Raw genomic sequence first — 114,392 nt, 5'->3', positions numbered from 1 at the left:
GCGATTGCATCGCCCGTAATCCCGGCCAACCCCAGATAGGCGGGTGCGCAAATGAGATCATCAAGGGAACGACCGGACTGAGATATCAGAGCCTCTAGCCCACGCTGCAATTCACGGCAGGCGGCGTCGAAATCTGTAGATACATTTGCCGCGCCAACCTCGACCTTGTGGCGCGTATCTCCGTCGCAAAGGGCAAGGCGGCAGCGTGTTCCGCCCCCGTCAACAGCCAGAATCAGAGGTTTTGAAGATCGAGTCATAAAAAGACCTATATAATACCTATTAGCAAAAACAAAGTCCCAATTATAACCAAACGCACGATTCAGGCTCAAAACATTACCAATATAGGGTGATAAAATAAATGGTAGACTAATGGTATTTAAAAGGTATGATCATGGGAACTCTTGGGGGAGAATCACGTGAACACGCCAGTAACGGAACAACTGCATCAGGATGCACACGGGCTGGATACCCGTCCGCTGATCGAGGCGGCAGACCTGCTGGCGGTCTCGCAGGCGTCGGCAGCAAAGGCGCCGCTGGAGGCCCTGGTTCAGATATGTGGCGGCGCGCAGGCGATGGCCAATTCGATCCGGTCAGGCGGCAAGCTTCGCTATCTGGCGGCAGGATCTTCCGGCCTGATGGCCGCATCAGATGCGTTGGAACTGGGGGGCACATTCTCAATCCCCGCATCACAAATCACCATCCATATGGCCGGCGGCCTGCCGACCACAGCCGAAATGCCCGGCGATGTCGAGGATGCAGTTGATGAACTCGAAAATGAATTGGCCGACTTACACGAGAATGACACGCTGATCGCGGTTTCGGCCAGCGGAACGACACCCTATACGATTGCTGCGGCCAAGATGGCGCAGGCCAAAGGCGTGCCAGTCATCGGAATTGCCAATAATGCGGGATCACTATTGCTGCAATTGGCGGATCATGCCGTGTTGCTACCTACGCCACCCGAGTTGATTTCCGGCTCAACCCGGATGGGTGCGGGAACCGCGCAAAAAATCGCATTGAACATGCTGTCGACACTAATGGCTATCGAGCTTGGGCATATTCAGGACGGCATGATGATCAATCTGCGCGCAGACAATGACAAGCTGCGCGCACGTGCTAACGGGATCGTCTGTCAGTTGGCGGGCGTGACGGCTGAACGCGCAGATGCGGCACTCGGATCCACCGATGGCGCGCTGAAAAGCGCCGCACTTGTTGCTGCCGGAGCCTCATCCGTCGAGGCGGCAGAGGCGCTGCTGACAGAGACAGCGGGCCATTTGCGCCCTGCCATGAATCGGCTGAAGCAAAATAATGAAACTACCAAACTGGGAGAGACCAAATGAAACGCAATGTCCTAAGCCTTGCCCTGATGAGCACCGCGCTTGTCGCAAGTAGCGCCTATGCGCAGGATGCAACGATCACGATCGAAAGCTGGCGCAACGATGACCTTGCCCTGTGGCAGGAAAAGATCATTCCGGCGTTTGAAGCCGCCAATCCTGGCATCAAGGTCGTGTTTTCTCCGTCGGCCCCTGCAGAATACAACGCCGTTCTGAACTCGAAGCTCGAAGCAGGCTCTGCCGGTGATCTGATCACCTGCCGCCCGTTTGATGCCTCTCTGGCGCTGTACGAAGCAGGCCATCTGAGCGATCTGTCTGATCTGGATGCGATGAACAACTTTTCGGACGTCGCCAAATCTGCATGGCAGACCGATGATGCATCGGCCAGCTTCTGCGTTCCGATGGCGTCGGTGATCCACGGCTTCATCTACAACAAAGATGCGTTCAACGAGTTGGGCATTGAAGTTCCGACCACCGAGGCCGAGTTCTTTGCCGCATTGGACAAGATCAAGGAAGATGGCACCTATATCCCAATGGCGATGGGCACCAACGACCAGTGGGAAGCCGCCACCATGGGCTATAACAACATCGGCCCGAACTATTGGAAAGGTGAAGAAGGCCGTCTGGCGCTGATCAAGGGCGAGCAAAAGCTGACCGACACGCAGTGGGTTGCCCCCTATGCGGCGCTGGCAAAATGGGGTGACTATCTGGGTGACGGCTATGAGGCACAGACCTATCCCGACAGCCAGAACCTGTTCACACTGGGCCGGGCGGCGGTCTATCCGGCGGGCAGCTGGGAAATCTCGGGTTTCAACACGCAGGCCGATTTCGAAATGGGCGCGTTTAAGCCGCCAGTCCAGAATGCAGGCGACACCTGCTATATCTCGGATCATACCGATATCGGCATCGGCATGAACGCGGCCAGCGAAAACCCGGAAGCGGCCCGTACTTTCCTGGCATGGGTTGCAAGTCCTGAGTTTGCCAGCATCTTCGGCAACGCCCTGCCCGGTTTCTTCCCGCTCTCCAGCACTCCGGTCGAGTTGGAAGATCCGCTGGCGAAGGAAATCGTCGGTTGGCGTGAGGAATGTGAAAGCACCATCCGTTCAACTTACCAGATCCTGTCGCGTGGTACGCCAAACCTGGAAAACGAGACCTGGGGTGCATCCGTGGCCGCTATCAAAGGCACTGAGACACCAGAAGCGCTTGGCCAGAAACTGCAGGACGGTTTGGCCAGCTGGTACGCACCGCACCAGTAAGCCCTAAGCCACTCACTCAAACCGGACGCGGCCCGCGTCGCGTCCGGACCATGTTCCCGGAGAATCTCATGCAAACCCGCCGCATACGCTGGCACATTGCCGTTTTCCTCGCCCCTGCGGTGCTGGTCTATACGGCGGTGATGATCTTCCCCTTGTTCAACACACTGCGCCTCGCGCTGTTCACCGAGGTCGATCAGACACGTATCTACGTGGGCTTGCAGAATTTCCGCACACTGTTCTTTGACCCGATCTGGTCCGAGCAGTTCTGGAATGCCTTGGGCAATAACTTCTGGTTTTTCCTGATCCATATGCTGGTGCAGAATCCCATCGGCATCGCGCTTGCGGCGCTGCTGTCACATCCACGCCTGCGGTTTGCCGCGCTATACCGGTCTGCAATTTTCATCCCGACAATCCTCAGCTTTGTGATCGTGGGCTTTGCCTGGAAGCTGATCCTGTCGCCACTTTGGGGCATCGCGCCATCCATGCTGGATGCTGTTGGCCTGAAATCCCTGTTCGCACCGTGGCTGGGCAAAGAAGAGTACGCCCTGACCACGCTCGCACTGGTCTCAGTCTGGCAATTCGTCGGCATCCCGATGATGCTTATCTATGCCGCGCTGCTGTCGATTCCCGAAGAGATCCTTGAAGCCGGCGAGATCGACGGCATCACCGGAGCATCAGCCTTTTGGAAGATCAAGCTGCCGTTGATTATTCCATCAATCGGCATCATTTCGATCCTCACATTTGTGGGCAACTTCAACGCCTTCGACCTGATCTATGTGTCCCAAGGCGCGCTGGCAGGGCCGGATTTCTCAACCGATATCCTGGGCACCTTCATGTACCGCACCTTCTTTGGCTTCCAGCTGCAATTGGGCGATCCGCATATGGGGTCTGCCATCGCCGGAGCCATGTTCGCGATCATCCTTGTAGGTGTCTGTATCTATCTCTTCGGCATCCAGACCCGGATGCGCCGGTATCAACTGTGAGGGTGAACGCATGAACAAAGCACGCCATAACCCGCTAAACACAGCCGCCATGCATGGGGCGCTGATCCTCTACACGTTGATCGCTCTCTTCCCGGTCTTTGTGATTATCATCAATAGCTTCAAAACCCGCCGCTCGATCTTTCGCGAGCCTCTCGCCCTGCCCGACGCCGAGAGTTTCTCGTTGATCGGCTACCAGACCGTTATGAAGCAGGGGGACTTCTTCCTCTACTTCCAGAACTCGCTGATCGTCACCGTTGCATCGCTGACTTTGGTCTTGGTGTTTGGCGCAATGGCGGCCTTCGCGTTGAGTGAATACAAGTTCAAGGGCAACACCCTTATGGGCCTTTACCTGGCACTTGGGATCATGATCCCGATCCGCATCGGAACGGTGGCGATCCTCGATATGATGGTGGCTACCGGGTTGGTGAACACGCTTTGGGCGCTGATCCTTGTCTATACGGCACAAGGTTTACCACTGGCGGTGTTCATCCTGTCCGAATTCATGCGGCAGGTCTCGGATGATCTGAAGAACGCCGGCCGCGTCGACGGGTTGTCGGAATACACCATCTTCTTCCGGCTGGTTCTGCCGCTGGTTCGCCCAGCCATGGCGACCGTTGCCGTGTTCAACATGATCCCCATCTGGAACGATCTGTGGTTCCCGCTGATCCTCGCCCCGGCTGAGGAAACCAAGACCCTGACATTAGGCAGCCAGGTCTTCATTGGCCAATTCGTCACCGACTGGAACGCAGTTCTTTCGGCGCTGTCCATGGCGATCCTACCGGTGCTTGTGCTCTATGTCATTTTCTCACGTCAGCTGATCCGGGGCATCACGTCAGGGGCGGTGAAATGACCCGGGTTCTGATTGCTGGCCTTGGCAATATGGGCCTGAGCCATGCGCTGGCCCATCACCACCACCCGGATGCGCAGATCGTGGGGCTGGTGAACCGCTCCGGTCGCGTGGACCATCTCGATCTTTCAAACTATCCGGCCTATTCGAATTTTCAGGCTGCTCTGGCCGCGACGAACCCGGATCTGGTGATCGTCGCCACCTATTCTGATAGCCACGCTGATTTTGCCTGTGCCGCAATGGAGGCAGGCGCGCATGTCTTCGTGGAAAAGCCGCTGGCCACCACCGTCGCAGACGCGAAACGCGTTGTTGCGAAAGCCATCGAGACCAATCGCAAGCTGGTGATCGGCTATATCCTGCGCCACCATCCGTCATGGATGCGCTTGATCTCCGAGGCGCGCGACCTTGGCGGGCCCTACGTGTTCCGCTTGAACCTCAACCAACAAAGCAGCGGGGCCGAGTGGGAGACACACAAGGCCCTGATGCAAACTACCTCACCCATCGTCGATTGCGGTGTGCACTATGTCGATGTGATGTGCCAGATCACCGACTCTGACCCGGTGCGGGTGCATGGCATGGGCCTGCGGCTGAGCGATCAGATTGCCGAGGATATGTATAACTACGGCCAGTTTCAGGTGATCTTCGAGGACGGCTCGGTCGGCTGGTACGAGGCTGGTTGGGGTCCGATGATGTCAGAAACCGCGTTCTTCGTGAAAGATATCGTATCGCCCAACGGGTCAGTCTCGATCACCGATGGCAACAAAGGCGCATCGGCCGATATCGACGGGCACACCAAAGTTGGTGGCCTGTTGGTCCATCGTCCCGAGGGCGACGAAACAATTGAGATGCCGGATGAACCTGGCCATCAGGAACTCTGCGATGCTGAACAGGCCTATATGCTGCGCGCCATCGCCGAGGACATCGACCTGACCCGCCACATGAACGACGCCGTGCAATCGCTGGCCATCTGCCTTGCCGCAGATGAGAGCATCCGCACCGGCCAACCCATTTCGCTGAAAGAGGCACGCACATGACCGCCCTGACGCTTACAAACGTGAACAAATCCTTTGGTTCTGTTGAGGTCCTCAAAGACATCAATATCGAGGTAGAAGATGGCGAATTTGTCGTCTTTGTCGGCCCTTCGGGCTGCGGTAAATCCACCCTGCTGCGCGTGATCGCAGGGCTGGAGGATGTAACCTCGGGCGAGGTCCGCATTGGCGGAGAGTTGATGAACCTCACCCCGCCTTCAAAACGCGGCATCGCGATGGTGTTCCAAAGCTATGCGCTCTACCCCCATCTGAATGTGCGCAAGAACATGTCTCTGGCTTTGAAACAGGAAGGTCAGAGCAAGCAGGTCATCGAGGAACGTGTCTCCAAGGCCAGCAAGATGCTGAACCTTGAGCCCTATATCGATCGCTACCCGTCAGAGCTGTCCGGCGGCCAGCGCCAGCGCGTCGCCATCGGCCGCGCCATCGTGCGCGAACCCAAACTGTTCCTGTTCGATGAACCGTTGTCCAATCTGGACGCAGCACTGCGCATGAACACACGGCTGGAAATCGCTAACCTTCATCAGCAGCTTGATGCTTCGATGATCTACGTCACCCACGACCAGACCGAAGCAATGACGCTGGCCGACAAGATCGTCGTTCTGCGCGACGGACGTGTCGCACAGATTGGCAGCCCGATGGAGCTGTACAACAATCCAGCGAACCAGTTTGTGGCTGGCTTCCTCGGCGCGCCTTCGATGAACTTCTTCCCCGCCAGCCTGATCGGCGAAAGCGCAGATGTCACAACGGGTATACGCCCTGAAGATTTGTTTCTGTCCGATGATGGACCGGTTTCCGCCCATGTCACACATGTCGAGCAACTGGGCGGCGACACGAATGTGATCGCAATGATGCAAGAACATCAGATCACCGCGCGTCTGTTCGGTCAGCATCAGGTTGGCGCTGGCGAGACGATCCGGTTTGGATATGAACCGAACCGCTTGTACCGTTTTGATGCCGATGGTGCACGCCTTGGCTGACGCGCGCCATTTTACCTTCAAACGAACCGGTTGACGTAGTTTTCAAGCTTTTCCTGACGACCTGACTTTGGGGTTGGGTTGATACCTTCCGATAAGACCCGCGCGGTGATGTCATCCAGATTGCTGGTCAGCATGGCCTGGGCCTTGGGTGCGTCCCAGCCCGCATATCTGTCGGACAAGGCAGCCTCTAACCCACCATCTTCAATCATCGCAGCAGCGGCCTTCAGGCCACGGGCACAGATGTCCATCCCCCCTAAATGTGCAGCGATGAGGTCCTCGGCATCGATAGACTGACGGCGAATTTTAGCGTCAAAATTCGTACCGCCGGTCGTAAATCCGCCAGATTTCAGGATGTAGTAATAGGCCAACGCGACTTCGGGTGTGTTGTTGGGGAACTGGTCCGTGTCCCAGCCAGACTGATAGTCATTCCGGTTCATATCGATGGACCCCAACATCCCTTCTGCCGTCGCAACTGCGATCTCATGCTCGAAGCTGTGACCGGCGAGGATGGCATGGCCCTGTTCCAGGTTCAGCTTCACCTCATCTTCGAGACCATATTTCCTGAGGAACCCGATGCAGGTGGCCGCATCATAGTCATACTGATGTTTTGAGGGCTCCTGAGGTTTGGGCTCGACCAGAATGGCACCTTTGAAACCGATCTTATGTTTGTACTCGACCACCATGTTCAGGAACCGGCCCATATGGTCCAACTCGGTGCCCATGTCGGTGTTCAGCAGGGTTTCATACCCTTCGCGTCCCCCCCACAGCACATAGTTCTCTCCGCCCAGTTTGTGAGTTGCATCGATGCAGGATTTCACCGTGGCCGCTGCAAAGGCAAACACATCCGGGTCGGGGTTCGTGCTTGCGCCCGACATCCAGCGCCGGTGGCTAAACATATTGGCCGTACCCCAAAGGAGCTTGATACCCGACGCCTGCATCTTTTGACCGATATAGTCCGTGATCTCTTCAAGCGTTTTCAGATTATCGGCGAAATTGCCTTGCTCGGGCCTGACATCTGCATCGTGCCAGCAGAAATAGGGCTGCCCAAGGATATCAAACATCTCGAATGCGATGTCCGCTTTCAGGCGGGCCCGCCCCATATCGTCCTGCGGGTGCCAGGGTCGTGTGAAGGTAGCGCTTCCGAAAGGGTCACCGCCTTCCCAGGCAAAGGAATGCCACCATGCGACAGCGAACCGAAGATGGTCTTCCATCCGCTTGCCCAAGATAACTTCGTCCGGATTGTAGTGACGAAACGCCAGAGGATTTGCGCTGTCTGCGCCTTCAAACTCTACCGGCCCGATCCCCTCGAAGAAACCGCTTGTCATATCCTTCACCTCATTCCGCCTTTTCGCCGGGTTTCTTGCCCAGAATGATCATCGACAGCAGATCGTCATCGGTGACATCCGCAATATCCACGGTTCCGACCAGCTTGCCGTTCTTCATAACCGATGCGCGGTCGCACAGGTCCATGACTGCGTGCACATCATGGTCGATCAGGAAAATCCCGATCCCCTGCGCCTTGAGCTGGTGGATCAGGTCGGCCACCATCTGTGTCTCATGCGGACCCAGTGCGGCGGTCGGTTCGTCCATAATCAAAATACGAGCATTGAAGTATACAGCGCGGGCGATAGCCACGGATTGACGCTGCCCCCCGGACAGAGCCGAAACCGGATCGTTGAACTTCTGAAAGTTCGGGTTGAGCTGCGCCATGATCTTGCGGCACTCCGCCTCCATCGCCGCGTCATTGACCAGACCAAAGGGCGTTACCATTTCACGCCCAAGGAATAGGTTCGAGGTGGCATCCAGATTGTCGGCCAAGGCCAGCGTCTGGTAGATCGTCTCGATATTGTTGGCCCGCGCGTCCCTTGGATTGCCGATCTCGACCGGATTTCCGTCAATCAAAATCTCACCGTGGTCCATCTGGTAGGCACCAGACAGAACCTTGATCAGGGTGGATTTCCCGGCCCCGTTGTGACCCAACAATCCAACAACTTCTCCGGGGTAAAGGTCAACAGACACCTGATCGACCGCCTTGATCCCACCGAACGAAATTGAGATATCGCGCATCTCGACCAACGGCGCGACACCGGACCCACGACCGGTATTCGAGGGCTTTTTTTGCGTTTCCTGAGCTTGCATCACTTGGCCCCCAATCGCTTGCGGTAGACGATGTCGATATAGACGGCCAGCACCAGCACGCTGCCGACAACAATGTTTTGGAATGGTGCATCGACACCCACCATGGCCATGCCAGACTGAAGCGCCTGCATGATCAGGGCCCCGAGAATGGCGCCATAGATTGTACCGATCCCGCCAGACAAGGCCGTTCCTCCGATCACAGCGGCAGCGATAACCCGGAGTTCGTCCAGCGTGCCGATATCATTGGAGTGATTGGCCAGCCGGGCCGAGGCGACAACGGCCGAGACGGCGCACAGAAACCCCATTAGGGCAAAGATTTTAACAGTCAGCAACCGGGTGTTGATGCCAGAAAGTTCGGCCGCATCCGGGTTGCCTCCGGTGGCAAAGATGTACCGCCCGAACCGTGTTTTGCGCGCCACCACGGTCAGGCTGACCGCGACGATGATCAGAATGAGAACCGAGATTGGGATGCCATATCCGACAACCAACCCCTCTGGCATAATCTCTCCACGTGCTTCGAACATACGCTCCAGCCTGCGGGTCGGGATGGCATAGCTGTTTACGATGAACACATATCCCAAAATGGCGATGGCAATGATCACAGCGAGGGTTGATTCCGCCCAAACTGGTTTGACCGGGAACCCATGCGCTGCTTTGGCGCGACGCCCGCTCCACAAGGCCCAAATTGCGATGACAGTCGCAAACAGTCCGAACAGCCAACTGACGGTCGTGCCCAAGGTCCCGTTGGTGCCGCCAAACATCAGGAAGGTGCTGTCCAGCGGACCGATGGTCTGGCCACTGGTCATATACCACGCCACGTTTCGCCAAACGAGAAAGCCGCCCAGTGTCACGATAAATGCCGGGATCGTCAGATAGCCAACCATCCATCCGTGAAAAGCACCGATCAGCGTACCGACAAGCAGCCCGACAACGATTGTAATCGCCCAGGTCAGCGGGTTGTTCAGCCCTAGCCCCAGCATATGCGGCAACAGCTCCGTCTGGGTCATCGCCATTACAGCCGAAGTTGTTGCCAGCAGCGCACCGACAGACAGATCAATGTGGCGTGTCACGATGATGAACACCATGCCACAGGCCATGATCGCGACCGAGACGGTCTGAATCGACAGGTTGAACAGGTTTCGGGGTGTCAGAAATCGGCCATCCGTGACGATGTTGAACCCGATACATAGAATGACAAAGGCGCCGATCATGCCCAAAAGCCGCATATCCAGTTCCAATTGCTGGAACAGGTTTTGTTTGGTTTTTTGGGGTACCGGCTGAGACGAAGTTTCGGTCATTTCCGATCTTTCAATATCAGCAAAGGCCCCTGACCCAAACATGAGGGTCAGGGAATTTAGATTCAGTTACAAGGCGCAGGCCCGCTTTCAACGCCCTGGCACAGGGCCTCTTGCGAGATCCATCCGGCGTCCACAACAACACTCAGGTTGTCTTTGGTGATCGGAACCGGAGCCAAAAAGACAGAAGTCATTTCGGTGCCACCAGGCGAGGTCCAACTAACCGCGCCGTCAACATCCCCCGCGCTGGTTCCGCTGCTCAGCGCAACAGCGATTTCACCGGCTGCTTTACCCAGTTCACGAGCGTCTTTCCAAACCGATACGGTTTGCGTGCCCAGGGCAACGCGGTTCAGTGCAGCATGGTCGCCATCCTGTCCCGAGACCGGGATACCTTCCATCCCTTGCGCTGTCAGAGCCGCCACAACACCGCCAGCAGTACCGTCATTCGAGGCGACGACTGCGTCAACGTTGTTCTCATTGGCGGTCAAGATCTGTTCCATGTTCCGCTGCGCGTTTGCAGGCAACCAGCCATCGGTATAGGCCTCACCCACGATCACAATGTCACCGCTGTCGACAGCCGCGCCGATGATCTCTTGCTGACCGCCACGCAGGAAGTCTGCGTTTGGATCGGTCGGAGAGCCTTTGATCATGACATAGTTGCCCTTGGGCATGGCCTCGAAAACCGCGCGCGCTTGCATCCGACCGACTTCGACATTGTCAAACGTCAGATAAAAGGCGCGATCGTCTTCGATCAGACGGTCATAGGCGATCACAGGAATGCCTTCATCGGCGGCGGCCTGAACGGCGGGACCGATGGCCTGTGCGTCCTGCGCCAAAATGATCAGCGCATCCACGCCCTGAGCAATAAGGCTTTCGATATCCGACAGCTGTTTTGCAGACGACGATTGCGCGTCGGCAGAGATGTATTCAGCACCACCGGCTTCCAAAGCCGATTTGATTGCAGCTTCGTCTGTCTTCCAACGCTCTTCCTGAAAGTTCGACCAGCTTACGCCAACAACCGGATCAGCGAAGGCCGCCGATCCCATCAATGCAACCGCAGCCGAAAGGCTGAGAAGTTTTTTCATGATTTCCTCCCGTTTTTTCCAAGCCATCTCGAAGTCGATTCGTGGCTTTCGGAATCGGGAGTACCATATTTATTTCAGTCAGTAAAATATTTAGTCTGTTCGAACGCAGAAAATCCCAATAAATTGGCAGGAAGATCAGATTCGGATGGGCAAGATGCTGAAAAGCAAAGCTTCTCAAACCTCGACAGAACAACGAAACACAACCCGCCTGCGGGTTCTCGAACATATTCGGACCCTGGGGTCTGTCTCTCGTACCGATATTGCTGGCGCGCTGCAGACCAGCCCGGCGACGGTCACCTCAGCGACCGCTGATCTGATCACAGCGGGGCTGATCAAAGAGACAGAGGGCGACTCGACATCCAAATCTGCAAAGCGCGGACGCCCCCGGGTTTTGCTGGAACTGGACGGCAATTCTTATCTTGTCGCGGGGCTCAAAGTTGCACGCCACGTGCTGTCGGTGATCCTGGTTGATTTTCAAGGTGTGCCTTTGGCCTCATACAATCATCCGCTGCCCGACGCGCAGATGACGCCCGAGGTATTTGTCAGAACAATTCGCGCCGCGCTGCAAGAAGCCAGTGCCCGGATTGGTAAAACAATCGAGGACCTGTCGGGGGTATCGATTGGCATTGCCGGGCTTGTTGATGCGGAAAACAACTTTGTACACTGGTCGTCCTCTCTGACGGAAAGAAACATTGATTTCAGCCTGCTGCTGCCCAAGGCGCTAGCCTGCCCGGCCTTTATCGAAAATGACGCAAACCTGGTCGCCAAGGCCGAACAGCATTTTGGCTATGGTAAAGGTTTAAGGAACTTCCTTGTTGTAACCATCGAACATGGCGTGGGTCTTGGTATCGTCCTAGATGGCAAGCTGTATCGCGGGGAACGTGGATGCGGGGCCGAGTTTGGACACACCAAGGTACAGCTGGACGGCGCGCTGTGCCAATGCGGTCAACGCGGGTGTCTTGAGGCTTATGTCGGTGTCTATGCGCTGATCCGTGAGATGACAGTCGCGCACCAAAATCAAGGGCCCAAGACAATCGCTGATATCTACGACAAAGCCCGCGAGGGGGATGTAATGGCGGCGTCCGTTCTGGGGCGCGCGGGCCAGATGTTTGGCCTGGGGATTTCAAACCTGATCAACCTGTTTGACCCCGAATGCATCATTCTGTCCGGCGGGCAAAAAGGGCTGGAGCATCTTTATTCGGATGAGGTGATGGCCCGTATCCGCAGCGGCGTTGTGAATGTGGATACCCCCCTGCCCGAGATCAAAGTTCACCATTGGGGCGATCAGATGTGGGCCAAGGGCGCGGCGGCCTATGCGATCGAGCAGGTCTCGATCCTCAAGGTGAAGGACATTCCGGCACATGCGTCCTGAGCTGTTTGTCCTTCTGATGTTGCCCTCGGCACTTACGGCGGAGGTGCAAACCCCGCATTTCACACCGGTCGAGATTGCAAGCCACATCTACGATGGCGGGTGGGAGCATTTCGTCGGTGGCGGAGTCGCCGTCTTTGACTGCGACGGGGATGGCCTGCCCGAAGTGTTCGCAGCTGGAGGCGCGAACCCGTCGCAGCTGTTTCGAAACACTTCGTCAGACAGTATTTCATACGATGCCAATACGCCCGAAGAACTGAACCTAACGGGTGTAACTGGCGCCTATCCGCTGGATATCGACAGCGACGGCATTCTGGACCTCGCCATATTGCGGATTGGCCCCGATCTGCTGGTGAAGGGCGCGGCAGATTGTCGGTTCAGCCCTTTCACCACGCTTAAGTTTCAATCAGACAATCATTGGACAACCGGATTTTCCGCGACTTGGGAAGATGGGCAAAACCTGCCGACCCTTGCCTTTGGCACATATGTCGACCGCAGCAATCCAGATGGTCCGTTTGAAGCCTGCGGCCCAACGGTTTTGTACCGACCCAAGGACGGCAGCTATCTGCCACCGGCGCATCTGGATCCGGGGTATTGCTCGCTTTCAATTCTGTTCTCCGACTGGTCTCGGTCCGGACGCGCGGACCTGCGTGTCAGCAATGACCGCCACTACTATGTAAAGGGAGGTCAGGAGCAGCTCTGGGCGATGGAACCAGAACCCTTACTCTACTCTGCCGAAGATGGGTGGTTGCCCTATTCGATCTGGGGCATGGGCATCGCATCGCGTGACCTGACTGGAGATGGGTTCCCTGAGGTCTACTTGACCTCGATGGGCGATCAGAAACTTCAGACGTTCGACCCCAAGGCCAAGGGACCGACCTGGCGAGACGCGACCTATGAACGGGGCACTACTGCCCATCGTCCGCATGTAGGCGGAGATGGTCGCCCCTCAACCGGATGGCACGCGCAATTCGGGGACGTCAACAACGACGGACGGGACGATATTTTTGTGGCTAAAGGCAATGTGGAACAGATGCCTGATGCGGCTCTGAACGACCCGAACAACCTGCTTTTGCAGGACTCGCATGGCCAGTTCGCAGAAATGTCGGTGACCGCAGGCATCGCCTCGATGGCAAAATCGCGCGGTGCGGCTTTGGCGGACCTTGATGCGGATGGCTGGCTGGATCTGGTGGTGGTCAACCGAGGCGCGGCGCTTGAGCTGTATGAGAGCCAATCCCAGAACGGAAATTGGCTAGTGGTCGAGGTTTCTCAGGACCGTTCAAACCGGTTTGCTGTGGGCGGGTTTATCGAGATCAGGACGCCCGCCGGTCTACAGACCCGTGAAGTTACTGTCGGCGGAGGGCATGCCAGCGGCATCGCAGGGCCACATCACTTTGGCCTGGGCGCGGCCGACACAGTCGAAGTGCGGATTATCTGGCCAGATGGGCAGATCGGAGACTGGCAGGCGTTTGAAGCCAACCAGAGCATTCGGATCGAGCGTTAGTCAGCGGTCGACCGGTAACCCGCTGGGCACCTGATCCGGGATACCGAGCCGTACGGCGGGGTCCTCAAGACTGGTCAGGAAGGCCAGAATTGCATTGACCTCCTCATCCGTCAGGCTGATCTCAGCCAACTCATTGGCATTGGCTATCGCGTCTACGTGGTCCGGGTCCAACAAGGCCGCTCGATCAGATGCCCCAGGAAACTCCGACAGCAAAGCCATATCAATCGAATAACTGCGCAAGGCGCTTTCCGGCTCAAGGTGGTGGCGCACCACATCTTCGAGCCGCGCATAGGCGCCGCTATGACCATAAGGCGCCGTCAGCGTCACATTGCGCAGTGATGGCGTGCGAAAGGCGAAGGCATCACGCGCGTCCCCGGTGACACGTAACCGACCATCATCGCGGACATGGCTTTCAAATCGTGCGCTTTTTCCGGGCCCGATCTGAGGCATGGCAATGGCGTGAAAACTGTGATCCGTTTGGAACCAGCCCGCATGGCAGGTGCTGCATCCCGCCTGACCATAGAACAGGTCGGCCCCCAGTTGCGCATCTGGTGGCAGAAGTTCCTCACCGCGCATAGCCCGGTCAAAGGGGCTGTTGTCAGCGCGCCATTCAAAGGCGATGAAATCCGCGATCGCGTTGGCGATGGCGGTAAAGGTGATCTCCTCTCCGGGCGACACCCGATCAAACCGCGCCCGATATTCGGGGATCGACGCAACGCGGGCTGCGATCAGGTCCCAGGCACCGCCTTCCTGAGTGAGCAGGCCAAGACGTACCGCCTGACTGACGTCGTTTTCGGAATAGTGGCCTGCCATCTCATCCGGTGACAGTACAGGAAACATCGCCTGCGCGGCCAATGCCGATTGGAACCCGGGTCGCATATTCGTCCCCAGCGGGGTGCGGATGCCTTCTGGCTGCGTCGGATCCGCCTCAAGCCGACCATCATGAAAGAACGTTGTGAACTCGGCTGCGCCGAGGTTCCAAAGCGCAGGCGAATTTCGCGGAATGCGCTGTTCGGGCAGGTTGTTCGGATCAAGCCCGCGTTCGGGCCCTAGACCCACACCCCCTTCGCCAATCCCCAGCGACAAACCGTCGGATGTCCCCAAGTCAGGATGATGACAGGTCGCACAGCTGATATTCCTGTTGCCCGACAGGATCGGGTCGTAGAACAGCAATTGGCCCAATTCGACGGCTTCGAGGTCGGGTTCAACAAATACCGGGCGCGGGCCCAAATCGAGCGATGTCGCGTTTGTGGCTGATGCTAAGGCAAAGCCCCCGGCCGCCAGTGTTGCGATGAACCTCATGCTGCACCCTCGGTGATTTCTAAGGTCAGGGTCTGGCGATAGGGACGTTTGGGAGTACATATAATTGACGGAAAGGTCGTAACATTCGGCGCATTGGGGTATCCCGATGGCTCGATACACAGGCCCGCTCTGGGAGAGAAAGGGTCAGACAGACCTCCACCGGTGTAAATCTGCGCACCGAGCTGATCGGACCAGAGCTTCAGTTTCAACCCATTCGGCGCGATGACTTCGGCGACGGGTTGTTTGGTGTCAGTTCCGAACACGAAGAAATGATCCAAATCTGCCCCAGCTTCCTTGATAGGTTTGGCAGAGCTGAAATCCATCGAGCCCCCGGCGGTCTTAGACACCGGGCCAAACGCTATTCCCTGATCGTCGGTGTCCAGATATCGGGCCGAGGCCAGTTTTAGAAGATGATCGGAAACGCCCATTGTGCTCCCCAACGAATAGTAATTGTGCTGCGCGATACTGATCGGTGTTGGACGATCCGTCTGAGCAGTTACCGAATAGGTCAGACGTGGATATTCGAGTGTGACGCGCAGTTCGAACTGCACCTGCCCCGGAAAGCCGCAATCTCCATCCGGTGAGTTTAGGCGCAACACTGCCTCATTCTCGGCAACCTGAGTGAGGGTCCAATGTTGGTGCGAAAGGCCCAAGCGCCCACCATGTAGAATGTTCTGGCCTTCATTTGCATCCAGCGCGAACCACGCCTTGTCCAATGCAAATGACGCACCTGCGATGCGGTTGGCAACGCGACCGACGATGGCGCCCAGATAATTACGATCCGGCAGGTAATCCATCGGATCATCATAACCCAGGATCATTGGGAGGCCCTTGTACCACCAGCCTTGGGTGATCGCCCCATAGCTCAGCAAGCATACGCGCATTTCACCACTTTCGAGGGTGGCTTGCTGGATCACTTGTCCGGTCATTTTTGCGCAAGCGGAGCCAGCGCCGCATAGTATTGGCGATAGCTTTGATACGCCTGTTCATATGCGGCAAACAGATCGGCGCGCGGCTCAATAATGCTGCCCACCTCGGGCGGCGACATAACATCGGTGGGATCAGCGCCGCTGGCTGCACAAATTGCAAGGCGTGCAGCCCCAATTGCCGCGCCGAATTCGCCGCCTCTTGGCAGGGCCAGGGGTATTTGCAACACGGTCGCAAGTGTTTCCAGCCAGTAAGGGGATTGCGCCCCGCCGCCAACGGCCATCAGGCTGCTGGGCTCGGTTCCTGTGCTTCTTAGTGCCTCAAGACAATCCCGCATGGCAAAACCGACGCCCTCCATAACCGCCTGTGTCAAATCAACGGGACCCGAGGAGACATCAAGGCCCAGAAAAGCGCCTCGGATGGCGCTGTCATTATGGGGTGTTCGTTCTCCGGACAGATAGGGCAGAAAACGCGTCGCGGATGGCCCTTTTGGTGACTTAGGCAACGCGTCGGCCAGGTCACTGACGGGTTGCCCGAGATTCCGTGATAACCAGTTCATGCAATTTGTGGCGGACAGAATGACCCCCATCTGTATCCACATGTCGGGCACTGCGTGGCAGAAGCAATGGACCGCCGTCTCAGGCTTAGGCGCGTATTTGTTACGGGCCACCAGCAAAACACCCGAAGTACCAAGCGACAGGAACCCTACCCCATCTTCAACGCTGCCAATCCCGCAGGCCGCGGCTGCATTATCCCCTGCCCCACCGGCAACAACCACCGGCCCCGAAAGACCCCAGTCTTGTCGTAGCTCTGCCCTGAGTTCTCCACCCGCTTCGCTGCCTTCCACCAGCCCGGGCATCTGGTCCAGACGCATATGACTTAGACGCAACGCGGTTTCTGACCAGGTGCGGGCGCTGACATCCAGCCACGACGTGCCAGCGCTATCAGACATGTCGCTCATGCACTCACCGGTCAGCCAAAGCCTTAGATAGTCTTTGGGCAGGAGCACCTTAGCCACTCTGGAATAGACATCCGGCTCATGCGTCCGCACCCATTCGAGCTTGGGCGCCGTAAAGCCCGGAAAGACGATGTTACCGGATATGGCCCGCATGTCTGCGATCTGGTCCAACTTCGCTGCTTCCTGCGCAGCACGCGTATCGTTCCACATGATACAGGGGCGCAGCACGCTCAAGTCGCGATCTAACAAGGTTGCCCCATGCATATGACCGCTGAGGCCAATCCCGCACAGCTTGGAAAACTCCGTTTCATGCTCTGCCTTGATCTGGGCGATAACCGTCCTGCAGGCTTCGATCCAATCCTCAGGCGCTTGCTCGGACCATCCGGAATGCGGATAAGAGGTTGCAATCTCTTGCTCGGCATTGCCGATGACAGTGCCCCCCTTGTCAATAAGAACGCCCCTGAGCCCTGAAGTGCCCAAGTCCAGTCCGAGATACACGGTAGTCTCTCCAATATTATTTTATTAGGTAAAATTATTTGCTGCGCGCGTATTGTCAACATCGGTCTTTGACTGAATTCATATCACTTATCGCGTTAAACCAGCCTGGGTTTCTGACCTGGGAATGCGCCTATTGCCGAAGGTTCGGTTCACCCATTCACAAATCTGTTTTTGACCAGCTGGCAAACAAAGCTTGATCTTTATCGGCGATGTCTCATTATACGAGAACAATTCTCACCATACGATGGTATCCCAACTATATGCACCTAGAGCGCTTGATCAGTTTACTTGAAATTATCGCCGTCGTTGGCCGGCCTGTTTCGGTTGCTGAGGTGCAGATGGCCAGCGGCCTACCCAAACCGACCTGCTACCGGCAGGTGCAATCCCTGCTGGATCAGGGCCTGATTGAAGACCCGAATGGGGATGGGCGCTATGTGATTGGTGATCGCCTGATCCGTATCGCCTTGCTGGGCAAATCCGATATCGATGTGCGCCGCGTATCCGCCCCGGTTCTGCGAGCGGCGGCGACCACTTTCAACGAAACGGTGTTTCTGGCCCGGTTCCGGGACAGCAAGATCGAGATCATTCATGTCGAAACACCCGAAGACCCGGCCCGCGCGTTCGTTCATCCTGGCATAGGAGAACGCCCCTTGCATGCTTGCTCCTGCTCGATGGCCATTGCAGCCTTTGCCGAACCGGGTTTTCAGGACACGATTCTAAATGGCGCGCTCAGGGCGTTTACCGATCATACCAAAACCACACGTGAAGAGCTGATTGAAGCATTCAAGTTGATCCAGAAACAGGGCTTTGCCGATTGTGATCAGGAAATCGACATTGGCATTGCCAGCGTCGCAGCCCCTGTGGCCGTAGGCCGGATCGGAGTGACATTCAGCGTAGGTGCTGTCGGACCGGTGCGCCGGTTTGGAACCGAATACAGACAAGAGATTGGGGCGCAACTCAAAGATCTGGCCGCCAAGGTCAGCGGCGCCATCCAACTGTGCAATGTTGGAGGTGTCTAGAGCAGAAATTCATCGACGCCTGTAGGCGGGCCCCAAGGAGGTGGGGTAAACAAAAGGGAGGACTACCATGAACTTACGACCAGATCCGACGTTTCACGCGTCACCCAAACTGGCGATGGAGGCGCCGGTTGAGAATTTCGCCTTTACCATCATGCTGGGCAAAGACCCCAGCCAACACGATGGTCTGGCTGTGATCGACCTTCGAGATGGCTCGGACACGTATGGGCAGATCGTACGTACCGTGATGACCCCACATACCGGGGACGAGTTTCACCACTTTGGCTGGAATGCCTGTTCCTCGGCCCTGTCCCCACTATCCGGACACGCATTTCTTGAAAGGCGATATCTGATTGTTCCTGGCATCAGATCCAGTCGCATCTATATCTTTGACGTCAAAGAGCCTCTGAACGCGTCGATCCACAAGATCATCGAGCCCGAAGAAGTGTTTGAAAAAACCGGCTATTCACGCCCGCATACCATCCATTGCGGGCCCGAGGGCATTTATGTTTCGACCCTAGGTGGTGCCGGCCCGGATGGAACAGAGGGACCTCCGGGTATTTTCATCATGGATTGCGAAACCTTCGAGATCATAGGTCGCTATGAGATGGATCGGGGCAAGCAGGACAAGCACTATGATTTCTGGTGGAACCTGCCGCAGGATTACATGGTCAGCTCGGAATGGGGTTTGCCGCCGCAGTTTGAAAATGGGGTAGTCCCCGAGGATCTGCTAAGCAATAAATATGGCCATTCCATCCATTTCTGGGACCTGCGTGCGCGCAAAAACATCCAGACCATGGATTTTGGTGAGAACTACCAGATGGCGCTGGAAATTCGCCCGGCCCATGATCCGACGAAGTCTTATGGATTCTGCGGTATCGTGGTGGACACAACGAACCTACAAGGGGCAATCTTCACCTGGTGGCGCGATGACGATGGCAAATGGCAGTCGAAGAAGACTATTACAATCGACCCTCGCCCGGAAGATCCAGAAAACCTGCCAGAACTGCTGAAAGGGTTCAGCGCGGTGCCACCGCTGGTGACAGATATCGACCTCAGCTTGGACGATAAATACCTGTATGTCGCCTGTTGGGGGCTAGGTGAGATGCATCAATACGATGTCTCTGATCCGTTCAATCCGGTTCTAAACGGCAAGGTTGAACTGGGTGGGATCGCGCGCGAGACCAAGCATCCCAATGGCAAAGACTTTATCTACGGCCCGCAAATGGTTGAGATCAGCCGGGATGGCAAACGCGTCTATTGGACCAACTCGCTCTATTCGACTTGGGATAACCAATTCTATCCGCATCAGGAAGGCGGCCAGATGGTGATGGCCAATGTAGGCGACGATGGCAGCTTTGTGCTGGATCCGGATTTCTACATCAACTTCCCCGAGAATATGCGCGCACACCAGATTCGTCTGGAAGGCGGCGACTGCTCGACTGACAGCTTCTGTTATCCTTCCGCGTAGGTTCGGATGGAAGATCTGTCTTTGACGGCCCTCTGGTGGGCCGTCATTTTCTCAGGCTTATATCACGGGATAAATCCCGGCATGGGGTGGCCCTTAGCCGTGTCCTCTGCGCTGATGGAGCGTAAACCCTCGGCCATGACCAAGGCGCTTATGATGTTGGCGCTGGGGCATTTCCTGGCGATGATCGGTATTCTGCTGCCGTTCTCGTTGATGATTATTCTCGTCGAGCGCGAAACCGAAATCCGCCTGGGTGCCGGCGTGATTGTGGTTGCGATGGGTATCTACCTGTTGATCAATCGAAAGCACCCCAAGATATTGGCCCGTGTCCATCCGGCGCGCCTGGCCCTTTGGTCATTTCTGGCCGCTATGGCACATGGGGCCGGGTTGATGCTGGTCCCGATTTATCTGGGAATTTGCGGATTGCTTGAGCCGGGCAATGTGGCCGCAACAGGCCATGCCGCTGCGCAGGCGCTGATGACCAATGATGTCTTTACGGCCTTCACGGTGGCTGCGGTTCATACCCTTGCCATGACTTCCGCCGGGGCTTTGATCGCAGTTTTTGTTTACCATTGGCTTGGTCTGAAATTCATCTCAAGAAGCTGGTTCAATCTGGATGTTGCCTGGGCGATCAGCCTGATCGTAGTTGGTGCATTCGGCATTTGGTCGGCCTATGCAGGACATTAAGATGAGGCACATTCCAAGCCACACGCACACCTCTGCGCCGGCTTTGAGCCCGATTAACTAGCCCCTTAGGCAAGTTAGCGCCCCATGTTACTCTTGATACTGTAATGATATAACGTTATTTTCACTTCGAAAAATCCGCATAGAATGAATCAAGGGACAACTCAGATGGAGAAAGCGGACAATCGCATACCAGTCACCTTGCTTACAGGCTTTCTGGGCGCGGGCAAAACGACAGTGTTGAACCATCTTATCAGGGACCCAGAAGCCGGTCGCATAGCGGTGATCATGAATGAACTTGGCGATGCGGGACTTGACCATGATCTGATCGAGGAAACGACCGAGGACGTGGTGTTGATGCAATCCGGTTGCCTGTGTTGTTCGATCCGGGGCGATCTGGCGGATACGTTCGCCGGCCTGTTTGTCCGCAGAGAACGGGGCGAGCTTAGTTTTGATCGCGTGGTTATCGAAACCACCGGGATCGCTGATCCGGGTCCGATTTTGCATACAATGGTTATCGACGACCTGATCGCAGCAAACTTCCGCTTGGATGGTGTCGTCACATTGGCTGATGTGGCAACCGGCCCTCGCACCCTTGATGCGCAGTTTGAAGCGGTCAGCCAGATCGCCATGGCCGATCTGATTGTCCTGACCAAAACCGAACTTGTAACGGCAACCGAAGTCAGACAGTTCGAAGTAAGACTGGACAAGATCAACAGCACCGCCCGACGCATAACCGCCCAACACGGGCAGGTTCCGGTCGGCGCGCTATTCGGCTTGTCTGCGATGCGCAGCAGCGCCACAGCAGATGATCTTTCGGGTTGGCTTGGGTCTGAGAACCCAAAGGTCGATCCGTTGGTTGGCCTATCCGGATTTGCGGCAAACAAAGCTACGATTGGGACTGCGCTCCCGCACTCTGCAGGCGCGCACTTTCACCACGACAACCGCATCGGTTCAACTTCGATCGAAGTCGTCGATCCCATCCCCGCGCGTATCTTTGATCTTTGGCTGGAAACATTGGTTGAATTCAAAGGCCCGGACATCCTGCGCATAAAAGGCATCGTGCATGTACAGGGAATGGATTGGCCCTTTGTTTTTCATGGGGTTCAGCACATTTTCGACGCTCCGGTGCCGCTAAAATCATGGACTGGAGACGACACGACAAGCCGCGTGGTCGTGATCGCGCGTGATATCGATCAGGGCGATCTGAAAGCCAGCCTAGAAATGCTGCGATTGCATTCTCAGAGCCTTGATGCGCGCGTAGACGGAATGATGACCCACGTCACCGAGATGTCGGATTGATCGATTTCAACGCCTCAGAGTATCAACTGGCTATGAGCGATTGACGCCTAGAGCAAATACAGCACAGACTGCCTGCAGTTTCAAAATCAGTGTGGGCCAAACTACTCGTCAGCTTTCGGATATATGAATCCGTTCACCGGGTAGGGTTTGCCGTAGCGTCCGGGCTGGCTTTCGACCCGGACCAGCGTCCAGTCGTTATTCTTCGACACGTCCCGTACACCCATTTTCAACGACACTTTGTTACGGTGCCAATTGGCGTGATTTATGACAACCTGCCGATCATCAACGATCTCTGACACAACCGCGACATGGCCCAAAGACATTCCACGCGTGGCGCGAAATGACATCACCGCACCCACAGCTGGGTCCGCACCTCGGTCGTAAGTCTTGTGAGCCTTACCCCACCAATCCTTGGCATTGCCACGAATCTGGATACCGCTCAGGTTTCGCGCATAGGGAACGCACCACACTCTGTGTCCGAGCGCCTGTTTTCGTTCGACTTCTTGTAGAGCCATGAACTGACGTTCGGGATTGAGACCGCTATAAGGTGAGTTTTGAGAACAGGCTGATACCAGCACAACAAGCCCGAGCGCTGCAATTGCCCGAGTGGGAACGGACAGATACTGCCAGATTGTATTCATTTTCCGGGCGTTGTCCTGCACGAAACTTCATCACCTGTTTAGAATCTCTTAAGATTTCTGGGCGATCCGACCTGCAAAGAAAAGAGCTCTGCAAACCCTCTGGCGAAAATCTGCCAATGGTTTGCACAAAAGACGCACAAAAAGCCCATTTGACACGCGCGATGAGGCCTGCAAGTGGCCCGACACAATGCTCGGGCGCTTCAAAACTTCCGGAAGAACTTTGTACGGTCGAACATTTCCTCAAGCTCTTCCATACGGGCGCGGGTGGTGTCCCAGTTACGCTCCTGCACTTCGGCGATCACGATTTCGGATATCAACATGGTTGTCAGGTTGCTATCCCAGGCTGACGGCGCTGCAATCTGATTGCTGAACGCAACATGTGCCAGATCGGAAATTGGTGACATCCATTGATCCGTGAACAGGATAATTTGTGCCCCCCGCTCACGGGCAAGCTCGGCCAGTTTCAGCGTGCTGTTTTCGTATCGCCGCACATCAAAGATGACGACCACATCATCTTCGTCAAAATCCAGCGCATAGTGCGGCCAGGCATTTGAGTTTGACGCAATCAGGGTCACATCGGGCCGGATGACCTGAAAATGCAGAAAGAAGTAGTCTGCCAGTGTACGTGTAATCCGACCGCCGACGATAAAGACCTTTCGCTTCGTATCGCTTAGCATATCGCAGGCGGTGTCAAACGCAGCGGGGTCAATCTTGGCCATGGATTGGCCGATATTGTCGATGATGGCCTTGGTGAACCGGTTCAGCAAATGCGCGTCAGGCGCGTCATCAACCCATTTTTCGCGCTTAGTAAGCGGGCTGGAAATCTTTTCGTTCAGCTCATCCCGCAACCCGCGCTGAAACTCGGGAAAGCCCGCGAAACCAAGCTTCTGCACCAAGCGCGCAACTGTGGGGGTGGAAACCTTGGCCTCCTCCGCCAGTGAGGTGATAGTTCCAAGCCCGGACGCCGGATAGTTTCTGAGGATCACATCCCTCAGTTGAAGCTCCGACCGGGTCAGGTCGCCGGTTTTATCCTGCAATCGTTCAGCGATGGTCTGCATGGTCACCCTGACTGGTTCTTCTGTCCATCGTATCTACAGCATTCGACATAGTCAAAATATTACCACTCATCCTCATCCTGTACGAATATTTACATAAATTTGTTGACAGAGGAAACGCTGTTGAAGAAAACTTTACAAAGAACGGGGGATTCTGATTGGAACAGCGCACCACAGATGCTGAGTTTGCACCGCGGGTCGAAAAACCCGAAGGGTCGTCATCTGTCCTATTGGTGTGTGAACATGCCAGCGCGCACATGCCATCTGAGTTTCACTCCCTCGGGCTGGATAAGAACGCGCTGCAAAGCCACATCGCCTGGGATCCCGGTGCCTTGCAGACCGCGCGATCAATGTCAGAGCGTCTGGACGCGCCTTTGGTTTACAGCACCGTCTCGCGACTGATCTACGATTGCAATCGCCCGCCTGAGGCAGCAAGCGCCATGCCCGAACGTAGCGAAGATACGTTAGTACCAGGGAACAAGGGAATGACTGCGGCGCAAAAACAGGCGCGTACCGCTCAGTTCTATCGCCCCTTCGAGGCGTTGTTGACCAGAACCTTGAATGCTCGTGATCATCACACGGCGATTGTGACCATCCACAGTTTCACACCGGTCTACAGGGGCCAGAGCAGATCAGTTGAAATCGGAATCCTGCACGACACAGACAGCCGATTGGCGGATGCGATGCTCGATGTGGCAACTGGGTATGATGTTCAGCGCAATGCGCCTTACGGACCGGCGGATGGCGTCACACATACGCTGCGGCATCATGCATTGCCCCGGGGTCTGATGAACGTCATGATCGAAATCCGAAATGATCTGATCGCAACACCCGAACAATGCGAACAGATGGGCAATGTGTTGGCGGATTGGCTGCGCGAAGCGATGAAAACCTGCTCGGAATCCTCGGTCGAGGGTGCCACGCGATGAAGCTTCTAAAGGCCTATATCGCAGTGATCGACCGGCTGAACTACGGTATCGGCCGTGTGATCATGTTTGGCATCTTTGCCATGATGGCCGTCCTTTTGTGGTCGACCATCAGCAAGTTTTCTGACCAGCCATCACTCTGGACACTCGAAGTCGCTCAATTCGCCATGATTGCCTATTTTTTTCTGGGCGGGCCTTACGCCATCCAGATGGGCAGCCATGTGCGGATGGACTTGTTTTATGACAACTGGTCGCTTCGCCGAAAGGCCGCAACCGATGCGATCATGGTGCTTTGCCTGATCGCGTATCTGCTGGTTCTGCTGTGGGGTGGGATCAGTTCGACCGCGTATTCACTGGGCTACTGGGGCACCGAACCCCTCGCTTTCTTCGCGGGTCTTGTGACCGGCTCGGAAGAGGTTGGAACACTTGAACGCAGCCGCACGATCTGGCGCCCGTATCTGTGGCCCATCAAGACTGTGATGTGTGTCGGGATCATCCTGATGCTGCTGCAGGCCCTGTCGGAACTGGCCAAAGATATCTTGCGACTTAAGGGCGAAGAAATAGCATGAGTTACGAGTTCATTGCCCTGATGATGTTCGCCTCGATGATGGTGCTGCTGTTCAGCGGTCAGCGCGTCTTTGGCGCCATCGGATTTGTCGCGGTGATTGCTGCGTTGATGCTGTGGGGGGATCGCGGCGGGTTCGATATCGCCTTTTCGCAATCCATCAAGCTGATGCGCTGGTATCCGCTTTTGACCGTGCCGATGTTTGTGTTCATGGGCTATATCCTGTCGGAAAGCCGCATCGCCGATGACCTGTATCGGATGTTCCATGTCTGGATGGGCGGTCTGCGCGGTGGTCTGGCCATCGGAACCATCGGGCTGATGGTGCTGATTTCAGCTATGAACGGGCTATCGGTTGCCGGCATGGCCATCGGAGCCACCATTGCCCTGCCCGAGCTTCTGCGCCGCGGGTATGACAAACGCATGGTCACAGGCGTTGTTCAGGCCGGGTCGAGCCTTGGGATTCTGGTACCGCCCTCGGTTGTTTTGGTTCTTTATGCGATGATCGCACGACAGCCCGTCGGCCAGCTTTGGCTGGCCGGTGTGATCCCTGGCCTGATGATGGCCGCGATGTTTGTGATCTACATCGCCGTGCGGTGCCGCATGAACCCTGATCTTGGCCCGGTCCTATCAGAAGAAGAACGTGCGATGCCGCAGGCCGAAAAGTATCGCTTGCTGCTGTCCGGACTTCTACCGTTCGGGATTTTCTTTGCCATGATGATCCCCTTTGTAAATGGTTGGACCTCCCTCGTCGAAAGCTCAGCCATTGGCGCAATCACAGCCTTTGTTGCTGCGGTTCTGAAGGGGCGTATGAACTGGACGGTGTTTGAAACCTCGGTGCGCAACACCCTTGGGATAACCTGCATGTTCATGTGGATCATCCTCGCCGCCCTGGCCTTCGGCGCCGTGTTCGACGGGTTGGGTGCGGTCAAAGCCATCGAAAGCCTGTTCACCGAACGTCTGGGCCTGTCCCCCTGGATGATCCTGATCCTGATGCAGCTCAGCTTTATTCTGATGGGCACGTTTCTGGACGACACGGCGATGTTGGTGATTGTCGCGCCGCTCTATATCCCGCTGGTGGGTGCGCTTGGGTTCGATCTGATCTGGTACGGCGTGCTGTATACGATCACCACACAGATCGCCTATATGACACCGCCCTTTGGGTATAATCTGTTCCTGATGCGGGCGATGTCGCCCCCGGGCATTACTCTGAATGATATCTATCGATCCATCATACCTTTTGTGGCGGTGATGGTGGGGGCGCTGACGATCATCATGATCTTCCCCCAGATCGCCCTTTGGCTACCACAAACAGTTTACGGAAATTAAGCGCCGACAAGAGCGCACTGCAAGATCGAGTGTAACTGAACAAGGAGGTTCACATGACCACAAGACGCAAGTTTATCAAAGGTGCCGCGGTCGCTGCACCTGCCGCGCTGGCCACTCCGGCTCTGGCGCAATCGACGATCACATGGCGGATGCAGACCTACGCGGGCGCTGCATTGGCAGCCGAGGTGGTGGTTCCCGCCATAGAGACCTTTAACAAAATTGCAGGCGATCGCATGCAGATCGAGCTGTTCTTTGCAGATCAGCTGGTCCCGACAGGTGAGCTGTTCCAGGCAATGCAGCGCGGTACGATTGACGCGGTGCAGTCTGATGATGACTCGATGGCCTCACCTACCGAAGTGACCGTGTTTGGCGGCTACTTCCCGTTTGGATCACGCTATTCCCTGGATGTGCCAGTTCTGTTCAACCAGTATGGCTTGAAAGAGATCTGGGACGAGGAATACTCGAAAGTCGGCGTAAAACATATCTCGGCCGGCGCCTGGGATCCGTGCCACTTTGCCACCAAGGACCCCATCCGCTCGCTCGAAGATCTCAAGGGCAAGCGGGTCTTTACCTTCCCAACCGCAGGCCGGTTCCTCAGCCAGTTTGGCGTCGTGCCAGTGACACTGCCATGGGAAGATATCGAAGTCGCGGTGCAAACCGGCGAACTTGACGGCATCGCCTGGTCTGGCATCACCGAGGACTACACCGTTGGCTGGGCCGATGTGACCAATTACTTCCTGACCAACAACATCTCAGGCGCGTGGATCGGCCACTTCTTCGCCAATATGGACCGCTGGAACGAGTTGCCCGAAGACCTGCAAGCCTTGCTTGCTGTCTGCATGGAGCAAAGCCACTACTACCGCCAGTGGTGGTATTGGGGTGGCGAGGCCAACCTGCGGGTCAACGGCACCAAGATGCAGCTCACCTCGATCCCCGATGAGGAATGGGCGCAGGTCGAAAACGCGGCTGTCGAATTCTGGGATGAGATTGCCGCCGAAAGCCCGACCAAGGCCAAGATCGTTGACATTTTCCGCCAGTATAACGCGGATATGCAAAAAGCCGGACGCCCCTATCGCTACGGCTGAACCAACCGGCGCCCCGACAAGTTCGGGGCGCTGCCTGCCCTATTCAAGGATTGCCAAATGATCTCTCCGCTCACCTTTGATGCACTGAAAGAACAGGCCGCTTCGGGCGCGATTGACACTGTTCTTGTGTGTTTTGTCGATATGCAAGGCCGGCTCATGGGCAAACGGTTCCATGTGTCGAACTTCCTTGAAAGCGGCCATGAGGAAACACATTGCTGCAACTACCTTTTGGCCACTGATCTTGAGATGGCGACCCCAGATGGCTACGCCTCGACCAGTTGGAGCCAGGGGTATGGCGATTATGTGATGAAGCCAGACCTGACGACGCTACGGCCTTTGCCGTGGCTGGAAGGAACGGCAATGGTTCTGTGTGATGTTATGGATCACCACAGCCACGCACCGGTGTCACACGCACCCCGACAGGTTTTGAAACAACAAATCGCCCGCGCTGAAAGCATGGGTCTTACCCCCAAAATGGCCACGGAGCTTGAGTTTTTTATCTTCAAAAAACCGCTCGATGAGATGCGCGCTGAATGCTATCGCGATCTAACCACTCTGGGGCCGTATAACGAGGACTACCACATCCTTCAGACCACCAAGGAAGAACATGTGATGCGCCCCCTACGCAATCACTTGTATGCCGCTGGAATTCCTATCGAAAACTCCAAAGGTGAGGCCGAGGTTGGTCAGGAAGAACTGAACATCAAATACGCTGAGGCACTGCTTTGCGCTGATCACCACACGATTGCGAAACACGCCACGAAAGAGATCGCGTGGCAACAGGGTCATTCCGCCAGTTTCCTGCCCAAATGGCATCAGGATCGGGTTGGAAGTGCCTCGCATGTGCACATGTCGCTTTGGCAAGGCGCTGAGAACGCTTTCCAGGGGGATGGCGCGCACGGGATGTCTGACCTGATGCGGCATTTCATGGCCGGGCTGATCGCCTATGCGCCAGATTGTACTTACTTCTTCGCGCCGTACATCAATTCATACAAGCGTTTTGCAAAGGGTACATTTGCACCGACCAAAACCGCCTGGTCTGTCGACAACCGCACCGCCGGTTTCCGGCTCTGTGGGGCAGATACCAAGGCCGTCCGGGTCGAATGCCGCATCCCAGGATCGGACATTAACCCCTATCTGACCCAAGCTGCGCTTTTGGCTGCCGGGCTAAAGGGGATTGAAGACAAGCTGACACTGGCCGATGCGGCCACAGGTGACATGTACGAGGATGACAGCGTTCCTGAAATCCCTCGCACTTTGCGGGCGGCCACCGAAACCTTGCGCGGTTCTACGATGCTGCGCGGGGCAATGGGCGATGATGTGATCGATCACTACACTCGCGCGGCTGAATGGGAACAGGAAGAGTTTGACCGCATCGTCACTGACTGGGAAATCGCCCGCGGTTTTGAAAAGGCCTGACAGATGAGCAAGATCACCTGTACCTCCCCCATTGACGGCTCGGTCTATGCTGAACGGGCGTGTTTATCCGCTGACGCAGCACGGGATGTCATTTCGCGGGCCAAGGCGGCACAACGCGATTGGGCTGCGCTGCCTTTGCAAGATCGCATCGCCTATGTGAACAAAGCCGTTGCCTATATCGGTGAAACCACGGATCGCATGGTCAAGGAACTGGCGCATCAAATGGGCCGCCCAGTACGCCATGGTGGTGAGTTCGGCGGCTTCGAAGAACGCGCCCGTTACATGGCTTCGATCGGCGCAGACGCGCTGGCCCCGATTGTGGTCGAAGACTCAGATGATTTCCTGCGCAAGATCGAGCGGGAACCGCAGGGCGTTGTCTTTGTCTTGGCCCCCTGGAACTATCCCTACATGACCGCGATCAACACGATTGCACCCGCGCTGATCGCTGGCAATGCGGTGGTTCTGAAACACGCATCACAAACCATTCTGGTTGGGGAACATCTGGCCGAGGCCTTCGCGGCCGCTGGCCTGCCCGACGGGGTGTTCACCAATATCGTGTTGGATCATGACACAACCTCGACCCTGATCGCCGAGGGTCATTTCGGATTGGTCAACTTCACCGGCTCAGTGGGCGGAGGCCGCGCGATGGAACGTGCCGCTGCAGGGACGTTCACAGCGGTTTCAACCGAATTGGGCGGTAAAGACCCCGGATATGTGCGCGCCGATGCGGATTTGGATGCGGCAGTTGAGACGCTGATTGATGGGGCGATGTTTAACTCGGGCCAATGCTGTTGTGGGATCGAACGAATATATGTTCATCACAGCCTGTTTGACGCATTCGTCGAAAAGGCGGTCGCGTTGGTGAAAACCTATGTGCTGGGTGATCCGCTTGACCCTTCAACTACTCTCGGGCCGATGGCGCATATACGGTTTGCACAAGAAGCGCGCGCCCAGATCGATGAGGCGATTGCAGCAGGTGCTACAGCGCATATCCCAACCATGCCCGCCGATGATGGGGGCGCCTATTTGACCCCGCAAATCCTAACGGATGTAACCCATGACATGCGGATCATGCGAGATGAGACCTTTGGACCGGCGGTGGGTATCATGCCCGTGCAAGACGACGCTGAGGCCATTCGTCTGATGAATGACAGCCAGTTCGGCCTGACCTGCTCGCTCTGGACCCGCGATGCAGATGCGGCAGAGGCGATTGGTCGCCAATTGGAAACCGGCACCGTATTCATGAACCGTTGCGACTATCTGGACCCCGCCCTGTGCTGGACCGGATGTAAAGACACCGGGCGTGGTGCTGGCCTGTCAACTCTCGGCTTTCAAGCTGTAACCCGCCCCAAATCCTACCATCTGAAGAAGCTGAAATCATGACCCAAACCGCCAATTGGAGCTACCCCAACCCCATCCGCTTTGGTGCTGGCCGCATCGCCGAGATTGGCGAGGCCTGCGCAGCGGCAGGGATCGCGAAACCCCTGCTTATCACTGATCGGGGCCTTGCCGAGAATGAGATCACCAAGCGGACCCTGGCACTGATGGAAAGCGCCGGGCTGGGATCGGGACTTTTCGCCGAAGTTGACGCCAACCCCTCAGATCTAAATGCCGAGGCTGGTGTCGCAGCCTACAATGCAGGTGGTTATGACGGGGTGATCGCCTTTGGCGGTGGATCGGGCCTTGATCTGGCCAAAACCGTTGCCTTCATGGCAGGTCAGACGCGCCCTATCTGGGATTTCGAAGATATCGGCGATTGGTGGACCCGCGCGGATGCAGATGCCATTGCACCGGTTGTGGCCGTTCCCACCACGGCAGGCACCGGGTCCGAAGTCGGCCGAGCCAGCGTGATCACGAATTCAGAAAGCCACGAAAAGAAAATCATCTTCCATCCCAAGATGCTGCCTGCTCAGGTCATCATGGACCCGGAACTGACAGTAGGTATGCCCAGATTCATCACCGCAGGGACGGGGCTGGATGCCTTCGCCCATTGTGTCGAGGCCTATTCCAGCCCGCATTACCATCCGATGAGCCAAGGCATCGCGTTGGAGGGGATGCGACTGGTCAAAGAGTATTTGCCCCGTGCCTACGCAGACGGCAGCGATCTGGAGGCACGCGGTCAGATGATGAGCGCGGCCGCCATGGGCGCGACAGCGTTTCAGAAAGGATTGGGAGCGATCCATGCGCTCAGCCATCCCGTAGGCGCAGTTCATCATACCCACCACGGCACGACCAATGCAGTGTTCATGCCCGCCGTTTTGAAGTTCAACGCCGATGCTATCCACACACGATTTGATCAGGCGGCGGCTTATCTGGGAATTGAGGGCGGCTTTGACGGGTTCTGCGCTTTTGTCGATGGCTTCAATGCGTCATTCAACATTCCGCGCACTCTCACCGAACTGGGCGTAAAAGACCCGGATTTCGATGCGCTGACAGAGGCCGCTTTGCGCGACCCAAGCGTAGGCGGTAATCCCATCCCACTCACTGCACGAGATATCCGAGGCTTGTTCGAAGCGACCAGATAAGACGCAGTCTTTAGGTCGGAATAGCCGACCCTAAGTCTGGGTGGTTACAACAAGGTCCTTTAGCAAAGCGCGCAGATGCTCTTTGCTATCGGCCCCCAAGGTATCGGCGATTTCCGCCTCAATCCCTCTGATCTGATCTGCGGCGCATTTGCGCCAGCGGTGACCTTTTTCCGTTATTGTCACCACTTTGTCGCGCTTACTGTCAGGCCCCGTGTCAACGGTAACCATGCCATGTGCGACCAACCGGTCAACCGCCTGCTGTGCAGCCTGACGAGAAAACCCCATCTCTCGATGAATGACAGATAGTTTAGCCGTGCGCCCGCGCAGCTGGGCAAAGACCTGCATATCTGCGGGCCGTATCGCGGCAAACTCCGTCTGTGCCCGCGCATCACCCATGCGCGCGTTCCAATGGGCGATCAAAGTCATCATCATGCCTTTGATGTTTTGGTCCAGAAAGTCATTGTCGCGTTTATCAATCAAGGTTGACAATTTGTCCTCACGCCTATTTCATCAATCTTAGTTGATATTGATTGGTGACTTCAATGGATCGCAGAACATTTCTGAAAACGTCTGGGGCAACTGCCTTGGCTGCAGGCGGCGGCATTGCCTGGGCCCAATCTGCCCCGCGCGCCCTGCCGCTAGTTCCAATGACGGACCTTACAAACGGGATCGAAGAGCGTATTGCGCTGACGCTGAACCCATCGACGCATGACTTTGGCACTGGTGCACAAAGCGCGACTTTCGGGATAAATAACAGCTACCTCGGTCCGGTTCTTAAGGTTAAACAAGGCCAAACGCTGCCCTTTGACGTAGTTAACAACATAGGTGACATGTCGACCCTTCATTGGCACGGGCTGCATATTCCGGGAGGTGTGGATGGCGGACCACATCAAGAGATCGCGCATGGCAGCGTCTGGTCGCCGGATGTGCCGATTGTTCAACACGCTTCGATGAACTGGTTTCATTCTCATATGCATGGCAAAACCGCACGCCAGACCTATCAAGGGCTTGCCGGTGTCCTGTTGGTCGAAGACGACGGTAGCCTTTCAGCCGATTTGCCGCAGACCTATGGGGTGGATGATTTCACGCTGATCCTTCAGGACAAGATGTTCGATGCAAATGGACGCATGAGCTACAATGTGTCTGCTGCCGTGTTTGAGGATGGCTTTGAAGGCGATACTCTTATCGTCAACGGCACCATCACACCCGTCGCGCAAGCGGTTCCGACCGGCCTTGTGCGGCTTCGCATTCTGAATGCCTGCAACGCGCGTTTCCTTGGACTGTCAATGGAAACCGGGCCAATCACGGTGATCGCATCGGACGGAGGGTTTCTGCCCGCACCCGTCGAGGCGGAAAGCATCCTGATGTCGCCTGGTGAAAGGTATGAGGTTCTTGTGGATATGAGCGCGCTTGAGGCGAACGCCTTAAATGTCAATCTGAACGGGAACGGTGGTGGGTTCTTTGCCAACCTTTTTGGAGGGAACCAAACAGTGACCGCTTTGCGGTTGGCGAGAACCGCACAAACCGGTTTCACCGGGTCAATGCCGACCAGACTGGCCAATCTTACCCCTGCCCAACCCTCTGATGCGAAAGTCACGCGATCTTTTGAGTTGAACATGAATGTCGGGGCCGATCTTGCGGCACTTGCGCTGGCTTGGGACAATTTCTGCGGCGATGCCGGAGCGATGGCCATAAACGGGCTACCAATGAAAATGGACCGGATTGATGAGACGGTCAGAAAAGGCGATACCGAAATCTGGCGTATCTCAGTTGATGATCAACTGCACCCCTTTCACATCCACGGCTGTTCCTTCCGCATTCTCTCGCAAAACGGAGGCCCCGCGCCCACCTATGCGCAAGGCTGGAAAGATATGGTCCATATCGAAGATGGCTGGTCCGAAGTTCTGGTGCGGTTCGACCATGATGCGCCTTCTGACGCGCCCTATATGTATCACTGCCACATCCTAGAACATGAAGATTGCGGCATGATGGGGCAGTTCACCGTTTCATAGTAGGATCAAACAAACCGCCCTGGGCGCATTCCGGGGCGGTTTTGAGACTAAACCTCCACCTCAACCTTACCGATCGGGTTGGAACAGCAGGCAAGAATATAACCGGCTTCGATATCGTCTTCGGATATTCCGCCATTGTGGACCATATGCACCTCACCTGCGGTTTTTCTGACCTTGCAAGTCCCGCAAACGCCGAACGTACAGCCAGAGGGGATGTTCAACCCAACCGACCGTGCAGCGGCCAGAACCGTGTCGGTTTCGGCAACTTTGGTGGTGACACCCGAGCTTGCGAACAGGATCTCAGCCTTACTGTCATCATCAGGGACCACATCGTCCAGTTCTGGCTGATCGGCCTCGGATTCAATCGGCGCGCCAAAGCTTTCCTGATGGTAGTTGTCCATGTCATAACCCAGCCCGACCAGTGCCTCGCGAACCGCCTGCATAAAAGGTTCCGGGCCGCAGCAATAGACCTCACGCTCGAGATAGTCAGGCGCCATCAGGCCCAGCATCAACTGGTTGAACTGCCCCTGATACCCCGTCCACGGACGATAACGATCTGCTTCTTCAACGACAAATTTCAAATCCAGTCCCGGGGTCCGGCTGGCCATGTGTTCCAGCCGCTGACGAAAGATGATCTCGGACGGTCGCTTGGCGCAATTGATAAAGACAATATCCAGATCACGCCCCTCATCCCACATGCAGGTGGTCATCGACATCATCGGCGTGATGCCGGACCCGGCAGAGATGAACAGGTATTTGCCTGCCGTGCTTTGAACATTCGAAAACAGCCCGGCAGGCCCGATGGCTTTGATCCGCATGCCGGGTTGTAGGTTGTCCAACATCCAGCGCGTGCCGATGCTGTCTGGCTGGGCCTTGGCGGTGATCGTGATCGACCGTGGCCGCGAGGGAGAAGAAGAGATCGTGTAGGTGCGATGCACAACCCCACCCGGTTGTCCTGGAGCCGGGATTTCCAAAGTCAGGAACTGTCCGGGGTGGTACGCAAACATCGACCCAGACGGGGCGCGAAAAGTGAAACTGGCCGTATTTACCATCTCGGGGACGACTGACACACATTCCAGTGTTTCGGCATCCTGCCAGATACTCACAACAGTGTTGAGATCTTTCATCACCGCTACTCCGCCGCCACTGTTTCGGGGGCCAAGCGACCAACCAGCGTGTTGCAATACCAATCCACGAATTGCAGCACACCAGATTCCTGCGTCGGCGAATACGGGCCAGGCACATAGGCCGGGCTGTTGATACCCAGTTGATTATCCTCGACCACCTGACGGTCTTCGTCATTGGTGGCAATCCAGACCTCGGTCAGACGTTTCAGATCGTAATCGATCCCTTCGACGGCATCCTTGTGAACCAGCCATTTGGTTGTGACCTCGGTCTCAGTCGGGCTGATTGGTGTGACCCGGAACACGATGGAATGATCAGCCAGAAAGTGGTTCCAGGTGGTTGGATAGTGGAATTTCAACAATGCACCTGCATCCGCAAAGGGCGATCGGCCCAGCCAGCGCCGCACAGCGGATTTCCCATCCATTGTATAGCTTTGCGCCCCTTCCTTCAGAGGCATCCGAGCCATACGGAATTGCCCGCCTTCATGCAGGTGGAATTGCGAGGGCATCCCGGCGGCTTCGCATCTGTCAAAATGGGCTTGCATGTGTAGCGGCGTCTCACCCCCTTCGATTCCAGTGACTGCAGGATCATCAGGGAAGGTGCGGCACAGCGCGGGATGGTTGCCACCGCAGTGGTAACACTCGCGGTTATTCTCCCAAACCAGCTTCCAGTTGCCGTTCTCAATGATTGAACTTTCAAAAGCCACTTTGGCGTTGCCCAAATCATGCGGCTCAAGATAGGGGCGTGCGGTATTGGCGAACATGTCGAAATCTGGGGGGTTATCAGCCAGACAGATGTAAACCAACCCGGCAAGCTCACGGCAATGCACTGTCATCAGACCGTGCTGTTTGGGATCGAAATCCGACCCCATATCACGCGCCCACAGCAATGAGCCATCAAGCTCATAGGTCCATTGGTGGTAGGGGCACACCAGTTTGGGTGCATTGCCTTTTGCAGCCTTGCAGATGATCGAACCACGATGGCGGCAGGTGTTGTGAAACGCCCTTACGTGGTTGTCTGCACCACGTACAATGATCACGCGATAGGCACCCACGGTATAGGTAACATAATCCCCTGCTTTCGCCAGTTCACAAGCCGGAATGGCAAACAGCCAGTCGCGATAGTGGATGGCTTCAAGATCGGCCTGAAAAACCTGAGGATCGGTGTAAAAGGCCTGCTCGAGCGCGTGGCCGGGGATGCGACGTGCCAACAGGCTTTGAATGCTGTTCATTTCTGGCTCTCCTGCCGCGCCCCGCGGCATTGCTTGGGCAGATGACAAGGAGGAACCGTCCGGAAGCGCGCGAGGAACACGTCCGAAACATGTGCCCCCACCGCCACCCGCGGTTTGACATATCTGCGAGGCTGGTTTCCGGACTTGAAAGGGGCTTGCGCCCGGCTACGACACCTTCCCGGGATCCTCGTCCCAGTGGTTGATTGTCGAACCTGACCTTCCTTACCGTTGCGGGGGCAGCGCCGGAATTTCACCGGCTTCCCAATTCTCCGCTGCCTGAGACTCAAACAGCGGCACCTCACATGCGCAGGATAAAGTCGTGCCGTTCATATGCTGAGAGACATGCGACATTTTCAGTTTCAAAACAGACATCTTGATGTTCGGGTCGAACCAGCGTTCGCGGAGTAAATTTCTACCATACATCTCAGGCACAAAACCTGCCTTCTTCCGCTTGGTTGGTTTGAGGTTATAAGGGATCTTCATGGCCTGTGCCGTCAGTGACGTGCCAAAGCCCCAAATGCTGAGAGTAGGAGAGCCCCAATGGAAATCAGACCCTTTGGCGTTGAGATGTGGATGAATGAGTTCGAAACAACCTGTGAGCTCAATTTGGCTGAGACCTGCGTTCAGTCCATCACGCTGGGCGAACTGTTCGACATGGCTGGCCAGCACAACAGCATTCTGAACGATCTGTCATCCATGAAGATGACCTATGGCGCAATTGAAGGGTCAGAGCGTCTGCGCGACGCGATCTGTGGCCTGTATGACAATCAGGGCCGCGACAATATCCTGACAACACATGGGACCATTGGCGCGAACTCTCTGGTGCATCAGACACTGGTGTCGCGTGGTGATCACGTGATCTCTGTAATCCCGACCTATCAACAACACTATTCCATCCCCGAAAGCATCGGTGCAGATATTGAACTGCTGCATCTGCGGCCCGAAAACGCCTTTTTGCCCGATCTGGATGAGTTGCGAGCGATGGTGCGACCCGATACGCGCCTGATTGCGATCAACAATCCAAACAACCCAACCGGCGCGCTGATGGATCGTACGATGTTGGAACAGATTGTAGAGATCGCGCGTGGTGTCGATGCCTGGCTGCTTTGTGACGAGGTCTATCGCGGAACGGATCAGACAGGCAACGGCTTCACCGCCGCGGTCGCGGACCTGTACGAAAAAGGGATCAGCACGGCGGGCATGTCCAAGGCCTATTCACTTGCTGGGTTGCGGGTTGGCTGGATCGCGGGACCCAAAGAGTTGATGCATGATGTGATGATCCACCGGGACTACAATACCATCTCGGTCGGCAAGATCGACGAAATGCTAGCCGCTATGGCGCTGGAACACCGCGACAAGATACTGGCGCGTGCGCACCGGATCACCCGCGAAAACCTGCGGATCGTTCAGGATTGGATCACGAACGAGCCGCTGCTCAGCTGGGTGCCGCCAAAATCCGGCACTACGGCCTTGCTGAAATACGATCTGCCAATGTCCTCGCGCGATCTATGCGTGACGCTTTTGCAAGAAGAAGGTGTGATGCTGACGCCGGGCAGTGCGATGGACATGGAGGGCTGGCTGCGGCTTGGCTACTCCAACCCGACAGAGGATCTTAAAGTCGGTCTGGCCCGGTTCTCGGAGTTTCTGGCGCGCCACGCCAAGTCATAGCTAACCAAAGGTCCGCGCACAAAAAATGCAGATTTGAAACCTGTTAACACCCCCTCAAACGTCCTGTCCGATCAAAAGAGACGACAAACCCCATGAAATTGTTAGATGTCAGATCACATGCTGTAGAGGGCATGAAGAGGCTGCAGCGCGAGACCACCCGTGGTCGATTTTCAGAGAGTAAATAATATTGGAATCCGCTACCCAATTCGTTGATACCGCCTTTATTGGGCTATGCTTGTTTTGTGCTAATCTGCTGTTTTTGCGAAAGCGCGATACCGGTGTGTTCATGCCACTGGCCGCTCTGTTTCTTATACAAGGCCTGTCCTCTCTTGGCGCTTTGATCGCCGACGCGTCGGGAAGTGAGGACGAGTTCAATCTTGTGATGCGCGTCAGCGTGCTTGTGGTTCTGTTCGATTTCGCAAGCCCCTTTTTGTTCTGGCTCTATGTCCGGGCCTTGACCAGCGAAGCGGATGAAGCGCCCAAGCCAAAGCTGCACTATCACCTGCCCCCGATCATCATTTCCGGGCTGCTCATGTCATCCCTGATGTTTCTGCCAACGGATCTGAGCGATGTGGACCTTCCAGAGGACGATCCACGGTTGTTGCGGTTTGTGTTGATCGCCTTGGCGGTTTTGGTCGCTGATGTACTGTTCCGGATCATAATGGCCGTCTACCTGATCCTGATCATCCGAATGTTGATGACCTATCGCAAACGGTTGCGCGAAGTCTTTGCAAGCACCGAGAACCGAGAGCTGACTTGGGTTTGGGTGATTACTTTCGCAGCCATGTCATTTTGGTTTCTGTCGGCGGCCGTCAGCATACTTACAGTGTCCGAGGCTGTTGGGTTCGAGGTACAAGATGAGTTGCTTGATTTCCTGGAAAGCCTTGCCCTGCTATTCCTGTTCTGGGTCATTGGAATATGGGGGCTGCGTCAACGCCCTGGTCTATCCCGAACACCAGTGACAGACCCACCTGACCCGGATGAGCCGTCAGGACGCAAATACAAGAAATCAGCCCTTGACGAAGAACGCGCTGCGCGGATCGCGAAGAAGATCGAAACGGCAATGAGCCAGGACCTGCTGTACCGCGAACCGAACCTTAGCCTGTGGGATCTGGCCAAACATATCGGGGTCACATCGCACTATGTTTCGCAAACGTTGAATGCCAACCTGAACAGCACATTCTTTGACTATATCAACCGATGGCGGATCAATGATGCAATCGAACAGTTGACTTCGACCAATGAGACCATTCTGAACATTGCGTATGATGTTGGCTTCAATTCGCGCTCGGCCTTTTACAAGGCGTTCAAACGCGAAACGGGGAAAACCCCATCTGATGTGCGCAAATAAGCTCTGAAGCAACTGAACCAGCACGATTGCCGTGCTGGCCCAGTCGACGAGGTGTCGCCTGTCAGGTCTTAGAACTGGTAGGCGACTGACACGACGGCTGCATAGTTTCCTTTGGATTTCACAATCGGGCTGTCCGCCGCGTCGCCCAACAGGCGCGAATAGGCCAACAAGCCGGTGACACCCCAGCTTCTGCCAATCTGCTTGCTGACGCCAAGTTCGACATTCAGCGCATTCACACCAGATTCCGCTGTGTATTGACGCAGACCTGAACGGGCGGATTGGGCTGAGGTCACACCAAAGAAACTTTGGTTGTAGTCATCATCCGCCCAATCGACAGAAACCCCGCCGATCAGAACGACACCGTTTTGGCTGGTTTCGTCGCTGTAAGGTCGACCTGTCGGGGCCAGCGCGCCTCGGATCACACCAAACGGCACCTGCGTCTGCAGACCCAGTGACACAACGGTACCTTCCGAGCCGCCCAGAAACTTCCTGACATCCGCCGTCGCGGTCAGGCTTTGACCCAGATCGAACTGCGTTCCCAAGGACAACACGGCGCTATTATCGATATCGCCCAATCCTTTCAAATCGTCGCTATCGTCTTCGTCCCGTCCGCCGCCATAGCCGACAGCCGCAGACACACGAAATCCGTTCTGATCGTAAAGGAAGGCGCCCAGCCCCTGATCCGAGATTACAAACCTGTCGCGCCAGACACCTTCAAAGGTGACCAGCGGTGCCAGTTCATACTCATCCGACCCTTGATATTCGGGGACCAATCCGCCGCCTGCGCCGATGTAAAATGCCCAGTCTTTGTCCGAAGCCGGTAAGGTATTGGCAACCTGGGCGGATATTGGGGTGCTGCTCAGCACAACGCCAAATCCAATTGCGGCAAACCTTCCGCAACTACGAGAATTCAATGTCATGAATTTCCTCAATCTACTTACTGTTTTGATGACGATCAGCGACCGTCAGGTCGGCGACTGGCAAGGCGTTTCAACATGCGCCCCGTTTTCGGGCGCATCACCAAAACGCCCTGATCAGACGCAGCACCAAACTATCCATCATTCAAACAAATACGGTCCGATCCGGTCGAACGGGACATTCCGAGCTGTTCTCGCCGATGGGTCGAGACGCTTAAAACATGTTGTTCGGCTTAGTTTTTCACCACCACCGCGTGTTTGCGCAGAGGCCATGATTCAAAGGAGTAGAAACGTGCAACATAAGCACAGAAAACGCATTTTCATTCTAAGACGTTACAAATCCGGTCGTGTTCTGGATACGGACACCAAGAAAGCCCTGCTGCTGTTTCTTGCGATGCTTCTGGCTTTTGGCATTGCCTCGGCGCAACGGGCCTCGGCTGCGGATATCCGGCCCAAAGATGGTGTCTGGCAGGGCGCAACAACCGTTCGTCAGGTCAACGGCTGCACGCCTGAAATTCAGCAAGAAATCAAAAGCGGACCGCAGACCGAAATCCTGTATCATGACTCGATGACCTTTAAGGCCCCGTTTGACTTCAAACAGTTTAACCGCGTGCTGGATGCGGATGTGAGCTGGACCAAACAAGGCCCAAATCAGTGGCATGGCACTGTGGTTGAGACCGAGCGCACGATGTTTGGCGCAGTAACCAGCACCACCGAGTTAAAAACCCTTGTCGCCAGTGAAACACAGATCAAGCAAACTGCCGTCATGACTGTTTCATTTTCGCGGCGGCTGGCAGAGAAGCTTGGGGTTTCAGCACCTTGCGTCGTCGATATCGATATCACCCACCAGCATCTCGGCCCATGAAACAGAAAGTCCATCCGATCCCCGGCTCAAAGCGCCCTTAGCCAGCTTTTGCTGTCGATACACCCTTTGAGGCGAAGCGGTCCAGAAACGGAATGGTGAACATCCCTAAGAACACAAGGTTGCCGATCAGATTAAACGGTGCGCCCGCCAGCACAGACCCCAAGCTGTCGACGCAGAACCATGTCCAGATCGAAACAAGGATGACCCGTTTTGAGAATACAGGCGCGATGCGCATACCCTCGCCCGCCAGCGCCCAGAGCAGGACACCCCAACCGACCATGATCCCCCCGCCGATCGCGCTGAGCAGTCTTTCCCCCTCGGACGTAAGTCTCTGCGCGCCATCGATCGGCCAAAAGATCAGATCGCCCAAAAAGGTTGGCACCGCAGCCATGGCGGGGTGTGCTCCCATCCAGATGACGCCGCCGAACAAAATCACTAACCCGGCCCCGGTTTTCAAAAGCTTCTCTTGCAGGTCCATGGCATGTCCTTTCTTTTAATATCGATGATTGCGACCTAAGACTACGCAAGTAATGCAGGCAATTACCTGCCAGGTAAGGAATGTGATTTAGGTGACGCAGAGCGGTGAAGGAGGGCAGTTATGGCACAGTTCGGTTCGCTGCTGAAAGGCTGGCGCAGCACTCGTGGGCTAAGCCAGCTGCAACTGGCAGGTCTCGCGGATGTTTCAGCACGCCATATTTCGTTTTTGGAAACCGGTCGCGCGCGACCCAGCCGCGACATGGTTCTACGCCTGTCTGAGGTTCTGGAGGTCCCAAGACCCGAGCGGAATCGCCTGCTGAACGGGGCCGGATTTGCGGCGCTCTATGGGCAGGAAGCCCCCGACAGCGCCTTGCTGAAGCCCATTAATGATGCGATCACACATCTTCTGTCCAGCCACGATCCCTACCCTGCGATTGTTCTGGATGGGCTTTGGCGACTGCGACAGCTCAATCAAGCGGCCCGCGCGTTGTTGGCGGTTGCAGGCCTGTCCGAAGGGGATAGTCTGATTGAAGCAATTTGCGATCCCGATTGGGGACCCAGCATTGTCGAGAACTGGGGAGAGGTTGGCCATCACACGTTGGTCCGTCTACGATCCGAGAGCTTGCAGGCTGGCGGAGTGTCCGAACTGGACGAAGCCGCTGCACGGCTGGCCGCCGATCCGGCCATTGCAGCCTGGCGACCCTCAGGGCCGTTGCCGCCTGTGATCCCCACGATATATCGGGCCGGTCACTTGCGGCTTAGCCTGTTCTCCACCTTTTCCCAGTTTCGCACCGCAGAAGACATTGTCATTGCGGATCTGAATATCGAACTCATGTTTCCCGCAGATGCAGAAACCCAGGCCACACTGGAGATGCTGGCTACCTCACGATGACCTCCTATCGTGCCATCGCATAACACCTTCCCCGCCCGCGACAGGGCGAGGATACGGACCTTTTCATCCATAGATTTACAGTAAGGACACCCGATGCAACGCGCCTTTACCAACATCCTGACCCATGATGTCACCGCAACAGCCATGTTCTACGAAGACCTGCTGGGCCTGACACGCAGCGGCGACTTTGGATGGTTTATCCTTCTGACCCATGAGGATCACCCAGCATTTGAGCTTGGCATTCTTGACAAAGATCATGAGTCGGTTCCAGATATTCTGGCATGGCCCCCCGCTGGTACGATCCTCACCTTTGTCGCCGACGACGTAGAGGAGCTGTATCGCAAAGCCATTGCAAATGGGGCCGAGATTATCCAGCCCCCGACTGATCTGTTCTACGGCCAGCGACGTCTGATGCTACGTGATCCGACCGGAACAGCCGTAGATATCAGCTCTCCCATTCGCCAGCGGACCCCCTCTGAATAGAAAAAGGAAGTGTTTATAATGGGCATCCCACAGCCCCCATATTCAGGCCAATGTCTGTGTGGCGCGGTACATATCACCATCTCGTCCCTGCCTTTGCTGACAATAGCGTGTCATTGCGCCGATTGCCAAAAACTCACTGCCAGCGCGTTTTCATTGACCACGATGTTTCCGCGCGACAGCTTTGCATGCACCGGCCCACTTGTAACAGGAGGGCTGCACTCGGCCGAGCGGCGGCATTTCTACTGCCGTTCCTGCCTCTGCTTTGTCTATTCCGAGGTCGGCCAAACAGACCGGATCAACCTGCGCACATCTGTGTTGGACGATGCCGGCAAGTTTGAACCCTTTCTTGAGGTTATGCGCGAAGACAAGTTGGAATGGTCCAACACCTCCTCTGTCCATCGCTATGACAGGTATCCGACCAGCCCCGAAGAGTTGCAGGCATTGATGACGGCTTACACGGCCTGGTGCACTACCGGAGACTAACTGCTTGATCCCAGGGTGAACCGCTTGCGCTCAGCCTCCATCGCTGCGCGCCATTTGGCTCGCAAGAGGTCCATCCGACGTGGGATTTTGTCCGACAGAATCTGTCCCTGAACGATCAGTTCAGTTCTGAAATATCGAAACCCCTCACGAAGTTCGCACCAGGCTGCAATAATCCGGTCTGCGTCCCGATAGCCCAGAAGGATCGGCCAGATCACCCGATCGGTCAGAGCATTCTTGCTGTCACGATAGGTCAGCGAAATCTTCGCACGCTGCCGGATGGCCTGACGAATGTCAGCCGCTGACAAGACCTCTGACACAGGAACAACAGGCACGACGCTTAGGATTGGGGCAGCAAACGACGCCTCGAACCGTGCCGGGCTGACCGTTTCGATCTTTGACAACAACTTTTCCGCAGCCAGCGCCAGCTCTGGCTCGCCACGCGTTCGCACCCATTGCGCGCCCAGAATTGCCGCTTCGATCTCATCTGAAGTCAGCATTAGGGGCGGCATGTGAAAGCCAGACTCCAGCACATAGCCAACACCGGCTTCACCCTGAATTGGAACGCCCTGGGCCATCAGGGCAGCGATGTCGCGATAGATGGTTCGTTTGGTCACTCCTAGCTCAGCGCCAATCGCCTGCCCCGAGATCGGAACCTTCGCCCGCCGCAGAATTTCAATGATCTCAAACAGCCTGTCACCGCGTCTCATGCCGCTCTCCCTTTTGGGGCAGGATACCTATGCTGACACCATGATGACAGCATGCTGTCAGCAGCGGACATGTAGGTATCAGATCAGACCTGAAACAGGAGATGATTGAATGAAGCACGTCCTATCTTTGACACTTGCGATGCTCTTCGCGGGCAGCGGCGGTTCGGCTGCACAAGATACAGCACTCTTGGCCATGGGCGCTTATGTGCCGACCAATGACATGCAGGAATCCGAAACATTCTATCGCACACTTTTCGGACGTGACCCGGTGATCCAACTGGAGGGGTTTGTCGCCTTCGATATTTCCGGCGGTTGGTTTGCGATCGTGTCACGCAACAAATACGCGCCTGACGCCCAAGCAGGCACCGGCGCGGTCCCGTATATTCAGTCAGGTGATTTGAACACCCTGCGTATCCGTATTCAAAACACAGGCGCTACGGCACCTGAAATTACTGAAGAACCGGGCATTCATCTGCTCAAGATCACTGACCCAAACGGCCGATTGATCGAGTTTTTTCAGCTTATCAGCCAGTGAAACAGTGCCCCCGAGGAAAACGGGGGCACCCTTCTTTGGTTATCGGTTTCCAATCCGGCGCACCGGACCGTCGAACGTGGGAACCGACAGGACAAAGGGATCAGTCGGGTAACAGATCGCCTGCTCTTCGAGCATCGCAATCGCGATCTCTTCACCCATTCGCAGACTGTCATAGTAGTCGGAGTAGTAGTGTACCCCGGCCATGTTGCGCCCGATTGAAATATTGGCCGCAAGTTTGTTCAGCTCACCTTCAAGCGTCAGAGGGCAGCCGATCACCGTGCGGTCAAGTTCACAACACCCCTCAGCGGGGGCGGTGTACTGAACCGCTTCGGAAATGCTGCGGTAGAACCCATCTTTCTCATGGTTGCAGTCTCTGTCGTCAGCGTTGATGCCCAGGACAGCACCGGTGTCAAAGAACGCCTTGAGTACGGTCACGCAGGCACCAGCCACTGTCGCATGCCCGGCACCATAAGCCGGATGCATGGGCGAGCCTTCGCCAAAGGCCATGGGCAGAAGGAAGTTGCCGTTGGTGAATTCATCCGGCTGGGCATCATTCCCATGGACGATCATACCAAGGGTTGATTTCCCGTTATCATCTGTGTTCTTGGACAGATCATCGCACATCTTGCTGAACGCCCCGCAGAGGCTGGGGTGGCATTGCTCAATCACATCCGCCTTGGCCAGGCGCGCGGCCAGCGCTTCGGGGCGCAGACGCAGATGGTTGTTGAACTTCTGGAACCGCACCGCCTTCAGCGCGCGTGTCGCCACTTCGGTCACCAGCGTCAGAATGTGCGGCCCACCATAAAGCGCAAAGCCGCCCGCATTCTGCGCCCGGCCCATGTCGGGATCGTAAACATCGCGCATCCCCGAGAGATTGGCAAACCCCGGATCAAACGGCGTACCCATTCCCAGCAGGATCAAACAGGCATTCAGATAAGCCTGATATAGCGCGTCATAGTGGACGTATGTGGCCAGATCACGGGGCGTTCTGATGAAACAGCGCTTCTTCTCGCTAAAATCTTGCCCCGCGCCACACATGTTAACGTCATAGCCCTGCTGAACGTCCAGCCAAGCCTGCCACGTCGTCATATAGTCATCGCCTTCGGCGGCTACCAAAACGCGTTGGTCCACCTGCTGCGCACCAAAACTGATAAAGCCATCCTTCAGATCGACGGAATTGGCCTGATCACGGGTACCAATCAACATGAATTGGGACAGGTACGGGCCTTTATCACAGCCCGGAGATGAACCCCGGAACGCTGTCTGGGCATCCAGCGTATCCTCGGTCGCGCGGGTGCGGCCTCGGTTGCCCGGGAACTTTTTCTTCGCAAAATCAAGCTTATTCAAACGAGCAACCGAATTGGCCAGAGCGGCACCCCCTGTCTGAAACTGCGAGAAGGATACATCGCGCAAAATGGCCAACTCATAGACTTCGGCCATCTCAAAGGTCAGCTCATCGCTGCACAATGCGGGCGCGGGCGGCATGGTAACTGCCTGCGCGTCGGGCCCTTCAAGATCGTAGACCACACCTGCTGTTGGTGCCTCCCACTTTCTGCGCCCCTTTCCTTCCGGCGGTTCTGGAACGTGAACTCGGGACGTAAACGGCTCGATCCAGCCTTCATCGATGGCCTGACGGAAGGCTTCGAAATGGTCCTTGTTGTCGACAAGCCCCGTCACGGGGTTATGATCAAGCCCTTTGGTAAAGCTCATCGGATAGTGTGCGGTGGCGTATCTCTGCTCGTCACCATTGGCGGTATGGTCTGGATGCATCCGATCACGCGCCATGCGTGCAGCGGATACCCGGCCTTCAAATGCGGCCTCTCGGCGATTGACTGCCATGTCTAACACTCCTTTGAAAACAAATATTTTAAATTGAATTGGTCTTAGAACGCTGGCGCGAAAAATAGCGTCAACGCGTGCTGCTCTCTATCACAGTGCGTGTTTCACCGCCGTGAAAAAGGTCACATTTGATTGTAGAAAAACTGCTGGTCTATGGCGAAGCAGTCGGATCAGGCGCAGCTTATGTCAGGCTACGGTCACCGAAAGGCTCTGACGCAGATAGCCCAGAGCAATTTCAGTTGCTTCATCGGGACTGAGGTTTCCACCCTTGAACGACAATCGAATGTAGAGCCCATCAATCAAAGATGCCAACGCAACCGCTACCTCGTCAGCTCGCGCGCCCACAAGTGGTTTCAGATTGCTTTTCAGGTTGGATTGCAGCCTGTGATAATAGATATGCAACAGACGTTCAGTGTCTTTGGAATATTGCGCCTGCACATAAAAGCTCAGCCAGGCATTGGTGATGCCGGGGCGGAAGTTCTGGCTGGAAAAACATGAGACTATAATAGCTTCCAGGCGTTGTTCAGGCGACCGTGAACGCGCCAGCCCATTGCGCACATCGGCGCCAAAGATCGCCAGAATGCGCCGCATGGCCGAGATCAGTATCTGTTCCTTACTGCCAAAATAGTGATGCGCCAACCCGCTGGACACACCTGCGACATCCGCGATCTTTGCAACCGTAATGTCGGTTGTACCAGTCCGCCCGATCTCGGCAATCGCGGCCTCGATAATCTCGTTTTTGCGTATGTCTTTGATTTTTGTTCTTGGCATATCCAGCGCCTAGTTCATCATAGAAACAGGGTCAAATAAATTGATTGTTGACTAATGAATCAATTTTTTGATTATACGTCAATAAATATACAAAAAGCCAATGGGAGAAGATGATGTCTTTCAAAGTGACTGCAACGGCGCTGGCGGCGCTTCTGAGCGCAAACGCTGCTTATGCGGCCTGCGACAAAGTTACGTTTTCGGATGTGGGGTGGACAGACATTACCGCAACGACAGCCACAACCACAACCATTCTTGAGGCGCTGGGTTATGAGACGGATGTCAAAGTCCTATCCGTGCCGGTGACCTACAAATCGCTCGAATTGGGGGATGTGGATGTCTTCCTGGGCAACTGGATGCCCACCATGGAGGCCGACATCGCCCCTTACCGCGAAGCAGGTACTGTGGACACGGTTCGGGCCAATCTGAAGGGTACGCAGTACACCCTGGCAACCAACGCGGCGGGTCGTGATCTGGGCATTGCAACCTTCGCCGATATCGCCACACATGCGGACGCTCTGGATGGCACCATCTACGGGATCGAGCCGGGCAACGACGGCAACCGCATCGTTCTGGACTTGATTGCCGAAGATAAGTTTGGCCTGTCCGCAATGAACCTGGTGGAAAGCTCGGAACAGGGCATGCTGGCACAGGCATCGCGCATCGATGGCCGGGGTAAACCCGTGGTGTTCCTGGGCTGGGCCCCGCACCCGATGAACTCGAATATGGAGTTGACCTACCTAACCGGTGGCGAAGAGTGGTTCGGCGCCGAAGGCGACGTCTATACCAACACGCGCAGTGGCTATGTCACCGAATGCCCCAATGTTGGCGCGTTGCTAACCAATCTCGAATTCACGCTGCCGATGGAAAACGAAATCATGGCAGCCATTCTGGAAGATGGTCAGGATCCGGCGGATGCGGCCAAGGCCTGGCTCGCTGGCAATATGGACACTGTCGAGGTTTGGCTGGACGGGGTCACAACGCTGGATGGCGGTGATGCGAATGCGGCGGTCAAAAGCGCTCTGGGCCTCTGATCTCAGCTAAAAACCAACTCTGTCTCCGGCCCTTATTTCTCCGTGAGGGTCGGAGATTTTTTGTGATGCGGAAGGGAAACCATGGATTGGCTAGAGGGTACGAAAATCCCGGTCGGGAAGTTTCTCGAACAGATTTTCTTATGGGTGCAGAATAAGGGTGCATTCTTTTTTGATGCTCTGGCAACAGGCCTCGAGGCGCTGATTGACGGCATTTTGTGGGTTCTTCAAACCCCCAACCCGCTGATCACGGTGCTTGCATTTACCGCAATATCCTATCTTTTGCAGCGCAATTGGAAGACCAGTTTGCTGGTATTTCTGTCCTTCTTGTTTGTGATCAACCAAGGCTATTGGGAAGAAACCACCGAAAGCCTGACACTGGTTCTGTCGGCCTGTGTCGTCTGCATGTCAATCGGTGTGCCAATTGGCATCGCCGCGGCTCATCGCCCGCGATTTTTCAGCTTTTTGCGGCCAGTTCTGGACCTGATGCAGACACTGCCAACCTTTGTCTATCTGATCCCCGCGATCGTCTTTTTTGGTATCGGAATGGTGCCCGGACTGATTGCAACGGTCATCTTCGTTTTGCCTGCCCCGATCCGCCTGACCCATTTGGGTGTGTCTTCGACGCCCGAATCGCTGCTGGAAGCCGTCGACGCCTTTGGTGCGACCCCGTTTCAGAAGCTTGTCAAAGTTGAAATCCCGTGGGCCTTACCGCAGATCATGGCCGGATTGAACCAGACTATCATGCTGTCGCTGTCGATGGTGGTCATCGCGGCTCTGGTCGGGGCCAGCGGTCTGGGGGTTCCGGTTGTGCGCGCCTTGAACCAGGTCAACACGGCGCTTGGGTTCGAAAGCGGCCTTGTCATCGTGGTTATCGCTATCGCGCTTGACCGCATGCTGAGAATGGAGCGCTGACCATGACAACTGCAGTCAAGTTCGACAATGTCTCGATTGTGTTCGGGGACAACCCGAAACGCGCTTTGCCAGAGATGGATCAAGGAAAGGATCGCGCTGAAATCCGTGACCTGACCGGTCAGGTTCTGGGGGTGCACGATTGCTCTCTGACCGTTGACGAAGGCGAGATTCTGGTTCTGATGGGCCTGTCCGGGTCTGGCAAATCAACGCTGCTGCGCAGTGTGAATGGCCTGAACCCCGTGGTGCGCGGCGATGTGCAGTTGCGCCATCAGGGATCTCTGGTCAATGTGAACCGCGCGGATGCGGCGACCCTGCGATCGATACGCCAAAGCAGCGTCGCCATGGTGTTTCAGCAGTTTGGCCTGCTGCCCTGGCGCAGCGTCCGTGAAAATGTTGGCCTTGGGCTGGAGCTAAGTGGCGCACCGCAAAAAGAGACCAAGGACCGCGTGGATCGCCAGCTTGAGCTTGTCGGCCTGTCCGAATGGGCCGATCTAAAGGTTTCAGAACTATCAGGCGGCATGCAACAACGTGTCGGGCTGGCACGGGCCTTTGTTACAGAAGCGCCGATCCTGCTGATGGATGAACCGTTTTCAGCCTTGGACCCGCTGATCCGCAACCATTTGCAAAACGAGCTGCTGGAGCTTCAGCGCAAACTCAAACGCACAATCATCTTTGTCAGCCACGATCTGGATGAAGCCTTCAAGCTGGGCGACAAGATCGCCATTCTTGAAGGTGGGCGCATCGTGCAAAGCGGAACGCCAAAGGAAATATATACGGACCCCGCGAACGAGTATGTGACGGAATTCGTCAATCATATGAACCCTCTGGGTGTTCTCACGGCCGAAGATGTCATGGGGCCACCCGGTCAGGCTGAAGGGCGCGAAATCCCGGCGGAGATGGCCGTCAAAGACGTCATGTCAATTCTGCCCGATGACGGAACGCCTTTGATCGTCATGCGCGACGGATCGCGTTTGGGCGAAATATCGAACACCTCACTGGTCAAAAACCTGTCCGATCGGTGCTGAACATCAGCCCCAGTGACATAACGGAATATCAAGATGGACTTTCAACCAAAGGCCAGCCATTTCGTGAATGGCGCCTATATCGAGGATGCAAACGGCACCCCGATTTCCTGCGTCTTCCCGGCAAATGGCGAAGAAATCGCACGCCTACATTCGGCCACGCCTGAGATTGTTGAGCTTGCCGTCAAATCGGCGCGAGCAGCGCAAATCCAGTGGGCCAAACAAACCGGAACCGAGCGGGGCCGGGTGCTGCGCCGCGCCGCAGACCTGATCCGCGCCCGCAATCATGATCTGTCCTGGTTGGAAACCCATGACACAGGCAAACCGCTGCAAGAGACGATCTGCGCCGATGCAACCTCGGGCGCAGATGCGCTGGAGTATTTCGGCGGGCTTGCCGCCAGCGTGACCGGCGAACATATCCCGCTAGGCGAAGATTGGGCCTATACGAAACGCGTCCCTCTGGGCGTGTGTGCCGGCATCGGGGCGTGGAACTATCCCACTCAGATCGCGTGCTGGAAAGGGGCCCCTGCTCTGGCCTGCGGAAACGCGATGGTCTTCAAGCCGTCCGAGTTCACGCCGTTGAGCGCACTGAAGATTGCCGAGATTCTGGTCGAGGCCGGTGCACCCGCCGGTCTGTTCAACGTCATACAAGGCTATGGCGATGTGGGCGCGGCGCTGACACAGCATCCTGATATCGACAAAGTCTCACTAACCGGCTCGGCTGCGACCGGGGCCAAGGTCTATGCCTCGGCTGCAGCGGGCATGAAGCATGTGACAATGGAACTGGGTGGAAAGTCGCCTCTGATCATATTCGACGACGCGTCGCTTGAAGAGGCGGTTGGCGGCGCGCTGCTGGGCAACTTTTATTCAACTGGTCAGGTCTGTTCCAACGGAACGCGCGTCTTTGTTCAATCCGGGATCAAGGATCGCTTTCTTGAACGGCTGATCGAGCGGACATCCAAGATCATCATCGGCGATCCCAGGGACGAAGAAACCCAGATGGGGCCGATGGTGTCGGCCCGCCAGCTTAAGATCGTCGAGGGCTATATCGCCAAAGGCAAGGCCGAAGGCGCAACCCTCGCCTATGGCGGTGCATCGATCGACAGAGATGGGTTCTTTGTTGAACCGGTCATCTTCTCGGATGTGCACGATGACATGACCATCGCGCGGGAAGAGATTTTCGGCCCGGTCATGTCGATCCTTGAATTTGAAACCGAAGACGAGGTGATCACCCGTGCCAATGACACCGAATTGGGGCTGGCAGCAGGCGTTTTCACCTCAGACCTGACGCGCGCGCATCGGGTCATTGACCGCTTGGATGCGGGCACCTGTTTCATCAATTCCTACAACGACGCACCGGTCGAAATCCCTTTTGGCGGGATGAAGAAATCCGGCGTCGGGCGCGAGAACTCGAAGGCTGCAATCGAACATTACAGCCAACTCAAAACAGTTTTCGTGCGAATGACACCTGTTGAGGCACCGTACTGATCATGACCAAGCTGAGTGCAGATTACATCATCATCGGCGCAGGCTCTGCCGGGTGTGCGATGGCCTATCGGCTGTCAGAAAACGGCAAACATTCGGTACTGGTGATCGAATTTGGCGGCTCGGATGTAGGGCCCTTCATCCAGATGCCTGCGGCGCTGTCCTACCCGATGAACATGCCCCTATACGATTGGGGATTCCAAAGCGAGCCGGAACCCCAGTTGAACAATCGACGTTTGGCGACGCCACGCGGCAAGGTTATCGGGGGATCGTCGTCGATCAACGGGATGGTCTATGTCCGTGGTCATGCGCTGGACTATGACCATTGGCAGGATGCCGGAGCTGATGGCTGGGCCTACAAAAACGTGCTTCCCTATTTCAAGCGGATGGAAACCTGGAACAGCGCCGGGCATGGGGGCGACCCGATGTGGCGGGGTACGGACGGGCCGCTTCATGTAACGCGTGGCCCCCGAAAGAACCCGCTGTTTCACGCCTTTGTCGAGGCCGGTCAACAGGCCGGATACGAATTGACCGATGACTACAATGGCGAAAAGCAAGAGGGCTTTGGCCCAATGGAGCAGACCGTCTACAAAGGTCGGCGTTGGTCTGCTGCGAATGCCTATCTGAGACCGGCCCTGAAGCGCGAGAACTGCCAGCTTGTCCGCGCCTTTGCCAAACGGATCGTGATCGAAAACGGACGCGCGACCGGTGTCGAAGTGATCAACGGATCAAAAACCGAGGTTCTGCATGCAAACCGAGAGGTGATTGTTGCGGCCTCATCCATCAACTCTCCTAAACTGCTGATGTTGTCCGGCGTTGGGCCGGCGGCGCATCTGAAAGAGCATGGGATCGACGTTGTCGCCGACCGACCCGGGGTTGGACAGAACCTGCAGGATCATCTGGAACTCTATATCCAGATGGCCAGTAAGCAGCCGATCACGCTGTATAAACACTGGAACCTGTTCTCCAAGGCCGTGATCGGAGCGCAATGGCTGTTCTTCAAAAAGGGTCTCGGGGCGTCGAACCAGTTTGAATCGGCTGCGTTTTTGCGGTCTGACCCTGCAAAAACCTATCCGGATGTACAGTACCATTTCCTACCTATGGCGGTGCGGTATGATGGCAAAGCCGCTGCCGAAGGTCATGGGTTTCAGGCACATGTCGGCCCAATGCGGTCCCCCTCTCGCGGATCAATCCAACTACGGTCGGCAGACCCGCTGGCCGCGCCGGAAATCCGGTTCAACTATATGAGCACCCAGCAGGACTGGATCGATTTTCGCAGGTGCATCCGCATGACGCGCGAGATTTTCGCACAGGATGCGTTCAAACCTTATGTGAAATCCGAGATCCAGCCCGGCGCGGCGTTGCAATCCAATGAGGATCTGGACGGGTTCATCCGCGAACATGCCGAGAGCGCGTATCATCCTTGCGGCACTTGCAAGATGGGCCGGGCCGATGACAAAACAGCCGTAGTCGACCCGGAATGCCGCGTGATCGGAGTAGACGGGCTGCGCGTTGCCGACAGTTCAATCTTCCCACGTATCACCAACGGGAATCTGAACGGACCCTCGATCATGGTCGGGGAGAAAGCGTCTGATCACATTCTGGGTCAGACGCCGCTGCCACCGTCAAATGCCAAGCCCTGGTTGCACGCGAGTTGAAAATTGATGCGCGGTCGCACCGGAGCCGATCTCCCCAAGGCCGTGCGCTAGGGCAGAGAGGCCTACGTTCTCCCTCCCGGCCTATGGCGTCACAAGCCACCTCGGGCTACCAGTTAGCGTCAGCGTCAAAGCTTCAATGCTTTGACGCGTTCGCGTAGCTGGAATTTCTGGATTTTGCCGGTTGAGGTCTTGGGAAGGATCTCAAAAACAACCGCTTTTGGGGCTTTGAATCCAGCCAGATGATCGCGACAGAAGGTGATGATGTCCTCGGCGTTTGCCTCGGCCCCGTCGCGCAATTCGATAAAGGCGCAGGGGACCTCTCCCCATTTCTCATGCGGCATTGCAACCACGGCGGCGGCCTGAACCGCGTCGTGGCGATACAGCACCGCTTCGACCTCAACCGATGAGATGTTTTCGCCGCCCGAGATGATCACGTCTTTCAGCCGGTCGCGGATCTGGATGTAACCATTCTCATGCATCACAGCTCCGTCGCCGGACCAGAACCAGCCGTCCTCGAAGGCATTCGAGGACGCCTCGGCGTCTTTGTAATATCCGGCCATGACCGTGTTGCCCCTAATGGCAATCTCACCTTGCGTGGCACCATCGCGCTGTACCGGCGCGCCGCTGTCACGGTCGATCACCGTGACCTCTTCGACCATCGGAAAGGCGATGCCCTGTTGGGCTTGCAACTCGGCCTGTTCCGCTGGGCTTAGATCGTTCCACTCCTCCTGCCAGAGGCATTGCGAGATGTGACCGTAAGTCTCGGTCAGACCATAGACCTGCATGACGTCAAATCCCATCGCGCGGGTCTTTTCCAAGACCGAAGGGGGCGGAGGCGCGCCTGCGGTCAACACGCGGATCGCAGGTTCAAACGGGGCGGCGTCGCTTTCGGCTTCGGCCAGCATTTGCAGCACGATGGGGGCGGCACCGAAATGGGTCACACCATGGGTGCGGATCGCCTCCAGAACACGGTCTGCGACGGGCGCGCGCGTAAAGACAACCGTACCTCCTAGCATTGCCATCAGCCAGGGATGCCCCCAGCCGTTGCAGTGGAACATCGGCACGACGGACAGGTATACCGGATAGGGCGGTATCTGCCACGCGGTGCCCGTACCCAACGCCATCAGGTAAGCGCCACGGTGGTGATACACGACACCCTTGGGGCGGCCAGAGGTGCCCGAGGTGTAGTTCAGCGCAATTGCGTCCCACTCATCTTCGGGAAGATTTATCGGCAAGGGCGGGGCCGCGGTCAGCGCCTCATAGGTCTGGCCACCGAGGCTTTCACCAGTGGCCGCAGGATCGGCGATTTCGACCACAGGTATTGTGCGACCCAGCAGATCAAACGCTTTGGACAGAAGCGGCACCAGTTCCCGGTCCACGATCACCAGCTTAGTGTCCGCATGGTCCAGGATATAGGCGATGGTTTCGGGCTCGAGCCGGGTGTTGAGCGTATTCAGCACCCCTCCGGTCAGGGGCAGGGCAAAATGCAGCTCAAACAGTTCCGGGATGTTCGGGCTGAGGACCGAGACCGTATCGCCCTTCTGCACGCCAAGTGTTGCCAACCCACTAGCCACCGCGCGAATACGGGTGGCGGTTTCCGCCCAGCTTCGTCGGATGTCACCATAGATAACGGCCGTGCGCACGCCGTGCAGGGATTCCGCGCGGCGCAGGAAGGACAAAGGTGACAAAGGCACATGGTTGGCCCGTGTCTTCTGAAGAGCTTCGAAATGGAGGCGCATCCGGGTCCCGCCTGTCTTAGCTGTTGGGCCGCACGCGGGCGGCGGTTTTGTTGGCAAAGGCTTCCAGCCGTTCGCGGGCAGCAGGTTGGGTGTTGACCACGCCACCGACCACGGCTTCGGCATAAGCTGCATCCATGCCGGACATGTTATTCAAGTGGCTGATCGCCGAACAGATTGCAAAATTGGTCAGAGGTAGGTTCTGTGCGATTTGCTCGGCCAGTTCCATTGCCTTGGCCATGCTGCCGCCGTCTTCAGTGATGTACTGCGCCAGTCCCAGATCGACGGCCTCCTGCCCCTGGTAGACGCGACCGGTCAGGATCATGTCGATCATGCGGTATTTGCCGATCATGTCCGATACGCGGATGGTTGCGCCTCCGCCCGTGAAAATCCCGCGCTGACCCTCGGGCAAGGCGAAATAGGTGCCGGGGTCGATGACGCGGATATGGGCGGCGCTGGCAAGCTCCAGCCCGCCGCCAACCACCGCGCCTTTCAGGGCGGCGATGATCGGCACACCACCATATTCCATCTTATTGAACGCCTCGTGCCAGCGCAGGCAGACATGCATGAAGTCATCCGGGCTGCGGTCGGCTTTCCAGTGTTCGACCAGATCAAGCCCCGCGCAAAAGTGATCGCCCTCGCCGGTCAGCACAACAGCCCGAACGTCGGCCATACGTGCGCCGCTGAAAAAACGGATCAGCTCCTCGATCGTTGCCACATCCAACGCATTGCGCTTGGACGGGCGGTTCAGGGTCACAACATAGAGGCCGTTGTCACGCTCGGAAATCGCGAGGTTCTCATAGGTGGCGGGGTTCACGACATCATTCATGAGTCAGATCCTTATAAAGGCGTTATTCAGGGAAGTCCGCGTCAAGCAAGCTGCGCGCGCCGTGCAGAATGCGGGCGTGTTCGGCGCTGCATTCAGGCAGGATGTGCAGGGCGAAAAACAGCGCGGTGGCGATCTTTTGTGTCATGAACTCGGTGTCCTGTCCCGCTGCTAGGGCTGCCTGCGCGGGGGTGATGCTTTTGGCCAGTTTCCAACCTGCGGCGAGTGTACCTGAAAGCATCAGAAACGGAACCGAGCCCGCAAAAGCGGCGTCGATATCTTTGCGGCTACTATCAAGCAACCACTCCAGCGCTTCCTCAAACACGCCGCGTGCCTTTGCTAGGCTTGCGCCGATGACCTGCGCAGTAGCATCGCCTTCTGCCAGCTCGGCCTCGGTCGCCGCAATGCGGGCGGCGAACCGGCGGGCGGTCTCGCCCCCGTCGCGCATGACCTTGCGTCCCAGAAGGTCGTTGGCCTGAATGGCGGTGGTACCTTCGTAGATCGGTAGAATACGGGCATCGCGGTAATGCTGTGCGGCGCCGGTTTCTTCGATGAAGCCCATGCCGCCGTGGATCTGAACCCCCTGCGAGGCAACCTCGACCGCGCGTTCCGAGCAGAAGCCCTTGACCAGCGGAACCATGAACTCGGCCAGAGCGGCGATCTCCGGGTCTTCCTGATGGTGTGCGATGTCCAGCAACCCGGCTGTGGCCGCCGCCATCGCGCGACCACCCTCTGTCAGGCTGCGCATCCGCATCAACATGCGGCGCACGTCGGGGTGTTCGATGATCGCCACCGCCTCCTTGACCTGACCATTCACGGGGCGGCTCTGGACCCGGTCCCGCGCATAAGTCAAGGCGCGCTGATAGGCGCGTTCTGATGTCGCGACGCCCTGAACACCGACGGAAAAGCGCGCGGCGTTCATCATGATGAACATGTATTCCAGCCCGCGGTTTTCCTCACCGATCATGAACCCGATGGCGTCCTTGTATTCCAGCACAGCAGTCGGACTGGCGCGCACGCCCAGCTTGTGTTCGATGCTGACACAGTTCACCGAGTTCTCGGCCCCGACCGAGCCATCCGCAGCCACCATCTTCTGAGGGACAATGAATAGGCTGAGACCCTTCGGTCCCGCAGGTGCATCAGGCGTGCGCGCCAGAACCAGATGTATGATGTTCTCTGTCAGGTCATGCGCACCATAGGTGATGAAAATCTTGGTGCCAGAAACGCCATAGCTGCCATCCTCGCGCTGCACCGCCTTGGTCGAGACGCGACCCAGATCGCTGCCCGCCTGCGGTTCGGTCAGGTTCATCGTGCCCGACCAACGCCCGGCAATTAGCGGCTCCAAGTAGGTGGCTTTCTGCTCATCCGATCCAGTCAGCAGTAATGCCTCGATCGCGCCATCGGTGAGCAGTGGGCATAGGCCAAAGCTCATATCGGCAGCATTCAACATCTCAACCGCCGCTGCGCCAACGGTTTTCGGAAGACCCATTCCGCCGTACTCCACTGGATGGGTCAGGGCCTGCCAACCCATTTCGACGAATTGTGCATAGGCTTGCGCGTCCCCTTCAGGCATCGTCACCCGCCCATTGTCGAACCGGGCACCCAGCGTATCGCCGATATGGGACAAGGGTGCGATTTGTTCACTGCAGAACCGGGCGTAACCCTCCAAAGCCGCGCCAATATCCGCCAGATCATAATCCGCATACACCGCCATCGAGGATACCTGGTCCCAATGAGACAGGTGTTCAATACAGAACATCAAATCCTGCACGGGCGGTTGATAGGACATGCCTGTTTCCTTTCGACGACTATGGTTTCACGTCATGTATCTACGCGAAGACTTGCAGATAAGCTCATATCTTGACAAGATTGTATCCGATTACGCCAATTCGAAGCCGTTATGACCCGTCCTGACCCCATCTCTCTGACCACCGTATCAGCGGGTTTTATCCAGGATTGGCTGGACGCTCTTAGTTCGTGTTGCACACCGTCGGTAATGCGTTCACTTCTTGCGCGCTCGGGGCTGCAACCTGGCTCGATGGCATCGACCCAGCGCGTTACCCTGAATGAAATCGCACAGCTCTATCAGCTGGCCGCGCCCGAGACCGGCGACGAAATGATGGGGCTGTGGAGCCGCCCAATCCGGCCTCGCGCCCTGCAACATCTGGTGACCGTGCAACGCGAAGCAAGCAGCCTGACCTCGGCCCTGTATCGGTACTCGACATTCTGGAACCTGTTGCTGGATGATTTCCGGCTGGATTTGCACTCAGAGTCTGATCAGGTGGAGCTAAAGCTGTTCCCTTATCTGAATCACACTCGCGCGCACCGCTTTGGTCATATGTTGATCCTGAAATTGGCGCATGGGCTTTTGTCCTGGCTCAGCGGGGCAGAGACGCCGGTCAGAACTGTGCACTTTGCCTTTCCCCGCCCCGATTTCGCAGCCGACTATGCCGTGGTGTTCCCCTGCCCCGTTGAATTTGACGCGCCGCAGACAAGCATTCTGTTCGACCCGAATGAGTTTACGCGCCCGATTGCACGCAGTTCTTCCGAAGCCTCTGTATTCCTTCAACGCGCACCCCTTGATTGGATTTTCACCAGCTCACGTGCGCATACCAGCAGCCTGCGGGTTCGCGCCTTTCTATACGGCGCGTCCTGGCAATCCTGTCAGTTGCCGGATGCTGCTCAGGCCCTGAAAATGACACCACGTACGCTGAACCGGCGGTTGAACGAAGAAGGCACATCCTTTCAGGATATCAAGGACGCGCTACGCCGTGACATCGCCATAGGTGCCCTGCAACAGGGACAGGATAGTATCGAGCAGATCGCCTATGACACCGGCTTTTCAGCCCCAGCAAATTTTCACCGGGCCTTTCGGAAATGGACAAGCCGGACGCCCGGGTCGTACAAAAATAATCTCATCCCATAGCGACGCTATATATTGACATCAACCGCCTGACAGACCCAATATAGTGTTGCTTCGGTTCTTTCGATTCATATCGGAAGCTAAGAGGGAAACCGGTGGAAAACCGGCGCTGCCCCCGCAACTGTAAACGGAGAGTTCGGCTGAACACGCCACTGAAAGCGTGCTTTTGGGAAGGCCAGTCCGAACGTCGATCCGCAAGCCAGGAGACCTGCCGGGCGAGACTGATAACCACGAACGGAGGGTTCGGGGGCGTGATTGGGGCCTGTTTAGCCCTTGCGTCCTCGACTTTGAACTAAAAAGGACAGAGGACGACATGAGCATTACCGTATATTCTAAACCCGCTTGCGTACAATGCACCGCCACCACACGTGCACTGGATGCCAAAGGTATTTCCTATGACGTCGTTGACCTGACCGAAGATGACAGCGCCATGACCCATGTGACCGAGCTGGGCTATCGTCAGGCCCCCGTAGTTGTGGCAGGCAGTGATCACTGGTCGGGTTTCCGCCCCGACATGATCGCCCAACTGGCCTGACCCATGACTGCGCCGCTCCCGGCGCTGGTTTATTTCTCATCGAAATCCGGAAACACCCACCGCTTTGTTTCGCGGCTGGGCCTGACCTCTTTCCGCATTCCGAACGGAATGGACCCGCTGTCTGACCCTGGACACCCCTATGTGCTGATCAGCCCCACCTATGCCGATGGCGAAGGTCGTGGGGCGGTTCCAAAACAGGTGATCCGGTTCCTGAATGATCCAGGCAGACGCGCCGGGATCGTCGGAGTGATCGGCACAGGCAACCGCAATTTCGGTGCGACCTACGCTTTGGCTGGTCGCATCATTGCCCAGAAATGCAACGTACCGCTGCTCTATTCGTTTGAGCTGGCCGGAACAGAAACTGATATCGCCCGCGTCCGCGCAGGGCTGGAAAAACTAGGGAGACATCTATGCTCGACAGCAGCGTAAACGAGCAAGACTACCACGCGCTGAACGCGATGCTGAACCTCTATGACGGCGAGGGGAAGATCCGGTTCGATGCCGACCGTATGGCCGCGCGGCAGTATTTCCTGCAGCATGTGAACCAGAACACGGTGTTCTTCCACTCGCTGGATGAAAAGCTGGGGTATCTCGTGTCCGAGGGCTATTACGAAGTGGCCGTTTTGGACCAATATTCCAAGAACTTCATGCGTAAAATCTGGGATGCGGCCTATGCCAAGAAATTCCGGTTCCCAACCTTTCTGGGCGCATTCAAGTACTACACCTCCTACACGCTGAAGACTCGCGATGGGCAGCGCTATCTTGAACGCTATGAGGATCGTGTTGTCATGACCGCGCTGGCGCTGGCGCGCGGGGATGAGGCGCTGGCGATGTCGTTCATGGAAGAGATCCTCGAAGGCCGTTTCCAACCCGCCACGCCCACCTTCCTGAACGCAGGCAAAGCCTCGCGCGGAGAACTGATCTCGTGCTTTCTGCTGCGGCTAGAGGACAACATGGAAAGCATCGGGCGTGGCATCAACTCCGCCCTGCAACTGTCTAAACGCGGCGGAGGTGTAGCACTGTTGCTGACCAACATCCGCGAACATGGCGCGCCGATCAAAGGGATTGAGAACCAGTCCTCGGGCGTGATCCCGGTGATGAAACTTCTGGAAGACAGCTTTTCCTACGCCAACCAGTTGGGCGCGCGGCAGGGGGCGGGTGCGGTGTATCTGAACGCACACCACCCGGACATCATGCGCTTCCTCGATACCAAGCGCGAAAACGCCGATGAGAAAATCCGCATCAAGACGCTGAGCCTTGGCGTAGTGATCCCCGATATCACTTTCGAGTTGGCGAAGAAGAATGCCGATATGTATCTTTTCTCGCCGCATGACGTCGAAAAGGTCTATGGCGTGCCGTTCTCGGAAATCTCGGTGACCGAGAAGTATCACGAGATGGTCGATGACAAGCGCATCCGTAAATCCAAGGTCAACGCGCGCGAATTCTTCCAGACAATTGCCGAGATCCAGTTCGAGTCTGGCTACCCTTATGTAATGTTCGAAGACACGGTGAACCGGATGAACCCCATAGCGGGCCGGATCAACATGTCGAACCTGTGTTCCGAGATTCTGCAGGTGAACGAGGCGTCCGAGTTCAACGATGACCTCAGCTATTCCCATCTGGGCACGGATATCTCGTGCAACCTCGGCTCATTGAACATCGCCAAGACGATGGATGGCGGTGATCTGGGCCGCACCGTCGGGGCTGCGATCCGCGCGCTGACGGCAGTGTCCGAGATGTCGGCGATTGACTCGGTGCCGTCGGTGCGTCGGGGCAATGATGAAAGCCACGCGATTGGTTTGGGTCAGATGAACCTGCACGGGTTCCTTGCCCGCGAACACATCCACTATGGCTCGTCTGAGGGGGTTGAGTTCACATCCGTTTACTTTGCCACCATGGCCTATCACGCGATCCGCACCTCTTGCGATCTGGCGCAGGAGCGCAAGGCATCGTTCAAGGGGTTCGAGAAGTCCGACTACGCCTCAGGCACCTTCTTTGACAAATACACCACCCGCGATTGGCTGCCCGAAAGTGAGCGGGTCAAGGCTCTGTTCGATGGCATGACCCTGCCCACGCGCGAAGACTGGGCAACGTTGAAGACCGATGTGATGAAGCACGGCCTCTATAACCGCAACCTTCAGGCGGTGCCGCCAACCGGGTCGATCAGCTATATCAACAACTCGACCTCTTCGATTCACCCCATCGTCTCGAAGATCGAAATCCGGAAAGAGGGCAAGATCGGCCGCGTCTACTATCCGGCAGCATTCATGGACAATGACAACCTTGAATACTACCGTGATGCCTATGAGATCGGCCCCGAGGCGTTGATCGACACTTATGCGGCGGCGACCGAACATGTCGATCAGGGCCTGTCGCTGACCCTGTTCTTTCCGGCCGAGGCCACGACCCGCGATATCAACCGTGCGCAGATCTATGCGTGGAAGAAAGGCATAAAAACCATTTATTACGTGCGTCTGCGCCAGGAAGCCCTCGAAGGGACCGAGGTGCAGGGCTGTGTATCCTGCTCGTTGTAAGGGGCCCGTGACAATGAAAGACATGATCCAAACCAAGATCCCCCGCGCCATCAACTGGAACCGGCTGGAAGATGACAAGGACCTTGAAGTCTGGAACCGACTGACGGTCAATTTCTGGCTACCAGAGAAGGTGCCGCTGTCCAACGACATCCAAAGCTGGGCCACGCTGACGGACCATGAAAAGCAGCTGACAATCCGCGTCTTTACGGGCTTGACTCTACTGGACACGATCCAAAACACGGTTGGTGCACCTGCCCTGATGCCCGATGCTGTCACTCCGCATGAAGAGGCCGTGCTGACCAACATCGCCTTTATGGAAGCGGTGCACGCACGCAGCTACTCTTCGATCTTCTCGACGCTGTGTTCGACCAAGGAAATCGACGAAGCCTTCCGCTGGTCCGAAGAGAACCCGCATCTGCAAGCCAAGGCCGAGGCGATCCTGAAAACCTACGCGCCCGGCAACGATCCGCTGAAACGCAAGATCGCGTCGGTGTTTCTGGAAAGCTTTCTGTTCTATTCGGGCTTCTATCTGCCAATGTATTGGTCCAGCCGCGCCAAGCTGACCAACACCGCAGACCTGATCCGCCTGATCATTCGGGATGAGGCCGTGCATGGCTATTACATCGGCTACAAATTCCAGCGCGGCTACGAGAAGTTGTCCGAAGCTCAACAGCAGGAGCTGAAGGACTATGCCTTTGGCTTAATGTTCGAGCTTTATGGGATTGAGAACCAGTACACCGAGGAACTTTATGATGAGATCGGCCTGACTGAGGATGTGAAGGTCTTCCTGCATTACAATGCCAACAAGGCGCTGCAAAACCTCGGGTTCGAAGCGCTGTTCCCACCCGAAGTCTCTGAGGTGAACCCGGCAATTCTGGCCGCCCTCAGCCCGGACAGTGAAAACCACGACTTCTTCTCGGGCTCCGGCTCCTCCTATGTCATCGGCAAGGCGGTTGCGACCGAAGACGAAGACTGGGATTTCTGAATCAGACCGGGCAGCGCAGGTTCAGGACTGATTGGTCCTGAACCTAAGTCCGCGAGGCCTCAAATGCCGCCCAAGCCGTTTCAAAGGCTTCAAAATCAAACCCGGTAGCGCGTGCCGGTGCCAGGATCAGTCTCTCGGTTTCCAATAGCTTGATGATTGCCTGTTCCAACTGGCCCACGACCTCGGGCGGAATCACCAAAGCGCCGTGGCGGTCAGCGTGGACAAGATCGCCATTCTGAATCTCTAGGCCGAATATCGACACCGGGGTGCCGATTTCGCGCACATGCACGAAACCGTGGCTTGGCCCGATTGACCCGGCTACAACCGGGAAATCATCCGGCAGATCACCCAGATCACGCATCACACCGTTGGTCAGCGCACCGCTGATGCCGAACCCTTTGTGGACGGTGGTATTGATCTCGCCCCAATAGGCGCCGATGCAGTCGGGATAATCAAGGTCTTCAACCACGGTAACAGCCGGGCCAGTTCCGGTTGCCATATGTCGATAGTAGTCCATCCGGCGTTGGCGGATCACCTCGGGCAGTTCTGTCGGCGGATTCACGGCGGCAATCTTTGCAGTGCGGGCGTATCCGACCATGGGTTTGGCATCGGGGTCCGAACACAGCATGGTTCCGCGGGTAAACGCGTTGAACCCACGCTTACCCTGCGCCGCTTCAATCGCGTTGCAAACCGTTGGGGTATCGACCGATCTGAGCAGGTCCAGAAGGGTTTGTTTCATATCGCCTCCAACCAGCGGGCCACAGCCGCTGTTGTTCTCTCGGGTTGTTCCAATGTGGGCAGGTGGCCTGCATCTTCGATGACCTCCAACCGGCTTTGGGGCATCATGCTATGCATCAACTCGTGGCGCGAAACCGGGCAGAGCGTATCCTCGCGCCCGCATAGCACCAGTGCCGCACCCTGAAAGGCCCGCAAGGTCGCGCTTTGATCCGGGCGATCTCGAAGCGCCTTGGATTGATTGACAAAAACCTCAGGCCCAAGGTCGGACGCCATTTCCATGCACAGGTTCAGAATTGCGCTACGATTTGGGCCATCCGTCAGGTAATTAGGCTTCATTTCCTCGGCCATCACCGCGCGCAACTGGCCACGCATGACGGCGTCGATCTGAGGTTGGCGTCTGACTTTGACCTCATCTTTTTCCGCCAATGGGTTGGTGTCCAACAGGGCCAGCCCGCAAACCCGATCCGGGGCCTGACCCAGAACCTCCATCGCCACAATCCCGCCCATGGACAGCCCCGCCATGGCAAAGCGCGGGGGGGCATATGACAGCACTTGCGCGGCCAGATCCTCCACCGTGTCGCACGCGCCAATCGGCGCGACTACAATGGGTCTGTGCCCTGACAACGCCGCGATCTGCGGCGCGAAAAGGCGCGCATCGCACATCATGCCCGGCAATAGAACAAGAGGGGTCATTTGAGCAGGGAAACCCCTTCGGACAGCGCCCCAAGCTTGGCGTAGGCAATGTCGGGATCCACCGCACCAAACCCGGCGAAGGTCCCAAAGCCGCAATCCGATCCGGCCACCACACGATCAGCGCCAACGATATCAACAAAGCGCTGGGTACGTTGGGCAACCACTTCAGGGTGTTCGACGAAATTGGTCGTGGTGTCGACCACACCAGGCACGAGCACCTTGTCGTCCGGTATCTCATCCTTACGGTCGCGGAACACGGTCCATTCATGCGCATGGCGCGGGTTCGAAGTTTCAAACAGCACATAGCGCGATTTGGTGTTCATCAGCGTTGTGAACACCTTGTCCATGCCGATGTCGCAGCAATGCGGCCCTTCGTAGTTGCCCCAGCAAATATGCACGCGCACTTTGTCGGCGGGCAGGTTTTGCAGCGCATGGTTCAGGGCCTCGACATGCATATCGGCAATCTTGACGAACTCTTCGTCAGAAAGATCCGTGAACAGCATATGGCGAGACAGGGCCAGATCGGGGCAATCCAGCTGCAGGTCCAGACCGGCTGCAACGATGGTTTCATACTCCTCCTTCATCGCATCGGCGAGCGCGGACAGATAGGCCTCGCGCGTGAGGTAGAAATCATTTTGCAAAAATAGCGAGATCACGCCGGGGCTCGCCGCGTTCATAAACCCTCGATCAACCCCGTGCTGCGCCATCGCCGCCTTTAGGTTATCGATATCCTTCTGCAACTCTCCCTGCCCTTTCGAGCGTACCTCGCCCACGCACATGGGGCGGGCATATTGCGGGGTGCCACCATCATCGGCCAGTCGTCTCAGAAAGCCCGGAAACATCTTTAGGTCCGCAGGTGCGTTGCGCGGGCTGTCACCGGCAAATCCGGTGTAACGGTCTTTGACATAGGTCGCATATGAGATTTTCGAGGTCTCGCCATCTGACACAATATCAACGCCGGCTTCGGCCTGTTTGCGAACGGTTTCAGCCACCGCTGATGTCATGCACGCATCAAATGCGGCTTGGTCAAACTCCTGTTCATTCTCTCGTGCGAAGATGAAATCCACAACCTCCTGAGATCGCGGCAGAGACCCGACATGTGTTGTTTTGACGGTCATGAAACCTCCTTAGATCTTGCGTGCCATCAGCACGGTATGGCTTTGGGTTTCGGGATCTTTTGCCAGAAATCCGCTTAGGATCATCCCGTTGTCTTCGAGGCACGTGGCATAGCCCGCCGGCGAAAGCGATGCGTGATATACAAGTTCGCCACCGACGGCTCCTTGTTCCTCACCTGCGCTGGGGCCGACTGTCAGCATCAAAATACCCCCGCTGCGCAGATGTCGCGCCATTCGCGCGATGCAGGCTTTTTGCTCGTCCGCCGTCAGGTGGAAAAAGCTGTTCCAGGCAATGATCCCGTCGAATCGTTGGCTGAGTTCGAAGTCGCGCATGTCGGCCTGCTGCCAATCACCATCGGGCCAGCGGCTTCGGGCGATGTCCAGCATAGCCTGTGAAAAATCAACACCCGTGACGTTGAACCCCTCGGCCATGAACCAACGCGCGATTGGCTCGCCCGCACCGCACCCAAGGTCCAGCACATGATCGCCGGGTTTTAGGCTGGCGGTGAAGCGCGCTAGCCAGCGCGCTTCGAACAGGGCCCGCGAGCGTTGCTCGTCATAGGCCCTGGCCTGCCGTTCATAGACGGCATGGGTATCGTCGGGGTTTACGGTCATTCAACCCAGGTGGCCCCTGCCGGATCATCGGTGGCGGTGATCCGATACAGGCCCGCTTGCCCGGTCATGGACGGCGCGACGCTGTAGGTTTCACCGGGCAAGACCAGCGCGGTATCACCATTGGACAATGTGGCCTCAACATCATTGATCGTGATCCGCCAATGGCCGCTTGCGGGCATCAGAACCACCGGTTTTTCCGCATTGATCGGGTCATTCACGGCCGATCCGCGGGCCAGGAAATCAACCTCAAATCCCGGCTTGTCTTTGATCAGGCCGTTTTCGCCAATCACCTCCGCAGGCTCATTGGCGGACAAAGCCATCAGGTCCCAATACCGGGCGACGTATTTGCCTATCACTTCCTCGACCGGAACCTCTGGGTAAGCCTTCAGCTCCTCTTCGTTCAGCAATGGCATGGGTTGCACGTTATGGGGCAATTCCTCGCCCTTCTTGCTATCATACAGCACGCCGTTATTGCCCAGCATCAAACCATGGGCCTGTGCATCTTCGATGACCTGCGGGGCCCATGTGACACCGCCACCTGCATCGTCGCCGCCAAGGATCGACATGATCATGCCGTAGTCCTGACCCACATTTTCGAAGCCACGAAAGATACCGGTCGGGATGTTGAAGATATCACCTTCTTCGGCGATGAACTCACCCGCCGTACCGTAACGACCCCAAAAGAACCGCCAGCGGCCCTTGGCGACAAAGAACACCTCAGCGGTAGTGTGGCTGTGCAGCGAGTTACGGCATTTCGGCGGTTGCCCCGCTGCGCCGATATTGAACCCGATCTTGTCGGTGATGTGGACGTGCTGATCCGGGCTTTCCGAAACGCCACCGCCCACAATGGTAAAGTTCTCTTTCTGGTCCGAGCCCGGCGTATGGGCGTCAATAAACGCGGTTTTGCAGGGTTGCAACTCGCCATAGCGAACGATGCGGCTTTGAATTGTACTCATGTCTGTCTTCCTTTTGTTTGGGGTTTCTGGTTCAAAACCCCAATCCCCGGCGGGCGGTTATTCAGCCTCCGCGCACGCAGACTGGCCCGATGGGCGTGGTAGCGCCGCATCGACTGTCGTGCGTCCAAATTTGACATTAGATGTCGCATGTTACAGATCGCCGGTTTTCAACAGAATTTGCTTCCAGACAGATGTTTCGTCGAACAGAGTGTATTCACGGCGCAGACCCCAGGGGCCAAATTCGGCATGGCTGATGCCAAGGATAAAGACCTCAGCGCCGGTTGGTTTGCCGAACACACCCCAACCGTCATGGGTGCCGTGCAGGGTCCATCGGATCGCTGCGCGCGGGGGCATCATGGGGTCCTCTCGACCGATCTGATGCTGAATTGAGAGGTCAGCATTCGGGAACGAGGCGCGCAAACCCATCCAGAACCGATCCACCGGCGCCCAACTGTGCCCGGTTACCCCGCCGGGATATTCCGACTGAACGGCCCGGTCGTATTCAGCCTCAACCGCGGCCATATCCGCGTTCATGATCCGGCTGAGGATATCGGCGTATTTCTCACCCCACTCGTTGTCATTGCCGGAACCCTTGTAAGGCCCTGGCTGCTCATTTGCCGGCGTATAAGGTTGCACGCAGACTTCGGGGCCGCCCTCGCGTGCGATCAGATCGCGGGCATAGTCCTTTGGATCCCAACCCATTTGCTGCACGATCGCGCTTTGATCCCGAACCAACCATTCATCGTCGATCTTGTTGTTGATCGCGTGACAATCAGCCAGGATGCGATAGACCAGTTTCTTGCCTGTTGCATTACCATAAACACCATTGCCCAAATGGGTCGCGGTCGAAATAATGCGGTGTGATGACAGCATCCCCTGTTCCGGGGTGCCTGACCAGATGACATCTTCACCCAGAAGCGTGCGATCGGGAAACTCGGCCAGCGTTGCCATGGTCGCAGCAATCACACCCTGATTGCCAACGACCACGGAACCCGGGGTGCGCACAACGATATCTGTACCGTAGTAATCATGCAGCGTGGCAATGCAGCGATCTTCCCAGATCTCCTTGGTGATCCCGAGTATATAGTCGGGAAAGTCTTTGAATTTGGGATCAAACCCCTTCATGTTTTCCATCCTTCAGGTATGCGGGCAGACCCGCGAATGATCAGCGGTCCGTCAATCTTAAGCTGTCTGGGTTCTATTTGCGGATCGTCAATCTTGCTAAGCAATATGTCCACGGTTTCGGCCACCATGCGATTGGCAGGCTGGCGGACTGTCGTCAGATCATAGCTGGGCCAGGCCGCAACAGCGACGTCATCATACCCCACAACGGACACGTCTTCGGGGATCTTCAGACCAAGTTCGAACCGCAGCGTATCCATCACGGCAATCGCCATATGATCGTTGGCCACAAAAACGGCCTCGGGCGGGTCCGAGGCAAACATCCGGCGCGCAGCCTCTTTCGCCTCTTCTGTGCCAAAATTGCCAATCTCACGGCTGTGGAGTGGTATACCTGCCCGATGCAAGGCGGCGGTAAACCCGGCTTCGCGATCTCGCTGTGTCGAGGCGCCTTCCCACCCGGCGATATAGCTGATCTTCTTGTGCCCGGCGGCCAACAGGAACTCGGCCACTTTCCTGCCACCGGCCAGATTGTCCGAGGTAACCGATGACATCGACGGATCGTCCTGACCCCGGTTGAACAAGACCATGGGCACCCCGGCTGACTGGCAGCGCGCAGACAAATCAGATGAGAGCGCGACCGAGGCTGCGATGATCCCATCCACCTGAAAATCCAAAATTTCCCCAACAACCTTGTCTATGTTCTGCGCCGAGTTGGATGCCATGAAAACCAGCGCATGATAGCCGCGTTCCTGCAACGTGTTGGTCAGTTTCTCCAACGCTTCCGGGTAGAACTGGTTGTTGAGATAAGCGACCACAAGCCCGATAATCCGGCTTTTGCCTGACACCACCGCGCGGGCCAGAACATTGGGCCGGTATCCCAATTGGTCGGCCGCTTTGCGGACTTTTTCGATTGTTTTGGCGGATGCGGATGCACCGGGAGTGAATACACGACTGACGGCGGACTGGCTTACACCGGCCAGCCGCGCAACATCCATCGATGTGACTTTTTGCACTGCCATCAATCCGCTGTCCAACCTCCATCCACCATAAGTGACGTTCCAGTCACCAACCCCGAAGCATCGGAAGCCAGATAGACAACTGCACCCATGATATCTTCGATTTCGCCCGGACGGCCCAATTTGATCTTGTCCAGAATCCAGGCGCGCTTGTTCGGGTCCTCAAAAGTTGGGCGCGTCAGATCAGTCAGAATGAAGGTCGGACAAATGGTGTTCACGCGGATTTTGGCCGGGCCCAACTCCAACGCCATGGCCTTTGTAAAACCCTCGACCGCGAACTTTGTCGCGCAATAGACCGCACGCTCGCGCCCACCGACATGACCCATCTGGCTGGAGATATTGATCAGCGAACCGGGGCGCCCTGCGACCAACAATCCTTTGGCCACGGCCTGCGTCAGAAAATACGCGCCTTTGACGTTGATATTCATGACCGCGTCGAAATCTTCGGTCTTCGTGTCGACCGCCTTGCTGTGACGCGCCGAACCGGCGGAGTTCAGCAAGATGTCAAATGGGCCATATTCAGCCACGGCTCCAGCAGTCGCCTCTATATCGGTTACGTCCAGTTCAAGTACATCGGCAGACCACCCCCGAGATGTCATCTCAGCGGCAATCTCTTGCAATGCGTCTGTGCGACGCGCGGCCAGTGTCACCTCGGCCCCGTGTTCGGCCAATGCCACAGCGCAGGCCAGGCCAATGCCTGAGGACGCTCCGGCAACCAGGGCGCGTTTGCCGTTCAAATTGAAGCTGGGTGTTGTGGGGAATTGTGTCATCCTAAGCCTCGCCAACCGGAAACGGAATTTCACCCGGAACGCGGGCTTTGTTGAATTCGCCCAGTCGGGCAAAGACGTCAACACCAAGCTGCCGATAGACATCCAGCAGGTCGACCAGCACCCAGTTTTCGCGGATCAGGCCATTTTCAAGCCGCCAGAAATCAAGCGACCGCAAGCTGATCCGTTTGTCCGATGGTGCGATGCCCATCCACCCACCATGGGTGACGGTCTGGATCATGTTTGGCCAGCCGGTAACGGCCACGTAGTCGGCATCACCAAAGAAATGATGGGTAACATCATCGGCATGTTGCCCGCGATCCGGCATGCCATTCAGAAACGGTATCTGGTGCCAGTTGCGGAACCCGGCGATCCCCCGTGCGGTGCCGATGCCAGCAGGGCCGTACCAATTCATGCGCGGATGCCAGAACCGCTGCATCTCCATCACCTCTGGGCCACCCTGTTTTGGGTGTTTGGTGAGGTATGCCAACATCTCTAGGATATGATCACAGGACGCCTTTGACTGTGCCTCGTTCCACGGGCCGGGAACGATCCCATCCTGTGTTGCCGGACCCGGCACGCAGAATTCCAGCCCCAAGGACGGCGCCATCGGCCAAGCCTTGGCCTGCATCATGACTTCGGGGATATCCCAGATCGCCTGAGCCTCGACCACCTGACTTTCGGTGATCCGGTAGAATTCGTGAAACCGCATATGGGTCAAATGACCAGTAGGAGGTATATCCAGCCATGGCACAACAAAAGTGCCGTAGTAGTGCCCCCCGCACCCGATCCAGTCATCCCCATGCTCGGTTCGGCCACCAACAACGATCCAGTCCCGCCGTTCCAGATCGGGCATCGCCCTCAACAGCGGCGCATAGCAGGTCTGATACAGCTCTTGCGGACCAACCAGATCGCCAAAAGGGCATGGCATATGAATTGTGGCATCCGAGGCAAGCGCGCCGTTAAGCGCCGCTTGCACCCGAACATCATCAAAATCGTGCATCGCCGCGCGAAGCGGCGCAATCAGCGCTTTATTCGCTGAATGCACGTCACTCATTCTGCAGCCTCGCGATAGGGTGCGCCTTCGCCATAAGGCACATTGATCCCGCCGTAGCGGCGCACCCTGATATTACATTGCTCGGCATGGCCAACAAAGCCTTCCAGCATACACAGGCGCGAGCCAAACTCGCCAATCATGGTCGCGGCCTCATCGGTGGTGACCTTCTGATAGCTATGAGTTTTCATGAACTTACCAACCCAGAGACCACCGGTATAGCGCCCGGCCTTCTTGGTCGGCAGGGTGTGGTTGGTCCCGATCACCTTGTCACCATTTGCCACATTGGTCCGTGGCCCAAGGAACAGCGCGCCATAGCAGGTCATGTTCTCCAGGAACCAGTCATCACGATCCGTCATCACCTGCACATGTTCGGAGGCGATGTCATCTGCCACTTGCAGCATTTCGTCATAGGTGTCGCAGACGATCACCTCGCCGTATTCGTCCCAGCTGACCCGCGCAGTACCCGAGGTTGGCAGGATACCCAGAATGCGCTCAACCTCGGCCAATGTATCTTCGGCCAGTTTGCGCGAATTGGTCAGCAACACGCAGGGGCTGTTATACCCGTGTTCGGCCTGCCCTAGCAGATCGGTCGCGCAAAGCTCCGCATCGGCGGCAGTTTCATCGGCGATGACCATGGTCTCGGTCGGCCCTGCGAACAGGTCGATACCCACACGACCAAACAGCTGGCGTTTGGCTTCGGCGACAAAGGCGTTGCCGGGGCCCACCAGCATATGCACAGGCTCAATCGTTTCGGTGCCAATTGCCATTGCGCCCACGGCCTGAATACCGCCCATGACATAAATCTCATGCGCGCCGCCCAGATGCATCGCCGCGATTACAGCTGCATTTGGCTTGCCATTAAACGGAGGGGTACAGGCGATGATCCGCGGCACTCCAGCCACTTTGGCAGTGGCCACCGACATATGCGCCGAAGCGACCATGGGAAACTTACCGCCAGGCACATAGCAACCCACCGACTGTACAGGGATGTTCTTGTGGCCCAGGATCACACCGGGCAGCGTTTCGACCTCGATATCCAGCATCGACTCCCGCTGTGCCTGCGCAAAGTTCATCACCTGCGCTTGCGCAAACTTGATATCCGCCAGTTCTCGGTCAGACAGCGAAGCAATCAGATCATCAATCTGCCGCTGGCTCAGGCGATAGCTTTTGGGCGAATAATTGTCGAACTTCTCGGACAGCTCACGCACAGCCGCATCGCCGCGCGTTTCGATGTCTTTCAGGGTTGCCTCGACGACGGCGCGTGTTTTGGCGTCATCCTCGGCCCTGTCTGCCTCGGGTTTGCCGCGTTTGAGATATTCGATGGCCATTGTCCTGATCCTCAGTTGTCGGGCCGGGGCGGAGTTCTCTCTCCCCGGTCGAATGTTTCCCAGCCCTGCCCGTTGAACAGATCAACGCCAAGCTGGGCAGCAACATGGGCGAAATCGACATTCACCCAATTGTCGACGATCTTTCCGTCGACAACTTTCCAGAAATCCATGTACCGGATTTCAACTCTTTTCCCGGTGGGCGCGATCCCCAGAAACTCACCGGAATGGGTGGCTTCCTGGCGGCCAAAGGCGGCCGCCCATTCCCCCATGTAAAGACGCGCCTCGTCGATGCAGGTCTTTTCCGAGAACGCCGCCTGGAACGGGCGTTGCCAGTTTTCCTGAAACTCCTGCAGGCCGGTCTTGGTGCCGCAGCCTTGATTGCCCATCCAGCGAAAGCCTTGGGCGAAAAATTCGCCAATATCGTCGATGCGGTGATCGTTCAGCCCGTCGACCATGCCCTCGATAACAGCGCGGGTTTCTTCTGTTTTGCTCATATCCGTGTCTTTGGTCAGCACGGCCTGTTCGGGGCGGGAACCCTTCATATTTCGCGTCCTTCAATAATACTTCTGAGATATTCCTGTCGAAAAAAGTGGTCAGTCCCCTGACAGAAAATCTCTTGGCAACCGGTTAAGCGCCGGGTGACGCCCAAGGGCTTTATATCTTGCATTCGCGCTCATCAGCCCTTGACCGCCCCGGCGGTCAGGCCACCTACAATCTGGCGCTGGAAGAACATAACCAGGATGAACAGAGGCACAGTGGCTGAAACCACGGCGGCGACCGCAAACATCACATTCCCTTCGGTTTGGGTGGTCCCGAGGAACGCCGCGATGGCGGGCACCATGGTGCGGTTGCTTTCAGACAGCAGCATCGCGCCAACGGCAAAGTCATTATAGGCCAGCAAGAATGAGAACAGTCCGGTGGTAATCACGCCCGGCCACATCACCGGAATGATCACACGGCGGAATGCCTGAAACTGGTTGCAGCCATCGACTTTGGCGCTCTCGTCCAACTCGCTTGGGATGTTCTTGAAGAAAGAATGCAGCATCCACAGGGTGAACGGCTGGTTAATCGCCACTAGCACGATGATTGTGGTCGGCAGGATACCCCAGATGTTCCACTCAAAAAAAGGCAGCAGATAGCCTGAAACCAGCGTGATCGGCGGCATGGCGCGGAAGATCAGCGCCGTGATCAATAGCCAGAACGTGTAGTTATAGGATGACCGCGACAGCGCATAGCCCCCCAGTGTGCCGATGGTCAGCGAGATGGTGACCACAAAGAAACACACGATCCCAGTATTCAGAACGTTGCGCCAGAACTCCTCTTGGATCCACGCACCCTCATATCCGGTGGTGGTGAAGGGCGAGCCATAGACTGCCTCGGTCCGAGCACCGGTCAGGGCATTGGTCCAGTCGGCGATCGAGAAGAAATCAAGTTCAACCTTGAACGAACCCCAGACCGTCCACAGGAATGGAAAGGCAGCTAGAACAAACCAAAGGAGCACGAACAGGGACGAGGCGACCCGAAGGCTTGTGGGCATTCTTTGTGCGCGGCTGGCCATGTTATCGTGCTCCTTTAAAGTCGCGCCAGGTGCGGACAAGCACGGGCGACAAAAGAATGGCGACCCCGATTATCGTCATCACCGAGGTTGCGGCTGCGGATGACAGCTGTCGGGTTTCGCCGCCAAGGTCGTCGAATATGAAGGTGCTGAGGGATTGCGCATGCGCCTGGGCGCTAAAGCCGATGATTGGTTCAAACACCTTGAAATTGTCCATCAGCTGGATCAGAGCCACAAACGTGACCAGCGGCATAAGATGCGGAACGACCACAAACTTGACCTGTTGCCAACGGGTTGCGCCGTCAATCTGCGCGGCCTCGATCTGGTCCTGTGGCAGCGTTTGCAGCCCGGCATAGAACACGACGAAAGCAAATGGGGCCGAGCTCCAGACGCCGTATACCATCAAGGCCACCCACATCAGCCCGGTCGAGGCCTTGAGGCTGAAATTCGGATCTCCGGCCATGTACACAAGGGCGTTTCCGATAACACCGCGACTGTCGATCATCCAGAACAGGATCAGCGAACCGATCAGCGGCGTGACGATCATGGGCAGAAGCGAGAAGAAGATCATCAGCCCTTTGAGGTGCCGATGCAGCGAATTCACGGCCAGCGCAATCACCAGCCCCAGCAGGATCGTCAGCGGCGTCACAATGAAGGTGAATGTCAGCGTAAACGCCATTGCGCGATAGAATGGCAGGTTGCTCAGATCCGAGAAAAAACCACCCCAGCTTTCATTTGCCGCCCACATCTGGCTGATTTCCTGAATTGCCAGGTGGCCACGGTCAAAATAGATGCCCAGCCCAACAAACCGGCCCAAAGGTTGAGCCTTGCGCAGAGCGGCAGTGGCCTCCTGGTCGATGGTCGTTTCTGTGGTGCAGCCGATCAGCGGGGTGCAGCTTTCAACCTCCAGCAAAACGGCAGGATGTGGTGCGAAGATCGATTGGATCACCACCGACACGATGGGCATGGCGATGAACAGCAACATCGCAAGTCCTGTGGGCAGGAAGAACCAAAGAAATGTCTTATGGCGCATGTTGCAATCCTCGCGTCGTTTGGTTTGTGCGGGCGGCCATCAGAGGCGCCCGCACAAGGGGCCTCTTACTGCAGATAGCCTTGCTCAATCGCGGCAGCGCGATAGGCGGCCTCGACATCGGCAAGCGCCTGTTCAGCGCTTTCCTTACCCTGCATGAAGTCCGCAAGTTCGTTGCCAAGCGCACTGTGCATCAGGCCCATGTAAGGCAGCATCGGATAGGCAGGTGTGCCCATTTTGGCTGCTGCAAACACGCCTTCGGCATCAGCGGCGGGCTCGTAGCCTTCGATCAACCAGACCGCCAGCGGCGTGGTCTCATCGTTCAGCATGTCCGGACGGATACCGTGTTTCATGGCGATGAACGTGGCTTCGGCCTCTTCATCCGAGATGTTTTTGCCAACAGTCCAGCCATCCCACCACAGGGTCGATGCAGGAATTTCGCCGCCGCCAACGGTCAGCGGTGCGCCAATTGCGTGGCCATCAATCACCTCTTGCAGCACACCTTCGGTGGACGTCTGCTGCGATGCGCGCGACCCCCACATGTTCATGATCGCAACATTACCCGCACGGTATTCGGCGTTGGTGGCGTTCGAGTCATGGGTCAGGAAGTCGGGGTTCATGTATTCCGACAGGGCCTTCATCATGTTCAAAGCGTTGACACCAGCCTCGGAATTCACACTGGGCTCAGCCGTGCCGGGTTTAAAGTGCTGGCCGCCATAACCCAGGAACATATTGTTGAATTCCTGCGCCAAGTTCCAACCCGATGCGTAGGCACCGCCGACCGGATTCTGCATGATGCCCTGCTCGCGAATAGCCTCGGCCACTTCGAGCATTTCTTCGTAGGTGGTTGGCACTTCGACACCGGCCTGTTCCAGCACATCCTTACGGTACATCAGGTGCTGCGCATTCGCCATGAAGGCGACGGCCATGATGTCATCGCCAATCTTGATCAACTGTCCCGGCTGCAGATCCTGACCATGCTGTTCCACCAGATCGTTCAGCGGGCGGATGACGTCTTCGTTCATCAACGCCACGATCGAGCTGTTGGCGATGATGGCGCTTGTGTATTCCGACGGGTTGCCAGACAGACCGGCCACGTTGATGGTCTGATGCTCGGATGTCAGGTTGGATTCAACCGACGCCCCTGTGCATTCCTTTGCACCGGCCGCAACCGCCTGAATGGCCGCGAATTCGTTGCCAACGATGTTGACCCGACCGCCAATTTCGCAGGCATATCCTGCACTTGCGGCAAAGGCGGCGACTGAGCCAGCCAACGCTATTCTCTTTAGAAACATAATACTTCTCCCTAGATGAAATGGGTGCACCTTCGAAGTCTGCACCCGGGTTTGTCCCGTCGTTGCGGGCTTGGTTTCACCGTTCAACCGGTCAGGCGCGCCCCTGTTTGAGCATCAAACAAGTGGCAATGATCGGTGTGGATATGGATCGAAACCTGATCGTCGATTTCGGCCCGATACGTCTTGTCCGCCTTGACCGAGACCAGCGCGCCACCGATGCGAACCGAAACCATGGTGCTGTCGCCCAACAGCTCTTGGGTGTAGATCGTGGCGTTTATTTCGCCGCCGCTTTCCACGACATTCGCGTCTTCGGCGCGAAAGCCCAGGGTGATCGGGCCATCGGGCGCGTTCAACCCATGCACCTCGGTGCTCTGGGCACGGAACACGCCGCCCTGAACCTCACCATCGACAAGGTTCATCGCCGGGTTACCGATAAAGCTGGCGACAAATGTGTTTGCTGGTTCATCATAGATATCGGTCGGAGAGCCGACCTGCTGTACAACCCCTTGCTTCATGATCACCACGCGATCCGCCAGCGTCATCGCTTCGATCTGGTCATGGGTCACGTAGATGGTGGTGACTGCGAGCTCATGGCTCAGGTTCTTAATCTGCGCGCGCGTCGAAACCCGCAGCTTGGCGTCAAGGTTCGACAGCGGCTCGTCCATCAGGAACACGTTCGGTTCGCGCACGATGGCACGCGCCAAAGCAACCCGCTGACGCTGACCACCGGACAGTTCCGCCGGTTTGCGATGCAGGAAGTCATCCAGTTCGACCATGGCCGAGGCGCGACGTACCTTTTCATCATGGGAAGCTGGATCAATGCCGCGAACTTTCAGCGGAAAGCGAATGTTTTCATAGACATTCATGTTCGGATAAAGCGCATAGGACTGAAACACCATGGCGACATCGCGGTCCTTAGGCTCCATATCATTGACGCGTGCACCGTCGATCAGGATGTCGCCTTCGCTCGCGTCTTCGAGCCCTGCAATCATGCGCATCGTCGTGGTCTTGCCGCATCCAGAGGGGCCAAGAAGCACCAGAAATTCCTTATCGGCAATTGTCAGATCAAAATTGTCCACGCCGACAAATGATCCCCAACGCTTACCGACATTGCGAAGTTGAATTTCGGCCATTCTGTCCTCCCTTGCGCATTCATTATGCATACGCTTGCAGAAGCATAGACATTCAGAAAAGCCTATGGCAAGCTTTTTTTGCATGCGAATGCAAACTCTAAGGTCGGCACCACCAAATCATCACTAACACATTGAAAGATAATAGAATGCCATATGAATCCGAGAAAGAACTTGTCCTCGGTTTTTACGAAGCGCTGAGTCGATGTGAGAACACGTCCATTGTGGAAACACTCGCGAACCACTGCGCTGATGGGATTGTGTGGCGGGGATTCCACCCCTTCAATGAACTACAAGGAATCTATGAAGTCGCTCGTATATTCTGGCAACCACTCAGGTCCAGCCTGACCGGTTTGCAGCGCCGGATGGACGTGTTCATGGCGGGCGCGAACGAGATCGACGGGTTCAATTCGGTCTGGGTGGTCTCGATGGGTCATCTGATGGGCTTGTTCGACACAAGCTGGCTGGGCATCCCGCCCACTGGCAAGATGGCCTTCCTGCGCTATTGCGAATTCAACAGGGTAGAGAACGGTAAGATCACTGAAACAGCGATGTATTTCGACATCCCACATCTGATGATGCAGGCGGGTCTGCAACCCTTCCCTCCGCAAACCGCCGCTCAATTGGTTCAACCCGGACCGATGACACATGATGGCCTGATGCTCGGCCCACAACCTGCCGAAGAAGGTGACCGGACCCTGGCCACGATTAACAAGATGATCGCCGATCTTGGGCGTTGGGATAGCGGCCTGAGCCTTGAGGATGAACTGCGCCGCACGTGGTGTGAGGATATGATATGGTGGGGTCCCTCGGGCATTGGCGCGACCTACACGATCGAACGCTATGCAAAACAACACGCCGGGCCATTCCGTACGTCGTTTGCCGAGCGCTCCAAGACCAATCACATCTGCCGCATGGCTGAAGGGCATTATGGCGGTTTCTTTGGCTGGCCGAACTTCACGGCACGCCCCACCGGCGGGTTCATGGGTATGCCTGCGACCGATAAGGCGGGTGAGTTCCGAGTTATCGATATCTATCGACGCTCCGGGGACAAGCTGGCGGAAAACTGGATATTCATCGATCTTCTGCATTTCTGGAAACAACAAGGGGTCGATATTCTGGCTCGGATGGCCGAGGTACCCAAAACATGACCGATTGGATCGACGCCCATCACCATCTTTGGGACCTGAAAGCCGTACACTACCCCTGGCTAATGGCGCGAGGCGTCGAACGGTTCTTTGGTGACCCGACACCTATTCAGCGCGACTATCCATTGACCGAATTCCGGTCAGAGGCCGCTGCTTGCGGTATTCGCGCCTCGGTTCATATTCAGGTGGGCGCTGAAAACGGGCTGCAAGAGGCCCAATGGGTACAATCCGTGGCCGATGCCAACCCGGACTGGCCCATGGCTCAAGTGGTGTTTTGTGATCTGACGTCACCGGATTTGCCCGCGCAGTTGGACCGTTTCCAAACATTGCCAACGGTGCGGGGCGTCCGCCAGATCGTCGGCCGCGCCCCGGGTGAGGATGCGCAGACAGGCACCAACACGCTGCTGGATCACCCAGATTTCCTAAGCGGCTTGGCGCAGGCGGGTCAGCGCGGTCTCAGCTTTGACCTGCAGCTTATTCCCGAACTGATGGAAAAAACCGCCCGCGTGTTGGAACAAGCGCCTGACACGCCTGTCGCCCTTTGCCACGCGGGATCACCCCATGACCGCAGCACAGCCGGCCTGAAGGACTGGGCCCAGCGATTACGCGGCCTGTCTGATCTGCCCCACGTCACCTGCAAACTGTCTGGATTGGGGATGTTCGATCATTGCTGGACCACTGATAGCATTCGCCCGATCATCGAAGAATGTCTGGATCAATTCGGGCCTAAGCGCGTTATGTTCGGGTCGAATTTTCCCGTCGACAAGCTTTATGGCGACTACACCACGCTGATGCGCGCATATCAAAAACTGATCCCGGTCGACGCGCACTCGGCTGTTTTTCGAGAGACTGCCGAGCGCTTCTATGATCTCAACCCATTTGCGCGAGATGTTATCACTGAGAGCCGCTACTAGCCTGTAGCAAAACGCATCTCACCAACTGATCATAGTGGATCACATCAGCCGGACCATGGTCACCTGTTTACTGGTGCAATTGCGAAGCCGCTGGGCGATCACACAGATGTGCCAAGCGCTTCGCAAATCCCGAAAAACTGCTTTCGCGCCAAGCCCATGTTGCTCGTCTTTTTGTCGAAAGCGGCAAAGAACGCAGCGTCTCCCGCACCTGTCTTGCTGACAAACACAAAATACTCGCTGAGTTCGAGCTGTATTTGTGTCTCATCAGAAACCTGACCTTGGTAGAAAGGCTGGTGCGTCAGCGTTTTCAGGACGTCCTCGGCAAACACAGAGATCGCAGTGCAGATGTCTTTTTCACCATAGAACAAGGTTTCCGATCCCGACGCCTCAGGATACAGCAGACCCGCCGCGCAGATTGCTGGAACCGTCTTGAGCCGGTCCTCGAGCCCAACGCTGCCAGGTGCCTCAACTTCTTCGACTTCGGGTCTATCCACTTCTACACTTTCGACCGGAGGGTCCGAAAAGACACCACCGACCAGAGTCGACAAAAGAGCCGACCCACCTGTTCCCTGCCACCCTTCTTCTTCATATTGAGAGAAGTCGATCAGATCGCTGTCACCATACATAAAGTGGAAGTCTTCGAAATAGTCCTGCGCTTCGGCCTGTAGCCGTTTCAGGATCTTATCCCGATCCGAGTGCGATTTCAGCATATCGGTTCTGGACACCACCGCGAGCCGACGCGGCGGGCAGTACTGCGCCAGCTTCTGAACTGCGTCCCGCTCACTCAGCCGCCAGGCTTGCGAGGCGATGGTGGTCCAAATCAGCGTATCGGCGTCCCGTATGATCGCCTGGGCCTCGTCGCTTATTTTGGAGCTTCGATCCATCGGAATCTCAGCGATTTCAACGGAGTTCAGATGTGTCTTGGTGTGAAACACTGTCAGGCTGGCAATACCTTTCAGGTCGCGGCACTGGGAAAAACTGGTGAAGATGGCCTTGCCACCGGATTTGAACCTCGCCAGAATACCCGCCTGTTTTGCGTATCGAAAAATGATGAGCGGGCGCTCACCACTGACCAACCCATAAGACAGGGTGGTCTCGCGCAACAGCGTGTTGATGACGGTCGATTTTCCAGAACCAACCTCACCGCACACAACAACCCTATGCGCCGAACGCGTGACTTCCGGTAGTGGCATCTCTCTCACCGCGTCAAAAGACATTCCTGATCGCCTACGCACTCATTGGCGTCGAATAGGACACCTTGCTCTCTATCGCGGTCAGGGCATCCAACTTGCTTTGGGCGCTCGACCGCTGCTTGCGCAGCTTGTCAGACAGCAATGACAGGTTTTTGGGAGATTCCACAAGCTCCATGAGCGTTTTCCTGTCCCGCTCGAGCAAGCTGATGTATTTTTCGACCTGGCTTTCCGCCAATCTCGAACTGACCAGAACTTTACCCATTGCTGCGTCAAACCGCTCGGACAGGGCCATGGCATAGGCATTCAGAAGGTCAACAAACCCGTTGTACAGCTCGTCTTTCATCAGGGTCTGAATCGCCGACATGGATTGATCCACATCTACTTTGTTTTTCTTCCAGAATTCCCAGCTGCTGCGCAGGTAGACAGTTGCTTCAAGGGACTTCTTTTTCAGTACAAGCGAAGACGAGAAGCCGCGATTTGGCAAATCGTCCAATGAAATCGCCTTGGCCTGCTCCCCAAGCGAGCCGCTGATTGTGTCGAGGGAAGCCCGTTGATACGCGGCAACGATGGCATCAATTCTCTCGCGGGTGTCGTCATAGGCTTTAGAGGCCAATTCGCGGATCGAAGCGCCAATTGGCAGGATATCGATCTCGAACCCCACCGGCTTGTCACCTGACTCGCTGGCCCCCAGAAACAGGTTTTGAACGACTTCTTTCTGCGTTTCCACAAAGGTTTGGATTTCCTTGTGAAACTGCGCATCCAAAAAGTCCCGTGCATCCAGGATCGTGGACTGGGCCTGGCTTTCAGCACTTGTTTTCAGGCTTTCGAACTTCGCGGCAACTTCGCGAACCAGCTCTACTTCTTTGTCAATTTCGCTGACCGCCGCCAGAACGTTGTTGGATTCGACCTTGTTCAGATGCGCCTCGATTGTTTCATGCTCTCGCTGCGCAGACAGTTTCAGGCTGTTAACCTCGGTATCAATGTCTCGGGCCAACCGGTCGATACGCTGGGTCCCGTGTGGGCTGTCCATCAGGTCGGAAATCTCGCGCTTTACAGCGTCGAGCCCGACAAAACGCGCGATCTTTTCCTCATATGTCCGCAGCCCGCCGGCCCCGACTGCATCGAGATAGGCATCCAGCTGTTCCGGCTCCACTACATCTTCAAGCTTGTGACCATCGGACAGATGAGCCCCCAAATACGCGCTGCCCGCGATCACGGTGAAATTTGATGAGGGAATAGCCTTGGACAGTCGAAGGGTTACGTCTTCGATCACCTCGGGGACTTCGGTTTCGTATCGGCTGAGTTCGTCAATACGGTTGATGAAGATGATGATGTGCTTGTCATCCTGCGCGGACAACGTGTTCAGCAGCGCAAGATCCACGTTGGTCAGTGCCTGATGCACGGACAGGACCATCAGATAGATATCGGCAGTATCGAGGTTTCGGCACGTGTATTCATCCCGCACCAGGAACGGATCGTTCACCCCGGGCGTGTCCGAGATGATGATTGGCGACAGGAATTCCGGCTTGCGCATATAGATATCCGCCTGCTTGGTCAAAGCGGAATAGCGGCCAGAGGACGAGGTCGCCTCACTCCCGTCCGCCTCAACCCCGACACAGACATAGCGGCCCATCAGATCCGGGGTCAGAAAGTCATATTCATGTTTCGATCCAAGCAGCGCATCATAATGCTTACCCAATCGCTTTTTGGCGGCCGACTGCAATTCCTGCCCCTGGCTCTTCAGAACTTCGCTGTCGAAACCAGGTAGCATCTCGGCCAATTTCTGGAACGCCTCTGGCGATTCTTCGGTAATGCGTTTCCAATCATGGTCATCAAAAAATTCGAATGACGCGCCTTGTGTCGGATCACCCGGCACATTGATACGCAGATTGGTTATGGCGGATGTCCAGGGGTTCACATCTGTAGGGAACAGACCTGTCTCACCAAGAAACGCGTTCAAAAAGGTGGATTTTCCAGATTTAACCTGCCCAATGATCGCAACCCTGGTTGCGCAGTTCTTGAAACGGGTTTTGATATCGGCAAGCCGTGAGTTCGATTTCAGATTGCTTGCTTTTTCCAATTCAGACAACACATCGCGGATACTGTCGATTTTCTTCTTTTGCAGAGGTGCGATGTTCATGTGTTTCCTACCTTTGGATTATACTCACATAAAGCTTCGTGCTGGGATCGAACGCGGCACAGAAGGGTACGTCTAAAGTTTAGCCGCCGCCATGATCAGGATTTTAAATACGCGAACCTGACTTCGGCCGGGGGGGGGGTGGCTGGGTGGCATGACGCCACCCAATACGCACCTTAGATGCTCAGGGTTTCTTCAACTTTACGTACGTTCAAACGTGCCATCGCAAGGTTTGCCTGTTTCTTGCTCAGCGCAACATAGATGAAGATGCTGGAGTTCGACGACAGCGGACGGATCAGGTGATACTGAGTGTCCAGAGTGATCAGGATGTCTTCGATCTTTTCTTTCAGACCCAGCGCTTCGATGGCTGCGTTCTTTGCGCGGACGACTTCAGTGTTGGCAGCGCCAGCAGCTTCCAGATCGAATTTACCGGCACCTGCTTCGGCGGCCAGCATCATGCCGGATTCACTATCGACGAGGCATGCGCCGATGAAACCGGCGATATCTTTGAGTGGTGAGATGTCAGTGGACATGTATTTCTTGCTCCATGTTTTGGTAGGCAAGATTTGGATATCTATTGTGTCAAATTCGAGGTAAATGGGTGTTTAGAACGGGGTTTGTGCACCACTCACTAACCAGTGACTTTATCTCTCCATCAGGTTTTTCTTTCTCACAAAACTTACATTAATATCAATGTGATATAAAGAAATTCCCTTGAAACAAAAGATGATTAGAGTGCAGGAATTTCTTATCCTTTAGGTTGAATCGCCAAAAAAGTTGCCGCAAGGGCAACCTTAGCCATGACAATGGTACGCAACGTCGGGCACTCAGTTTCATGTCCGCATAGATACTGCGCGGGGATGATGCCCGCGCAGTTACTCGCAGCGGCGAGGACCTGTCCAGCAACACGCGCAATCGTCTCTGCCTAAAACAGTGCAACACTGATCAGATTATGCAACAAAGCGGCCAACGCCTCGAACACAGGGAACTCTTATGAACCACTTCAAAGCCGTCGTATTTGACTGGGCAGGAACAATGGTTGACTTTGGCTCATTCGCGCCAATGGGTGTTTTTGTCAAAGCATTCGCGCAGTTTGATATCAAGGCCACCATCGAACAGGCGCGCGCGCCCATGGGGGCGCCGAAGTGGGATCACATCCGCACAATGATGGATATGCCAGAGATTGCCGCGCAGTGGACGGCGAAGTACGGCGCAGCCCCGTCAGACGCAGATGTCGACAAGGTCTATCAGGTCTTCGTTCCGATGAATGAAAAAGTGGCCGCCGACTATGCTGATCTTGTTCCCGGAGGCAAAGCCGCGATTGATGAGCTGCGGGCGATGGGCCTCAAGATCGGTTCAACAACGGGATACACCCGATCCATCATGGAGCATGTGCTGCCAGTGGCAGCGCGCCAAGGGTACGCGCCTGACAATCTGGTCTGTTCGGACGACTTGCCCGAAGGTCGCCCCGGCCCTTTGGGTATGTATAAATGCATGGTCGATCTGGTGGCCTACCCACCGTCAGCGATCATCAAGGTCGATGATACCGAACCGGGCATCAAGGAAGGTGTCGCTGCTGGCTGTATTACTGTCGGGGTGTCCCTATCGGGCAATGCAGTTGGCAAAACACCCGAAGAGTTGAGTGCGCTGTCAGACGCAGAAATCGATCACCTTCGCACGCGCGCAACACAGATGCTCAAGGACGCCGGGGCCGATTACGTCATCGACACAGTGGCCGACCTGCCCGCTTTGATCAGGCAGCTGAACGCCGCCGCCTGACGCAAACTGAACCTTCTAAAAGAGGTTTTGCGCATCCCAGATATCTACGATGTCTTTTTGATAAAATGTCACGTGGTTGTCACGCGTGACCGCTAAATCAAAATTCATTCGGATGAATCAGATATGACACGCAAAACCTGGACAACTATTCGGGACGAGATCGTCGATGACATTCGCACAGGCCGATTGTCAGCCGGGGATCAGTTGCCGACAGAAACGCAGCTTGCAGACCGGTTCGCACTTGGGCGCCATTCGGTGCGTCGCGCGCTGGACGCCCTGGCACGGGACGGCAAGATCAGCATCGAGCAAGGGCGCGGCACCTTTGTTGCCGAGACCCCACGGTTGACCTATCAGATCGGCAAGCGCACACGGCTACGCCGCAATCTGATCCCACAAGGGGTCGATGTTTCAAGCCAGTTGATCTCGGCAGCGCGGGTCCGCGCACCGGATGCTGTAGCGCAGGCGCTGTTGCTCAACTCTGGCGCGCTTGTCATTGAAAGCCATCGGATCACGATGGCAAATGATCTGCCAGTTGCCTTTGGCACCTCGTATCATTGCGGAGAACGGTTCCCGGATTTCGCCGAACGGCGGGATGTGCTGGGGTCAACCACTGAAACCTATCGATCCTACGGCATACTTGACTATGTGCGCCAACAAACCTCGATCTACTCCCGACCGGCAAGATCAGAGGAGGTCAAAAGGCTCAAGCAGCATGCCGATGTCCCCGTGATGGTTGTCGCGGCAGTGGATGCGACTCTGGATGGCACACCGATATCGCACAGCCGGGTGATCTGGTCCGCCGCCCGCGTGACCTTCACGATGGAGCATTCGGATGGATAAGACCCTCGGCACATTGGCCCGCGCCAATGCCGAACGGCTCAAAGCCTTTGCTGAAACGCTGATTGATGATCTGGGTGAGATTGAGGTCCTGCAATCGCGCAGTGGGTTGGTGATGCTGCCAATGCGGGACACCGCACAGGGTGTTGCTTTCCATCTGGGCGAAGTTCTGATGAGCGAGGCACATATCCGCAAAGCAGGCATAGACGGCTATGGCATGCGCCGGGGTCATGATCTTGAGGCCTCGATGGCGATGGCGCTGATCGACCTGGCATTGGCAAGCGATGTGCGGGCCGACGATTGCATCGCCTTTTGTGACCGCGAGGCGCAAGCGCTTGAGCAGCAGGATGTGGAAATGATGCGCCGCGTCGAAGCCACCCGCGTGAATATGGAGACGTTCTGATGCGGGCCACTCCACTTCCCAGCGCTTCGGAAACACTGGAAAACTCGGCCTTTGATGCGCTGCTCTGGGCGCTCAGCCGCCCCGGATCGATCCAAACGCTTCCTGCGCCCGCCGAGGCATCGATTGTTGCCGCGCTGCTGGATCGCGAATGCCGCGTTCATTCCGCTGATGCACTACTGGTGCCGGAAATCATGCGCAGCGGCGCCGAGATCGCCCAGATTGATCAGGCCGATCACGTGTTTCTTGGCGCACTGACATCCGGCGCGGCGATTGATCACGTGGCATTGGGCAGCGATCTTTATCCGGATGACGGTGCAACCGTCATCATCCGCGCGAAGATCGGGGCCGGCCCGGCGCTGCGCCTGACGGGTCCTGGCGTTGACGGAACAGTCGAGCTGCGGATCGACGGCCTGCCTTCTGGTTTTTGGTCCACCCGTGCAGCGCGAATCCGCTATCCGATGGGGTTCGATCTGTTCGTTGTGGACGACACCCAGCTGCTTGGCGTACCGCGTTCCACCACGGTCGAGGTGATCTGATGGCCTATGTCGCAACACGCGGCGGCGAAAAAGCCATCGAACAGTCCGAGCGCTTGTTCCGTGAGGCCATGGGCCCTTTTGAACGTGACCGCGTCGAGGAGATCAAGACCAGCCTGCCCTATCTGATCGACCGGGTGATGGGTGAGGCCTCGCTATATGACGAAGACCTTGCCGCGCTGGCATTGGCGCAGACGGGCGGTGAGCTTTATGAGGCCGTTTTGCTGTTGCGTGCCTGGCGCACGACGCAACCACGCCTGAGCGTCGCAGCCCCTGTCGAACAGGATCAACTGTTCACGCATCGGCGGATTTCAGCGGCCTTCAAGGACATTCCGGGCGGGCAGGTTTTGGGGCCAACACTGGACTACGCGCATCGCATTCTGGCCACTGATGTGTTGCAGGGTGAACCCTATGCGCCGGAGCCCGTTGATCCGGCGCCGGAACCGTCGTCCGCCTATCAGCCTGCAGTCAGCGCGTGGCAGGCGGAAAACGATCTGTTGGACTTGCCGGAACAGGATGCAACCTCTGGCAACGATGTTCCCGACCTGACGCGAGAGCCGTTGCTGTTCCCGTCCAAACGGGCGCATACGCTACAAAGCCTCGCGCGGGCAGAAACCGGCGGTGTATTGGCCCTGGGCTATGCGGCCATGCGTGGCTATGGGCCGGCGCATCCAACCGTAAACGAGTTGCGGCTGGCCGAGGCTGAGATCGCGGTTCAGCATCCCGATGGGCGTCAGTTCTCTGCCGGGCGTGTCAAAGTCAGCCAGGCTGAGGTCGTCGACAAAAAAGGCGAAAAGCTTGGCATCGGATACGCTGCGACCTTTGGATGGAACGAGGTCAAATGCATCGCCGCCGCCACGCTGGACCTCAACAGTCCCGGGGCTGAAAAAGGTTCTGCGACCGAAGAGGAGTTCTTCCTTTACCATACCGAAGGCGTCGAAAGCTCGGGCTTTTGTATTCACTTCAAACTGCCGCATTACGTCACGTTTCAATCGTCGCTTGATGCGATGCGCGATGCAAAGGCGAACAAAGCGGCGAACGCCTCTGAAACGGAACCTGCCGAATGACCCTTGCCGCATTGACCAAGCCCTGGGAAGCGCTGAGCTATGGCTTTCTGGATGGATCAGCCAAGCGCGAACTTCGGCGCAAGATGCTGAAATCCGTCGCCGTGCCCGGATGCCAGATGCCCTATGCCAGCCGCGAAGTGCCGATGGCGCGTGGATGGGGCACGGGTGGATTACAGGTGTCTCTGACACTGGTGAACCCCAAAACCTGTGTCAAAGTCATCGATCAAGGCGCGGATGACAGCGTCAACGCCGCTTCAATTCGCCGCTTTATCGCGCGCGTTGCGGGCACGCCGGTGACGATGGACACTCTGGAGGCAGACCTGATTCAATCGCGCCACCGCATCCCCGAAGAGATTTTGCGCGAGGACCAGATCCTTGTTCTGCAGGTGCCCAATCCCGAACCCTTGCGCCCTGTCCAGCCAAACATGTCGATCGCACGGCAGATGCATGCAGATGCGGATTACGGGCGGATGTGGCTGCAACTCTATGAACAGATCGTGCGGTCGGGCCGCGTGATGCAGGGCGCGTCCTATCCCAGCCTTGTGCATGGGCGGCATGTGATGACGCCCTCACCAATCCCGCGTTGGGATGTGCCCAAGCTGCATATGGCCAAGCACCTGACCATCCTGTCGGCAGGCCGTGAAAAGCGTATCTTTGCCGTTCCACCTTTTACGCGGGTCGAACCGTTGGTATTTTCAGACATTTCCTATCGGGTTGAAGATCACGGGCACCTTACCTGCACCCGGTCGGGCACGCGGGGCTTCTTCATGAACGAAATCCCTCAGGATAACGGAAGCTCGACCTACGAAGTATCCGACAGCGAATGGGGTGTGAAAACCATCCGCGCGCGCGATGGCGAGGGCGAAACGCGGGGTGAGACCTGGTACCAGGACGGAAAGTTACCGCAATGACCATCACGCTTGATGCCCCTCGCCTTGTCGATACGCGCCCCCTGCTGGAAGTGCGCGATGTCAGCAAATCCTACGGTCCCGTACAGGCCGTGCACAGTGTTTCCGCCCATGCTTATCCCGGTGAGGTTCTGGGTATCGTTGGCGAAAGCGGATCGGGGAAGTCGACGCTTTTGCGGATGATGAACCTCGAAGAAACACCGGATTGTGGCAGCTATACGCTGGACCTGCCCGATGTTTCCGGGAATCTTTTTGATCTGGACCGTTTCGCGCGGCGCATGTTGTGTGCCACCAGGATCGGCATTGTCTATCAGAACCCGCATCTGGGATTGCTGATGAAACATTCGTCTTCCGGTAACGTTGCAGAACGTCTGTTGGTCGCGGGCGAGCGCAACTTTGCCACGCTGCGAAAGGCTGCAACCGAGGCGCTTGATGCCTCTGAATTTCCGCTGGATCGTCTGGACGCGCCGCCGATTGAGCTGTCGGGCGGCATGCAACAGAGGGTGCAACTGGCCAAGGCCATCGCGCTGGAACCCGCACTGTTGTTGCTGGATGAGCCGACCACGGGGCTTGATGTCAGTGTGCAGGCGCTGGTGCTGGATACGCTCAAGCGTCTGCAACAGGATCGCCGGATCACGATGGTGATCGTCAGCCATGATCTGGGTGTCATACGCACGTTAGCCGACCGGGTCATGGTCATGCGGCGGGGCGAAGTGGTTGAGACCGGTCTGGCAGACCAGATCTTTCAGGATCCGCAACACGCCTATACACAGCAGCTGGTGCACGCAAAACTATGACGCAGGTTCTGGAAATTCACGGCCTCACCAAGGGTTTTTCGCTGCATCACCTCCGCAAAGAAATCGGCGCGTTCGAAGATATCTCATTCAACGTGGCCGCCGGAGAGTTCGTGTTGCTGAAAGGGGCCAATGGCGCGGGAAAATCCACGCTTTTGCGCACGCTCTATCGGTCTTACCTGCCGCGCGCAGGTCAGATCAGATTTCATTCAAGCCATGGGTTGATTGATCTGGCACGCGCAGCGGATGTGGATATCGCCCATCTCCGGCGCACCGAAATTGGGTTTGTCACCCAGTTTCTGACAGCCCGCCCACGGGTCAGTGCCGAGGCCATCGTCGCCGAACCCCTGCGCCTTGCCGGTTGGGACGCTGATGCGGCGCTGCATGCGGCGCGCAAGGCGCTTGAGACATTTGGGGTCAAACCCGACCTTTGGGCCGCCTATCCGACAACGTTTTCCGGTGGTGAACAGCAAAAGGTCAATCTGGCCCGTGCACTGATCCTGCCGCAAAAACTGCTTATGCTTGATGAACCAACAGCCTCGCTCGACGCGAATGCGCGGGCGGCGTTGGTGGCGCGCCTGAAAGAGCTAAAACAAGAAGGCACCGCCATGATTGGCGTGTTTCATCACCCCGATGACGTGATGCATCTGATCGACCGGGTTGTCGATCTGACCCCGAACGCAACACCACAAGAGGAACGTGACGATGTGGCTCTCTGATATGAAGATCATCCTGGCCGACCGGGTAATCGAAAATGGCAGCCTGCGCATCGAAAACGGAGTGATCGCCGAGCTTTCGGAAAGCAGCGGAACGCCATCCGGCCTCACACTCTTCCCCGGTTTCATCGACATGCATGGCGATATGATCGAGTTGGAACTTGAACCACGCCCCGGGGTCGATTTCCCAATGAACGTGGCAGTGGGTCATCTGGATGCGCGCTTGGCTGCGTCAGGGGTCACCACCGCTTATGCGGGCGTTTCTTTCTCGCGCAATGCGAAAGACGGCGAACGCAGGTCTTTCGATCATACCAGTACGATTATCCGGGCATTGAAGGACAATATTCAGGGTCTGCGTGTCGATCACCGAATTCATGCGCGGTTTGATATGACATATACCGACGCTATCGCCGCACTTGAGGGGCTGTTGCAAGCGCAGGCCGTCGATCTGGTGTCGGTGATGGACCACACACCGGGCCAGGGCCAGTATCGCGATCTGGAAAAGCTTGTCGCCTATCGGACCCATGACGGGATCACAGCGGAACAGGCCAGGGCGAATGTTCAGGCCCAGATTGCAGCCGCGACACCGACCGAGCAAATCTTGGAAAATCTCAATAAAGTGTCGCGCCTGTGCAAAGGCTTTGGCATCGCCATGGCCAGCCATGACGATGATACCGTCACCAAAACCAATCTTATGGCGGATATCGGCGCTGTCATCAGCGAGTTTCCGGTAACGATGGAAGCCGCCGAAACGGCCGCTGATCGGGGTTTGATGATCGCCATGGGCGCGCCAAATGCGATGCGCGGGCAGAGCTATTCGGGCAATCTGTCCGCACGTGACGCACATGCTGCCGGGTTGCTGCATATCCTTGCCGCCGACTATCACCCGGCGGCCATTCTGCCTGCTATCCGCGCCCTTGCACCTGCAGACCCAGGCGGTCTGGCCGGTGCAGTCCGTCTGGCATCGGCCAACCCTGCACGCGCGCTTGGATTGGCCGATCGAGGAGAAATCGCGGTGGGCAAGCGTGCGGACATGGCCGTTGTCGACGCGTCGGATCGCGTTGTGCACACCTTAAGCGCAGGCAACACGGTCTTTTCGAACGGGTCGGTTGTGTTGAGCTCTGAGGCACAGCGGGTCGCAGCTGTAGCGTAATCAAACTTTTACAAATCAGACTCCGTGACGTCACACATACAGGTGATGGTCTGCGCATAATTCATTCGGATGAATCGCCATGACCGCTGCTCTGACCCTGTCAAATGTCTCGAAAACCTTTGGTGAGACACATGCCGTAGATCGTGTTTCGCTGGATATCGCGCCCGGACAGTTTGTTGGTGTCATCGGCCGCTCGGGCGCGGGCAAGTCGACCATGCTGCGCCTTATCAATCGACTTATCGACCCCACGCAGGGGTCGATTTCGTTTGGAGGCGCCGAGATCACCAGCTTGCGAGGCAAAGCACTGCGCAACTGGCGGCGCGATTGCGCAATGATCTTTCAACAATTCAACCTTGTGGATCGCTTGGACGTTCTGACCAACGTCTTGATCGGGCGTTTGGCGGAACACGGCTTTTTCAGCTCGATGGCGATGCAGTTCAACGATGCGGAACGCACCATGGCCCTACAGGCGTTGGACCGGCTTGATCTGGTCCCGCAAGCGCTGCAGCGGGCGGGCACATTGTCGGGCGGTCAGCAACAGCGCGTAGCCATCGCCAAAGCGTTGGTGCAACAGCCGAAAATCATGCTGGCGGATGAGCCCATCGCCTCTCTTGATCCGGCGAATGCAACGCTGGTCATGAACGGCCTGCGTGAGATCAACCAAGAAGACGGCCTGACCGTTCTTGTCAACCTGCACACACTGGATACCGCGCGCGCCTATTGCGACCGGATCATCGCGATGCGCGCGGGTCGCATCTTCTTTGACGGAACCGCAGCACAGCTTACCGACGATGTGGTGCGCGACATATACGGGCTGGAAGGCCTGCGAGAATTCAATGAGGCGGTGACGTCGACCCAATCCGTCGCCTTGCCTGCCTGACCAAAGATCCAATCGCCAAACCAAACCCAGGGGGACCTGAACATGAAATACCTTGTAACCACTGCGCTAGCCGCCCTAATGGCAACCTCAGCCGCTGCTGACTGGAAAGATGACTATCAGGTCATCAAATTCGGCATCCTGTCGGGCGAAAATGAAAAAGACCGGATCGCCCGGTACACCCCATTCGAAGAATATCTGGAAAGCGAACTGGGCGTCGAAGTCGAAATCTTCACCGCCGGGTCCTATGATGGCGTGATCCAAGCCATTGCTGCCGACCAGATCGAATTCGCCTTCTTCGGCTCATCCTCATATGCCGCGGCCTATACCGGGACCGAGGGCAAGGTTGAACCACTTGTCTCGCGCCTGCGCGAGGATGGGTCCACCGGATATTACTCGGTTGTGGTGACTCGTTGCGAAGACGGCTACAACAGCATTCAGGATCTGGAAGGCAAAGTGCTTGCTTTCGCTGACCCCGACAGCACCTCGGGCTACGCGGTGCCCTACTTCAACATTGCCAAAGAAGTTGACCCCAAGACCTTCTTCTCGGCCATTCCTTTCTCGGGCTCGCATGAAGCTGGCGTTGCTGGTGTATCGCAAGGCACCTTTGACGCCGCTGCGACATGGCAGAACAACGCGGTCGACGGCCGTTGGCAGCGCATGATCGAAAAAGGCATGATCTCCGAAGGTGAGATCTGCCCGATCTGGGAAAGCCCCGAAATCACGTCCGGCCCCTTCACAGCCCGCAAGAACATCCCGCAGGAGCTGAAGGATGCGATGAAGGATCTGGTTATGACGATCCCTGAAAAGAACCCCGAAGCCTTCAAGGCCATGACTGGTGAGGTCGAAGATGCCCCGAACCCTCAAACCGGCTGGATCGAAGTCGACCATGATCGCTATCAGTGGATTGTAGACATGCGCGACTGGCTGAAAAAGCAGCGCCGCTCATAAAGCACACATGACCTGGACCCTCGCCCATCTGGCGGGGGTCTTTAGTTCTGGGGGTCTCAAACATGGTTGCTGTTGCGGATGTGACGCCACTGCGTCCTGTCGATCAGTTTGAATTGGACTATGCCGCGCAGCGAGGGCGAGCAAAGCTAACCTGGTTGATCGCCAGCATCCTTTTTCTTGCCTTCTTCACGTTTTCCGCGTGGCTTGGCGATTTTTTTAAAGTGACACAGGTCACAACGTCTGATGGCGCACGCGAGTGGCGCTGGATCATCCCGGCTGGCATTCCGCGCCTGGGTGAATTCATCGAAAAGACCCTGCCGGTATTGCATTGGGACAGTCTGGGCACCGATCTGGCGGAATGGTTCTGGCGCTGGAAAACCTGGCTGAACCTGTTGATCGAAACCATTCTGATCGCATTCATGGCCACAACGCTTGGGGTGATCGGCGGCTTTCTTCTGTCTTTCCCAGCCTCACGCAACCTGGCGCTAAACAAATGGGTTTTGTGGATCAGCCGCCGGTATCTTGAGATCGCCCGCACCGTGCCTGACCTTGTCTGGGCCCTGATCTTTGTCTTTTGCTTTTCGGTTGGTCCGATGGCTGGTGTGTTGGCCATTGGCCTGCATGCAACCGGAGCTCTGGGCAAGCTTTATTCCGAAGTGAATGAAAACATCGACATGCGCCCGCTGGAAGGCGTGAAAGCCGCTGGCGGAACCTGGTTCGACCAGATCCGATATGGAGCAGTGCCACAGGTGCTGCCGAACATCATCAGCTACACGTTGTTGCGGTTCGAAATCAATGTGCGCGCTTCGTCGATCATCGGATATGTCGGTGCTGGCGGGCTGGGCCAAGAGTTTCGCGAGGCGCTCTCCTTGCAGGAATACACCGACCTGTCAGCGCTGTTCCTGATTATCTTCACGACAGTCATGGTTATTGACTACGGCTCGGAAAAACTGCGCCACCGTATCATCGGCCTTGAGAAAGGACCTGCGACATGACCCCGACGGATGCGCACATTCGACAGATGATAGCCGAACATCCCCGGGCCTTCCGGGACACAGCCGTCATCCGGGCCCGGAAAATCGCACTTTGGGTCGGGTTCTTCGGTCTGTTCGCCTGGTGCCTTTACGATTTCAATTTCTCACCCGAACGTATCTGGACCGGCTTGCAACGGTTGGGGCGGGTCATGTCCTTCATGTTTCCCCCGCATCTTTGGGCTACCTGGGCCGAATGGCTTGAGGTGTTCCGCGCATTGGGTGAAACCATCGCAATGGCGTTCATGGGTACGCTTCTGGGGGCCATCGTTGCCTTTCCGCTGTCTTTTCTCGGAGCCAAGAACATCAACCGGATTTTCTGGCTGCGTCAGGGTTCACGGCGGTTCTATGACGTCATCCGCGCGTTCGAGACGCTGATCCTGGCGCTGATTTTCATTCGTGCCTTCGGGCTTGGACCACTCGCAGGTATCCTTGCTATCGCCGTGTCCGAGGTTGGCACCTTCTCAAAACTGTTCTCAGAGGCGCTGGAAAACACATCGCGGCGCCCGGTCGAAGGGGTCGTGGCCTCAGGCGGGTCACGCGTACAAGCCATCCGCTATGCGATCATGCCGCAGGTTCTGCCGGTGCATCTGTCGGTTCTGCTGTATAACTTTGAATCCAATGTGCGCTCCAGCACCATCCTAGGGATCGTCGGCGCGGGTGGTATTGGCTTTATGCTCAGCGACCGGATCAGCGGCTATTTCTGGGATCAGGCCTGGACCATCATCTTCATGATCATCGCCATGGTCTATCTGATCGATTACCTTTCTGCCCGTATCCGCACAAGGGTGATCGGCAAATGGGAAGGCGCGCACTAAACGCGCTGCCTCAGCTGAGATTGGAAAACCCATGTCCGGAGCTGGATCAAAGAACCCGCTAAGCGAAACCCCAACAATTCATGACGGCGCAATTGTCGATGATTGCGAGTTGGGGATCTGGACGGAAGTGGGAAGAAACACGGTGATGAAGTCATCCTCGATGGGGGACTATTCCTATATCACCCAGTCGTGTCACGTTGTGTGGACGACAATTGGCAAGTTCTGCTCAATCGCCAATTCAACGCGCATCAACCCGGGCAACCATCCGACCTGGCGCGCGGTTCAACACCATTCGGTTTATCGAGCCCAGGCCTATGGGCTGGGCGAGGACGATCACGATTTTTTCGAATGGCGTAAGAAAAACTGGGTCACCATCGGCCATGATGTCTGGATCGGTCACGGGGTGACGGTCACTGCAGGCGTCAATATCGGCACCGGGGCCGTTATCGGAGCCGGGGCCGTCGTGACGCGCGATGTGGATCCCTATACCGTGGTTGGTGGCGTACCCGCGCGCTTTATCAAACGCCGTTTCAGCGCGGCTCAGGCCGAAGCTTTGCAAGAGATCGCCGTCTGGGACTGGCCACGCGAGACATATAAGGCGGCCCTGCCTGACATCCGCGCCCTGGATATCGACGCGTTCGTTGAAAAATATCGCTGAGAACTGCCCTGCCCTCACACGGCGTGCCAATGGCTTGGTTCAATAGACGAATTTCGCGAAGGTCAGGCATGTCTTGACCCGAAATGACAACATACAATGTTCATCACTGTGCGGCTCCAACAGGTCATGCAGTTCAGCGGAGAAATCCGCGATATGGTCGCCCAGCTTCGAACGCGTAAAGCTGTTTCGGGAATGTTGGCATTGAACAAAGCCCTCCACGGATTGCTCGAACGGTTCAGAAATCAAATCCTGCGTCTCTATGATCTTCATATGATCTTCATGACGTTGCCGTGTCGCCGACCATTCCTTTGACCCCAGCGGCAGTCCTGTCACTTCGGGCACCCATTTCCTTAGAAACGCCTGCCACTCAGCCTCCCATGGTGGGTCGAACGCTTCGTCCCCTGCAACAATCGCAACCAGATGATCTGGGCTTAGGTGAGGATGCAGGTTTACCTTCAACTGCTCAACATCCATCCAATGAATGCTTGACGCAAACGTCACCATGTCGAATAGCCCGTCCAGCGGCGCATCTTCGGCCCGTGCGCAAACCCATTTGAGGGTCCTAGCCTGGCCGTTTTCAAGGGTCTTGCCCAAGGCAATCATATTTGCAGATGTATCAACCGCTACAACCTCGTCAAAAAACTTCGCCATCGGACGGGCGATTTTGCCTTCGCCACAGCCCAGATCCAAAAGACGCCCGTTTGGGCGCACGTGCTGCGCCAGCCTCTCGTACACCGCGGACGCGTACGGAGGGCGATGCACATAGGGCTCAGCAACCTCGGCGGCCATGAACGACCTGCCGGACAAATCACGCAGGCCCTCGCCGTCACGTATGGTTCCTGCCATCGGTTACTCCACCAGCCCCATCTGTTGCAGATAGGAAAAACCCGCCGGGATGTCGGATTTCCGGCGCAGCTCAAGCACCAGATGCGGGGCCGAGTTGCATTCTGACAAAGCTCGGAACACTTCGGGCCAGTGGATTTCGCCTTCGCCCGGGGCCCAATGGCGATCCGCATGGCCATCGAGGTCTTGCAGATGGACATGTTTCAGCTGATCGCCCGCATCCCGAATAAAGTAGTCCACTGGCGGTGCGCCGGACATACGACGGGCCAGATGCGCGTGGCCTGTATCAATCGACACGGCGACGGCACTGCTGTTGAAACTATCGACCATTTCCCGGCGGGTCGCGGGATCGACATCAAAGATGTTCTCGATGACCAGCGTAATGCCCAATTCCTCGGCCGATTTGACAACCGGGGTCATGACATCGTGGATCCGAGCCAGCTTTTCTTCCTTATACCCAAATGTGTTCAGCCGGTTCCAGGCATACCAGCGGGCATAGGGTGAATGCAGGACCATCTGGCGCGCGCCAATCCGGTCCGCCGCTTCCAGCGCCCTGAGATACCGGGCGGTGATCAGCGGTCGCAGCTCGGGGTCCTTGTTGTCCATATCCAACCCCTCATAGGGTCCATGCATCCCGCGTCGCCCCTGGAATCCGTTCAGCGCGGCTTGCACCGCGGCAATCCGGTCGTCGAGCTCGGTGGTCAGTTCTGCATGACGGCTGAAGCCCTGAAGCTCCAGATCGCGGTTGGCGTCAAACAACCAGTCGCGATGATCTGCGATTTCGTGCGGGGCCAGGCAGGCACCAATCTTAAGCGGGGTCATAGGTTGGGCTCTTTCTTGATTTGCGGGCGTCAGGGATGAAAAGCGAAGTGAGAATGGCAAGGCCGAGGATTGCGCTCATGGCGGCAAAGCTTGTCCAGCCTCCGAAATGCTGGGTGAGAAAGGCAAAGGCGAACGGGGCCGATGCATTGGCGGCCATCGAAACCGTGTTGATCCAGCCAAGCCGGGCGCCGTATCCCTTCTGGCCGAACAGCGCGAGCGGCAGCGTGCCGCGTGCAATCGTCTTGATCCCGTCGCCCATGCCATAAAGGGCTGCGGCCAGGATTACGCCGGGCACCGTGAATCCCACCGTCAGAAGTGTCAGAAACCCGGCCAGCATCAGGCCAAGCGCCAGTATATAGGTGATACGGGGATAAAGGTTGCGGCTGATCAGCAGTTCAAGAAATCGCCCCACCGTTTTGAACGGTCCGATCACCGCGCCCGCCAGAGCCGCCATCGCGGCGCTGTGGCCAAGGTCCTGCACATTGGAGACCCAAAGCGTCATCACCGCACCCATCAGGTAGCCTGAGAACACGAATGAGGTCACCATCCAGAGCATTCCGGTTTTGCGCTCTGACCCCTCCAGTTCGGGCCAATCCGTCGTGTTTGCCGAAGAGGGCGCGGCCAGATCACGTTCGGGGCCGCGCAGGCAAAACCAATGTAGTGGCACACAAATCATAAGATAGGCGCATCCCAGGATCAGCCAGGCGCTGCGCCAATCAACCGCTTCATACAAGGCCAATGTCAGCGGCCAGAAGATCGTCGACGCGACCCCGCCAAAAAGCGTTATAATCGTGATCGAGCGCTGTGGCGATACGGACAGATCAAGCCGCGAGACAGCAGCAAATGCCACGGGGTAAAGGACAAACATCGCTGCGGCCTCGATCAGCAGAATGCTTGTAAACAGACCGACCCGCCCCTCGGCCAGCGACAATGTCATCGTCGCAAGGCCAGCACAAAAGGCTCCGCCGCTCATGACAAAGCGCCCGCCGAACCTGTCTGTCAGGATACCAGCCACCGGGGACATGAAACCACCCAGAAACAAGGCAAGGGACAGGACACCGAAGATACCCGAAAGCGTCAGGTCAAGCGCGCCTGTCATCTTTGGCAACAAGATGGCATAGGCGTAGTACAGAACGCCATAGCCCATGATCTGGCTGACCCCAAGCCCGATGGCCGGCCAATGATCGCGCTGAATCATCCCTGCGGCCATGCGCGGTAGGCACAGCGCCCGGCCACCCAGGTTCCTTGAACTGCAGGGGTATGCCCTTGGGGCCAGTCCACAAGCACAAGATCGGCCCGTTTGCCGACAGAAATCTCACCCCGATCTGACAGCCCCATGCCTCGGGCCGGCCCAGATGAAACAAGCGACCAAAGCGTGAGCCGATCAGCCCTTTTTTCGCGGTCCAGCCGATCTATAGCGGCCAGCATTGCGGGGTAGTAGTAGTCTGACGCAAGCATGTCGCAATACCCCGCCTCGACCATATCCGCCGCACCGAGAGATCCGATATGGCTGCCGCCACGCACTGCGTTGGGCGAGCCGAAGACGATCATGTCTCCGTCAGCGCGGGCCTGCTCAACCGGATCCATCGACATCGGGAATTCCGACGCAGTCACCCCAAGATCGTGATAGAATCTGCGGGTTTCGGCCTGAGTATCATCATGGCTTAACATCGGGATACCCTTTGCGCGGGCTTTGCGCGCCAGTGTTTTCATCGTGTCCACCACCTCGGGCCGTCGATCCCAGACCTTGTGCACCAATTCCTTGTGGTCGTCATAATCAAGGCCGGACCGTTCGGTATGTTTGCGGTAGCGTGCCTCGAACAATGCGGCATCCTGCAAATCCATCACCGCAAAATCCGGGTTATGCTCAAAAAGCCGGTCCTGAATACCGGTGCTGTCGCTGCGCATCGCCATCGACAGGTGATCGTTGAAGGCAAGCGACGGTTTCAGATCGGCCTCCATCGCCCACTCAAGCGTTTCCAGTGCTTCAAACGCAAAGGTTTCCCAGCGCAACTGAATTCGGTTTTCAACCGTCAAGCGCGGGGCCAGATCCCGGATAGCCTCGATCATCATACGTCCACGTTCAACACTACGCAGACCCGGTTCGTAGCTCAGCGTGATCGAATGATAGGTCGTCGCAATCCCGTTGGCCGCCAGTTGCCGGTCGGTCTCCAGAACCGCCGTCTGAACCGGAAAGAAAACACCGGGGCGCGGCATCACCTGACGCTCGAACGCGTCGCCATGCACGTCGATCAGCGCAGGTGCCAGCACCTTGCCCCGCGCATCGATTTCTTCGCCCTGAACCGGGCCACCGATTTCCACAATCACACCCGTATCAATGGTAACGGTTGTCTCAATAATCTGACTGGGCAGATACACCTGTGCCCCGACAAAGGTCTGGGTCATGCCTGACGCTCCAGAATGAGATGCCAGTGCCACGAACCCGGTTTTTCATGTTCGCGGTCTTCCATCCAAAGGACTTCAAAGCCCTGAAACAACGCCAACATCTCGACCGCGCCGCAATAGTAGTGCGGGTGGCGTTTGTCCGAGCTGTCTTCGTCAAACACCCAGGTGTTGCGCGAAATCTCGCACGGATCGTTCAGCTTTTCGCGGTCAATCCACAACCGGCGTTTTGACAGCATGGTCAGCATGAAGGTGCCGCCGGGCTTCAATACACGCCGGATTTCCCCGATCGTGTTCAACAGCACCGTCTCATCCCCATGATAGATGACATTCCAGCTGAGCATATGATCAAAGCTGCCATCCTCGAATGGCAAATCATCCATACGGCCCAGTTTGGTTGTTACCCCTGTCTTGGCCTTCTCGATCTCAGCCAGACCTTCGGGCGCAGCATCAAGGGCGGTGACCGCAAAACCGGCGGCTTGCAAAGACAATGCGTGCCTGCCCACGCCCGCCCCAAGGTCGAGGATTGCAGCGCCCTTCTTCAGTGTTTCTGCCCATCGTTTGACATCGGGTTCCGGCGTCAGCCATTTCGAACCTTCTTCGATCTCGTCCCAAATCTTGTTCCAATGCCGGTCGGCGGTGTCGGTCTTCAACGTTGTTCTCCGATAATCTTGGTTCGGGCCCAGCCCGAAACTTGCTCGATTGCGATGACAACCACAGCGATCATCAGGATCACCGTCATTGCCGTGGGATAGTCAAAAAGATCAAAACCAACCTTCAATTCGATCCCAATGCCGCCCGCGCCCACGAGCCCCAGAATGGTCGAGGATCGCACTGCCTTTTCCAGCGCGTAAAGCGATGTTGAGACAAAGGCAGGCATGGCGGCGGGGATGGTTGCACAGGCCACAACATCCAGCTTACGGGCCCCGGTGGCCGTCAGACTTTCAGCCGGACCCTTGTCTGCGGCTTCCATATCATCCGCGAAGAAGCGACCGCAAAAGCCAACGGTATCAATGGCAATTGCCAGCAAACCCGCAAACGGGCCCAACCCAACAGCCACCACAAACACCAGCGCCCAGGCGATATCAGGCACAGCGCGAATAAATCCCAGCACCGTTCGGACGGTCTGGTTGATCCATGGCCCAGCGATCAGATCGCGGGCGGCCAGCAGCGCGATGGGAACCGAAACAACTACGCCGATCACGGCCCCGGCTAGTGCGATCTGCAAGGTTTCCAACATCTTCCAGCCCAGCCTGGCCAGAACCATGGGCTCCAGGTTCGGAGGAAAAGCGCGGTCCAGAAAGTCAGCGAAACGCGGCGGGGATGAAATGACCTTCTCGACCGAAAACCCGGCCCCCGCGAAGGACCAAAGGATAATGGCCAAAGCCGCAGCATAGCCAAGGAACGTCAATGCCGACGGACGATCATACCGGGCCGGAGGTGCGATATCAGTCATAGAGCCCTCTCAGATCTTCTGCCTTGATGCTCGTGGCCCGCGCGTCAAGCTTCATGCGCCCATCCGCCAGCCCAAGGATCCGATCGCCGTAGTGCAAAGCGTGCTCGATATTGTGCGAGATGAAGATAACCGTGACGCCTTCCTGCCGCGCAAGCGCGAAGAACAGGTCCATGACGTCCTCGCCCGCGGCCGGGTCCAACGAGGCTGTGGGTTCATCCGCGATCAGGATTTTGGGTTGACCCACCAAGGCACGGGCAATCGCCACGCGCTGTGACTGCCCGCCCGAAAGCCGGTCGGCCCGCCGGGTCGCAAGATGGGCCAGCCCGACCTTTTCCAGCGCAACCATCGCCGCCTCGCGTGACGCGATTGGGGCAAAACTCTGGCTCCAATGGCGCAGGCCCGGACGTTGGCCCAACAGGCCCTGAACCACGTTCGACAGCACCGAAAGCCGAGGCACGAGATTGTGTTTCTGCGACACAAGACCCATCTGCGCCCGCATCGCGCGCAGCTGTGCCAAACGCGCCCCGGCCACTTCGGTGCCCAGAACATTGATCTGCCCCCGATCCGCCGGGATCAGACCCAGAAGACAGCGCAGCAGAGTGGACTTTCCTGTGCCATTTGCACCGACGATGGCAACCGCCTCGCCACGCGACAGACCAAAAGAGACGTCCTGAAAGATGGGCGTACCCGCGAAACTCCTGGCAAGTCCGCTGACCCGTAAATCCACAGGGAGAACCGGAGCAGATACCTCTGCCCCGGTCCCAATCTTCACGCCTGATGCGCGCGTCGGTGTATAAAGATCAGTCACCGATGAAATTGTCGAACTGGGGGTAGCCCGCGTTCGAATACATGGACCGCACATAGTCATATGCGCTGTCTTCAATCTCAACCAGGTCCATGCCCACATATTTGTCGTTCTCTTCATGGGCGGTGATGCCCGCGATGATGCTGGCCTTATTGTCAATGATTGCGCGCTGCACCTTGGCGGCGGCATCAGCGGGCACATGTGCGCCGACCATAATCATGTCATTCGGCAGGTCGCCCGAACGCGCAAGGATTTTGAAGAAGCCATACGGCAGTTCGGTTTCCTTGTTGCGCACGTTGAGCCAGGATCCTGCATTCGACCCAAGCGCATCCACATCACCGTTTTTCAACGCTTCATGCGCAATGTTGCGGCTGGTATGGGTTTTCTGGATGTCGTTGACCGGATCAAGGCCATAATCGGCCAGAACCTGCATCGGGCACAGCATATTGGATGTCGATCCGATGTCACCAAAAGCCACCGTTTTGCCTTTCAGGTCGGCAACTGTGTTGATGCCGCTATCTGCGCGCACCACGATGGCGCAGTGATAGTCCGGCCGACCCAGACCAACGATCGGTGTCGCATTGGTCAGCTTGTTGATAACCACGTATTCAGCCGGACCCGAAACCACGAAATCAACCGTCTCACCGCGCAGGGCTTCTGCAGCTGCGGTGCGCGAGTTCACGGCAAAAAACTCAAAGCTGTCGCCGGTAGCTGCTTCAAGCGCGTCTTTGAACGGGCCCCACTCAAGCTGAAGGCGCTCCATGCCTTCTACGTCGGTGACCGCAAGCTTCCACGTTTCGGCCTGTGCTGCGACCGCAGCCATAACCGCCAGCGCCGCGCCGGTAAGTAACGAACGAAATTTCATGGTGATTCCCCCACTGTATGAAATTCATCCGAATGATTCAGAGGGAATGAAACGTAGGCATGACAACGGCGTAACGTTCTTGTTTCAAACAGGTCGGCGCGCTTAAGTTGGCAAAAGACCAGTTTCCGCAGCCGCACGGCGTTCGTATTCGGGATCGCGAAAACCAGCGCGATCCCGGATGTTAAGACTAAGCAATCGCCTTTTGCAGCATCAGTGACGCCATCTCGGTCAGATCATCGTCGCCAACCGGGCACGCTGTATTTTGAGCCATGCCGATATTGGCAGGGTTCTTCATCTCGGCCACCAAAGCCTGCACAGTCACACCGGCGCATACTGCGGGCAGGTCTGGAGATATCTGACAGCGGCGCATCAGATTTGACAAAGCCACTGGTAAAGCCTCGGCATGATCCGCTGCGCCCATTGCTTGAGCTACGCGCGCATAATTTTCGGCGCCATCAGGGCGCGCGACCAGCCATGGAAGGCTGGCCTCCAATGCCAGACCCGTCGCCAACCCATGATGAATACGCACCAAAGACCCCAGCGCATGGCTGATATTGTGACCCATATGCGTGTTGCAGTTATGCAGGGCCAGACCAGCGACCATACTGGCCCATAGCACACGCCCGCGGGCCTCAAGGTCGGTGCCATCCGCCACGGCCCTTGGCAAAGCATCGGTCAAAATGCGAAGCGCTTCTAACCCAAAAAGCTGGCCTGCGGGGCTGGTGCCACGCGCCGTCGCGCCTTCGAGCGCATGAGCAACAGCGTCGATGCCAGTCCAGGCGGTTAGGTTAGCTGGCAGGCTGAGCGTCAGTTCGGGATCCAACACCGCCTGGGCGAACATCAGCTCTTCGCCCCAAAACCAGGTCTTGCTGCCATCAGCTCGGGAGATGACCGAGGTTCTGGTTACCTCTGATCCGGTTCCGGCGGTGGTTGGAATTGCGATTGCAGGCATGCCATCCGCAGGCAATGGTTGAGCCGCCAGCGCGAAATCCGCGGCAGGTCGACCGGACCGGGCAATTGCCGCCACCAGCTTGGCCGCATCCATCGCCGCACCGCCGCCGATGCCGATCACCGCAGCGGCACCCATCGCACGTGCGCGTGCACTGAGAGCATCTACCAATGCCTCTTTCGGCTCGCCCAACACCTCAGCCGCGAGGTCAAAAGCAATGCCCGCGGCCTGCAACCCGTGGGTCAGCCTATCCGTGACCCCTATCTCGGCCAGAACGGCGTCTGCAACGATCAGAACGGGCCCCTCGCCCAACGCGCTGACGATTTTCGGCACCTTTGCAATCCTGCCCGCACCGAAAGTTGCCGGAGGAACCCGACCTACATTGAATGGCGTCATCTGCACCTCCTGCCGTCTGATTGCTTCTCAGATTGTAGCGATGTGCCGCGATCTGAGTAGAAAGAAACGACAAAGATGTGCCTGAATCGACATTATTTTGTCCGGGCACTGCAATTGTGTACCGCAGTTCAGGCGGATGATCACATCACGATAGCATCCGGTTGTTTTGGGGGTCATAGAACGGGGTCAGGCTGATCTCGGCATCAAATTCGCGGCCTTCGATCAGAACTGAATAGCCCCCGCTGCCTATTGTTTGTTTTTCAACCGACCCATCCGGCACAGACAGAAGGCAAAGCCCCACCGCCGCGCTTTGTGTATAAGACCAGGCCCCTGCTGTTACATAGCCCGCAACTTTACCATCCCGCAGAACAGGTTCGTTGTGGTGCAAAAGGGGATCGGGATCGCGCAGCCTGAGGAAACACAGAAACGGCCCCTGCCCCGCCGTGCGGCTTGCAACATAGGCGTCCCTGCCTACGAAGGCGATATCCTTCCTGGGTTTGCAGACGAACTCCAGCCCCATCTGATGCGGTGCTTCGGTATAGGCCATATCATGCCCCCAATGCAGAAAGCCTTTTTCGATACGCAGCGCGTTAAGCGCCTCGCCGCCAGCCAAACGCAAGCCATGGACTTTCCCCGCCTCCATCAGAACATCAAACACATGCTCAGCGAAATCGGGGGTGACGAACACTTCCCACCCCAGCTCTCCGGTATAGGACAGCCTTTGAGCAAAAACCGGAGCATGACCGATATGGAAATGTTGCAGGCTGTTGAATGGGAAGGTCGCATTGGAGACATCTCTGTCAGAGACTGCCGCCAAGAGATCGCGTGCGTTCGGTCCTGCGACAGACAGCACGCCATAGGCCGTCGTGGCGTCACGCAGGCGCACATCCTCGCCCGGCTGGATCGCGTCGCGCAGGTGCAGATAGTCGCGCCTTGTGTGCGAGATCGAGCTCATAACCATGAACGCGTCCGTGGCATGGCGCGCAACGGTGACATCGCTTTCGATCCCCCCGCGCGCATTTAGCATCAGAGTATAGGCCACCCGACCCACCGGCATCGCCATATTGTTGGTACATACCCGCTGCAGGAACGCCTCGGCATCCGCGCCTTCGACCATCAACTTGCCCAACATGGAATAATCGAACATCGCCACGGCTTCGCGCGCTGCCTTCTGCTCGGTCAGCGCATGGTCGAACCAACTGGGCCGAAAGAAGCTGTGATCATAATCCGGCGACACGCCTTCCGGAGCGAACCAGCCCGGGCGCTCCCATCCCTGCATCTCGGCAAAACACGCCCCGTTGGCCTTCAACGCGTGGTAAAACGGCGTGCGCCGCAGGTTGCGCGCAGTTTGGCGCTGTCGCCCCGGCCAATGCATGGCGTAGGTCAGCACGAGGGTTTCAGGGCAACGTTCCTGCAGATAAGGATCGCGCGCCTGAAATTCCTCACACCGTTTCGGATCCATCTCGGACAGGTCAAACGGCGGGTGACCCCGCATAATCCAATCGGCCAGCGCCTTGCCTGCTCCTGGACCCGACTGAATACCGGTCGAGTTCACACCGGCCAACACGAAATACCCTTTGATGTCTGGGGCCTCACCCAGCGTGAAACGCCCGTCATAAGAATAGCTTTCCGGCCCGTTAAAGAAGGTTCGAATACCGGTCTCTTGCAGGATCGGCACGCGGTTCATCGCCAGTTCCAGAACCTCCATCACGTCGTCTTCGACAAAGGGTAGACTGTCGAACTCGAATGATTCCGGAATACCGCCGGCCGCCCATGGTTTGGCTTGAAAATGAGCAAACCCGAACAGCAGCTTGCCTGCGTCTTCCTTCCAATAGGTCCCGTCGCAATATGAACGCAAAACCGGCAGGTCCGATGGCAGGTCAGGGATCGGTTCGGTGACAAGATAGTAGTGCTCGCAAGCGTGTAAAGGCACCCCAACGCCATTGCGCTGGCCCAGTTCCCGCGCCCACATTCCGCCGCAATTGACCACGAAATCAGCCGTGATTGTTCCTTTGTCCGTGCGCACACCGCAAATCCGACCCCCTTCGACCAGAACCTCATCGACGCGCGTATGTTCGAAGATTTGTGCCCCGTGCATCCTGGCACCTTTGGCCAGAGCCGTCGTCAGATCGATTGGATTGGCAGACCCATCACTGGGCATATAGATCCCGCCCAGTACGCCATCCGGGTTCATCAACGGCCAGCGTTCCTTGATCTCATCAACGCTGACCGCATGGGCCTCAATTCCAAAAAGCATCGCGAAATCTGCCTTGCGTTTCAATTCAGCATGACGCTCGTCATTCAGCGCGACCGAAATCGAGCCCGAGCGGCGATAGCCGGGGTTCTGACCTGTTTCGGCTTCGATGCTTTCCAGCAATTCGATCCCGTATTTCGCCATGGCGGTTGTGGCATGGCTGCCTTGCAATTGCCCGACCAACCCCGCCGCGTGCCACGTGGTTCCACTGGTCAACTGCTTGCGCTCCAGCAGAACAACATCAGTCCAGCCTTCTTTGGCCAGATGATAGGCGACGGAACAGCCATGGATACCGCCACCGATGATGACGACCTGAGCGTGATTTGGAAGGGGTTTAGCCATGGTCCGGTTTCCTGCCGCGCAAGGGAATATCAAAGCCGGAAACCCGGCGATTCGTATCTGGTATATACCAGATGTATCTTGGCGCCTATCCGAAATCGTAATATGAAAACGAAAACCACGGACCCTTCATGAACCAGCCACAACCAAACCCTGCGCCGCCGCGCTTTCGCCGGATTGTCGAGAGCATTCGTCAGGACATTCTGACCGGGCGCTTGCCAGAACATGCAGCGCTGCCCTCCGAACGGGTACTTGCAGATCAGTTCGGCGTCAGCCGGATGACAGCCCGCCGGGCGCTGGAAGCGATCGAAGCACAAGGCCTGGCCTATAGCGAAGACCGTCGGGGGCGCTACGTATCCCCACAACGTATCCGCTATGACATCAGCAATCGTGTCAGCTTTGCCGCCGATGCCCGTACGCTTGGCACAGATCTGGGGATCGAACTCATCAGTGCACAGAGCGCAACCGCAGACGATATGCTTGCTGCGGCCTTGTCCATCCCGGTTGGCGAGAAGCTGCATCACTACACACGTCTGTTCAGAATGAACGGCCATCCGACCCTGATTGAAACCGAGATGGTTGTCGCCCAGAGGTGCCCGGATTTGATGGATCACGACCTGAGGCAATCGACCACCCAGTTGCTAGAGGATCGATACGGGGTATCTGCCAGTATTGGCGACGTCGTTATACGTATGCGCATGATCCAACCTGACGAGGCCACGCTTTTGGGAACCGCCCCTTACCAGGCTGGCATCGAACTGGAACAGATCATCCGAGACGATACCGGGCAGCCTTTTTGTTTAGGTCGGCAAATCTGGCGCGGCGAGTTGGCAGAGTTTTCTGCCCGAACCGTTGTGAATCGATAATCAGATTCTGCATCCAGTCGTATACTGGCCTTGCGTTGCGCTCGGGAAATCCTCATGGTTCGGCAAGTTTGTGATGTTTTTGGTCGCAGATTGGCGGATCATCAACGCCAAGAAACGATCCGAAAGGCTATGCTCGGCGTTGAGATTGACAGGAGGCGCTTTTGAACGCGCGGATACAGAACCTTATTGAGCTGCGGCATGCCTTCCATCGGGATCCCGAACTTGGCTTTGAGGAACACCGCACGAAGGTCACGGTCGCTGCCCGATTGCGTGCTTTGGGTATCGAAGTGCATGAAGGTGTTGGTGTGGTTGGCATTCTGAAGGCCGGAACAGGCAACCGCGCCATCGGGTTGCGGGCCGATATGGATGCCCTCCCAATCGCGGAACAAAGTGCTCATGACTACGCATCCGCCAATCCTGGCGTCATGCATGCCTGTGGTCACGATGGCCATATAACGATGCTGCTAGGGGCCGCAGAGATGCTGGCCCAGGACCAGGATTTCGACGGCACGGTCGTGTTTATCTTCCAACCAAACGAAGAACACGGGCTGGGTGCTCAGGCGATGATTGACGAAGGGCTGCTGGAGCGGTTCCCGATTGAAGAGGTCTATGCCATCCATAATCTGCCCGGGACCCATGTGGGGCAGATTTTAACCCGTCCGGGTCAGATTTGCGCCTCGGAAAGCCTGTTCGAGATCCAGATCACTGGCAAAGGCGGTCATGCGTCGATGCCGCAGGTGGGTGTGGATACGATCACGGTGGGTTCTGAAATGGTGCTGGCCCTTCAGACGATCGTGTCACGCAAACTGGCCCCCAGTACGGGCGCCGTGGTGTCGGTGACCGAGTTCTTAACCGACGGGCAAAGAAATGTGCTGCCGGGGCATACCGTTCTGAAAGGCGATGTTCGGGCGCGTCTGCCCAAGGATCGTCAGGCCGTCGAACGTTTCATGCACCAGATCGTCGACGGTGTTGCGGCCACCCATGGCGTGACGGCGACGATGCAATTCAACACGGAATTCATCGAAACGATAAACGCGCCCCAACCCGTCAATGCAGTTCTGCGCGCCGCGCGGGCTGCCGGGCTCGAAGCTGATGGTGAGTGCCCGCCAATGAGCTTTTCAGAAGATTTCGCCCATTTCTCTGCCGCTGTGCCGGGCTGCTTTCTGTTGCTTGGCAATGGCACCCAGGGTGCGCATGGCCAACCGCTGCATGCGGCGGATTATGACTTTAACGACGCGCTTCTGCCAATCGGCGCTGCCTTTTGGGCCGCGCTGGTGCGAGATCGCTTACCTGCCAAAGAGGACAAACCGTGACTGACCTTCTTCCACAGGCCCATCTGGGCCATGTCGCTGCGACCCGCAAAACCGGTGATGCATCAAAAAGAGTCCTCACCGCAGCAGACTTCGCCACAGCCCAATCCGAGATCATGGCCTGGGACGGCTATGCGCCGACGCCCCTTGTGTCCCTGAAAACCCTGGCCGAGCAGATCGGTGTTGGCGAAGTTCTTTACAAGCATGAAGGCCCTCGCTTTGGCCTTGGCAGCTTCAAGGCCCTGGGCGGGGCCTATGCCGCCTTGCGTGTCCTGCAACGCGAAATTTCAAAGCGCCTTGGCACCGATATCAGCCTATCGGACATCCGTCAGGGCAAATACAGCGATGAAGTGGCCAAAGTCACACTGGTTTCGGCCACCGATGGCAATCACGGGCGGTCGCTTGCCTGGGGATGTCAACGCTTTGGTGCGCCCTGCCGGATCTATATTCACGCCGAGGTCAGCGAGGGCCGCGCAGAGGCTATGCGTAAACTGGGGGCAGAAGTGATCCGCATCGCAGGGGACTATGATGAATCGGTCGTTCTGGCGAAATCCGAGGCCGAGACGAATGGGTGGTTTGTGGTCTCAGACACCTCGTGGCCCGGATACACCCAACCGCCATGCGATGTTATGTCGGGCTATGGGGTGATGACTCGCGAAATCTGCGAAACGCTGGACCAGGCCCCGACCCATGTCTTCTTGCAAGGTGGCGTTGGCGGGCTTGCCGCAGGCGTTGCCGCTGCCTTGCGCCAGCACTGGGGCGCTGACTCTCCGCGCGTGATCATCGTTGAACCGGAACTGGCGGCCTGCCTGTTTAAAAGCGCAAAGGCGGGTACAGCCACCTCTGTTGCCATTGCTGAAGAGACGATCATGGCCGGACTGTCCTGCGGCGAGCCTTCGCCACTGGCGTGGCAGATCCTCGCCGAGGAAGCCACCGATTTCCTGACGATCCCTGAAAGCGTTGTAGCCCCCACAGTGCGGCTGTTGGCGCGTCCGCTGCCCGGTGATACAGCACTCGAAGCAGGTGAAAGCGCGGTCGCCGGTCTGGCAGCCTTGATCATGGCCCGTAAAGATGACGATGTATCGGCTCAGCTGGGTCTGGACGGCACCTCTCGTGTGCTTTTGATCGGCTCCGAAGGCGTAACCGACCCAGCTATCTTCCAGATGATCATGGAGGGGCGCGATGCAGCCTAGCGCTCTCGAACGCGGCTTCCCCGAAACAGAATTCGCGGCGCGCACCGCAAAAGCCCAGGACCGAATGATCCAGGACGGCCTTGCCGGTCTTCTTCTCATGACGGAACCCGAGCTCAACTATTTTACCGGCTTCCAGACATTGTTCTGGCAAAGTCCAACGCGCCCCTGGTTTCTTTTTGTCCCAGCTGCAGGCAAACCCATCGCGATCATCCCCGAGATCGGGGCAGAATTGATGCGCCGATCCTGGCTGGATGACATCCGCACATGGAGCGCACCCTGCCCCGAAGATGACGGCATCAGCCTGCTGACTGATCTTCTTGCGCCGCTGGCCAAAGGGGGTGACAAGATCGGCGTCATGAAAGGGCATGAGACGCAGCTGCGCATGCCTCTTGGAGATTGGGAACGGCTGGTTGCTGCCCTGCCCGGCTTGCACGTCGCCGATACAACCCGGCTGGTGCAGTATCTGCGCATGGTAAAATCCGAGGCCGAGATCGAAAAACTCGCCCATATCTGCGCCATCGGATCAGCCACCTTTGCACGAGTCCCGGAGATCGTATCCGAGGGCATGCCACTCGAAGATGTATTCCGCGCCTTTCGTCGCGAAGCGCTGGCACAGGGCGCAGACAATGCACCCTATGTTGTGGGAGCTGCCGAACCCGGTGGGTATGCGGATGTTATCTCCCCTCCGTCGCGCCGCCCGCTTCAGGCGGGTGATGTGATGATGCTGGATACCGGCTGTGTCTGGGATGGGTATTTCTGCGATTTTGACCGTAACTGGGCCATAGGCCACGCCGATGACGCAACCCGTCGCGCTTACGACACGCTCTGGCGCGCAACTGAGGCCGGGTTCGAGGCCGCAAAAGCCGGAAACACCTGCAAAGATCTGTTCCGAGCCATGTCAGATGTGATCGCCGAGATCGACCCCTCAGGCGGAGATATCGGCCGTCTGGGACATGGGTTAGGAATGCAATTGACCGAACAACCCTCGCACGCGGCCTTTGATGAAACAGTACTAGAAGACGGGATGGTGCTGACGCTTGAACCCTCACTGTCTTACCGGTCCGGGCTGATGATGGTGCACGAGGAAAACATCGTTGTCCGCAAACACGGCGCAGAGCTTTTGACCACCCGCGCACCCAAAGACATTATCGTCATCTGACAATTCTGGTTCTCGGCGGGCTCCCAAGCGTCAATAGCTTTGGGGCCGCATTCATCTGGTCAAAGGATATCGAGCGACACTTTCACCCGGTCCATGACAATGGATGAGGTGAAGCCGTTTACGTTGGAATCATCAAAGAAGTATTCCTGCGTGAACGCTTCGTATTCCTTGATGTCGGCAACAACGACGATCACAATGAAATCAGCCTCACCGGTCGTGTAATAGCATTGCTGAACCGCCGGGCTGTTTCTCATTACCCGCTTGAAATTGTCCAGATGCAAACGGCTTTCCCGTTCCAGCTTGACTTCGACAATGACGGTAAACTCACGCCCCAGCTTGGGCGGCGAAAGCACGGCAATCTCTTTTTCAATCACGCCCGTTTCGCGTAATTTTTTCAAACGCTTCTGAACCGCAGGCGTCGATAATCCGATCTCTTCCCCCAACGATTCGGCTGTTTGTCTTGCGTTGCGCTGCACCAAGGCAAGCAGTTCAAGGTCTTTGTCATCCATGCGAGCACATTGCTCATATTTGACCGGCATGACAACGCAAATCCTCTCGAATCTCTGAAATTCGACGCTAAGCCTCGCTGACAACAACTAGCATGTTTTCTGGAAGGCGCGCTGTTTGACCTTTCAGTTCATACAACGCTGAAGCTATCTTGGGAGGAAGTAATGGAAAAACAAACACCTAGATCTTTGCTGCTTGCTGGTGTTCTATCTGTGTGTGGCGCAGCCTCGGCACTTGCCGGGCCGATTGCCGACAGGATCGCTGAAGGTGAGCCGATCCGCATCGGATTTTCGAACGTTCCGATCTGGGGCTACCCGGATGAAGACGGCAAAGCCAAAGGTTTCGTGAACGAAATCGCGCTCGGCATTCTGGCCGAGATGGGTTACGATAACATCGAAACCAGCTTGACCGATTGGGGCGGTCTGATCCCCGGCCTGCAAGCCAATCGCTATGACCTGATCACCGGTGGCTTGTATATCCTGAACAGCCGCTGCCAGAACATCTCGTTCTCTGAGCCAATAGCGCAGACCGGCGATGCATTCATCGTACCGGCGGGTAACCCGAAGAACATCCAGACGTTCAAGGACATCCTGAATTCAGGATCGATCATGGTGACCGGGGCGGGCTACAACACCGTCGAATCCGCCAAGAAAGAAGGATTGGGTGACGACCAGATCATGCAGGTTCCTGGACCTTCAGAGATGCTGGCTGCGGTGAAGGCCGGACGCGCCGATGCTGGCGGAATGACCTATTTCGAAGCGAACTACTTTGCCGAGACCAATGATGACATCGACGTCACCGATCCGGGCGCCTTGCCCGATTGGACCCTGAACTATGTTGGCATCGGGTTCCGCGAAGCAGACGCCGATTTCATGGCAGAATTCAACGCCGCACTCGCTGAATATGTGGGTTCGGAGGCTATGCTCGCATCGGTTGAAGAATATGGCTACGTCGAATCGAACCTCCCTGGCGACGTAACAGCCGAATGGGTCTGCGAAAACCGCTGACCCATATTCGCGGCGGGTGGACCATACCCGCCGCACACCAATATCTACTAGAACGGCAGGCACATGAGCCTATTCGAATTTCTACAACAATACTGGCCGCGCCTGCTTACGGGCACCGGCATTACCCTGGCGCAGTTCTTCCTTGCAGCGACCCTAGGCATCGCGATCTCGCTAGCAATGGGGCTAATGAAACTGTCAAGCAACAGGTTAGTCCGCGGCACCGCCATCACCTATATCGAGATCTTTCGTGGTACCTCCCTTGTCGTGCAGCTGTATTGGATTTTCTTCGTTCTGCCTCTATTCGGCCTTTCGATTGAAAAATTCACAGCCGGCTATCTGGCAGTTGGCATGAATATCGGCGCCTACGGGGCTGAACTCGTGCGGGGTGGCATCCTCTCTGTGCCTAAGGGGCAATGGGAGGCGGCGCTTGCCATCAACATGAGCCCGGCTCAGCGCATGCGGCGGATCATCCTGCCTCAGGCACTGGTCAACATGCTGCCGCCCTGGGGGAACCTGATGATCGAACTGCTGAAAGGCACGGCGCTGGTTTCGTTGATTTCGGTCGCAGACCTGATGTTCGAAGCCCGGCAGATCAATGCGACAACCTTTCTATCCGCCCAGATCTTTGGCGTTGCCCTTGTGATCTACTACGTCCTCGCCCGGTTCATGGTCACGCCGTTCATGCGCTGGTTAGAGCGTTACATGGAACGCAAACTGGGGAGGGCCTGACCAATGTTTGAATGGAATTGGGAATTTACCTGGGAAATCCTGCCCCGTCTGGTTCAGGCCACAGGCAACACCCTGCTTGCTGCACTGACCGGATACGCCATCGCGCTTGTGCTGGGCTTGGTATTGGCGCTTGCACAACGCACTCCCTATGGGCTTTTGACCTGGATTGTGCGCGAACTGGTCGAATTTATCCGCTCAACCCCTCTGCTGTTGCAGATTTTCTTTGTCTTCTACGTGGGGCCACAGTTTGGCATCCGCCTCAGCCCGTGGATGTCGGGTATGATCGCAATCGGCCTGCACTATGCCTGCTATCTGTCCGAGGTCTACCGGGGCGGGATAGACAGCGTCCCAAAAGGACAGTGGGAAGCGGCGACAGCGCTGAATATGACCGTGTTGCAAAAGTACCGGCGCGTGATCATCCCACAAGCCATACCCCCGGCGCTTGCAGGTCTAGGCAATTATCTGGTGGGAATATTCAAAGACACGCCCATGCTGTCGGTTATCGGGGTTGCCGAGTTGATCCATACCGCAAACGCAATCGGTTCCGAAAACTACCGCTTTCTCGAACCCTACACCCTGGTAGGTATCATCTTCCTGGCAATCTCACTTCCTTCGGCCGGTCTGATCCGTCTATTCGAAGGCTATGTGCGCCGTAGACTTGGACTATAAACATGCATGATGTATCGGCTTTCCCGCTTGAAATCACCGGCGATTCCACACCGATGGTCAGTTTCCGAAAGGTAACAAAATCCTACGGGGCGCTTACGGTTCTGGATGAGCTGGACCTTGATATCGCCGAAGGTGAAATGGTGTCGATCATCGGCCCATCAGGATCCGGCAAGACCACCGTTCTGCGCATGTTGATGACATTGGAAGAGATCAATGGCGGCGCCATATATGTAGATGGCCGGCCGCTGACGCATATGTCCAAGAACGGTGCCCTGATCCCCGCCAATCAAAAACACCTGCGCAAACGGCGTGCCGATATCGGCATGTGCTTTCAGCACTTTAACCTTTTTCCACACATGACGGCCCTGGAAAACTGCATGGAAGGTCCCGTGCAGGTTCTGGGCATGTCCAAGCAGGATGCGCGCGAACGATCCGAAGAGTTGCTGGAGATGGTCGGCATGATCGGCAAGAAAGATCAGCACCCCTCGCGCCTGTCTGGCGGTCAGCAGCAACGTGTCGCCATCGCCCGCGCATTGGCCATGCGCCCAAAGGTGATGCTGTTCGACGAGGTGACATCCGCGCTGGACCCCGAAGTAATCGGCGAAGTGACCAACGTCATTCGTGAATTGGTCGGCGCACACAAGCTGACCATGTTGATGGTGACCCACCAGATGGGTTTTGCGCGCGATATCTCGGATCGGGTCTGTTTCTTCTATGGCGGCAAGATCGAGGAACAGGGCAAGCCCGCAGAATTGTTCGGCAACCCCAGAAAAGAGCGCACGCAGCAATTCCTCAGCGCGGTAAAAGAGGCCATCTGACACCCGGCTTTCGTCAGACTGGAATGTCCAGATCACGCAACAAAGCGCGCGTTGGGTCGTTCATGCTGCCCAATCGCCAAATCACGAAATAGCTGCGGCCCGTTCTGATCTGATAGTCGTCCAGCGCCAT

At 56.7% G+C, this 114,392-nt stretch carries 112 protein-coding genes and 2 riboswitches (2 of these 114 only partly in view); of the genes, 61 read left to right on the top strand and 51 right to left on the bottom strand.

Features of this window, described 5'->3' with window-relative positions:
* Positions 1–257 carry the 5' portion of a glucosamine kinase nucleotide-binding domain-containing protein gene (locus tag AC2FGE_RS04505; RefSeq protein WP_496818004.1) on the bottom strand. Its footprint begins 631 nt before the window's first position, so only the first 257 of its 888 coding nucleotides appear in the window; the start codon lies at positions 255–257; its stop codon lies off the left edge, out of view.
* Positions 258–416: 159 nt separating this feature from the next.
* On the opposite strand from AC2FGE_RS04505, the gene AC2FGE_RS04500 reads away from it, so the two are divergent.
* The 6 genes from AC2FGE_RS04500 (at position 417) to AC2FGE_RS04475 (ending at position 6,446) form a co-directional block, all read left to right on the top strand.
* Positions 417–1,340, top strand: coding sequence for an N-acetylmuramic acid 6-phosphate etherase (locus AC2FGE_RS04500; protein WP_496818003.1), 924 nt, complete (start codon positions 417–419; stop codon positions 1,338–1,340).
* The gene (locus AC2FGE_RS04495) at positions 1,337–2,590 is read left to right on the top strand and encodes an ABC transporter substrate-binding protein (protein WP_496818002.1); all 1,254 of its coding nucleotides are present in this window, start codon (positions 1,337–1,339) and stop codon (positions 2,588–2,590) included. The genes AC2FGE_RS04500 and AC2FGE_RS04495 overlap by 4 nt, the downstream gene beginning before the upstream one ends.
* Positions 2,591–2,658: 68 nt before the next feature.
* On the top strand, positions 2,659–3,573 hold the full coding sequence (locus AC2FGE_RS04490; RefSeq protein WP_039534942.1) for a carbohydrate ABC transporter permease: 915 nt from the start codon (positions 2,659–2,661) through the stop codon (positions 3,571–3,573).
* Positions 3,574–3,583: 10 nt separating this feature from the next.
* Positions 3,584–4,423, top strand: coding sequence for a carbohydrate ABC transporter permease (locus AC2FGE_RS04485; protein ID WP_496818001.1), 840 nt, complete (start codon positions 3,584–3,586; stop codon positions 4,421–4,423).
* Entirely contained in the window at positions 4,420–5,454 is a 1,035-nt protein-coding gene (locus AC2FGE_RS04480) for a Gfo/Idh/MocA family protein (protein WP_496818000.1), read from the top strand. Before AC2FGE_RS04485 ends, AC2FGE_RS04480 begins: the two co-directional genes overlap by 4 nt.
* Positions 5,451–6,446 carry an ABC transporter ATP-binding protein gene (locus AC2FGE_RS04475; protein ID WP_496817998.1) on the top strand — a complete coding sequence of 332 codons (996 nt, stop codon included), beginning with the start codon at positions 5,451–5,453 and terminating at the stop codon, positions 6,444–6,446. The genes AC2FGE_RS04480 and AC2FGE_RS04475 overlap by 4 nt, the downstream gene beginning before the upstream one ends.
* A gap of 17 nt (positions 6,447–6,463) precedes the next feature.
* Here AC2FGE_RS04475 and xylA read toward each other — a convergent pair whose 3' ends face one another.
* The 4 genes from xylA to xylF form a co-directional block, all read right to left on the bottom strand.
* Positions 6,464–7,771, bottom strand: coding sequence for a xylose isomerase (xylA, locus tag AC2FGE_RS04470; RefSeq protein ID WP_496817997.1), 1,308 nt, complete (start codon positions 7,769–7,771; stop codon positions 6,464–6,466).
* Between the two features lie 10 nt (positions 7,772–7,781).
* Entirely contained in the window at positions 7,782–8,585 is an 804-nt protein-coding gene (locus tag AC2FGE_RS04465; RefSeq protein ID WP_496817996.1) for an ATP-binding cassette domain-containing protein, read from the bottom strand.
* Positions 8,585–9,883: a sugar ABC transporter permease gene (locus AC2FGE_RS04460; protein ID WP_496817995.1), complete on the bottom strand. Its 1,299-nt coding sequence runs from the start codon at positions 9,881–9,883 to the stop codon at positions 8,585–8,587. The genes AC2FGE_RS04465 and AC2FGE_RS04460 overlap by 1 nt, the downstream gene beginning before the upstream one ends.
* A 62-nt stretch (positions 9,884–9,945) precedes the next feature.
* Positions 9,946–10,965 carry a D-xylose ABC transporter substrate-binding protein gene (xylF, locus tag AC2FGE_RS04455; RefSeq protein WP_496817994.1) on the bottom strand — a complete coding sequence of 340 codons (1,020 nt, stop codon included), beginning with the start codon at positions 10,963–10,965 and terminating at the stop codon, positions 9,946–9,948.
* A gap of 154 nt (positions 10,966–11,119) precedes the next feature.
* On the opposite strand from xylF, the gene AC2FGE_RS04450 reads away from it, so the two are divergent.
* Both AC2FGE_RS04450 and AC2FGE_RS04445 read left to right on the top strand, forming a co-directional pair.
* Positions 11,120–12,337: an ROK family protein gene (locus AC2FGE_RS04450; RefSeq protein WP_496817993.1), complete on the top strand. Its 1,218-nt coding sequence runs from the start codon at positions 11,120–11,122 to the stop codon at positions 12,335–12,337.
* Positions 12,327–13,838, top strand: coding sequence for a CRTAC1 family protein (locus AC2FGE_RS04445; RefSeq protein WP_496817992.1), 1,512 nt, complete (start codon positions 12,327–12,329; stop codon positions 13,836–13,838). The genes AC2FGE_RS04450 and AC2FGE_RS04445 overlap by 11 nt, the downstream gene beginning before the upstream one ends.
* Here AC2FGE_RS04445 and AC2FGE_RS04440 read toward each other — a convergent pair whose 3' ends face one another.
* The 3 genes from AC2FGE_RS04440 to xylB are packed head-to-tail and all read right to left on the bottom strand — an operon-like array spanning position 13,839 to position 17,523.
* Positions 13,839–15,140 carry a cytochrome-c peroxidase gene (locus AC2FGE_RS04440; RefSeq protein ID WP_496817991.1) on the bottom strand — a complete coding sequence of 434 codons (1,302 nt, stop codon included), beginning with the start codon at positions 15,138–15,140 and terminating at the stop codon, positions 13,839–13,841.
* Positions 15,137–16,057 (bottom strand): aldose epimerase family protein, encoded by a 921-nt coding sequence (locus AC2FGE_RS04435; RefSeq protein ID WP_496817990.1) that lies wholly within the window; start codon positions 16,055–16,057, stop codon positions 15,137–15,139. Before AC2FGE_RS04435 ends, AC2FGE_RS04440 begins: the two co-directional genes overlap by 4 nt.
* Positions 16,058–16,065: 8 nt before the next feature.
* Positions 16,066–17,523, bottom strand: a complete 1,458-nt coding sequence (gene xylB, locus AC2FGE_RS04430) for a xylulokinase (RefSeq protein WP_496817989.1) — start codon at positions 17,521–17,523, stop codon at positions 16,066–16,068.
* Positions 17,524–17,798: 275 nt separating this feature from the next.
* Between xylB and AC2FGE_RS04425 the strand changes: the two genes are divergently transcribed.
* From AC2FGE_RS04425 to AC2FGE_RS04410, 4 genes are all read left to right on the top strand, one after another.
* Positions 17,799–18,542, top strand: coding sequence for an IclR family transcriptional regulator (locus tag AC2FGE_RS04425; RefSeq protein WP_496817988.1), 744 nt, complete (start codon positions 17,799–17,801; stop codon positions 18,540–18,542).
* A 67-nt stretch (positions 18,543–18,609) separates the two neighbouring features.
* Positions 18,610–20,010 carry a selenium-binding protein SBP56-related protein gene (locus tag AC2FGE_RS04420; RefSeq protein WP_496817987.1) on the top strand — a complete coding sequence of 467 codons (1,401 nt, stop codon included), beginning with the start codon at positions 18,610–18,612 and terminating at the stop codon, positions 20,008–20,010.
* Between the two features lie 6 nt (positions 20,011–20,016).
* Positions 20,017–20,694: a hypothetical protein gene (locus AC2FGE_RS04415; protein ID WP_496817986.1), complete on the top strand. Its 678-nt coding sequence runs from the start codon at positions 20,017–20,019 to the stop codon at positions 20,692–20,694.
* A gap of 144 nt (positions 20,695–20,838) precedes the next feature.
* On the top strand, positions 20,839–21,993 hold the full coding sequence (locus AC2FGE_RS04410; RefSeq protein WP_496817985.1) for a CobW family GTP-binding protein: 1,155 nt from the start codon (positions 20,839–20,841) through the stop codon (positions 21,991–21,993).
* Positions 21,994–22,094: 101 nt separating this feature from the next.
* Here AC2FGE_RS04410 and AC2FGE_RS04405 read toward each other — a convergent pair whose 3' ends face one another.
* Positions 22,095–22,634, bottom strand: coding sequence for a CHAP domain-containing protein (locus tag AC2FGE_RS04405; protein WP_496817984.1), 540 nt, complete (start codon positions 22,632–22,634; stop codon positions 22,095–22,097).
* A 200-nt stretch (positions 22,635–22,834) separates the two neighbouring features.
* Entirely contained in the window at positions 22,835–23,692 is an 858-nt protein-coding gene (locus AC2FGE_RS04400; RefSeq protein WP_496817983.1) for a MurR/RpiR family transcriptional regulator, read from the bottom strand.
* Between the two features lie 155 nt (positions 23,693–23,847).
* Here AC2FGE_RS04400 and AC2FGE_RS04395 point away from each other — a divergent pair, with 155 nt between their 5' ends.
* From AC2FGE_RS04395 to AC2FGE_RS04365, 7 genes are read left to right on the top strand one after another with little or no spacing between them, the layout of a single operon-like run.
* Entirely contained in the window at positions 23,848–24,618 is a 771-nt protein-coding gene (locus AC2FGE_RS04395; protein WP_496817982.1) for an N-formylglutamate amidohydrolase, read from the top strand.
* Positions 24,615–25,184, top strand: a complete 570-nt coding sequence (locus tag AC2FGE_RS04390; RefSeq protein ID WP_496817981.1) for a TRAP transporter small permease subunit — start codon at positions 24,615–24,617, stop codon at positions 25,182–25,184. The genes AC2FGE_RS04395 and AC2FGE_RS04390 overlap by 4 nt, the downstream gene beginning before the upstream one ends.
* Positions 25,181–26,506, top strand: a complete 1,326-nt coding sequence (locus tag AC2FGE_RS04385) for a TRAP transporter large permease (protein WP_480549660.1) — start codon at positions 25,181–25,183, stop codon at positions 26,504–26,506. Before AC2FGE_RS04390 ends, AC2FGE_RS04385 begins: the two co-directional genes overlap by 4 nt.
* Positions 26,507–26,559: 53 nt before the next feature.
* Positions 26,560–27,591, top strand: coding sequence for a TRAP transporter substrate-binding protein (locus AC2FGE_RS04380; protein ID WP_496817980.1), 1,032 nt, complete (start codon positions 26,560–26,562; stop codon positions 27,589–27,591).
* 57 nt (positions 27,592–27,648) lie between these two features.
* The gene (locus tag AC2FGE_RS04375; RefSeq protein ID WP_496817979.1) at positions 27,649–29,010 is read left to right on the top strand and encodes a glutamine synthetase family protein; all 1,362 of its coding nucleotides are present in this window, start codon (positions 27,649–27,651) and stop codon (positions 29,008–29,010) included.
* A gap of 3 nt (positions 29,011–29,013) precedes the next feature.
* Positions 29,014–30,393, top strand: coding sequence for an aldehyde dehydrogenase family protein (locus tag AC2FGE_RS04370; protein ID WP_496817978.1), 1,380 nt, complete (start codon positions 29,014–29,016; stop codon positions 30,391–30,393).
* Positions 30,390–31,535, top strand: coding sequence for an iron-containing alcohol dehydrogenase (locus AC2FGE_RS04365; RefSeq protein ID WP_496817977.1), 1,146 nt, complete (start codon positions 30,390–30,392; stop codon positions 31,533–31,535). Before AC2FGE_RS04370 ends, AC2FGE_RS04365 begins: the two co-directional genes overlap by 4 nt.
* A 30-nt stretch (positions 31,536–31,565) precedes the next feature.
* Here AC2FGE_RS04365 and AC2FGE_RS04360 read toward each other — a convergent pair whose 3' ends face one another.
* Entirely contained in the window at positions 31,566–32,015 is a 450-nt protein-coding gene (locus AC2FGE_RS04360; protein WP_496817976.1) for a MarR family winged helix-turn-helix transcriptional regulator, read from the bottom strand.
* Between the two features lie 62 nt (positions 32,016–32,077).
* On the opposite strand from AC2FGE_RS04360, the gene AC2FGE_RS04355 reads away from it, so the two are divergent.
* The gene (locus AC2FGE_RS04355; RefSeq protein ID WP_496817975.1) at positions 32,078–33,547 is read left to right on the top strand and encodes a multicopper oxidase domain-containing protein; all 1,470 of its coding nucleotides are present in this window, start codon (positions 32,078–32,080) and stop codon (positions 33,545–33,547) included.
* Between the two features lie 47 nt (positions 33,548–33,594).
* Here AC2FGE_RS04355 and AC2FGE_RS04350 read toward each other — a convergent pair whose 3' ends face one another.
* Together AC2FGE_RS04350 and AC2FGE_RS04345 are read right to left on the bottom strand one after the other, a co-directional pair.
* Entirely contained in the window at positions 33,595–34,674 is a 1,080-nt protein-coding gene (locus AC2FGE_RS04350) for an FAD-binding oxidoreductase (protein WP_496817974.1), read from the bottom strand.
* Between the two features lie 5 nt (positions 34,675–34,679).
* Positions 34,680–35,903 carry an aromatic ring-hydroxylating oxygenase subunit alpha gene (locus AC2FGE_RS04345; protein WP_496817973.1) on the bottom strand — a complete coding sequence of 408 codons (1,224 nt, stop codon included), beginning with the start codon at positions 35,901–35,903 and terminating at the stop codon, positions 34,680–34,682.
* A gap of 112 nt (positions 35,904–36,015) precedes the next feature.
* A riboswitch (cobalamin riboswitch) is annotated at positions 36,016–36,219 on the bottom strand.
* Between the two features lie 224 nt (positions 36,220–36,443).
* Between AC2FGE_RS04345 and AC2FGE_RS04340 the strand changes: the two genes are divergently transcribed.
* Together AC2FGE_RS04340 and AC2FGE_RS04335 are read left to right on the top strand one after the other, a co-directional pair.
* Positions 36,444–37,571: an aminotransferase gene (locus tag AC2FGE_RS04340; RefSeq protein ID WP_496817972.1), complete on the top strand. Its 1,128-nt coding sequence runs from the start codon at positions 36,444–36,446 to the stop codon at positions 37,569–37,571.
* A gap of 286 nt (positions 37,572–37,857) precedes the next feature.
* On the top strand, positions 37,858–38,922 hold the full coding sequence (locus AC2FGE_RS04335) for a helix-turn-helix domain-containing protein (protein ID WP_496817971.1): 1,065 nt from the start codon (positions 37,858–37,860) through the stop codon (positions 38,920–38,922).
* Between the two features lie 68 nt (positions 38,923–38,990).
* On the opposite strand, the gene AC2FGE_RS04330 is transcribed toward AC2FGE_RS04335, so the two are convergent.
* On the bottom strand, positions 38,991–39,842 hold the full coding sequence (locus AC2FGE_RS04330) for a MipA/OmpV family protein (RefSeq protein ID WP_496817970.1): 852 nt from the start codon (positions 39,840–39,842) through the stop codon (positions 38,991–38,993).
* A gap of 289 nt (positions 39,843–40,131) precedes the next feature.
* On the opposite strand from AC2FGE_RS04330, the gene AC2FGE_RS04325 reads away from it, so the two are divergent.
* Positions 40,132–40,704: a hypothetical protein gene (locus tag AC2FGE_RS04325; protein ID WP_496817968.1), complete on the top strand. Its 573-nt coding sequence runs from the start codon at positions 40,132–40,134 to the stop codon at positions 40,702–40,704.
* Positions 40,705–40,741: 37 nt separating this feature from the next.
* Here the strand turns inward: AC2FGE_RS04325 and AC2FGE_RS04320 are convergent, their stop codons facing one another.
* Positions 40,742–41,182 (bottom strand): hypothetical protein, encoded by a 441-nt coding sequence (locus AC2FGE_RS04320; protein WP_496817967.1) that lies wholly within the window; start codon positions 41,180–41,182, stop codon positions 40,742–40,744.
* A gap of 120 nt (positions 41,183–41,302) precedes the next feature.
* On the opposite strand from AC2FGE_RS04320, the gene AC2FGE_RS04315 reads away from it, so the two are divergent.
* From AC2FGE_RS04315 to AC2FGE_RS04305, 3 genes are all read left to right on the top strand, one after another.
* Entirely contained in the window at positions 41,303–42,073 is a 771-nt protein-coding gene (locus AC2FGE_RS04315) for a helix-turn-helix domain-containing protein (protein ID WP_496817966.1), read from the top strand.
* A gap of 93 nt (positions 42,074–42,166) precedes the next feature.
* On the top strand, positions 42,167–42,556 hold the full coding sequence (locus AC2FGE_RS04310) for a VOC family protein (protein ID WP_496817965.1): 390 nt from the start codon (positions 42,167–42,169) through the stop codon (positions 42,554–42,556).
* Positions 42,557–42,574: 18 nt separating this feature from the next.
* A complete protein-coding gene (locus AC2FGE_RS04305; protein WP_496817964.1) occupies positions 42,575–43,039 on the top strand; it encodes a GFA family protein in 465 nt (154 codons plus the stop codon).
* Here AC2FGE_RS04305 and AC2FGE_RS04300 read toward each other — a convergent pair.
* A complete protein-coding gene (locus AC2FGE_RS04300; protein ID WP_496817963.1) occupies positions 43,036–43,746 on the bottom strand; it encodes a helix-turn-helix transcriptional regulator in 711 nt (236 codons plus the stop codon). The genes AC2FGE_RS04305 and AC2FGE_RS04300 overlap by 4 nt on opposite strands.
* Positions 43,747–43,855: 109 nt before the next feature.
* Between AC2FGE_RS04300 and AC2FGE_RS04295 the strand changes: the two genes are divergently transcribed.
* Positions 43,856–44,281: a VOC family protein gene (locus tag AC2FGE_RS04295; RefSeq protein WP_496817962.1), complete on the top strand. Its 426-nt coding sequence runs from the start codon at positions 43,856–43,858 to the stop codon at positions 44,279–44,281.
* Between the two features lie 39 nt (positions 44,282–44,320).
* Here AC2FGE_RS04295 and AC2FGE_RS04290 read toward each other — a convergent pair whose 3' ends face one another.
* Both AC2FGE_RS04290 and betI read right to left on the bottom strand, forming a co-directional pair.
* A complete protein-coding gene (locus tag AC2FGE_RS04290; protein WP_496817961.1) occupies positions 44,321–46,120 on the bottom strand; it encodes a vanadium-dependent haloperoxidase in 1,800 nt (599 codons plus the stop codon).
* A gap of 186 nt (positions 46,121–46,306) precedes the next feature.
* The gene (gene betI / locus AC2FGE_RS04285; RefSeq protein ID WP_496817960.1) at positions 46,307–46,891 is read right to left on the bottom strand and encodes a choline-binding transcriptional repressor BetI; all 585 of its coding nucleotides are present in this window, start codon (positions 46,889–46,891) and stop codon (positions 46,307–46,309) included.
* 113 nt (positions 46,892–47,004) lie between these two features.
* Here betI and choX point away from each other — a divergent pair, with 113 nt between their 5' ends.
* From choX to betA, 5 genes are all read left to right on the top strand, one after another.
* Positions 47,005–47,922 (top strand): choline ABC transporter substrate-binding protein, encoded by a 918-nt coding sequence (choX, locus tag AC2FGE_RS04280; protein ID WP_170535326.1) that lies wholly within the window; start codon positions 47,005–47,007, stop codon positions 47,920–47,922.
* A gap of 81 nt (positions 47,923–48,003) precedes the next feature.
* Positions 48,004–48,834 (top strand): choline ABC transporter permease subunit, encoded by an 831-nt coding sequence (gene choW, locus AC2FGE_RS04275; protein WP_496817959.1) that lies wholly within the window; start codon positions 48,004–48,006, stop codon positions 48,832–48,834.
* A gap of 2 nt (positions 48,835–48,836) precedes the next feature.
* A complete protein-coding gene (choV, locus tag AC2FGE_RS04270) occupies positions 48,837–49,859 on the top strand; it encodes a choline ABC transporter ATP-binding protein (RefSeq protein ID WP_496817958.1) in 1,023 nt (340 codons plus the stop codon).
* Between the two features lie 33 nt (positions 49,860–49,892).
* Positions 49,893–51,344 carry a betaine-aldehyde dehydrogenase gene (gene betB, locus AC2FGE_RS04265; protein ID WP_496817957.1) on the top strand — a complete coding sequence of 484 codons (1,452 nt, stop codon included), beginning with the start codon at positions 49,893–49,895 and terminating at the stop codon, positions 51,342–51,344.
* An 11-nt stretch (positions 51,345–51,355) separates the two neighbouring features.
* Positions 51,356–52,999 carry a choline dehydrogenase gene (betA, locus tag AC2FGE_RS04260; RefSeq protein WP_496818294.1) on the top strand — a complete coding sequence of 548 codons (1,644 nt, stop codon included), beginning with the start codon at positions 51,356–51,358 and terminating at the stop codon, positions 52,997–52,999.
* 125 nt (positions 53,000–53,124) lie between these two features.
* Here the strand turns inward: betA and AC2FGE_RS04255 are convergent, their stop codons facing one another.
* From AC2FGE_RS04255 to AC2FGE_RS04245, 3 genes are read right to left on the bottom strand one after another with little or no spacing between them, the layout of a single operon-like run.
* Positions 53,125–54,738, bottom strand: coding sequence for an AMP-binding protein (locus AC2FGE_RS04255; protein ID WP_496817955.1), 1,614 nt, complete (start codon positions 54,736–54,738; stop codon positions 53,125–53,127).
* Positions 54,739–54,754: 16 nt separating this feature from the next.
* Complete coding sequence (gene dmdD / locus AC2FGE_RS04250; protein WP_496817954.1) at positions 54,755–55,564, bottom strand: methylthioacryloyl-CoA hydratase; 810 nt, start codon at positions 55,562–55,564, stop codon at positions 54,755–54,757.
* A 22-nt stretch (positions 55,565–55,586) separates the two neighbouring features.
* Positions 55,587–57,350 (bottom strand): acyl-CoA dehydrogenase family protein, encoded by a 1,764-nt coding sequence (locus tag AC2FGE_RS04245; RefSeq protein WP_496817953.1) that lies wholly within the window; start codon positions 57,348–57,350, stop codon positions 55,587–55,589.
* A 207-nt stretch (positions 57,351–57,557) separates the two neighbouring features.
* Here AC2FGE_RS04245 and AC2FGE_RS04240 point away from each other — a divergent pair, with 207 nt between their 5' ends.
* The 5 genes from AC2FGE_RS04240 to nrdF all read left to right on the top strand — a co-directional run bounded on the left by AC2FGE_RS04240 (position 57,558) and on the right by nrdF (position 62,538).
* The gene (locus AC2FGE_RS04240; RefSeq protein ID WP_496817951.1) at positions 57,558–58,487 is read left to right on the top strand and encodes an AraC family transcriptional regulator; all 930 of its coding nucleotides are present in this window, start codon (positions 57,558–57,560) and stop codon (positions 58,485–58,487) included.
* A 34-nt stretch (positions 58,488–58,521) separates the two neighbouring features.
* Positions 58,522–58,714: riboswitch (cobalamin riboswitch) on the top strand.
* Positions 58,715–58,797: 83 nt separating this feature from the next.
* On the top strand, positions 58,798–59,019 hold the full coding sequence (gene nrdH, locus AC2FGE_RS04235; RefSeq protein ID WP_039530729.1) for a glutaredoxin-like protein NrdH: 222 nt from the start codon (positions 58,798–58,800) through the stop codon (positions 59,017–59,019).
* A gap of 3 nt (positions 59,020–59,022) precedes the next feature.
* Positions 59,023–59,448 carry a class Ib ribonucleoside-diphosphate reductase assembly flavoprotein NrdI gene (nrdI, locus tag AC2FGE_RS04230; protein ID WP_496817950.1) on the top strand — a complete coding sequence of 142 codons (426 nt, stop codon included), beginning with the start codon at positions 59,023–59,025 and terminating at the stop codon, positions 59,446–59,448.
* Positions 59,430–61,553 (top strand): class 1b ribonucleoside-diphosphate reductase subunit alpha, encoded by a 2,124-nt coding sequence (gene nrdE, locus AC2FGE_RS04225; protein WP_496817949.1) that lies wholly within the window; start codon positions 59,430–59,432, stop codon positions 61,551–61,553. Before nrdI ends, nrdE begins: the two co-directional genes overlap by 19 nt.
* A gap of 13 nt (positions 61,554–61,566) precedes the next feature.
* Positions 61,567–62,538, top strand: a complete 972-nt coding sequence (gene nrdF / locus AC2FGE_RS04220) for a class 1b ribonucleoside-diphosphate reductase subunit beta (protein ID WP_496817948.1) — start codon at positions 61,567–61,569, stop codon at positions 62,536–62,538.
* Positions 62,539–62,581: 43 nt separating this feature from the next.
* On the opposite strand, the gene AC2FGE_RS04215 is transcribed toward nrdF, so the two are convergent.
* The 15 genes from AC2FGE_RS04215 to AC2FGE_RS04145 all read right to left on the bottom strand — a co-directional run bounded on the left by AC2FGE_RS04215 (position 62,582) and on the right by AC2FGE_RS04145 (position 76,958).
* Positions 62,582–63,277 (bottom strand): RraA family protein, encoded by a 696-nt coding sequence (locus AC2FGE_RS04215; RefSeq protein WP_496817947.1) that lies wholly within the window; start codon positions 63,275–63,277, stop codon positions 62,582–62,584.
* Positions 63,274–63,969 carry an alpha/beta fold hydrolase gene (locus AC2FGE_RS04210; RefSeq protein ID WP_496817946.1) on the bottom strand — a complete coding sequence of 232 codons (696 nt, stop codon included), beginning with the start codon at positions 63,967–63,969 and terminating at the stop codon, positions 63,274–63,276. The genes AC2FGE_RS04215 and AC2FGE_RS04210 overlap by 4 nt, the downstream gene beginning before the upstream one ends.
* A complete protein-coding gene (locus tag AC2FGE_RS04205; RefSeq protein WP_496817945.1) occupies positions 63,966–65,087 on the bottom strand; it encodes a cobalamin-independent methionine synthase II family protein in 1,122 nt (373 codons plus the stop codon). Before AC2FGE_RS04205 ends, AC2FGE_RS04210 begins: the two co-directional genes overlap by 4 nt.
* A gap of 9 nt (positions 65,088–65,096) precedes the next feature.
* On the bottom strand, positions 65,097–65,699 hold the full coding sequence (locus tag AC2FGE_RS04200) for a class I SAM-dependent methyltransferase (protein WP_496817944.1): 603 nt from the start codon (positions 65,697–65,699) through the stop codon (positions 65,097–65,099).
* Complete coding sequence (locus AC2FGE_RS04195) at positions 65,696–66,655, bottom strand: cupin domain-containing protein (protein ID WP_496817943.1); 960 nt, start codon at positions 66,653–66,655, stop codon at positions 65,696–65,698. Before AC2FGE_RS04195 ends, AC2FGE_RS04200 begins: the two co-directional genes overlap by 4 nt.
* Positions 66,656–66,805: 150 nt before the next feature.
* Positions 66,806–67,780: a nuclear transport factor 2 family protein gene (locus AC2FGE_RS04190; protein ID WP_496817942.1), complete on the bottom strand. Its 975-nt coding sequence runs from the start codon at positions 67,778–67,780 to the stop codon at positions 66,806–66,808.
* On the bottom strand, positions 67,777–68,796 hold the full coding sequence (locus AC2FGE_RS04185) for a LacI family DNA-binding transcriptional regulator (RefSeq protein WP_496817941.1): 1,020 nt from the start codon (positions 68,794–68,796) through the stop codon (positions 67,777–67,779). The genes AC2FGE_RS04190 and AC2FGE_RS04185 overlap by 4 nt, the downstream gene beginning before the upstream one ends.
* On the bottom strand, positions 68,796–69,563 hold the full coding sequence (locus tag AC2FGE_RS04180) for an SDR family NAD(P)-dependent oxidoreductase (protein ID WP_496817940.1): 768 nt from the start codon (positions 69,561–69,563) through the stop codon (positions 68,796–68,798). The genes AC2FGE_RS04185 and AC2FGE_RS04180 overlap by 1 nt, the downstream gene beginning before the upstream one ends.
* A 1-nt stretch (position 69,564) precedes the next feature.
* A complete protein-coding gene (locus AC2FGE_RS04175; protein WP_496817938.1) occupies positions 69,565–70,617 on the bottom strand; it encodes an ester cyclase in 1,053 nt (350 codons plus the stop codon).
* Positions 70,614–71,945 (bottom strand): histidinol dehydrogenase, encoded by a 1,332-nt coding sequence (hisD, locus tag AC2FGE_RS04170; RefSeq protein ID WP_496817937.1) that lies wholly within the window; start codon positions 71,943–71,945, stop codon positions 70,614–70,616. The genes AC2FGE_RS04175 and hisD overlap by 4 nt, the downstream gene beginning before the upstream one ends.
* Positions 71,946–71,956: 11 nt before the next feature.
* Positions 71,957–72,487, bottom strand: a complete 531-nt coding sequence (locus AC2FGE_RS04165) for an ester cyclase (RefSeq protein ID WP_496817935.1) — start codon at positions 72,485–72,487, stop codon at positions 71,957–71,959.
* Between the two features lie 134 nt (positions 72,488–72,621).
* Positions 72,622–73,503 carry a carbohydrate ABC transporter permease gene (locus tag AC2FGE_RS04160; protein WP_170535375.1) on the bottom strand — a complete coding sequence of 294 codons (882 nt, stop codon included), beginning with the start codon at positions 73,501–73,503 and terminating at the stop codon, positions 72,622–72,624.
* 1 nt (position 73,504) lies between these two features.
* On the bottom strand, positions 73,505–74,533 hold the full coding sequence (locus tag AC2FGE_RS04155; RefSeq protein WP_496817934.1) for a carbohydrate ABC transporter permease: 1,029 nt from the start codon (positions 74,531–74,533) through the stop codon (positions 73,505–73,507).
* A gap of 65 nt (positions 74,534–74,598) precedes the next feature.
* Entirely contained in the window at positions 74,599–75,825 is a 1,227-nt protein-coding gene (locus tag AC2FGE_RS04150) for an ABC transporter substrate-binding protein (protein ID WP_496817932.1), read from the bottom strand.
* A gap of 83 nt (positions 75,826–75,908) precedes the next feature.
* The gene (locus tag AC2FGE_RS04145) at positions 75,909–76,958 is read right to left on the bottom strand and encodes an ABC transporter ATP-binding protein (protein ID WP_496817931.1); all 1,050 of its coding nucleotides are present in this window, start codon (positions 76,956–76,958) and stop codon (positions 75,909–75,911) included.
* A 146-nt stretch (positions 76,959–77,104) separates the two neighbouring features.
* On the opposite strand from AC2FGE_RS04145, the gene AC2FGE_RS04140 reads away from it, so the two are divergent.
* Entirely contained in the window at positions 77,105–78,106 is a 1,002-nt protein-coding gene (locus tag AC2FGE_RS04140) for a nuclear transport factor 2 family protein (protein WP_496817930.1), read from the top strand.
* On the top strand, positions 78,103–79,017 hold the full coding sequence (locus tag AC2FGE_RS04135; RefSeq protein WP_496817929.1) for an amidohydrolase family protein: 915 nt from the start codon (positions 78,103–78,105) through the stop codon (positions 79,015–79,017). Before AC2FGE_RS04140 ends, AC2FGE_RS04135 begins: the two co-directional genes overlap by 4 nt.
* 98 nt (positions 79,018–79,115) lie before the next feature.
* On the opposite strand, the gene AC2FGE_RS04130 is transcribed toward AC2FGE_RS04135, so the two are convergent.
* The 3 genes from AC2FGE_RS04130 to AC2FGE_RS04120 all read right to left on the bottom strand — a co-directional run bounded on the left by AC2FGE_RS04130 (position 79,116) and on the right by AC2FGE_RS04120 (position 82,880).
* Positions 79,116–80,234 (bottom strand): P-loop NTPase family protein, encoded by a 1,119-nt coding sequence (locus tag AC2FGE_RS04130; RefSeq protein WP_496817928.1) that lies wholly within the window; start codon positions 80,232–80,234, stop codon positions 79,116–79,118.
* 10 nt (positions 80,235–80,244) lie between these two features.
* The gene (locus AC2FGE_RS04125) at positions 80,245–82,350 is read right to left on the bottom strand and encodes a dynamin family protein (RefSeq protein WP_496817927.1); all 2,106 of its coding nucleotides are present in this window, start codon (positions 82,348–82,350) and stop codon (positions 80,245–80,247) included.
* 173 nt (positions 82,351–82,523) lie between these two features.
* A complete protein-coding gene (locus AC2FGE_RS04120) occupies positions 82,524–82,880 on the bottom strand; it encodes a roadblock/LC7 domain-containing protein (protein ID WP_496817925.1) in 357 nt (118 codons plus the stop codon).
* Between the two features lie 460 nt (positions 82,881–83,340).
* On the opposite strand from AC2FGE_RS04120, the gene phnX reads away from it, so the two are divergent.
* The 14 genes from phnX (at position 83,341) to AC2FGE_RS04050 (ending at position 94,872) form a co-directional block, all read left to right on the top strand.
* The gene (gene phnX, locus AC2FGE_RS04115; RefSeq protein ID WP_496817924.1) at positions 83,341–84,126 is read left to right on the top strand and encodes a phosphonoacetaldehyde hydrolase; all 786 of its coding nucleotides are present in this window, start codon (positions 83,341–83,343) and stop codon (positions 84,124–84,126) included.
* 123 nt (positions 84,127–84,249) lie between these two features.
* Positions 84,250–84,966: a phosphonate metabolism transcriptional regulator PhnF gene (gene phnF / locus AC2FGE_RS04110; RefSeq protein WP_496817923.1), complete on the top strand. Its 717-nt coding sequence runs from the start codon at positions 84,250–84,252 to the stop codon at positions 84,964–84,966.
* Positions 84,959–85,366 carry a phosphonate C-P lyase system protein PhnG gene (locus AC2FGE_RS04105; RefSeq protein WP_496817922.1) on the top strand — a complete coding sequence of 136 codons (408 nt, stop codon included), beginning with the start codon at positions 84,959–84,961 and terminating at the stop codon, positions 85,364–85,366. The genes phnF and AC2FGE_RS04105 overlap by 8 nt, the downstream gene beginning before the upstream one ends.
* Positions 85,366–85,902, top strand: coding sequence for a phosphonate C-P lyase system protein PhnH (gene phnH / locus AC2FGE_RS04100; RefSeq protein WP_496817921.1), 537 nt, complete (start codon positions 85,366–85,368; stop codon positions 85,900–85,902). The genes AC2FGE_RS04105 and phnH overlap by 1 nt, the downstream gene beginning before the upstream one ends.
* On the top strand, positions 85,902–86,966 hold the full coding sequence (locus AC2FGE_RS04095; RefSeq protein WP_496817920.1) for a carbon-phosphorus lyase complex subunit PhnI: 1,065 nt from the start codon (positions 85,902–85,904) through the stop codon (positions 86,964–86,966). Before phnH ends, AC2FGE_RS04095 begins: the two co-directional genes overlap by 1 nt.
* On the top strand, positions 86,963–87,877 hold the full coding sequence (locus AC2FGE_RS04090; RefSeq protein ID WP_496817919.1) for an alpha-D-ribose 1-methylphosphonate 5-phosphate C-P-lyase PhnJ: 915 nt from the start codon (positions 86,963–86,965) through the stop codon (positions 87,875–87,877). Before AC2FGE_RS04095 ends, AC2FGE_RS04090 begins: the two co-directional genes overlap by 4 nt.
* A complete protein-coding gene (locus AC2FGE_RS04085) occupies positions 87,874–88,671 on the top strand; it encodes an ATP-binding cassette domain-containing protein (RefSeq protein WP_496817918.1) in 798 nt (265 codons plus the stop codon). Before AC2FGE_RS04090 ends, AC2FGE_RS04085 begins: the two co-directional genes overlap by 4 nt.
* Positions 88,668–89,387 carry a phosphonate C-P lyase system protein PhnL gene (locus AC2FGE_RS04080; RefSeq protein ID WP_496817917.1) on the top strand — a complete coding sequence of 240 codons (720 nt, stop codon included), beginning with the start codon at positions 88,668–88,670 and terminating at the stop codon, positions 89,385–89,387. Before AC2FGE_RS04085 ends, AC2FGE_RS04080 begins: the two co-directional genes overlap by 4 nt.
* On the top strand, positions 89,374–90,537 hold the full coding sequence (locus tag AC2FGE_RS04075; RefSeq protein ID WP_496817916.1) for an alpha-D-ribose 1-methylphosphonate 5-triphosphate diphosphatase: 1,164 nt from the start codon (positions 89,374–89,376) through the stop codon (positions 90,535–90,537). The genes AC2FGE_RS04080 and AC2FGE_RS04075 overlap by 14 nt, the downstream gene beginning before the upstream one ends.
* 79 nt (positions 90,538–90,616) lie before the next feature.
* Positions 90,617–91,417: a phosphonate ABC transporter ATP-binding protein gene (phnC, locus tag AC2FGE_RS04070; protein ID WP_496817915.1), complete on the top strand. Its 801-nt coding sequence runs from the start codon at positions 90,617–90,619 to the stop codon at positions 91,415–91,417.
* 42 nt (positions 91,418–91,459) lie between these two features.
* Positions 91,460–92,365, top strand: coding sequence for a phosphonate ABC transporter substrate-binding protein (phnD, locus tag AC2FGE_RS04065; RefSeq protein WP_496817914.1), 906 nt, complete (start codon positions 91,460–91,462; stop codon positions 92,363–92,365).
* A gap of 62 nt (positions 92,366–92,427) precedes the next feature.
* Positions 92,428–93,360 (top strand): phosphonate ABC transporter, permease protein PhnE, encoded by a 933-nt coding sequence (phnE, locus tag AC2FGE_RS04060; RefSeq protein WP_496817913.1) that lies wholly within the window; start codon positions 92,428–92,430, stop codon positions 93,358–93,360.
* Entirely contained in the window at positions 93,357–94,214 is an 858-nt protein-coding gene (phnE, locus tag AC2FGE_RS04055; RefSeq protein WP_496817912.1) for a phosphonate ABC transporter, permease protein PhnE, read from the top strand. Before phnE (AC2FGE_RS04060) ends, phnE (AC2FGE_RS04055) begins: the two co-directional genes overlap by 4 nt.
* A 31-nt stretch (positions 94,215–94,245) precedes the next feature.
* Complete coding sequence (locus tag AC2FGE_RS04050) at positions 94,246–94,872, top strand: DapH/DapD/GlmU-related protein (protein ID WP_496817911.1); 627 nt, start codon at positions 94,246–94,248, stop codon at positions 94,870–94,872.
* Between the two features lie 39 nt (positions 94,873–94,911).
* Here the strand turns inward: AC2FGE_RS04050 and AC2FGE_RS04045 are convergent, their stop codons facing one another.
* The 10 genes from AC2FGE_RS04045 to AC2FGE_RS04000 all read right to left on the bottom strand — a co-directional run bounded on the left by AC2FGE_RS04045 (position 94,912) and on the right by AC2FGE_RS04000 (position 106,007).
* On the bottom strand, positions 94,912–95,718 hold the full coding sequence (locus AC2FGE_RS04045) for a class I SAM-dependent methyltransferase (protein WP_496817910.1): 807 nt from the start codon (positions 95,716–95,718) through the stop codon (positions 94,912–94,914).
* Positions 95,719–95,721: 3 nt separating this feature from the next.
* Positions 95,722–96,537, bottom strand: coding sequence for a sugar phosphate isomerase/epimerase family protein (locus AC2FGE_RS04040; protein ID WP_496817909.1), 816 nt, complete (start codon positions 96,535–96,537; stop codon positions 95,722–95,724).
* Positions 96,524–97,735: an MFS transporter gene (locus tag AC2FGE_RS04035; RefSeq protein WP_496817908.1), complete on the bottom strand. Its 1,212-nt coding sequence runs from the start codon at positions 97,733–97,735 to the stop codon at positions 96,524–96,526. The genes AC2FGE_RS04040 and AC2FGE_RS04035 overlap by 14 nt, the downstream gene beginning before the upstream one ends.
* The gene (locus tag AC2FGE_RS04030) at positions 97,732–98,943 is read right to left on the bottom strand and encodes an alpha-D-ribose 1-methylphosphonate 5-triphosphate diphosphatase (RefSeq protein ID WP_496817907.1); all 1,212 of its coding nucleotides are present in this window, start codon (positions 98,941–98,943) and stop codon (positions 97,732–97,734) included. Before AC2FGE_RS04030 ends, AC2FGE_RS04035 begins: the two co-directional genes overlap by 4 nt.
* The gene (locus AC2FGE_RS04025) at positions 98,940–99,593 is read right to left on the bottom strand and encodes a class I SAM-dependent methyltransferase (protein ID WP_496817906.1); all 654 of its coding nucleotides are present in this window, start codon (positions 99,591–99,593) and stop codon (positions 98,940–98,942) included. Before AC2FGE_RS04025 ends, AC2FGE_RS04030 begins: the two co-directional genes overlap by 4 nt.
* Entirely contained in the window at positions 99,590–100,396 is an 807-nt protein-coding gene (gene phnE / locus AC2FGE_RS04020; RefSeq protein ID WP_496817905.1) for a phosphonate ABC transporter, permease protein PhnE, read from the bottom strand. The genes AC2FGE_RS04025 and phnE (AC2FGE_RS04020) overlap by 4 nt, the downstream gene beginning before the upstream one ends.
* Positions 100,389–101,204 carry a phosphonate ABC transporter ATP-binding protein gene (locus AC2FGE_RS04015; protein WP_496817904.1) on the bottom strand — a complete coding sequence of 272 codons (816 nt, stop codon included), beginning with the start codon at positions 101,202–101,204 and terminating at the stop codon, positions 100,389–100,391. Before AC2FGE_RS04015 ends, phnE (AC2FGE_RS04020) begins: the two co-directional genes overlap by 8 nt.
* Positions 101,197–102,066: a phosphate/phosphite/phosphonate ABC transporter substrate-binding protein gene (locus tag AC2FGE_RS04010; protein WP_496817903.1), complete on the bottom strand. Its 870-nt coding sequence runs from the start codon at positions 102,064–102,066 to the stop codon at positions 101,197–101,199. The genes AC2FGE_RS04015 and AC2FGE_RS04010 overlap by 8 nt, the downstream gene beginning before the upstream one ends.
* Positions 102,067–102,253: 187 nt before the next feature.
* Positions 102,254–103,411: an iron-containing alcohol dehydrogenase gene (locus tag AC2FGE_RS04005; protein WP_496817902.1), complete on the bottom strand. Its 1,158-nt coding sequence runs from the start codon at positions 103,409–103,411 to the stop codon at positions 102,254–102,256.
* Between the two features lie 145 nt (positions 103,412–103,556).
* Complete coding sequence (locus tag AC2FGE_RS04000; protein ID WP_496817901.1) at positions 103,557–106,007, bottom strand: GcvT family protein; 2,451 nt, start codon at positions 106,005–106,007, stop codon at positions 103,557–103,559.
* A 128-nt stretch (positions 106,008–106,135) separates the two neighbouring features.
* On the opposite strand from AC2FGE_RS04000, the gene AC2FGE_RS03995 reads away from it, so the two are divergent.
* From AC2FGE_RS03995 to AC2FGE_RS03980, 4 genes are all read left to right on the top strand, one after another.
* Positions 106,136–106,870 (top strand): GntR family transcriptional regulator, encoded by a 735-nt coding sequence (locus AC2FGE_RS03995; protein WP_496817900.1) that lies wholly within the window; start codon positions 106,136–106,138, stop codon positions 106,868–106,870.
* Between the two features lie 161 nt (positions 106,871–107,031).
* Positions 107,032–108,183 (top strand): amidohydrolase, encoded by a 1,152-nt coding sequence (locus AC2FGE_RS03990; protein ID WP_496817899.1) that lies wholly within the window; start codon positions 107,032–107,034, stop codon positions 108,181–108,183.
* Positions 108,180–109,373, top strand: a complete 1,194-nt coding sequence (locus tag AC2FGE_RS03985) for a diaminopropionate ammonia-lyase (RefSeq protein WP_496817898.1) — start codon at positions 108,180–108,182, stop codon at positions 109,371–109,373. The genes AC2FGE_RS03990 and AC2FGE_RS03985 overlap by 4 nt, the downstream gene beginning before the upstream one ends.
* Positions 109,363–110,532: a M24 family metallopeptidase gene (locus AC2FGE_RS03980; RefSeq protein ID WP_496817897.1), complete on the top strand. Its 1,170-nt coding sequence runs from the start codon at positions 109,363–109,365 to the stop codon at positions 110,530–110,532. Before AC2FGE_RS03985 ends, AC2FGE_RS03980 begins: the two co-directional genes overlap by 11 nt.
* 59 nt (positions 110,533–110,591) lie before the next feature.
* Here the strand turns inward: AC2FGE_RS03980 and AC2FGE_RS03975 are convergent, their stop codons facing one another.
* Positions 110,592–111,041 carry an Lrp/AsnC family transcriptional regulator gene (locus AC2FGE_RS03975; RefSeq protein WP_496817896.1) on the bottom strand — a complete coding sequence of 150 codons (450 nt, stop codon included), beginning with the start codon at positions 111,039–111,041 and terminating at the stop codon, positions 110,592–110,594.
* A gap of 162 nt (positions 111,042–111,203) precedes the next feature.
* Here AC2FGE_RS03975 and AC2FGE_RS03970 point away from each other — a divergent pair, with 162 nt between their 5' ends.
* From AC2FGE_RS03970 to ehuA, 4 genes are all read left to right on the top strand, one after another.
* Entirely contained in the window at positions 111,204–112,046 is an 843-nt protein-coding gene (locus AC2FGE_RS03970) for a transporter substrate-binding domain-containing protein (RefSeq protein WP_496817895.1), read from the top strand.
* 63 nt (positions 112,047–112,109) lie between these two features.
* Positions 112,110–112,775, top strand: coding sequence for an ectoine/hydroxyectoine ABC transporter permease subunit EhuC (gene ehuC, locus AC2FGE_RS03965; protein WP_496817894.1), 666 nt, complete (start codon positions 112,110–112,112; stop codon positions 112,773–112,775).
* Between the two features lie 3 nt (positions 112,776–112,778).
* The gene (gene ehuD, locus AC2FGE_RS03960; RefSeq protein ID WP_496817893.1) at positions 112,779–113,444 is read left to right on the top strand and encodes an ectoine/hydroxyectoine ABC transporter permease subunit EhuD; all 666 of its coding nucleotides are present in this window, start codon (positions 112,779–112,781) and stop codon (positions 113,442–113,444) included.
* A 2-nt stretch (positions 113,445–113,446) separates the two neighbouring features.
* On the top strand, positions 113,447–114,262 hold the full coding sequence (ehuA, locus tag AC2FGE_RS03955; protein WP_496817892.1) for an ectoine/hydroxyectoine ABC transporter ATP-binding protein EhuA: 816 nt from the start codon (positions 113,447–113,449) through the stop codon (positions 114,260–114,262).
* Positions 114,263–114,275: 13 nt separating this feature from the next.
* Here ehuA and AC2FGE_RS03950 read toward each other — a convergent pair whose 3' ends face one another.
* Positions 114,276–114,392, bottom strand: partial view of a LysR family transcriptional regulator gene (locus AC2FGE_RS03950; protein ID WP_496817891.1) — the end only. It continues 762 nt past the right edge of the window; only the last 117 of its 879 coding nucleotides appear in the window; the start codon falls outside the window, past its right edge — the gene reads right to left on this strand; its stop codon occupies positions 114,276–114,278.

This window comes from Ruegeria sp. YTSA075 (genome assembly GCF_059610245.1).
Note: the sequence above shows the minus strand (reverse complement) of the source record. Positions and strands in the feature narration are given on the sequence as shown.

Bases quoted from the DNA above. Each gene is read 5' to 3' on its own strand.
- AC2FGE_RS04495 (WP_496818002.1), top strand. From the start codon at position 1,337: ATGAAACGCAATGTCCTAAGCCTTGCCCTGATGAGCACCGCGCTTGTC.
- AC2FGE_RS04490 (WP_039534942.1), top strand. From the start codon at position 2,659: ATGCAAACCCGCCGCATACGCTGGCACATTGCCGTTTTCCTCGCCCCT.
- AC2FGE_RS04485 (WP_496818001.1), top strand. From the start codon at position 3,584: ATGAACAAAGCACGCCATAACCCGCTAAACACAGCCGCCATGCATGGG.
- AC2FGE_RS04480 (WP_496818000.1), top strand. From the start codon at position 4,420: ATGACCCGGGTTCTGATTGCTGGCCTTGGCAATATGGGCCTGAGCCAT.
- AC2FGE_RS04475 (WP_496817998.1), top strand. From the start codon at position 5,451: ATGACCGCCCTGACGCTTACAAACGTGAACAAATCCTTTGGTTCTGTT.
- xylA (WP_496817997.1), bottom strand. From the start codon at position 7,771: ATGACAAGCGGTTTCTTCGAGGGGATCGGGCCGGTAGAGTTTGAAGGC.
- AC2FGE_RS04465 (WP_496817996.1), bottom strand. From the start codon at position 8,585: ATGCAAGCTCAGGAAACGCAAAAAAAGCCCTCGAATACCGGTCGTGGG.
- AC2FGE_RS04460 (WP_496817995.1), bottom strand. From the start codon at position 9,883: ATGACCGAAACTTCGTCTCAGCCGGTACCCCAAAAAACCAAACAAAAC.
- xylF (WP_496817994.1), bottom strand. From the start codon at position 10,965: ATGAAAAAACTTCTCAGCCTTTCGGCTGCGGTTGCATTGATGGGATCG.
- AC2FGE_RS04450 (WP_496817993.1), top strand. From the start codon at position 11,120: ATGCTGAAAAGCAAAGCTTCTCAAACCTCGACAGAACAACGAAACACA.
- AC2FGE_RS04445 (WP_496817992.1), top strand. From the start codon at position 12,327: ATGCGTCCTGAGCTGTTTGTCCTTCTGATGTTGCCCTCGGCACTTACG.
- AC2FGE_RS04440 (WP_496817991.1), bottom strand. From the start codon at position 15,140: ATGAGGTTCATCGCAACACTGGCGGCCGGGGGCTTTGCCTTAGCATCA.
- AC2FGE_RS04420 (WP_496817987.1), top strand. From the start codon at position 18,610: ATGAACTTACGACCAGATCCGACGTTTCACGCGTCACCCAAACTGGCG.
- AC2FGE_RS04415 (WP_496817986.1), top strand. From the start codon at position 20,017: ATGGAAGATCTGTCTTTGACGGCCCTCTGGTGGGCCGTCATTTTCTCA.
- AC2FGE_RS04410 (WP_496817985.1), top strand. From the start codon at position 20,839: ATGAATCAAGGGACAACTCAGATGGAGAAAGCGGACAATCGCATACCA.
- AC2FGE_RS04405 (WP_496817984.1), bottom strand. From the start codon at position 22,634: ATGAATACAATCTGGCAGTATCTGTCCGTTCCCACTCGGGCAATTGCA.
- AC2FGE_RS04400 (WP_496817983.1), bottom strand. From the start codon at position 23,692: ATGCAGACCATCGCTGAACGATTGCAGGATAAAACCGGCGACCTGACC.
- AC2FGE_RS04390 (WP_496817981.1), top strand. From the start codon at position 24,615: ATGAAGCTTCTAAAGGCCTATATCGCAGTGATCGACCGGCTGAACTAC.
- AC2FGE_RS04385 (WP_480549660.1), top strand. From the start codon at position 25,181: ATGAGTTACGAGTTCATTGCCCTGATGATGTTCGCCTCGATGATGGTG.
- AC2FGE_RS04380 (WP_496817980.1), top strand. From the start codon at position 26,560: ATGACCACAAGACGCAAGTTTATCAAAGGTGCCGCGGTCGCTGCACCT.
- AC2FGE_RS04375 (WP_496817979.1), top strand. From the start codon at position 27,649: ATGATCTCTCCGCTCACCTTTGATGCACTGAAAGAACAGGCCGCTTCG.
- AC2FGE_RS04370 (WP_496817978.1), top strand. From the start codon at position 29,014: ATGAGCAAGATCACCTGTACCTCCCCCATTGACGGCTCGGTCTATGCT.
- AC2FGE_RS04365 (WP_496817977.1), top strand. From the start codon at position 30,390: ATGACCCAAACCGCCAATTGGAGCTACCCCAACCCCATCCGCTTTGGT.
- AC2FGE_RS04355 (WP_496817975.1), top strand. From the start codon at position 32,078: ATGGATCGCAGAACATTTCTGAAAACGTCTGGGGCAACTGCCTTGGCT.
- AC2FGE_RS04350 (WP_496817974.1), bottom strand. From the start codon at position 34,674: ATGAAAGATCTCAACACTGTTGTGAGTATCTGGCAGGATGCCGAAACA.
- AC2FGE_RS04345 (WP_496817973.1), bottom strand. From the start codon at position 35,903: ATGAACAGCATTCAAAGCCTGTTGGCACGTCGCATCCCCGGCCACGCG.
- AC2FGE_RS04340 (WP_496817972.1), top strand. From the start codon at position 36,444: ATGGAAATCAGACCCTTTGGCGTTGAGATGTGGATGAATGAGTTCGAA.
- AC2FGE_RS04335 (WP_496817971.1), top strand. From the start codon at position 37,858: ATGCCACTGGCCGCTCTGTTTCTTATACAAGGCCTGTCCTCTCTTGGC.
- AC2FGE_RS04330 (WP_496817970.1), bottom strand. From the start codon at position 39,842: ATGACATTGAATTCTCGTAGTTGCGGAAGGTTTGCCGCAATTGGATTT.
- AC2FGE_RS04320 (WP_496817967.1), bottom strand. From the start codon at position 41,182: ATGGACCTGCAAGAGAAGCTTTTGAAAACCGGGGCCGGGTTAGTGATT.
- AC2FGE_RS04315 (WP_496817966.1), top strand. From the start codon at position 41,303: ATGGCACAGTTCGGTTCGCTGCTGAAAGGCTGGCGCAGCACTCGTGGG.
- AC2FGE_RS04310 (WP_496817965.1), top strand. From the start codon at position 42,167: ATGCAACGCGCCTTTACCAACATCCTGACCCATGATGTCACCGCAACA.
- AC2FGE_RS04305 (WP_496817964.1), top strand. From the start codon at position 42,575: ATGGGCATCCCACAGCCCCCATATTCAGGCCAATGTCTGTGTGGCGCG.
- AC2FGE_RS04300 (WP_496817963.1), bottom strand. From the start codon at position 43,746: ATGAGACGCGGTGACAGGCTGTTTGAGATCATTGAAATTCTGCGGCGG.
- AC2FGE_RS04295 (WP_496817962.1), top strand. From the start codon at position 43,856: ATGAAGCACGTCCTATCTTTGACACTTGCGATGCTCTTCGCGGGCAGC.
- AC2FGE_RS04290 (WP_496817961.1), bottom strand. From the start codon at position 46,120: ATGGCAGTCAATCGCCGAGAGGCCGCATTTGAAGGCCGGGTATCCGCT.
- betI (WP_496817960.1), bottom strand. From the start codon at position 46,891: ATGCCAAGAACAAAAATCAAAGACATACGCAAAAACGAGATTATCGAG.
- choX (WP_170535326.1), top strand. From the start codon at position 47,005: ATGTCTTTCAAAGTGACTGCAACGGCGCTGGCGGCGCTTCTGAGCGCA.
- choW (WP_496817959.1), top strand. From the start codon at position 48,004: ATGGATTGGCTAGAGGGTACGAAAATCCCGGTCGGGAAGTTTCTCGAA.
- choV (WP_496817958.1), top strand. From the start codon at position 48,837: ATGACAACTGCAGTCAAGTTCGACAATGTCTCGATTGTGTTCGGGGAC.
- betB (WP_496817957.1), top strand. From the start codon at position 49,893: ATGGACTTTCAACCAAAGGCCAGCCATTTCGTGAATGGCGCCTATATC.
- AC2FGE_RS04255 (WP_496817955.1), bottom strand. From the start codon at position 54,738: ATGCGCCTCCATTTCGAAGCTCTTCAGAAGACACGGGCCAACCATGTG.
- dmdD (WP_496817954.1), bottom strand. From the start codon at position 55,564: ATGAATGATGTCGTGAACCCCGCCACCTATGAGAACCTCGCGATTTCC.
- AC2FGE_RS04245 (WP_496817953.1), bottom strand. From the start codon at position 57,350: ATGTCCTATCAACCGCCCGTGCAGGATTTGATGTTCTGTATTGAACAC.
- AC2FGE_RS04240 (WP_496817951.1), top strand. From the start codon at position 57,558: ATGCGTTCACTTCTTGCGCGCTCGGGGCTGCAACCTGGCTCGATGGCA.
- nrdH (WP_039530729.1), top strand. From the start codon at position 58,798: ATGAGCATTACCGTATATTCTAAACCCGCTTGCGTACAATGCACCGCC.
- nrdI (WP_496817950.1), top strand. From the start codon at position 59,023: ATGACTGCGCCGCTCCCGGCGCTGGTTTATTTCTCATCGAAATCCGGA.
- nrdE (WP_496817949.1), top strand. From the start codon at position 59,430: ATGCTCGACAGCAGCGTAAACGAGCAAGACTACCACGCGCTGAACGCG.
- nrdF (WP_496817948.1), top strand. From the start codon at position 61,567: ATGAAAGACATGATCCAAACCAAGATCCCCCGCGCCATCAACTGGAAC.
- AC2FGE_RS04215 (WP_496817947.1), bottom strand. From the start codon at position 63,277: ATGAAACAAACCCTTCTGGACCTGCTCAGATCGGTCGATACCCCAACG.
- AC2FGE_RS04210 (WP_496817946.1), bottom strand. From the start codon at position 63,969: ATGACCCCTCTTGTTCTATTGCCGGGCATGATGTGCGATGCGCGCCTT.
- AC2FGE_RS04205 (WP_496817945.1), bottom strand. From the start codon at position 65,087: ATGACCGTCAAAACAACACATGTCGGGTCTCTGCCGCGATCTCAGGAG.
- AC2FGE_RS04200 (WP_496817944.1), bottom strand. From the start codon at position 65,699: ATGACCGTAAACCCCGACGATACCCATGCCGTCTATGAACGGCAGGCC.
- AC2FGE_RS04195 (WP_496817943.1), bottom strand. From the start codon at position 66,655: ATGAGTACAATTCAAAGCCGCATCGTTCGCTATGGCGAGTTGCAACCC.
- AC2FGE_RS04190 (WP_496817942.1), bottom strand. From the start codon at position 67,780: ATGAAGGGGTTTGATCCCAAATTCAAAGACTTTCCCGACTATATACTC.
- AC2FGE_RS04185 (WP_496817941.1), bottom strand. From the start codon at position 68,796: ATGGCAGTGCAAAAAGTCACATCGATGGATGTTGCGCGGCTGGCCGGT.
- AC2FGE_RS04180 (WP_496817940.1), bottom strand. From the start codon at position 69,563: ATGACACAATTCCCCACAACACCCAGCTTCAATTTGAACGGCAAACGC.
- AC2FGE_RS04175 (WP_496817938.1), bottom strand. From the start codon at position 70,617: ATGAGTGACGTGCATTCAGCGAATAAAGCGCTGATTGCGCCGCTTCGC.
- hisD (WP_496817937.1), bottom strand. From the start codon at position 71,945: ATGGCCATCGAATATCTCAAACGCGGCAAACCCGAGGCAGACAGGGCC.
- AC2FGE_RS04165 (WP_496817935.1), bottom strand. From the start codon at position 72,487: ATGAAGGGTTCCCGCCCCGAACAGGCCGTGCTGACCAAAGACACGGAT.
- AC2FGE_RS04160 (WP_170535375.1), bottom strand. From the start codon at position 73,503: ATGGCCAGCCGCGCACAAAGAATGCCCACAAGCCTTCGGGTCGCCTCG.
- AC2FGE_RS04155 (WP_496817934.1), bottom strand. From the start codon at position 74,533: ATGCGCCATAAGACATTTCTTTGGTTCTTCCTGCCCACAGGACTTGCG.
- AC2FGE_RS04150 (WP_496817932.1), bottom strand. From the start codon at position 75,825: ATGTTTCTAAAGAGAATAGCGTTGGCTGGCTCAGTCGCCGCCTTTGCC.
- AC2FGE_RS04145 (WP_496817931.1), bottom strand. From the start codon at position 76,958: ATGGCCGAAATTCAACTTCGCAATGTCGGTAAGCGTTGGGGATCATTT.
- AC2FGE_RS04140 (WP_496817930.1), top strand. From the start codon at position 77,105: ATGCCATATGAATCCGAGAAAGAACTTGTCCTCGGTTTTTACGAAGCG.
- AC2FGE_RS04135 (WP_496817929.1), top strand. From the start codon at position 78,103: ATGACCGATTGGATCGACGCCCATCACCATCTTTGGGACCTGAAAGCC.
- AC2FGE_RS04130 (WP_496817928.1), bottom strand. From the start codon at position 80,234: ATGTCTTTTGACGCGGTGAGAGAGATGCCACTACCGGAAGTCACGCGT.
- AC2FGE_RS04125 (WP_496817927.1), bottom strand. From the start codon at position 82,350: ATGAACATCGCACCTCTGCAAAAGAAGAAAATCGACAGTATCCGCGAT.
- AC2FGE_RS04120 (WP_496817925.1), bottom strand. From the start codon at position 82,880: ATGTCCACTGACATCTCACCACTCAAAGATATCGCCGGTTTCATCGGC.
- phnX (WP_496817924.1), top strand. From the start codon at position 83,341: ATGAACCACTTCAAAGCCGTCGTATTTGACTGGGCAGGAACAATGGTT.
- phnF (WP_496817923.1), top strand. From the start codon at position 84,250: ATGACACGCAAAACCTGGACAACTATTCGGGACGAGATCGTCGATGAC.
- AC2FGE_RS04105 (WP_496817922.1), top strand. From the start codon at position 84,959: ATGGATAAGACCCTCGGCACATTGGCCCGCGCCAATGCCGAACGGCTC.
- phnH (WP_496817921.1), top strand. From the start codon at position 85,366: ATGCGGGCCACTCCACTTCCCAGCGCTTCGGAAACACTGGAAAACTCG.
- AC2FGE_RS04095 (WP_496817920.1), top strand. From the start codon at position 85,902: ATGGCCTATGTCGCAACACGCGGCGGCGAAAAAGCCATCGAACAGTCC.
- AC2FGE_RS04090 (WP_496817919.1), top strand. From the start codon at position 86,963: ATGACCCTTGCCGCATTGACCAAGCCCTGGGAAGCGCTGAGCTATGGC.
- AC2FGE_RS04085 (WP_496817918.1), top strand. From the start codon at position 87,874: ATGACCATCACGCTTGATGCCCCTCGCCTTGTCGATACGCGCCCCCTG.
- AC2FGE_RS04080 (WP_496817917.1), top strand. From the start codon at position 88,668: ATGACGCAGGTTCTGGAAATTCACGGCCTCACCAAGGGTTTTTCGCTG.
- AC2FGE_RS04075 (WP_496817916.1), top strand. From the start codon at position 89,374: ATGTGGCTCTCTGATATGAAGATCATCCTGGCCGACCGGGTAATCGAA.
- phnC (WP_496817915.1), top strand. From the start codon at position 90,617: ATGACCGCTGCTCTGACCCTGTCAAATGTCTCGAAAACCTTTGGTGAG.
- phnD (WP_496817914.1), top strand. From the start codon at position 91,460: ATGAAATACCTTGTAACCACTGCGCTAGCCGCCCTAATGGCAACCTCA.
- phnE (WP_496817913.1), top strand. From the start codon at position 92,428: ATGGTTGCTGTTGCGGATGTGACGCCACTGCGTCCTGTCGATCAGTTT.
- phnE (WP_496817912.1), top strand. From the start codon at position 93,357: ATGACCCCGACGGATGCGCACATTCGACAGATGATAGCCGAACATCCC.
- AC2FGE_RS04050 (WP_496817911.1), top strand. From the start codon at position 94,246: ATGTCCGGAGCTGGATCAAAGAACCCGCTAAGCGAAACCCCAACAATT.
- AC2FGE_RS04045 (WP_496817910.1), bottom strand. From the start codon at position 95,718: ATGGCAGGAACCATACGTGACGGCGAGGGCCTGCGTGATTTGTCCGGC.
- AC2FGE_RS04040 (WP_496817909.1), bottom strand. From the start codon at position 96,537: ATGACCCCGCTTAAGATTGGTGCCTGCCTGGCCCCGCACGAAATCGCA.
- AC2FGE_RS04035 (WP_496817908.1), bottom strand. From the start codon at position 97,735: ATGATTCAGCGCGATCATTGGCCGGCCATCGGGCTTGGGGTCAGCCAG.
- AC2FGE_RS04030 (WP_496817907.1), bottom strand. From the start codon at position 98,943: ATGACCCAGACCTTTGTCGGGGCACAGGTGTATCTGCCCAGTCAGATT.
- phnE (WP_496817905.1), bottom strand. From the start codon at position 100,396: ATGACTGATATCGCACCTCCGGCCCGGTATGATCGTCCGTCGGCATTG.
- AC2FGE_RS04010 (WP_496817903.1), bottom strand. From the start codon at position 102,066: ATGAAATTTCGTTCGTTACTTACCGGCGCGGCGCTGGCGGTTATGGCT.
- AC2FGE_RS04005 (WP_496817902.1), bottom strand. From the start codon at position 103,411: ATGACGCCATTCAATGTAGGTCGGGTTCCTCCGGCAACTTTCGGTGCG.
- AC2FGE_RS04000 (WP_496817901.1), bottom strand. From the start codon at position 106,007: ATGGCTAAACCCCTTCCAAATCACGCTCAGGTCGTCATCATCGGTGGC.
- AC2FGE_RS03995 (WP_496817900.1), top strand. From the start codon at position 106,136: ATGAACCAGCCACAACCAAACCCTGCGCCGCCGCGCTTTCGCCGGATT.
- AC2FGE_RS03980 (WP_496817897.1), top strand. From the start codon at position 109,363: ATGCAGCCTAGCGCTCTCGAACGCGGCTTCCCCGAAACAGAATTCGCG.
- AC2FGE_RS03975 (WP_496817896.1), bottom strand. From the start codon at position 111,041: ATGGATGACAAAGACCTTGAACTGCTTGCCTTGGTGCAGCGCAACGCA.
- AC2FGE_RS03970 (WP_496817895.1), top strand. From the start codon at position 111,204: ATGGAAAAACAAACACCTAGATCTTTGCTGCTTGCTGGTGTTCTATCT.
- ehuC (WP_496817894.1), top strand. From the start codon at position 112,110: ATGAGCCTATTCGAATTTCTACAACAATACTGGCCGCGCCTGCTTACG.
- ehuD (WP_496817893.1), top strand. From the start codon at position 112,779: ATGTTTGAATGGAATTGGGAATTTACCTGGGAAATCCTGCCCCGTCTG.
- ehuA (WP_496817892.1), top strand. From the start codon at position 113,447: ATGCATGATGTATCGGCTTTCCCGCTTGAAATCACCGGCGATTCCACA.